At 73.8% G+C, this 111853-nt stretch carries 111 protein-coding genes and 1 riboswitch (2 of these 112 cut by a window edge); of the genes, 63 read left to right on the top strand and 48 right to left on the bottom strand.

Going from position 1 to position 111853, the window contains the following annotated elements:
- A protein-coding gene (locus EKG83_RS11525) for a serine/threonine-protein kinase (RefSeq protein WP_033427114.1) crosses the window boundary here: on the top strand, positions 1-146 show its 3' portion. It extends 1390 nt beyond the left edge of the window; 146 of the gene's 1536 nt are visible here — the last part of the coding sequence; its start codon lies beyond the left edge, outside the window; it ends in the stop codon at positions 144-146.
- A gap of 17 nt (positions 147-163) precedes the next feature.
- Entirely contained in the window at positions 164-637 is a 474-nt protein-coding gene (locus tag EKG83_RS11530) for an SLATT domain-containing protein (RefSeq protein ID WP_033427315.1), read from the top strand.
- Here the strand turns inward: EKG83_RS11530 and EKG83_RS11535 are convergent.
- Positions 624-1409 (bottom strand): enoyl-CoA hydratase/isomerase family protein, encoded by a 786-nt coding sequence (locus EKG83_RS11535; RefSeq protein WP_033427115.1) that lies wholly within the window; start codon positions 1407-1409, stop codon positions 624-626. The two genes, EKG83_RS11530 and EKG83_RS11535, sit on opposite strands and share 14 nt — an antisense overlap.
- Positions 1410-2003: 594 nt before the next feature.
- On the opposite strand from EKG83_RS11535, the gene EKG83_RS11540 reads away from it, so the two are divergent.
- Entirely contained in the window at positions 2004-2552 is a 549-nt protein-coding gene (locus EKG83_RS11540; RefSeq protein WP_033427116.1) for a LuxR C-terminal-related transcriptional regulator, read from the top strand.
- 20 nt (positions 2553-2572) lie between these two features.
- Here the strand turns inward: EKG83_RS11540 and EKG83_RS11545 are convergent, their stop codons facing one another.
- A complete protein-coding gene (locus EKG83_RS11545; protein ID WP_228122577.1) occupies positions 2573-5536 on the bottom strand; it encodes a helix-turn-helix transcriptional regulator in 2964 nt (987 codons plus the stop codon).
- Between the two features lie 242 nt (positions 5537-5778).
- On the opposite strand from EKG83_RS11545, the gene EKG83_RS11550 reads away from it, so the two are divergent.
- Both EKG83_RS11550 and EKG83_RS11555 read left to right on the top strand, forming a co-directional pair.
- On the top strand, positions 5779-6990 hold the full coding sequence (locus EKG83_RS11550; RefSeq protein ID WP_051764181.1) for an ABC transporter substrate-binding protein: 1212 nt from the start codon (positions 5779-5781) through the stop codon (positions 6988-6990).
- Between the two features lie 315 nt (positions 6991-7305).
- Entirely contained in the window at positions 7306-7746 is a 441-nt protein-coding gene (locus tag EKG83_RS11555; RefSeq protein WP_033427317.1) for an SRPBCC family protein, read from the top strand.
- Between the two features lie 599 nt (positions 7747-8345).
- On the opposite strand, the gene EKG83_RS11560 is transcribed toward EKG83_RS11555, so the two are convergent.
- The 3 genes from EKG83_RS11560 to EKG83_RS11570 all read right to left on the bottom strand — a co-directional run bounded on the left by EKG83_RS11560 (position 8346) and on the right by EKG83_RS11570 (position 13818).
- Entirely contained in the window at positions 8346-9941 is a 1596-nt protein-coding gene (locus EKG83_RS11560; RefSeq protein ID WP_051764182.1) for a phytoene desaturase family protein, read from the bottom strand.
- The gene (locus tag EKG83_RS11565) at positions 9938-10975 is read right to left on the bottom strand and encodes an NAD-dependent epimerase/dehydratase family protein (RefSeq protein ID WP_033427118.1); all 1038 of its coding nucleotides are present in this window, start codon (positions 10973-10975) and stop codon (positions 9938-9940) included. The genes EKG83_RS11560 and EKG83_RS11565 overlap by 4 nt, the downstream gene beginning before the upstream one ends.
- 491 nt (positions 10976-11466) lie before the next feature.
- Entirely contained in the window at positions 11467-13818 is a 2352-nt protein-coding gene (locus EKG83_RS11570) for a Tex family protein (RefSeq protein ID WP_033427119.1), read from the bottom strand.
- A gap of 176 nt (positions 13819-13994) precedes the next feature.
- Between EKG83_RS11570 and EKG83_RS11575 the strand changes: the two genes are divergently transcribed.
- The 7 genes from EKG83_RS11575 (at position 13995) to EKG83_RS11610 (ending at position 21196) form a co-directional block, all read left to right on the top strand.
- Entirely contained in the window at positions 13995-16106 is a 2112-nt protein-coding gene (locus EKG83_RS11575; RefSeq protein ID WP_051764183.1) for an ATP-binding protein, read from the top strand.
- A gap of 150 nt (positions 16107-16256) precedes the next feature.
- Positions 16257-17147, top strand: coding sequence for an alpha/beta fold hydrolase (locus tag EKG83_RS11580; RefSeq protein WP_051764184.1), 891 nt, complete (start codon positions 16257-16259; stop codon positions 17145-17147).
- Positions 17148-17274: 127 nt separating this feature from the next.
- Entirely contained in the window at positions 17275-18231 is a 957-nt protein-coding gene (locus EKG83_RS11590) for an esterase/lipase family protein (protein ID WP_228122578.1), read from the top strand.
- Positions 18232-18630: 399 nt separating this feature from the next.
- A complete protein-coding gene (locus tag EKG83_RS11595; RefSeq protein ID WP_033427121.1) occupies positions 18631-19569 on the top strand; it encodes a hypothetical protein in 939 nt (312 codons plus the stop codon).
- Positions 19570-19579: 10 nt separating this feature from the next.
- Entirely contained in the window at positions 19580-20197 is a 618-nt protein-coding gene (locus EKG83_RS11600; protein WP_033427122.1) for a phosphatase PAP2 family protein, read from the top strand.
- A 46-nt stretch (positions 20198-20243) separates the two neighbouring features.
- Positions 20244-21005 carry an enoyl-CoA hydratase/isomerase family protein gene (locus EKG83_RS11605; protein ID WP_033427123.1) on the top strand — a complete coding sequence of 254 codons (762 nt, stop codon included), beginning with the start codon at positions 20244-20246 and terminating at the stop codon, positions 21003-21005.
- A 38-nt stretch (positions 21006-21043) separates the two neighbouring features.
- Positions 21044-21196: a hypothetical protein gene (locus EKG83_RS11610; RefSeq protein ID WP_153278024.1), complete on the top strand. Its 153-nt coding sequence runs from the start codon at positions 21044-21046 to the stop codon at positions 21194-21196.
- 26 nt (positions 21197-21222) lie between these two features.
- Here EKG83_RS11610 and EKG83_RS11615 read toward each other — a convergent pair whose 3' ends face one another.
- From EKG83_RS11615 to EKG83_RS11625, 3 genes are read right to left on the bottom strand one after another with little or no spacing between them, the layout of a single operon-like run.
- Positions 21223-21537, bottom strand: a complete 315-nt coding sequence (locus EKG83_RS11615; protein WP_228122579.1) for a DUF4235 domain-containing protein — start codon at positions 21535-21537, stop codon at positions 21223-21225.
- Positions 21510-22169, bottom strand: coding sequence for a DUF3618 domain-containing protein (locus EKG83_RS11620; RefSeq protein WP_051764185.1), 660 nt, complete (start codon positions 22167-22169; stop codon positions 21510-21512). The genes EKG83_RS11615 and EKG83_RS11620 overlap by 28 nt, the downstream gene beginning before the upstream one ends.
- Positions 22170-22177: 8 nt before the next feature.
- Complete coding sequence (locus tag EKG83_RS11625) at positions 22178-22582, bottom strand: phage holin family protein (RefSeq protein ID WP_033427124.1); 405 nt, start codon at positions 22580-22582, stop codon at positions 22178-22180.
- Positions 22583-22663: 81 nt separating this feature from the next.
- Between EKG83_RS11625 and EKG83_RS11630 the strand changes: the two genes are divergently transcribed.
- Complete coding sequence (locus EKG83_RS11630; RefSeq protein WP_033427125.1) at positions 22664-23596, top strand: YihY/virulence factor BrkB family protein; 933 nt, start codon at positions 22664-22666, stop codon at positions 23594-23596.
- Between the two features lie 73 nt (positions 23597-23669).
- Here the strand turns inward: EKG83_RS11630 and trxA are convergent, their stop codons facing one another.
- Positions 23670-24044, bottom strand: a complete 375-nt coding sequence (gene trxA / locus EKG83_RS11635; protein WP_033427126.1) for a thioredoxin — start codon at positions 24042-24044, stop codon at positions 23670-23672.
- 147 nt (positions 24045-24191) lie between these two features.
- On the opposite strand from trxA, the gene EKG83_RS11640 reads away from it, so the two are divergent.
- Genes EKG83_RS11640 through EKG83_RS11655 form a run of 4 tightly spaced genes read left to right on the top strand, consistent with a single transcriptional unit; the run spans position 24192 to position 28403 of the window.
- Entirely contained in the window at positions 24192-25094 is a 903-nt protein-coding gene (locus tag EKG83_RS11640) for an ABC transporter substrate-binding protein (RefSeq protein WP_051764186.1), read from the top strand.
- Positions 25084-25917 (top strand): amino acid ABC transporter permease, encoded by an 834-nt coding sequence (locus EKG83_RS11645; protein WP_033427127.1) that lies wholly within the window; start codon positions 25084-25086, stop codon positions 25915-25917. Before EKG83_RS11640 ends, EKG83_RS11645 begins: the two co-directional genes overlap by 11 nt.
- A complete protein-coding gene (locus EKG83_RS11650) occupies positions 25914-26690 on the top strand; it encodes an amino acid ABC transporter ATP-binding protein (protein ID WP_282916579.1) in 777 nt (258 codons plus the stop codon). Before EKG83_RS11645 ends, EKG83_RS11650 begins: the two co-directional genes overlap by 4 nt.
- Positions 26691-26696: 6 nt before the next feature.
- Positions 26697-28403 carry an aminotransferase class V-fold PLP-dependent enzyme gene (locus EKG83_RS11655; RefSeq protein ID WP_033427324.1) on the top strand — a complete coding sequence of 569 codons (1707 nt, stop codon included), beginning with the start codon at positions 26697-26699 and terminating at the stop codon, positions 28401-28403.
- Here EKG83_RS11655 and srmL read toward each other — a convergent pair.
- The gene (gene srmL / locus EKG83_RS11660) at positions 28379-29422 is read right to left on the bottom strand and encodes a PheS-related mystery ligase SrmL (RefSeq protein WP_033427129.1); all 1044 of its coding nucleotides are present in this window, start codon (positions 29420-29422) and stop codon (positions 28379-28381) included. The two genes, EKG83_RS11655 and srmL, sit on opposite strands and share 25 nt — an antisense overlap.
- Positions 29423-29602: 180 nt before the next feature.
- On the opposite strand from srmL, the gene EKG83_RS11665 reads away from it, so the two are divergent.
- From EKG83_RS11665 to cobM, 3 genes are read left to right on the top strand one after another with little or no spacing between them, the layout of a single operon-like run.
- Positions 29603-29992, top strand: coding sequence for a pyridoxamine 5'-phosphate oxidase family protein (locus tag EKG83_RS11665; protein WP_033427130.1), 390 nt, complete (start codon positions 29603-29605; stop codon positions 29990-29992).
- Positions 29989-31224, top strand: coding sequence for a precorrin-6y C5,15-methyltransferase (decarboxylating) subunit CbiE (cbiE, locus tag EKG83_RS11670; protein WP_084715815.1), 1236 nt, complete (start codon positions 29989-29991; stop codon positions 31222-31224). The genes EKG83_RS11665 and cbiE overlap by 4 nt, the downstream gene beginning before the upstream one ends.
- A complete protein-coding gene (gene cobM / locus EKG83_RS11675) occupies positions 31221-31964 on the top strand; it encodes a precorrin-4 C(11)-methyltransferase (protein ID WP_033427131.1) in 744 nt (247 codons plus the stop codon). The genes cbiE and cobM overlap by 4 nt, the downstream gene beginning before the upstream one ends.
- Here cobM and EKG83_RS11680 read toward each other — a convergent pair.
- Entirely contained in the window at positions 31937-33070 is a 1134-nt protein-coding gene (locus EKG83_RS11680; RefSeq protein WP_153278025.1) for a hypothetical protein, read from the bottom strand. The two genes, cobM and EKG83_RS11680, sit on opposite strands and share 28 nt — an antisense overlap.
- Before the next feature lie 81 nt (positions 33071-33151).
- Positions 33152-34210: a cobalt-precorrin-5B (C(1))-methyltransferase gene (locus EKG83_RS11685; RefSeq protein ID WP_051764187.1), complete on the bottom strand. Its 1059-nt coding sequence runs from the start codon at positions 34208-34210 to the stop codon at positions 33152-33154.
- A 20-nt stretch (positions 34211-34230) separates the two neighbouring features.
- Between EKG83_RS11685 and EKG83_RS11690 the strand changes: the two genes are divergently transcribed.
- On the top strand, positions 34231-34932 hold the full coding sequence (locus EKG83_RS11690; protein ID WP_033427134.1) for a cobalt-precorrin-6A reductase: 702 nt from the start codon (positions 34231-34233) through the stop codon (positions 34930-34932).
- Here the strand turns inward: EKG83_RS11690 and EKG83_RS11695 are convergent.
- Genes EKG83_RS11695 through EKG83_RS11705 form a run of 3 tightly spaced genes read right to left on the bottom strand, consistent with a single transcriptional unit; the run spans position 34907 to position 37991 of the window.
- Positions 34907-36364: a precorrin-2 C(20)-methyltransferase gene (locus tag EKG83_RS11695; RefSeq protein ID WP_033427135.1), complete on the bottom strand. Its 1458-nt coding sequence runs from the start codon at positions 36362-36364 to the stop codon at positions 34907-34909. The genes EKG83_RS11690 and EKG83_RS11695 overlap by 26 nt on opposite strands.
- Complete coding sequence (locus EKG83_RS11700) at positions 36361-36987, bottom strand: precorrin-8X methylmutase (RefSeq protein ID WP_033427136.1); 627 nt, start codon at positions 36985-36987, stop codon at positions 36361-36363. Before EKG83_RS11700 ends, EKG83_RS11695 begins: the two co-directional genes overlap by 4 nt.
- Positions 36984-37991: a hypothetical protein gene (locus tag EKG83_RS11705; RefSeq protein WP_033427137.1), complete on the bottom strand. Its 1008-nt coding sequence runs from the start codon at positions 37989-37991 to the stop codon at positions 36984-36986. Before EKG83_RS11705 ends, EKG83_RS11700 begins: the two co-directional genes overlap by 4 nt.
- 7 nt (positions 37992-37998) lie before the next feature.
- Positions 37999-38134, top strand: a riboswitch (cobalamin riboswitch).
- Positions 38135-38169: 35 nt separating this feature from the next.
- On the opposite strand from EKG83_RS11705, the gene cobN reads away from it, so the two are divergent.
- The 7 genes from cobN (at position 38170) to EKG83_RS11740 (ending at position 51485) form a co-directional block, all read left to right on the top strand.
- Positions 38170-41718, top strand: coding sequence for a cobaltochelatase subunit CobN (gene cobN, locus EKG83_RS11710; RefSeq protein WP_033427138.1), 3549 nt, complete (start codon positions 38170-38172; stop codon positions 41716-41718).
- Positions 41719-42522: 804 nt separating this feature from the next.
- Positions 42523-43809, top strand: coding sequence for an ABC transporter substrate-binding protein (locus tag EKG83_RS11715; protein WP_033427139.1), 1287 nt, complete (start codon positions 42523-42525; stop codon positions 43807-43809).
- Positions 43809-44813, top strand: coding sequence for a carbohydrate ABC transporter permease (locus tag EKG83_RS11720; protein ID WP_084715817.1), 1005 nt, complete (start codon positions 43809-43811; stop codon positions 44811-44813). Before EKG83_RS11715 ends, EKG83_RS11720 begins: the two co-directional genes overlap by 1 nt.
- A 1-nt stretch (position 44814) precedes the next feature.
- Entirely contained in the window at positions 44815-45711 is an 897-nt protein-coding gene (locus EKG83_RS11725) for a carbohydrate ABC transporter permease (protein ID WP_084715818.1), read from the top strand.
- An 11-nt stretch (positions 45712-45722) separates the two neighbouring features.
- Positions 45723-47129, top strand: coding sequence for a GH1 family beta-glucosidase (locus EKG83_RS11730; protein WP_033427328.1), 1407 nt, complete (start codon positions 45723-45725; stop codon positions 47127-47129).
- A complete protein-coding gene (locus EKG83_RS11735) occupies positions 47126-48157 on the top strand; it encodes a LacI family DNA-binding transcriptional regulator (RefSeq protein WP_033427140.1) in 1032 nt (343 codons plus the stop codon). Before EKG83_RS11730 ends, EKG83_RS11735 begins: the two co-directional genes overlap by 4 nt.
- Before the next feature lie 619 nt (positions 48158-48776).
- Positions 48777-51485, top strand: coding sequence for a cellulose-binding domain-containing protein (locus EKG83_RS11740; RefSeq protein WP_033427141.1), 2709 nt, complete (start codon positions 48777-48779; stop codon positions 51483-51485).
- Between the two features lie 6 nt (positions 51486-51491).
- On the opposite strand, the gene EKG83_RS11745 is transcribed toward EKG83_RS11740, so the two are convergent.
- Positions 51492-51917, bottom strand: a complete 426-nt coding sequence (locus EKG83_RS11745; protein ID WP_063741220.1) for a lipopolysaccharide assembly protein LapA domain-containing protein — start codon at positions 51915-51917, stop codon at positions 51492-51494.
- A gap of 152 nt (positions 51918-52069) precedes the next feature.
- Positions 52070-54847: an nSTAND1 domain-containing NTPase gene (locus EKG83_RS11750; RefSeq protein WP_051764188.1), complete on the bottom strand. Its 2778-nt coding sequence runs from the start codon at positions 54845-54847 to the stop codon at positions 52070-52072.
- A gap of 198 nt (positions 54848-55045) precedes the next feature.
- On the opposite strand from EKG83_RS11750, the gene EKG83_RS11755 reads away from it, so the two are divergent.
- Positions 55046-55555: an AAA family ATPase gene (locus EKG83_RS11755; protein ID WP_033427142.1), complete on the top strand. Its 510-nt coding sequence runs from the start codon at positions 55046-55048 to the stop codon at positions 55553-55555.
- A 137-nt stretch (positions 55556-55692) separates the two neighbouring features.
- On the opposite strand, the gene EKG83_RS11760 is transcribed toward EKG83_RS11755, so the two are convergent.
- Positions 55693-56865 carry an ROK family transcriptional regulator gene (locus EKG83_RS11760; protein ID WP_033427331.1) on the bottom strand — a complete coding sequence of 391 codons (1173 nt, stop codon included), beginning with the start codon at positions 56863-56865 and terminating at the stop codon, positions 55693-55695.
- Between the two features lie 64 nt (positions 56866-56929).
- Between EKG83_RS11760 and xylA the strand changes: the two genes are divergently transcribed.
- Positions 56930-58066, top strand: a complete 1137-nt coding sequence (gene xylA / locus EKG83_RS11765; protein ID WP_194283063.1) for a xylose isomerase — start codon at positions 56930-56932, stop codon at positions 58064-58066.
- Positions 58066-59448, top strand: coding sequence for a xylulokinase (locus tag EKG83_RS11770; RefSeq protein ID WP_033427143.1), 1383 nt, complete (start codon positions 58066-58068; stop codon positions 59446-59448). The genes xylA and EKG83_RS11770 overlap by 1 nt, the downstream gene beginning before the upstream one ends.
- Positions 59449-59528: 80 nt before the next feature.
- Here EKG83_RS11770 and EKG83_RS11775 read toward each other — a convergent pair whose 3' ends face one another.
- Together EKG83_RS11775 and EKG83_RS11780 are read right to left on the bottom strand one after the other, a co-directional pair.
- Positions 59529-59717 (bottom strand): DUF397 domain-containing protein, encoded by a 189-nt coding sequence (locus tag EKG83_RS11775; protein WP_322746650.1) that lies wholly within the window; start codon positions 59715-59717, stop codon positions 59529-59531.
- Between the two features lie 17 nt (positions 59718-59734).
- Entirely contained in the window at positions 59735-60598 is an 864-nt protein-coding gene (locus EKG83_RS11780; protein WP_051764189.1) for a helix-turn-helix domain-containing protein, read from the bottom strand.
- Between the two features lie 160 nt (positions 60599-60758).
- Here EKG83_RS11780 and EKG83_RS11785 point away from each other — a divergent pair, with 160 nt between their 5' ends.
- Positions 60759-61307 carry a Scr1 family TA system antitoxin-like transcriptional regulator gene (locus tag EKG83_RS11785; protein WP_153278026.1) on the top strand — a complete coding sequence of 183 codons (549 nt, stop codon included), beginning with the start codon at positions 60759-60761 and terminating at the stop codon, positions 61305-61307.
- On the opposite strand, the gene EKG83_RS11790 is transcribed toward EKG83_RS11785, so the two are convergent.
- Positions 61288-62028 (bottom strand): ZIP family metal transporter, encoded by a 741-nt coding sequence (locus EKG83_RS11790; protein ID WP_033427145.1) that lies wholly within the window; start codon positions 62026-62028, stop codon positions 61288-61290. The genes EKG83_RS11785 and EKG83_RS11790 overlap by 20 nt on opposite strands.
- Positions 62029-62078: 50 nt before the next feature.
- Between EKG83_RS11790 and EKG83_RS11795 the strand changes: the two genes are divergently transcribed.
- Positions 62079-63086, top strand: a complete 1008-nt coding sequence (locus tag EKG83_RS11795; RefSeq protein ID WP_033427146.1) for an NAD-dependent epimerase/dehydratase family protein — start codon at positions 62079-62081, stop codon at positions 63084-63086.
- 80 nt (positions 63087-63166) lie between these two features.
- Here the strand turns inward: EKG83_RS11795 and EKG83_RS11800 are convergent, their stop codons facing one another.
- Complete coding sequence (locus EKG83_RS11800; RefSeq protein ID WP_033427147.1) at positions 63167-63445, bottom strand: DUF6480 family protein; 279 nt, start codon at positions 63443-63445, stop codon at positions 63167-63169.
- 70 nt (positions 63446-63515) lie between these two features.
- Here EKG83_RS11800 and EKG83_RS11805 point away from each other — a divergent pair, with 70 nt between their 5' ends.
- Genes EKG83_RS11805 through EKG83_RS11820 form a run of 4 tightly spaced genes read left to right on the top strand, consistent with a single transcriptional unit; the run spans position 63516 to position 65585 of the window.
- On the top strand, positions 63516-64088 hold the full coding sequence (locus EKG83_RS11805; protein ID WP_033427148.1) for a nucleotidyltransferase family protein: 573 nt from the start codon (positions 63516-63518) through the stop codon (positions 64086-64088).
- Positions 64088-64339, top strand: a complete 252-nt coding sequence (locus EKG83_RS11810) for a BON domain-containing protein (protein WP_033427149.1) — start codon at positions 64088-64090, stop codon at positions 64337-64339. The genes EKG83_RS11805 and EKG83_RS11810 overlap by 1 nt, the downstream gene beginning before the upstream one ends.
- Positions 64339-65067, top strand: a complete 729-nt coding sequence (locus EKG83_RS11815; protein WP_033427150.1) for a metallophosphoesterase family protein — start codon at positions 64339-64341, stop codon at positions 65065-65067. The genes EKG83_RS11810 and EKG83_RS11815 overlap by 1 nt, the downstream gene beginning before the upstream one ends.
- A gap of 2 nt (positions 65068-65069) precedes the next feature.
- Positions 65070-65585 carry a hypothetical protein gene (locus EKG83_RS11820; RefSeq protein WP_051764190.1) on the top strand — a complete coding sequence of 172 codons (516 nt, stop codon included), beginning with the start codon at positions 65070-65072 and terminating at the stop codon, positions 65583-65585.
- A gap of 362 nt (positions 65586-65947) precedes the next feature.
- On the opposite strand, the gene EKG83_RS11825 is transcribed toward EKG83_RS11820, so the two are convergent.
- Complete coding sequence (locus EKG83_RS11825; RefSeq protein ID WP_051764191.1) at positions 65948-66466, bottom strand: SRPBCC family protein; 519 nt, start codon at positions 66464-66466, stop codon at positions 65948-65950.
- Between the two features lie 144 nt (positions 66467-66610).
- Between EKG83_RS11825 and EKG83_RS11830 the strand changes: the two genes are divergently transcribed.
- From EKG83_RS11830 to EKG83_RS11880, 11 genes are read left to right on the top strand one after another with little or no spacing between them, the layout of a single operon-like run.
- Entirely contained in the window at positions 66611-67126 is a 516-nt protein-coding gene (locus EKG83_RS11830; protein WP_228122580.1) for a D-glycero-alpha-D-manno-heptose-1,7-bisphosphate 7-phosphatase, read from the top strand.
- Entirely contained in the window at positions 67123-68115 is a 993-nt protein-coding gene (locus EKG83_RS11835) for a glycosyltransferase family 9 protein (protein ID WP_033427152.1), read from the top strand. Before EKG83_RS11830 ends, EKG83_RS11835 begins: the two co-directional genes overlap by 4 nt.
- Positions 68112-68990 carry a glycosyltransferase gene (locus EKG83_RS11840; protein WP_033427153.1) on the top strand — a complete coding sequence of 293 codons (879 nt, stop codon included), beginning with the start codon at positions 68112-68114 and terminating at the stop codon, positions 68988-68990. The genes EKG83_RS11835 and EKG83_RS11840 overlap by 4 nt, the downstream gene beginning before the upstream one ends.
- A complete protein-coding gene (locus EKG83_RS11845) occupies positions 68987-70192 on the top strand; it encodes a glycosyltransferase (RefSeq protein WP_033427154.1) in 1206 nt (401 codons plus the stop codon). Before EKG83_RS11840 ends, EKG83_RS11845 begins: the two co-directional genes overlap by 4 nt.
- The gene (locus EKG83_RS11850) at positions 70189-70764 is read left to right on the top strand and encodes a D-sedoheptulose-7-phosphate isomerase (protein ID WP_033427155.1); all 576 of its coding nucleotides are present in this window, start codon (positions 70189-70191) and stop codon (positions 70762-70764) included. Before EKG83_RS11845 ends, EKG83_RS11850 begins: the two co-directional genes overlap by 4 nt.
- A 2-nt stretch (positions 70765-70766) precedes the next feature.
- Positions 70767-70922 carry a hypothetical protein gene (locus EKG83_RS11855; protein ID WP_153278027.1) on the top strand — a complete coding sequence of 52 codons (156 nt, stop codon included), beginning with the start codon at positions 70767-70769 and terminating at the stop codon, positions 70920-70922.
- On the top strand, positions 70919-72229 hold the full coding sequence (rfaE2, locus tag EKG83_RS11860) for a D-glycero-beta-D-manno-heptose 1-phosphate adenylyltransferase (RefSeq protein WP_033427156.1): 1311 nt from the start codon (positions 70919-70921) through the stop codon (positions 72227-72229). The genes EKG83_RS11855 and rfaE2 overlap by 4 nt, the downstream gene beginning before the upstream one ends.
- Entirely contained in the window at positions 72229-72912 is a 684-nt protein-coding gene (locus tag EKG83_RS11865) for an SDR family oxidoreductase (RefSeq protein ID WP_033427157.1), read from the top strand. Before rfaE2 ends, EKG83_RS11865 begins: the two co-directional genes overlap by 1 nt.
- Entirely contained in the window at positions 72903-74075 is a 1173-nt protein-coding gene (locus EKG83_RS11870) for a cytochrome P450 (protein WP_033427158.1), read from the top strand. Before EKG83_RS11865 ends, EKG83_RS11870 begins: the two co-directional genes overlap by 10 nt.
- Before the next feature lie 27 nt (positions 74076-74102).
- Positions 74103-75581, top strand: a complete 1479-nt coding sequence (locus tag EKG83_RS11875; RefSeq protein ID WP_033427159.1) for an Orn/Lys/Arg family decarboxylase — start codon at positions 74103-74105, stop codon at positions 75579-75581.
- Between the two features lie 17 nt (positions 75582-75598).
- The gene (locus EKG83_RS11880; RefSeq protein WP_063741221.1) at positions 75599-76102 is read left to right on the top strand and encodes a DUF6328 family protein; all 504 of its coding nucleotides are present in this window, start codon (positions 75599-75601) and stop codon (positions 76100-76102) included.
- A gap of 19 nt (positions 76103-76121) precedes the next feature.
- Here EKG83_RS11880 and EKG83_RS11885 read toward each other — a convergent pair whose 3' ends face one another.
- The 3 genes from EKG83_RS11885 to EKG83_RS11895 all read right to left on the bottom strand — a co-directional run bounded on the left by EKG83_RS11885 (position 76122) and on the right by EKG83_RS11895 (position 78419).
- The gene (locus EKG83_RS11885) at positions 76122-76796 is read right to left on the bottom strand and encodes a DUF6766 family protein (RefSeq protein ID WP_033427161.1); all 675 of its coding nucleotides are present in this window, start codon (positions 76794-76796) and stop codon (positions 76122-76124) included.
- An 82-nt stretch (positions 76797-76878) separates the two neighbouring features.
- Positions 76879-77250, bottom strand: coding sequence for a hypothetical protein (locus tag EKG83_RS11890; protein WP_063741222.1), 372 nt, complete (start codon positions 77248-77250; stop codon positions 76879-76881).
- Positions 77247-78419: a zinc-dependent alcohol dehydrogenase gene (locus tag EKG83_RS11895; RefSeq protein ID WP_033427163.1), complete on the bottom strand. Its 1173-nt coding sequence runs from the start codon at positions 78417-78419 to the stop codon at positions 77247-77249. Before EKG83_RS11895 ends, EKG83_RS11890 begins: the two co-directional genes overlap by 4 nt.
- 78 nt (positions 78420-78497) lie before the next feature.
- On the opposite strand from EKG83_RS11895, the gene EKG83_RS11900 reads away from it, so the two are divergent.
- Positions 78498-79316, top strand: a complete 819-nt coding sequence (locus EKG83_RS11900) for an SDR family oxidoreductase (protein ID WP_051764193.1) — start codon at positions 78498-78500, stop codon at positions 79314-79316.
- Between the two features lie 140 nt (positions 79317-79456).
- On the opposite strand, the gene EKG83_RS11905 is transcribed toward EKG83_RS11900, so the two are convergent.
- Positions 79457-79849: a ChaB family protein gene (locus EKG83_RS11905; RefSeq protein ID WP_033427165.1), complete on the bottom strand. Its 393-nt coding sequence runs from the start codon at positions 79847-79849 to the stop codon at positions 79457-79459.
- Positions 79850-79900: 51 nt separating this feature from the next.
- On the opposite strand from EKG83_RS11905, the gene EKG83_RS11910 reads away from it, so the two are divergent.
- Positions 79901-81295 (top strand): aldehyde dehydrogenase family protein, encoded by a 1395-nt coding sequence (locus EKG83_RS11910; protein ID WP_033427166.1) that lies wholly within the window; start codon positions 79901-79903, stop codon positions 81293-81295.
- Here EKG83_RS11910 and EKG83_RS11915 read toward each other — a convergent pair.
- Entirely contained in the window at positions 81253-81867 is a 615-nt protein-coding gene (locus EKG83_RS11915; RefSeq protein ID WP_228122581.1) for a response regulator transcription factor, read from the bottom strand. The genes EKG83_RS11910 and EKG83_RS11915 overlap by 43 nt on opposite strands.
- The gene (locus EKG83_RS11920) at positions 81864-83036 is read right to left on the bottom strand and encodes a sensor histidine kinase (protein ID WP_051764194.1); all 1173 of its coding nucleotides are present in this window, start codon (positions 83034-83036) and stop codon (positions 81864-81866) included. The genes EKG83_RS11915 and EKG83_RS11920 overlap by 4 nt, the downstream gene beginning before the upstream one ends.
- Positions 83037-83144: 108 nt before the next feature.
- Here EKG83_RS11920 and EKG83_RS11925 point away from each other — a divergent pair, with 108 nt between their 5' ends.
- The 3 genes from EKG83_RS11925 (at position 83145) to EKG83_RS11935 (ending at position 85180) form a co-directional block, all read left to right on the top strand.
- Positions 83145-84050, top strand: a complete 906-nt coding sequence (locus tag EKG83_RS11925) for an ABC transporter ATP-binding protein (RefSeq protein ID WP_033427338.1) — start codon at positions 83145-83147, stop codon at positions 84048-84050.
- Positions 84047-84751 (top strand): ABC transporter permease, encoded by a 705-nt coding sequence (locus EKG83_RS46810; RefSeq protein ID WP_051764195.1) that lies wholly within the window; start codon positions 84047-84049, stop codon positions 84749-84751. Before EKG83_RS11925 ends, EKG83_RS46810 begins: the two co-directional genes overlap by 4 nt.
- Before the next feature lie 63 nt (positions 84752-84814).
- Positions 84815-85180, top strand: coding sequence for a hypothetical protein (locus tag EKG83_RS11935; protein ID WP_153278029.1), 366 nt, complete (start codon positions 84815-84817; stop codon positions 85178-85180).
- Between the two features lie 47 nt (positions 85181-85227).
- On the opposite strand, the gene EKG83_RS11940 is transcribed toward EKG83_RS11935, so the two are convergent.
- The 6 genes from EKG83_RS11940 to EKG83_RS49385 all read right to left on the bottom strand — a co-directional run bounded on the left by EKG83_RS11940 (position 85228) and on the right by EKG83_RS49385 (position 91788).
- The gene (locus EKG83_RS11940) at positions 85228-86586 is read right to left on the bottom strand and encodes a UDP-glucose dehydrogenase family protein (protein WP_033427169.1); all 1359 of its coding nucleotides are present in this window, start codon (positions 86584-86586) and stop codon (positions 85228-85230) included.
- On the bottom strand, positions 86544-87437 hold the full coding sequence (locus EKG83_RS11945; protein ID WP_211268966.1) for a glycosyltransferase family 9 protein: 894 nt from the start codon (positions 87435-87437) through the stop codon (positions 86544-86546). Before EKG83_RS11945 ends, EKG83_RS11940 begins: the two co-directional genes overlap by 43 nt.
- The gene (locus EKG83_RS11950) at positions 87434-88447 is read right to left on the bottom strand and encodes a glycosyltransferase (protein WP_084715822.1); all 1014 of its coding nucleotides are present in this window, start codon (positions 88445-88447) and stop codon (positions 87434-87436) included. Before EKG83_RS11950 ends, EKG83_RS11945 begins: the two co-directional genes overlap by 4 nt.
- Positions 88444-90057: a carbamoyltransferase family protein gene (locus EKG83_RS11955; RefSeq protein WP_033427171.1), complete on the bottom strand. Its 1614-nt coding sequence runs from the start codon at positions 90055-90057 to the stop codon at positions 88444-88446. The genes EKG83_RS11950 and EKG83_RS11955 overlap by 4 nt, the downstream gene beginning before the upstream one ends.
- A gap of 41 nt (positions 90058-90098) precedes the next feature.
- The gene (locus EKG83_RS11960; protein WP_033427172.1) at positions 90099-91025 is read right to left on the bottom strand and encodes a UDP-glucuronic acid decarboxylase family protein; all 927 of its coding nucleotides are present in this window, start codon (positions 91023-91025) and stop codon (positions 90099-90101) included.
- A 298-nt stretch (positions 91026-91323) separates the two neighbouring features.
- Positions 91324-91788 carry a winged helix-turn-helix domain-containing protein gene (locus tag EKG83_RS49385; protein ID WP_282916580.1) on the bottom strand — a complete coding sequence of 155 codons (465 nt, stop codon included), beginning with the start codon at positions 91786-91788 and terminating at the stop codon, positions 91324-91326.
- A 109-nt stretch (positions 91789-91897) separates the two neighbouring features.
- On the opposite strand from EKG83_RS49385, the gene EKG83_RS11970 reads away from it, so the two are divergent.
- Complete coding sequence (locus tag EKG83_RS11970; protein ID WP_033427174.1) at positions 91898-92725, top strand: aldo/keto reductase; 828 nt, start codon at positions 91898-91900, stop codon at positions 92723-92725.
- Positions 92726-92728: 3 nt separating this feature from the next.
- Here EKG83_RS11970 and EKG83_RS11975 read toward each other — a convergent pair whose 3' ends face one another.
- Positions 92729-93247 carry a DUF2087 domain-containing protein gene (locus EKG83_RS11975; RefSeq protein WP_033427175.1) on the bottom strand — a complete coding sequence of 173 codons (519 nt, stop codon included), beginning with the start codon at positions 93245-93247 and terminating at the stop codon, positions 92729-92731.
- A 62-nt stretch (positions 93248-93309) separates the two neighbouring features.
- On the opposite strand from EKG83_RS11975, the gene EKG83_RS11980 reads away from it, so the two are divergent.
- Positions 93310-94107 carry a hypothetical protein gene (locus EKG83_RS11980; RefSeq protein ID WP_033427176.1) on the top strand — a complete coding sequence of 266 codons (798 nt, stop codon included), beginning with the start codon at positions 93310-93312 and terminating at the stop codon, positions 94105-94107.
- Between the two features lie 612 nt (positions 94108-94719).
- Here EKG83_RS11980 and EKG83_RS11985 read toward each other — a convergent pair.
- The 3 genes from EKG83_RS11985 to EKG83_RS11995 all read right to left on the bottom strand — a co-directional run bounded on the left by EKG83_RS11985 (position 94720) and on the right by EKG83_RS11995 (position 96707).
- Positions 94720-95940, bottom strand: coding sequence for an ABC transporter substrate-binding protein (locus EKG83_RS11985; protein ID WP_051764196.1), 1221 nt, complete (start codon positions 95938-95940; stop codon positions 94720-94722).
- 87 nt (positions 95941-96027) lie between these two features.
- Positions 96028-96195, bottom strand: coding sequence for a hypothetical protein (locus EKG83_RS11990; protein ID WP_153278030.1), 168 nt, complete (start codon positions 96193-96195; stop codon positions 96028-96030).
- 326 nt (positions 96196-96521) lie between these two features.
- On the bottom strand, positions 96522-96707 hold the full coding sequence (locus EKG83_RS11995) for a hypothetical protein (RefSeq protein WP_051764197.1): 186 nt from the start codon (positions 96705-96707) through the stop codon (positions 96522-96524).
- Positions 96708-96780: 73 nt separating this feature from the next.
- On the opposite strand from EKG83_RS11995, the gene EKG83_RS12000 reads away from it, so the two are divergent.
- Entirely contained in the window at positions 96781-96996 is a 216-nt protein-coding gene (locus EKG83_RS12000) for a hypervirulence associated TUDOR domain-containing protein (RefSeq protein WP_033427177.1), read from the top strand.
- A 189-nt stretch (positions 96997-97185) separates the two neighbouring features.
- Here EKG83_RS12000 and EKG83_RS12005 read toward each other — a convergent pair whose 3' ends face one another.
- Both EKG83_RS12005 and EKG83_RS12010 read right to left on the bottom strand, forming a co-directional pair.
- Positions 97186-99537, bottom strand: a complete 2352-nt coding sequence (locus tag EKG83_RS12005; RefSeq protein ID WP_033427178.1) for a glycoside hydrolase family 65 protein — start codon at positions 99535-99537, stop codon at positions 97186-97188.
- Positions 99534-100250 carry a beta-phosphoglucomutase family hydrolase gene (locus EKG83_RS12010; RefSeq protein ID WP_033427179.1) on the bottom strand — a complete coding sequence of 239 codons (717 nt, stop codon included), beginning with the start codon at positions 100248-100250 and terminating at the stop codon, positions 99534-99536. Before EKG83_RS12010 ends, EKG83_RS12005 begins: the two co-directional genes overlap by 4 nt.
- Positions 100251-100321: 71 nt before the next feature.
- On the opposite strand from EKG83_RS12010, the gene EKG83_RS12015 reads away from it, so the two are divergent.
- Positions 100322-101626 (top strand): NAD(P)/FAD-dependent oxidoreductase, encoded by a 1305-nt coding sequence (locus tag EKG83_RS12015; protein ID WP_033427180.1) that lies wholly within the window; start codon positions 100322-100324, stop codon positions 101624-101626.
- A 4-nt stretch (positions 101627-101630) separates the two neighbouring features.
- Here EKG83_RS12015 and EKG83_RS12020 read toward each other — a convergent pair whose 3' ends face one another.
- The gene (locus tag EKG83_RS12020; protein ID WP_033427181.1) at positions 101631-101951 is read right to left on the bottom strand and encodes a DUF3140 domain-containing protein; all 321 of its coding nucleotides are present in this window, start codon (positions 101949-101951) and stop codon (positions 101631-101633) included.
- Positions 101952-102159: 208 nt separating this feature from the next.
- Between EKG83_RS12020 and EKG83_RS12025 the strand changes: the two genes are divergently transcribed.
- Together EKG83_RS12025 and EKG83_RS12030 are read left to right on the top strand one after the other, a co-directional pair.
- Positions 102160-102534, top strand: a complete 375-nt coding sequence (locus EKG83_RS12025) for a hypothetical protein (protein WP_153278031.1) — start codon at positions 102160-102162, stop codon at positions 102532-102534.
- Positions 102531-102683 (top strand): hypothetical protein, encoded by a 153-nt coding sequence (locus tag EKG83_RS12030; RefSeq protein WP_153278032.1) that lies wholly within the window; start codon positions 102531-102533, stop codon positions 102681-102683. The genes EKG83_RS12025 and EKG83_RS12030 overlap by 4 nt, the downstream gene beginning before the upstream one ends.
- Before the next feature lie 122 nt (positions 102684-102805).
- Here the strand turns inward: EKG83_RS12030 and EKG83_RS12035 are convergent, their stop codons facing one another.
- Positions 102806-103423, bottom strand: coding sequence for an SRPBCC domain-containing protein (locus EKG83_RS12035; protein WP_033427182.1), 618 nt, complete (start codon positions 103421-103423; stop codon positions 102806-102808).
- Positions 103420-103764 carry an ArsR/SmtB family transcription factor gene (locus EKG83_RS12040; protein ID WP_033427183.1) on the bottom strand — a complete coding sequence of 115 codons (345 nt, stop codon included), beginning with the start codon at positions 103762-103764 and terminating at the stop codon, positions 103420-103422. Before EKG83_RS12040 ends, EKG83_RS12035 begins: the two co-directional genes overlap by 4 nt.
- A 118-nt stretch (positions 103765-103882) precedes the next feature.
- On the opposite strand from EKG83_RS12040, the gene EKG83_RS12045 reads away from it, so the two are divergent.
- From EKG83_RS12045 to EKG83_RS48985, 3 genes are all read left to right on the top strand, one after another.
- Positions 103883-104530 (top strand): hypothetical protein, encoded by a 648-nt coding sequence (locus EKG83_RS12045; RefSeq protein ID WP_033427184.1) that lies wholly within the window; start codon positions 103883-103885, stop codon positions 104528-104530.
- Positions 104531-105980: 1450 nt separating this feature from the next.
- Positions 105981-106676 (top strand): OmpA family protein, encoded by a 696-nt coding sequence (locus EKG83_RS12050; RefSeq protein WP_033427185.1) that lies wholly within the window; start codon positions 105981-105983, stop codon positions 106674-106676.
- A gap of 82 nt (positions 106677-106758) precedes the next feature.
- Positions 106759-107430: a sunset domain-containing protein gene (locus tag EKG83_RS48985; protein WP_033427186.1), complete on the top strand. Its 672-nt coding sequence runs from the start codon at positions 106759-106761 to the stop codon at positions 107428-107430.
- Here EKG83_RS48985 and EKG83_RS12060 read toward each other — a convergent pair whose 3' ends face one another.
- The 4 genes from EKG83_RS12060 to EKG83_RS12075 all read right to left on the bottom strand — a co-directional run bounded on the left by EKG83_RS12060 (position 107431) and on the right by EKG83_RS12075 (position 111089).
- Complete coding sequence (locus tag EKG83_RS12060; RefSeq protein ID WP_033427344.1) at positions 107431-107712, bottom strand: WhiB family transcriptional regulator; 282 nt, start codon at positions 107710-107712, stop codon at positions 107431-107433.
- A gap of 53 nt (positions 107713-107765) precedes the next feature.
- On the bottom strand, positions 107766-108638 hold the full coding sequence (locus EKG83_RS12065; protein ID WP_228122582.1) for a MerR family transcriptional regulator: 873 nt from the start codon (positions 108636-108638) through the stop codon (positions 107766-107768).
- Positions 108639-108904: 266 nt separating this feature from the next.
- Positions 108905-109897: a C40 family peptidase gene (locus tag EKG83_RS12070; protein WP_033427188.1), complete on the bottom strand. Its 993-nt coding sequence runs from the start codon at positions 109895-109897 to the stop codon at positions 108905-108907.
- Positions 109898-110219: 322 nt separating this feature from the next.
- Positions 110220-111089: a PfkB family carbohydrate kinase gene (locus EKG83_RS12075; RefSeq protein WP_033427189.1), complete on the bottom strand. Its 870-nt coding sequence runs from the start codon at positions 111087-111089 to the stop codon at positions 110220-110222.
- A gap of 121 nt (positions 111090-111210) precedes the next feature.
- Here EKG83_RS12075 and EKG83_RS12080 point away from each other — a divergent pair, with 121 nt between their 5' ends.
- Positions 111211-111853, top strand: partial view of a lytic polysaccharide monooxygenase gene (locus EKG83_RS12080; protein ID WP_033427190.1) — the start only. The gene runs 653 nt beyond the window's last position; only the first 643 of its 1296 coding nucleotides appear in the window; the start codon lies at positions 111211-111213; its stop codon lies off the right edge, out of view.

The following is a 111853-nucleotide window of genomic DNA, read 5'->3' on the forward strand; positions in this document are numbered from 1 at the left end:
GCCGCGGCACCTTCACCACCCACAAGGGCGGCCTGCGCGTCTACCCGGTCTCGCACGAGCGCTACCGCAAGCGCCGCGAGCGGGACATGGCCGAGCTGCGCTCCGCCCTGTCCTGGTACGGATCCGGCGCCTACGACCCGATGTAGCGCCTAGAGTGCCGGGCGTGGACGATCGAGCACCCGCGCCGAAGGCCGGCCTGACCCCGCACGAGCTGGCGCTGGACCTGCTGGCGCGCATCGACCGCGCCCGCGACTACGGCCGGTCCCGCAAGACCACCTTCCGGCGCCGCTCGACCGCGCTCAAGGTCGGCCTGCTGGCCCTGTCCGCGACCGCCACGATCATCCTGGGCTGGCAGGACCTGGACTTCTGGACCGGCCTGGCGTTCTCCCTGGTGGCCCTGACGACGGTGTTCGCCGCGCTGGAGCCGTTCTTCGCGTGGCGGTCGCTGTGGGTGCTCATGGAGGAGTCCCAGTACCGCTTCCACCGCCTCTACGACGAGCTGGCCCACTACCTGGCGGCCACGCCCACCGGCGAGGTGGACGCGGCGCGCGTGGAGGCGATGTTCCGCGAGTACCAGGAGACGTGGGCGGCGGTGAGCACCCGCTGGCTGGAGTTCCGCCGGATCAGCGACCGCTGAACGTTGCCTTCCCCGGCCCGTCGGCCAGGAACGACCGCACCGCGCCGCGCAGGTCCTCGCTGTCGAACAGCTCGGCGGCGATGGCCGTGACGTGCTCGTTGGCCTCGGCCACCCCGCCGCTCTCGAAGTGCGCCAGCACCCGCTTGGTGGCCGCGTGCGCCAGCGTCGGCCCCTTGGCCAGGGCGTGGGTGAACTCCAGCGCGGCGTCGTCGAAGCCGTCGTGCGGCAGCACGCGGTTGACCACGCCCCACCGCTCCAGCACCTCGGCGTCGTAGCGGTCGCCGGTCATCACGAACTCCTTGGCCCGGCCCACGCCCGCCCGCGCGGCCAGCCGCTGCGTGCCGCCCATGGTCGGGGTGAGCCCGACGACCTTCTCCACCAGCCCGAACTCCGCCCGGCTGGAGGCCAGCAGCACGTCGCACGCGACCGCGACCTCGAACGCCCAGGTCAGGCACAGCCCGTGGGCGGCGAACACGGTCGGGAACGGCAGCGCGGCCACCCGGTCGGGCAGCTCCAGCATCCGGTCGAACAGGGCCTTGGCCCGGGCCACGGTTTTCTGCGCGGCGAACAGCCGCACGTCGACGCCGCCGCTGACGACCTTGCCCTCCGCCCGGACGAGCAGCGCCCGGGCCGGTCGCTCCTCCAGGTCGTCCAGCGCGGCCTCCAGGAGGTCGTGCAGCTCGGCGGTGTAGAGGTTGAGCGGGGGAGCGTCGACGGTGAGCACGGCGAGGCCGACCGCGTCCCGCTCCAGGCGGACCTGTTGCGCTGCCACGGGCGAGGACTTTACACGCGTCCGGAATGCCGAAAACCACGTGTCCGAATGGCCCAGCCGGGATGAGAATCTGCCAATGGTTTCCTGGACCGTTCAGCCCGGCGCGGTTGACATCCCGCCCGCCGCGGTCCCGCTCGGCCAAGATCGCCGTTGCCGCGGTCACGTTCGGTGATGCGGACGTGTCGATCTCCGGTGATCCCACCGGTCGGGTTCTCCGCCGTTGTGCGGTGGGTACCCCGTTCCGCCGCGCGCACCCCGCCGCGGCCGGCCCGGGCGCCCGCGGGCTGGGGCCGCCGCGGGAGGTAGGGGTGGGGGAGGGGTGCGCCGCTCGCGGCGGAACGTGAGGCCGCGTCGCCCGCGCCCCGAAGCGTTCGCCTGGACACCGGGTCTGACCTGGTAGAAGCTCGTGTCCTGGACGCACGGCGCGGCCGCCGCGAGGCCGACCGGTTCAGTCGCGACCCCTATGCGGAGCATCGCCTCGAAAAGGTCCTATAGGGGTCATTGGGTCTGCATATCACCCATGTGACCTGTCTCACTTGACACTCAATAATCGTCACATGTTGAGTGTGTGGCGAAAGTCGGCCGCGGAATGAAATGGGGATCAGTCCAGTGGCTTTCGCCGTTGAGTTGACATTTCGTGATGCGCGCCAGGTGCGGAGATCCATTCATCTCGCACACCGGGAATACTGGCGTCCGCTCGCCGAGCAGGGCGTGCTCGTCGGGACCGGCCCGTGGGCCGATGGTTCCGGAGTGCTGCTGATCGTGCAGGTGCCCGACGACGCCGCCGCCCGGGACCTGGTGCGCGGCGATCCGTACGTGCGCTCGCAGTCGATCGCGGAGGTGCGCATCCGCCAGTGGCACGTGCTGCTGGGGCTGCCCGAGGGAGAGCGCGTGCCCAGCATGGTGCGGCCGCGCGACGGGCAGAGCGCCGACGCGCGCTCGCGCGAGCCGCTGACGCCGCACGAGCACCGCATCGCGCTGATGATGCTGGAGGGCATGACGAACCGGCAGATCGCCGAGCACTTCTCGGTGTCGACCCGGGCCGTCGAGCTCCACATCACCCGCATCTACCGCAAGCTCGACATCGGCAGGCGCGCCCAGTTGGCGGCCGCCATGCCGTGGGGGCAGCGGTCCTACCTGTAGCGCCGGGGGCGTCGCGGGCATCAGGCCAGCAGGTCCGCCCGCGACGCCACGCCCAGCTTGCGCAGCACCCGAGCCACGTGCTGCTCGACCGTGCGCGGTGACAGGAACAGCACGTCGGCGATCTCCCGGTTGGTGCGGCCCCGGGTCAGCAGGCGTGCCACGTCCTGCTCGCGCGGCGACAGGGCGTTGCCGTAGCCGCGCCTGCCGCGGCGCGACGGCGTGACCACGCCCTCCTCGCGCACCCGGTGCCGGCAGCGGGCGGCGTCGCGGCTCGCGCCCAGCGCGTCGAACCGGTCGGCCACCCGGCCCAGCTCGGCCACCGCCGAACCGCACCCGCGCGCCAGGTCGACCAGCGCGGCGCGCTCGGCCAACCCGGCGGACCAGTAGCGCAGCCCGAGGTCGTCGGCGGCCTGCCGCGCGTCGGCCAGCAGGGCTGCCGCGTGCTCGTGGTGCCGTGCCGCCGGCGGGGTTGTCGCGTGCTCGTGGTGCCGTGCGGTGGGTAGGGCTGCCGCGTGCTCGTGGTGCCGTGCCGCCGGCGGGGTTGTCGCGTGCTCGTGGTGCCGTGCGGTGGGTAGGGCTGCCGCGTGCTCGTGGTGCCGTGCGGGCGGTGGGACCGTCGCGTCCCCGGTGGGCGGCACGGCCAGCAGCGCCCGGCACACCTTGAGCGCCACGTGCGCCAGCGGCGCGTCCCGGTCGGCCAGGCCCGCGGCCAGCTCCCCGACCAACCGCTCGGCGTCCGCCACGCGCCCGGCCGCGCGGAACGCGTCCACCGCCGCGGGCGCCAGCTCGCCCAGCCACGCCCACACGCCCTTGCGGCGCGCCAGCGCCAGCCCCCGGTCGGCCTCGGCGCACGCCCGCTCCACCGCGCCGCGCTCCAGCGCCAACCGGGTCAGCGCGGCGAACCCGCCCAGCGCCACCGGCGTGATCGAGTTGTCCACCGACCGCACCCCGGTCTCGGCCAGGTGCCGCTCGGCCGCGTCCCAGTCGCCGCGCGCCACCGCCAGGCACCCCAGCACCAGGTGCACCTCGCTCGCGACCGGCAGCAGCTCCCGGTACTCCGCCAGCAGCCCCGCGCACCGCTCCGCCAGCGAACCCCAGTTCCCGGCGTACCAGTCCAGGTGCACCCGGGTGGACTGCCCGGTGCCCGCGGTGAACGGCACGCCCGCGCCGACGGTCAGCCGCAGGCCGCGGTCCAGCGAGTCGCGCGCCAGGTCGAAGTGCCCGACCAGCGCGCACGCGTCGGCCAGGTTGCAGTGCAGGCGGGCCAGGTGCCTGCGGGTCGCCACGTCGGTCGAGGTGTCCGGCAGCCGGTCCAGCTCGGCCGCCGCGGCGCGGTCGCCGACGCACACCCACGAGCCGAGCTGGTTGGCGAGCAGGGCGTACCGCACCGCGTCGTCGGCGCACCCGGCGACGAACCGGTCCACCTCGCGCAGCCACCGCTCGTGCTCGGCCAGCGGCACCGCGCCGACGAACGGCTGCCCCAGCACCGCCCGCGCCCGCATCGCCAGGTCGGGGCGCTCGCCCAGCTCCGCGATGGCCAGCTCGATCACCTCGCGGCCGTGCCGCACGCCCCCGAACTGGCGGATCAGCAGGAAACCGAGGTTCAGCCGCACCTCGCCGCGCGCGGCGGTGGACAGCCGGTGGTCGTCGAGCAGCCGCTCCAGCGTGGCGCGCGGGTCGTGCTGGTCGATCCCGCCGCGCGCCACCTGGCCCAGCTTCACCGCCAGCCGGTCCACGTCGGCCGGGGTGAGCGGCGCCTCGGCGAGCAGGTCCCGGTAGAGGGTGGTGGCGGTGGACGGGTCGCCGACCTCCAGCGCCCGGTCGGCCGCGGCCTCGCCGTGCCGCAGCCAGTCGTGGCGCAGGCCGGCGCGGCGGCTGTGCTCGGCCAGCTGCATGAACGGCCGGGGCGTGCCGGCGTCCAGGGCCCGCAGGGCGCGCAGGTGCAGGCGCCGGCGCTCCGGCCCGGTGAGCGTGTCGTAGACCGCCTGCTGGGCCAGGGCGTGGCGGAAGCCGTAACGCGCCTCGCCCGCCTCGCGCAGCACGCCGCCGCGCAGCGCGTGGGTGAGGGCGGCCCGGACCCGCTCCGGCGCGACCGCACCGACCCCGGCCAGCAGGGCCTCGTCGGCGGGCACCCCCAGCACCGCGGCGGCCTGCGCGACGCGGCGCGCGACCACGGGCAGCCGGTCCAGGCGCTCGGCCATCGCGTCGCGCAGCAGCGCCGGCACCGCCACGGCGTCCCGCAGGTGCCGGTCGGGGTCGCGCAGCACCTCCTCGATGACGAACGGCAGGCCGGCGGTGCGCTCGTGCAGGCGCTCGGCGGGCACGGCGTCCGCGCCGAGGATGGCGGTGGCCAGGGCGCGGGTCCCGGCGACGTCGAGGGGGCCCAGCTCGACCACGACCGAGGCCACACCCGGCGGCGGGCGGTAGGCGGCGCCCAGCGGCATGCCGCCCGGGGCGTCCTCGCGGCGGTAGGTGACCAGGGTGGTCAGGTTGGGCGGCGGGTCGGACATCAGGAACCGCAGCAGGTGGCGGCAGCCGTCGTCGGCCCAGTGCAGGTCCTCCACCACGAGCAGGGCGGGGCCGAGCGCGGAGAGCACCTCGCGCACCGCCCGGAAGAGGTGGTGGCGCTCGTGGCGGGGGTCGTCCGGGCGGGCCGGCGGTTCGGGCAGGTGGTCGGCCAGCTCCGGCACCAGCGGGCGCAGCACGCCGGTCACCGGGCTCAGCCGCGCGTGCCCGAGGCAGGGGCCGGCGGTGCGCAGGGCGTCGAGCACGGCGCCGTAGGGGAAGGGTTCGCGCAGGGGTTGGCAGAACCCGCCGAGGGTGCGCAGCGGGGCCACCTCGGGGCGGTGCAGCAGCTCCCGGACCAGGCGGCTCTTGCCGACGCCCGCCTCGCCGGCGACCAGCACCACGGACGGCTGGGTGGCCACCGCGCCGAGCAGTGCGGCCAGCTCGGCGTCGCGGCCGACCAGCGCGGTGGGTGTCATGCGGGCTCCTGGGGAAGGGGCTGCCCTGTATTAGAACGCGGATCGTTCACGGACAGCACCCCTCGCGTTCATGTCCGAACGCGCGTCTGTTCGGTGTAACGGTTCAGTCCGACGACTCCGCTCTGTGTTGGTATTGCACCTTTGAACATACCGACCGTGCGGTATGTCACACGAACGGTCGGTATTGCCAACACGTGTCGATACTCCTACCAACAGGTAACGTCCGATGTCGGGGAGTCGCGGTGCGCAAGCTGGTGGTCGGATCAACCGTCCTGGTCGTGCTGGCCGCGGGCTGCGCCGAAGGGGAACAACCGGTCAAGACCGGCCCCGGCGTCACCGACAGCACCATCTCCCTCGGCGTGCTCACCGACCTGACCGGCCCGTTCTCGGCCACCTCGCAGTCGCGCATCAAGGGCTACGAGCTGTTCTTCGGCGACCTCAACGACCGCGGCGGCGTGTGCGGGCGCAAGGTCGAGCTAGAACAGAGAGACCACGGCTACGACGTCGACCGCGCCCTGGACGGCTACTTCGAGCTCGAACCCCGGGTGCTGGGCTTCCTCGACATCACCGGCGCCCCCATGACCGAGGCCATCGAACCCGACCTCGTGCAGACCAGGGCCCTGGCCGCCCCCGCGTCCTGGTCGGCCACCCTGCTCGGCAACCCGCACATGGTCGTCGTCGGCACCACCTACGACCTCGACGTGATCAACGGCCTCGACCACCTCCGGCGCACCGGCGCGATCCACGACGGCGACACGATCGGGCACATCCACCTGGACAGCGACTTCGGCCGCAACGCGCTGGAGGGCAGCGTGTTCGCCGCGCAGCAGTGGGGCATGACCCTCGTGCCGAAGGCGGTCCAGGCGGGCGCGGACGTGTCGGCGCAGGTGGCCGAGCTGCGCACGGCCGGCGCCAAGGCGGTGGTGCTCAGCACCTCGCCGCAGCAGACCGCGACGGCGGTCGTGGCGGCTGCGGGGTGGGACGCGCCGTTCCTGGTCAACGCGGCTTCGTACGACCCGCTGGTCCTCCGGTCCGAGGTGGCGCAGGCCGTGGTCGACCGGGTGCTGGTGGTGTCGCCGATCGCGCCGTTCGCCACCGACGCGGAGGGGCCGCGCGAGGTGGCCGAGGCGTTCCGGCGCAAGTTCCCCGACGTGGAGCCGACCGGGTCCGTCGACCACGGGTACGCGGTGGGGATCGCGTTCGCGGCGATCATGGAGAAGGCTTGCGCGGAGCGGGACCTGACCCGCGACGGGATGCTCCGGGCGTTCCAGGACACGAGCGACGTCGACACCGGCGGGTTGACGGGGCACCTGCGGTTCTCGCTGGTCGGGCGGCCGTCGAGCACCCGGTCGTACGTGTCCCGGCCCGACCCGGGGACGGCGGGTGGGTTGGCCGTGGTGGAGGGGCTGTTCGAGTCCGAGCTGGTCAAGTTGAAGGGGACGCGCGCGAGGTAGGCGCTTGTGGGGGGCGCGGGTTCGGTGGTTCGGCTCGGTGGCGGGCGGGCAGGTTGGGCGGTTCGGCTCCGGTGGCGGGCGGGTTCGGTGTTTCGCGCTGGTAGCGCGCGGACCTGGCGATGTGCCCCGGTAGTGGGCGGGTTCGGCGATTCGCGCTGGTAGCGCGGGGTTCGGCGGTTTTCCGACAGCACGACCAACCGGGCCCCGCCGGTAACCCTGCGTGATCACCCCGGGCAGCGCAGACCCCAACAGCCCACCACCACCGCATACGAGCAGGTGAGTTTTCCCCTCGACCACACCGGGAAACCGGTGCGCATGATCGAGGTGCGCACGACGGTACCCACGTCCGTGGACCGCGTCTTCGCCGTCCTGGCCGACGGCTGGTCCTACGCGGGCTGGGTGGTGGGTGCGGCCCACATCCGCGAGGTCGACCCCGGCTGGCCCGCGGCCGGCACGCGCATCCACCACAGCGTGGGCGCCTGGCCGGTCGCGGTGAAGGACGTGACGACGGTCCGGGTCGCCGAGCCGCCCAAGGTGCTGGAGCTGGAGGCCCGCCTGTGGCCGATCGGCGCGGCCCGCATCCGGTTCGAGCTGGCCGAGGTGTCCGGCGGCACCGAGGTGGCCATGTTCGAGGAGGCGGTGAAGGGGCCGCCGGCGCTGCTGCCCGAGGGCTTGCAGGCGCTGTTCCTCACGCCGCGCAACCGCGAGTCGCTGCGACGGCTCGCCGACCTCGCGGTGCGCAAGGAGAGCCAGTAGGGCGGCTGGCAGCGGCGGGCGAAGGTGTGCCGGCGAACGGGCCTGCTGGCGAACGGGCGTTGGCAGCGCGAGAGCCGGTGTCCCCGGCTGCCAACTCCCGGGCCCGGCGAGTGGCAACTCCACGCCCGGTCATCAGGGCTTGGCGACTCCCAAGCCCGGCCACACCCGATGCCCTGGGCTCGGCCACACCCGAGCCTGCCGACACCCGGTGCCCGACACCCTGAGGTCACCGACCCCCAGGCCCGGCCGCACCCATGCCCAACACCCTGGGCTCGGCAACCTTAAGCCCGGCGACACCCCCGGGGCCAACACCTCGGGTCCGGGCAGCCTTCCGGTATCTCGGCCCGAGCATCCCCGGCCCGAGCGATCCCGAGCCGGTCCGAGGGCCGCAAGCCCGGGTGCCGTCCTCTCAGGACCGTCTACTCGGGATCTCTCCGTTCAACAGCCGTTCGCCTGGAGGTCGGTGGCCGCAGGGCCGTGGTCTGGTGTGGTGGTGGCGGGTTTCCATACTCAACCGATGATCGGGACCCCGGGTTACGTACATCTTCCGCCGATGATCACCCAATCGTGTGAGACACCCGCCCACCGGACCGAGCCGATCACCAACCTCCCTCCCCACGGTACACCGCCTGGTGCAACCCGCGGATCAACAACCGGTACGCGTCGCCCGCCAAACCGTTGCGCGCCATCGCCGCCCGCGCCGCGTTGGCGCCGGCCGCCCCGTGCACCCCACCGCCGGGGTGCGCGGACGCCCCCGCCAGGTACAGCCGGTCCACCGGCGTGTCCGCCCGCCCCAACCCCGGCACCGGGCGGAACACCAGTTGCTGGTGGATCGCGGCCGTCCCGGAGTTGATCGAACCGCCGACCAGGCTGGGGTTGCGGGCCTCCAGGTCACCCGGCCCCTGCACGAACCGCCCCCGCACCAGCTCCCGGAACCCGGGCGCGTGCTGCTCGATCAACTGCTCCAACCGGTCGGCCCGCCGCCGCACGCGGTCGGGTGACCACTGCTCGCCCCGCGGCACGTGCGTGTACGCCCACGCCGTCTCCGTGCCCGCCGGCGACCGCGTCGGGTCGGACGTCGTCATCTGCCCCATGATCACGAACGGCACCCGCGGCAGCCTGCCGCACGCGATCTCCGCGCTGGTCATCGCCAGCCCGTTGAAGTCGCCTCCCAAGTGGACGGTCCCGGCCCCGCGCGCGTCCGGGTTGGTCCACGGGATCGGCCCGGACAGCGCCCAGTCCACCTTGACCGTCGCGTCGTCCCACTCGAACCGCGCGAGGTCGGCCACCAGCCGCGCGGGCAGGTGGTCCTCGCCGACCAACCCCAGGTACAGCCGGGGCGCCGGCACGTCCGCCAGCACCGCCCTGCGCGCCCGCACGAACCCGCCGGACGCGTCGCGCACCCCCAGCGCCCGCCCGCCGGCCACGACCACCCGGTCCACCGGCCGCGAGCACTGCACCCGACCGCCCAGCCTCCGCACCAGCGCCCGCGTCAACGCGCCCGCGCCGCCCTCGGGCACCGGGTAGCCGAAGTCCTGCCCCAGCATCGACAGCAGCCACCCGAACGCCGCACCGCCCGCCTGGTCCGGTCCCAGGTCGGTGTGCATCGCGTTGCCCGCCAGCAGCAGCGGCGCGCCCTCGCCGGTGAACCGGTCGTCCCCGAACGCGCGCACCGACTGCACGAACGACCGCGCGAACCGCAGCGCCTCGCCCGGTCCGAGCGCGCCCAGCAGCCCCGTGCCCGCGCGCACCGGCGGGAACGGCCGCATCAGCGCGTCGACCAGCTCACCGCGGATCCGCTGCCAGCGCTCGAACTCGCCCCGCCACGCGTCACCGTCGCCGGCGCCGAACGACTCCACCGACTCGGCCGTCCGGTCCACGTCCCGCGACAGCAGCGCGACCCGGTCGTCCGGCAGCACGTAGGCCAGCACCTCGGGGGCCCGCCGCCACTTCAGCCCGTGCCGGTCCAGCCCCAGCCCCGCCATCACCGGCGACGCCGCGCCCAGCGGGTAGAACGCGCTGAACAGGTCGTGGTGGAACCCCGGCGCGGTCAGCTCGGCCGTGCGCACCGCGCCACCCGGCTCGTCGGCGGCCTCCAGCACCAGCACGTCCCACCCGGCGTCGGCCAGCACGTTCGCCGCCACCAGCCCGTTCGGACCCGACCCGACGACCACCGCGTCCACGACGTCGCTCAACGCGAACCTCCCTCTTGGCTCTGGTGCACGGGCCGTCCCCACCCCAGCCCGCGCCACGCCGGTCCCCGGCGCGGGGCGAGCGGCCCCCACGTCCCGCGTCCCTCGGCGATCGCCGCGACCACCGCACCCAGAGCCTGCCGGGGATCGTGCCGCGGCGTCCACCCCAGGGCGCGCAACCGGGTGGTGTCCACAAGGGACGCCCGGGCGGCCAGCCGCAGCCAGCCGGGGTGGAGCGGCTGCAGCCCGGCGCGCCAGGCGAGCCACGCGGGCCCCGGCAGCGCGCGGAACGGCACCGGCACGAGGAAACCGCCGACCGCCGCCGCGAGGTCCGACGCGCGCAGCACCGGGTCCGCGGCCACGTTGAACGCCCCGGTGGCGCGCCGCCGCAGGATCAGCCGGACGGCCTCGGCGACGTCGTCGGCGTGCACGAGTTGGAACCGGAGGTCGGGCCACAACGGCACCGGCAGCCAGCGGCGGCCCAGCAGCGCGGGCGGCAGCAGCGGGCTGAGCAGCCACCGGCCCAGCTCGCCGCCGGCGTCGGGCTGCACCACCGCGCACGGCCGGATGCGTGCCACGTTCGGGTGATCGTCGAGCATCCGCTCCAGCTCCACCTTCTGGGCGCTGTACGCGCTGCCGGGCACCCCGTTGCACGGCCAGCCCTCGTCGACAGGCGCGGAGGTGGAGGTCGGCGTGTAGGCGGCGACCGACGAGGCCACGACGACGTGCGGCACGCCGGCCCGCGCGGCGGCGCGGAGCACGTGGGCGCTGCCGGTGACGTTGGTGCGGCGCATGTCCGGTTCGCCGGTGGTGGGCTGGATCGCCCAGGCGAGGTGCACCACGGCGTCGGCGCCGGTGAACTCCCTGGTCAGAACCGCTTCGGCGGCGGGGGCGCCGAGGTCGCAGCTCACCCAGCGGGTGTCGGCGCGCGGCGGTACGCGGCGGGCTATGCCGGTCACCTCGACGCCGGTCGGCGCGAGTGCGCGGCGCAGGGCCGTCCCCACGTTGCCGCTGGCACCCGTGACGACGACCCTCATGCCACGCGGAGTACCCCGATCGGCTGTCGCCAAGCCCGGGGGAATGCGGTGGGGGCGAGACCGTGGTCACCTGGTCGGGCGTCTGGTTGGCGGCATTCGGGTGAACTGGTTGATGCCGACTCGGACCGAAGCGATTATCCATCGCCCTGAGAGCGGGCAGCCCGGCGGACTGATTATCCATCGCCGATGGTCATGGGGCGCCCGGTGAACGGAGCGGTTGTCCTTCGCGGAGGTGATGGACGCGAGCGGTTATCCATCGCGGAGGCGGTGGGGGCACCCAGCGGGTGGTTATCCATCACTCCAGCGGTACTGCCACTCCAGCGGTACTGCGGCAGGCAGGTTGCGTGCTGCGGCGGAACTCCGGGGAGTCAGCTCGTCCATCACGCCGGAGCACCCCGGCGACACCCCGGGCGACCCGCTCGGCCGCCCGACAACCCCGAGCGCCCGGTCGGCCGCCCGAAGAACCCCCGGGCGGCCGACCAACCGCTCAACTACCCCCCGAGCCCGGCCCGCCGCAGAGCCTCGGCCATCGCGCCGTTGGCCGGGGGTCGCTCCTGCTGCCGCGGCCGACCGCCCCGGCCCTGCCCGTCGCGACCCTGCCCACGTCCCTGCCCACGAGCCTGCCCGCCGCGCTGGTCACCACGCTGCCCGTCGCGCTGCCCGTCGCGCTGCTGCCCGCCCTTGCGCCCGGGCTCGTCGTCCAGCCGCAGCGACAACCCGATCCGCTTCCGGGCGATGTCGACCTCCAACACCTTCACCCGCACCACGTCACCGGACTTCACCACGTCCCGCGGGTCCTTCACGTACGTGGTGGACAGCGCCGAGATGTGCACCAACCCGTCCTGGTGCACCCCGACGTCCACGAACGCGCCGAACGCCGCCACGTTCGTCACCACCCCCTCCAGCACCATCCCGGGCTTGAGGTCGGCGATCTTCTCCACCCCGTCGGCGAACGTGGCGGTCTTGAACGCGGGCCGCGGGTCGCGGCCCGGCTTCTCCAGCTCCTTCAAGATGTCCGTGACCGTCGGCAGGCCGAACTGCTCGTCCACGAAGTCCTGCGGCCTCAGGACCTTGAGCACCGCGGTGTTCCCGATCAGCTCCGGCGTGCCCGCCCGCTCCTGGATGCGCCGCACCACCGGGTACGCCTCGGGGTGCACCGCGGAGGCGTCGAGCGGGTCGTCGCCGTTGGGGATGCGGAGGAAGCCCGCGCACTGCTCGAACGCCTTCGGGCCCAGCCGGGGGACGTCCTTGAGCGACTTGCGGGTGCGGAACGGGCCGTTGGAGTCGCGGTGCAGCACGATGTTCTCGGCCAGGCCCGCGGTGATGCCGGAGACCCTGGTCAGCAGCGGCACGGACGCGGTGTTCAGGTCGACGCCGACGGCGTTCACGCAGTCCTCGACGACCGCGTCCAGCGACCGCGACAGCTTCGACTCGGACACGTCGTGCTGGTACTGGCCGACGCCGATGGACTTGGGGTCAATCTTGACCAGCTCGGCCAGCGGGTCCTGCAGCCGCCGGGCGATGGACACCGCGCCGCGCAGCGACACGTCCAGCCCCGGCAGCTCGGCGGACGCGAACGCCGACGCCGAGTACACCGACGCGCCCGCCTCGGACACCACGGCCTTGGTCAGCTTGAGCTCGGGGTGGCGCTTGAGCAGGTCGGCGGCCAGCTTGTCGGTCTCCCGCGAGGCGGTGCCGTTGCCGATGGCCACCAGCTCCACCGAGTGCTTCCGCGCGAGCGCGGCGAGCCTGGCGATCGACTCGTCCCACCGGTTGGCGGGCACGTGCGGGTAGATCGTGTCGGTGGCCACGACCTTGCCGGTGGCGTCCACCACGGCCACCTTCACGCCGGTGCGGAAGCCGGGGTCCAGGCCCATGGTCGCGCGGGTGCCCGCGGGCGCGGCCAGCAGCAGGTCGCGCAGGTTGGACGCGAACACGCGCACGGCCTCGTCCTCGGCGAACGCCCGCAGCCGGGACCGCAGGTCGATGCCCAGGTGCACCAGGATGCGGGTGCGCCACGCCCAGCGGACGGTGTCGCCCAGCCACTTGTCGGCGGGGCGGCCCCGGTCGTCGATGCCGAACCGGGCCGCGATGCGGGCCTCGTAACCGGTGGGCTCGTCCTCGTCGGCCGGGTCGAAGACCAGGTCCAGGACCTCTTCCTTCTCACCGCGCAGCAGCGCCAGGATGCGGTGCGACGGCAGCTTGGTGAACGGCTCGGAGAAGTCGAAGTAGTCGGCGAACTTCGCGCCTTCCTCCTCCTTGCCCTCCCGGACCTTGGCGGCGACGCGGCCCTGGCCCCACATGCGCTCGCGCAGCTCGCCGATCAGGTCGCCGTCCTCGCCGAACCGCTCGACCAGGATGGCGCGGGCGCCCTGGAGGGCCGCGGCGACGTCGGCGACCTCCCCGGTCACGTACTCGGCGGCCACGGCCTGCGGGTCCAGGGTCGGGTCGGCCAGCAGCCCGTCGGCCAGCGGCTCCAGGCCCTGCTCGCGCGCGATCTGGGCCTTGGTCCGCCGCTTCGGCTTGTAGGGGAGGTAGAGGTCCTCCAGGCGGGCCTTGGAGTCGGCGGCCAGGATCTGCGCCTGGAGCGCGTCGTCGAGCTTGCCCTGCGACCGGATCGACTCCAGCACGGCGGCGCGGCGCTCCTCCAGCTCGCGCAGGTAGCCCAGCCGTTCCTCCAGGGTGCGCAGCTGGGCGTCGTCCAGCGCGCCGGTCGCCTCCTTCCGGTAGCGGGCGATGAAGGGCACGGTGGAACCACCGTCGAGCAGTTCGACGGCCGCGCTGACCTGCCCCGGCCGCACCCCGAGCTCGTCGGCGATCCTCTGGTGAATGGCTGTGGTCACAGCCGGTCATTGTGCCGTGCGGGCGCCGCGATCGGTCGCGGGGGCACGCCGGTGCCCGCGGTGGACCGGTTCCGCGCGTTGCGGCGAACGGGCGCGAGCCGATCGGAGCACGGAACTGACCGGGTGCCGGGGACGTCATTCCAACGGACACCGCAAAACTGCACAGAGGGTGGGTCGTGTCAGACGACGGTTCTTCGCGCAACGAGTTCTCCGGCACGGCCGCCAACGTCGTGCAGGCCCACAGCATCGAGGGCGGGGTGCACTTCCACGCCGCCGTGGCGGCCCTGCCGGTGCCCCGGCAGCTGCCCGCCGACGTGCCCGGCTTCACCGACCGCGTCACCCACCTCAGGCGCCTGCACGACTGGCTGGACACCCCGGACGAGCAGGCGCCGCCCGCCGAGGTGGTCGCGGGCCCGCCGGGCATCGGCAAGACGTCCCTGGTCACGCACTGGGCGCACCAGGTGCGCGACCGCTTCCCCGACGGCGACCTGTTCGTGGACCTGCGCGGCTACCACGTGGAGCGCACCGTCAGCGCGGACGAGGCGCTGTCCGACGTGCTGCGCGCCCTCGACGTCCCCGACGAGCGCATCCCGGCCCGGCTGGAGGCGCGTGCCGCGCTCTACCGCTCCCTGCTGCACCGCCGGAAGATGCTGGTGCTGCTGGACAACGCGTCGTCCGCGGACCAGGTCAGACCCCTCTTACCGGGCACCTCCACCTGTAGGGTCCTGGTCACGAGCCGGAGCCACCTGGGCGGGCTGATCGCGAGGAACGGAGCGCACCGGATGTCGCTGGACGTGCTGCCGACGGAGCACGCGGTGGAACTGCTGGCGGGGATCGTGGGCGACGGGCGCGTGGCGGCCGAACCGGGGGCCGTCGCCCGGCTCGTCGAGTACTGCGGCCGGCTGCCGCTGGCACTGCGCATCGCCGGCGAGCGGCTGGCGGAGGACCCGCGGGCCCGGATCGGGGAGCTGGTCGAGGAGCTGGCCGAGGTGCGCGAACGCCTCGACGTGCTCGCCACCCCCGGCGACGAGTCCACCGCCGTGCGCGCCGTGTTCTCCTGGTCCTACCAGGCGCTCTCGCCCGACGCGGCCCGCGCCTACCGGCTGCTCGGCCTGCTCACCGGTCCCGACGTCGGCCTGCCCGCCGCCGCGGCGCTGCTCGGGACGGGGCAGGGCCGGGCGCGCCGGGTGCTCGCCGAGCTGACCGGCGTGCACCTGCTCGCCGAGCAGGAGCGGCGCTACCGGTTCCACGACCTGCTGCGCCTGCACGCGGCCGAGTGCGCGGAGGCCGACGAGCCGCCTGCCGAGCGGCACGCCGCCGTGCGCCGCGCGCTGCTCTGGTACGCCCACGCCGTCCAGGCCGCCGTCGATGCGGTCATCCCGTTCTTCTCGCGCATCCCGGTCGAGTTGGCGGCCGCCGAGGCGCCCGTCCCGGCGTTCGAGGACCGGGCGGCGGCGCTGGCCTGGTGCGACGCGGAGCGGGCGAACCTGGTGGCCGCCGTCGACCGGGCCGCCGAGCTGGGCGAGCACGAACTGGCCTGGCAGCTGCCCGTGCTGATGTTCGGGCTGCTGCTGGTCCGCCGGCCGCACGCGGACTGGGTGGACACGCACCAGGTCGGCGTGGCGTCGGCGCGGGTGCGCGGCGAGGTGGCCGCGGAGGCGTGGCTGCTGACCAGCGCCGCCATCGCCGAGCGGGAGCTGCGGCACCCGGAGCGCGCGCTGGAGCACCTGGAGCGCGCCCTGGCCTGCTGGCAGGAGGACGGCACCCGGTGGGGCATCGCCTGGGCGCTGCGCGACACCGGCGCGATCTACGAGCAGATGGGGCGCTACGACGAGGCGGTCGCCGCGTTCGAGCGGGCGCTGGCCATGCACCTGGAGGACGGCGACACGTGGGGCGAGGCCACGGCGCTGGCCGGCCTGGCCAGGTGCCACCTGGGCGCCGGCGAGCCGGAGCGGGCGCTGGCCGAGGCGAACCGGGCGCTGGAGATCCGGCGCGAGCACCGCGACCAGCGCAACGTCGGCAACGCCCTGAACGACGTCAGCCGCGTCTACCTCGGCATGGGGGAGTACGAGCCGGCCGCCGAGCACGCCGAGCAGGCCGGGGTGGTGCTGGCCGAGGTCGACTACTGGAACGGCCGGGCGCTGTCGCACGAGCTGCTGGGCGACGCCCTGGCCGGTCTCGGGCGGGCCGAGGACGCCGCGGCGCAGTGGCGGGTGGCGCTGGAGCTGTACGGGTCGCTGGGCGACCCGCGGGCGGACGAGGTGCGGGCGCGGCTGGCGGACGGCTGAGCGGGTCGGCTGAGCGAGGCGGGACCGGCCGGTGCACCGCGCCGGGGTTCGGCGTCCGCGGTGCCCGGGATGGGGCACGTCGGACGTGATCGCGATCGAGCCCGGTGGGGTGCTGGTCGCTGACCAGGGCCTTCGGACATACTGACCGGTATGACCACACTCGACCACTGGGGCGGGACCGGCCGGTACGTCGACCTCGACGGCCCGGTGCACTACGTCGACTTCGGCGGTGACGGCCCGCCGGTCGTCCTGGTGCACGGGCTGGGCGGTTCGCACCTGAACTGGTGCCTGCTCGCGCCGCACCTGGTCGGGCACCACCGCGTGCTGGCCGTCGACCTGGCCGGGTTCGGCCTGACCCACCCGGAGGGGCGCGGCACCACCGTGCCCGCCAACGCCCGGCTGCTCGACCGCTTCCTGGCCGAGGTGGTGGGCGAACCCGTGGCGCTGGTCGGCAACTCGATGGGCGGGATGATCTCCATCCTGCACGCGGCCCGCCGGCCCGACTCGGTCACCGCCCTGGCCCTGCTCGACCCGGCCGTGCCCATGCCGCTGGGCACCCGGCTCGACCCGCAGGTCGCCCTGGCGTTCGGCGCTTACGCGGTGCCGGGGCTGGGCCGGTGGGTGCTGGAGCGGGCGCGCCGGGGCGTGTCGCCGCGCCGCCAGGTCAAGCGCGTGCTCAACCTCGTGTGCGCCGATTCCCGGTCGGTGCCCGAGGAGATCATCCTGGCGTCGATGTCGCTGCTGGAGCAGCGCGCCGAGGTGCCCGGCCTGGACGAGGCGTTCCTGGCGGCGGCCCGCTCCGTGGTGTGGACCGGGGCGACCAGCCGCCGGTACTACACGGCGATGAGCCGCGTCCGGGTGCCGGTCTACCTGGTGCACGGCGACCGGGACCGGCTGGTGCCGGTGACGTCGGCGCGCGCGGCGGCGAAGCGGAACCCGTCGTGGCGGTACGAGGAGTTCGAGGGGATCGGGCACGTGCCGCAGTTGGAGATCCCCGACGTGATCGGGGAGAGGCTGGTCGCCTGGTTGGCCGGGCGGTGAGGTGATCGGGGGCTGAGCCGAGCCGCTGAGCCGGTCGGGGCGGAAACTGCGCGGGTGCTGGCGGTTTGGCGTTCGGCGAAACATCATGGTCGGAGGGGGACGCTCGACGAGGAGCGGGGGAGTGGCCATGTCAGTTCTGCCGGACAGCCCGCCGGGCCCGGAACCGGTGCGGGCCGTGGTGCCGGGGTCGGTGCCGGTGCCGGGGTCGGGGTCGGTGCCGGGGTCGGTGCCGGACGCCGTGGCGGTGCCCGAACCCCGGCCCGAGGTCTCGCCCACTCCGCCAGCGGCCCTGGTGGAGGCCCCCGAGCCGCCGCCGAACACCCCGCCGACCCCGCCCAACCTGCTCTGGTACCTCACCGAGCCGACCCGCGCCGTCGTCGACATCGGCCAGTTCGCCGCCACCCGGGCCCTGCTGCGCGCCGCACCCCGGGGCGACGGGCACACCGTCCTGGTGCTGCCCGGCCTGGGCGCGACGGACTGGGCGACCGGCCCGCTGCGCCGGTTCCTCGCGGGCCTGGGCTACGACGTGCACGGCTGGGGCCTGGGCCGCAACATCGGCCCGTCGGTCACCGCCGTGCGCGGGATGCGCGAACTGCTGCGCGAACTGGCCGCGCACGGCAAGGTCAGCCTCGTCGGCTGGTCGCTGGGCGGCATCTTCGCCCGGGAGCTGGCGCGCGAGCGACCGGGCTCGGTGCGGCAGGTGATCACCCTCGGCAGCCCGTACGCCCTGGCCGACCCGCGCCACACCAGGGTCGACCCGGTCTACCGGCTGCTGGCGCGGTTCTACGAACGCGGCGCCGACCTGCCGCCGCCCGAGCACGCCCGCCCGCCGTTCCCGGTGCCCGCCACCTCGGTGTACTCGCGGTCGGACGGGATCGTGCCGTGGCGGGCCTGCGTCTCGCCGCCGGGACCGCGCCACGAGAACGTGGCGGTCGCGTCGAGCCACCTCGGCTACGGCTACAACGCGACGGTGCTGTGGGTGGTCGCCGACCGGCTGGCCCAACGCCCGGGGCGCCGCCGCCCGTTCACGCCGCCGCCCGGCATGGTCCGGATGTTCCCCGCGCAGGGGGACGACAACACGTAGGGCGGCACCCGCGCCGCCCGCTCGCTCACCCGCGCCCACCCGCCCGACCGCGCCGCTCGCCCACTCGCGCCGCCCGCCCACTCGCGCCGCCCGCCCGACCGCGCCGCCCGCCGACCGCCGCCCGCCGCCCGCTCGACCGCCCGCCTGCGCGGCCCGCCACCCGCGCCGACCGCGCCGACCGCGCCGACCGCGCCACCGACACCCCGTCGAACCCCCGCACCCCCCGACCGCAACCGCCGATCCGGTGGTCCTCGCCCCACCCATCAGGATTCCCGAGCCCCAGCCCCAACCTCCCCGAAAATGATCACCTGATCCACCCCTTGTGTTGACCGCCCCGTCACCGGAGGGTTCCGCGCGAGCCGTTGGCTCGCCGACGGCAACCCCCGACGGAGGTGGAGCATGACCCCTGCACGCAAGCTCGCCGCGGCCCTGGTCGCGGCACTCGCGCTCCCGACCCTCACGACCCCCGCCGCGCACGCGGTGAGCGACGCCGACCTCGCCCACTACTGGGCCCCGGTCCACTACCAGGACACCGACTCGTCCGACTACGACGCCGACTACCTGTCCTCTGTGGACTTCGACGGCGACTGGAACGCCCAGAACAACTGGGAGGCCCAGGACGACTCGCTCGCCCGCCTCACCGGCGCGGCCTACTTCTCGGTGGTCGAGACCTCGACCCACTGGTTCATCGTCTACGCCTTCTACCACCCGCGCGACTGGGACGACGCCCCCGACCCGTTCGAGCTGACCACCCACGAGAACGACATGGAGGGCCTGCTGGCCACCGTCCGCAAGGACGGCTCGACCTACGGCAGGCTCGAAGCGGTCGTCACCGTGGCGCACAGCGACTTCTACTCCTACGTCGCCCCGGGCAGCACCTACACCTCGGGCCGCGAGAGCGTCGACGGCACCCTGCGCCTCCAGGGCACCCGGCCCACCACCCGCCAGGAGGCCAAGGGCCACGGCCTGTACGCGTGGAACGGCGCGGAGTTCCCCGGCGGCGACGGCGTGGTCTACGTGCCGAGCGCGACCGGCGAGGTCCCGTCGGGCGGCAACGACCGCTCGGTCGGCTACCGGCTGATCGACACCTTCGCCACCGGCGGCCTGTGGGCCCAGCGGAACAACACCGCCACGTTCGCGAGCTGGGGCACCTTCCGCGGTGACAACGGCAAGGACAACGCCGCCAACACCGCGTGGGGCTGGGACGACGGCAACGACGGCGGCGACCTCCAGCGCGGCCTGCTGGCGACCGACCCGGCGTACCTCGTTTCGGTGTACTTCGGGAATCGCGGCGCGTTCAGCCTCACCTACACCCGCAACGCGTACCGCGGTAACTAAGCTGCGCGGCATGAGCACACGCGCGTCCGCACCGCCCCTGGCCCGACTGGTCACGGAGGTGTTGGCGCCGTGGGTGCTGGTGCTCAGCCTGCCGCTCGTGGTGGCGTGGCACGCCACCGGGAACGTGCCGGACGCCCTGCTGTGGGGCGCCGTGGTCGGCCTGACCGGGTCGGTGATCCCGATGGTGGTGATCGTCCACGGCGCCCGCCGCGGCCGCTGGAACGGCCACCACGTGACCAACCGCGAGGGCAGGCTGGTGCCGCTGCTGGCCTGCCTGGCCTCGCTGGGGCTCGGCATCGCGGCGCTCACCCTGGGCGGCGCGCCGCGGGCGATGGTCGCGCTGGCCCTGGCGATGTTCCTGAGCCTGGTGGTGTGCCTGGCGGTGACCTTCGGGGTCCCGGTCAACGGCGAGCGCGGCTGGAAGGTGTCCTTCCACGCCGCGGTGGCGGCCGGCGCGGTGACCGTGCTGTTCATCTCGTTCGGGCCGTGGGCCCTGCTCGGCGTGCCGCTGGTCGCGCTGGTGGCCTGGTCCCGGGTGGCGCTGGGCGACCACACGACACCGCAGGTCGTGGTGGGCGCGCTGCTCGGCGCGGTGCTGGCCGGCAGCTCGTTCTGGCTGCTGGCGTGAGCGCCCTCACCCCCGGTGGCCGCCGCCCGCGTTCTACCCTCCGGGGATGACGCTCAGGCTCGACACCGCCGGCCCGGTCGCCACCCTGACCATCGACCGCCCGGCCAAGCGCAACGCGATGAGCTACGAGATGTGGTCCGCGCTGCCCGGCCTGCTGGCCCGGGTGGAGCGGGACGACGCGGTGCGCGTGCTGGTCGTCCGCGGCGGCGAGCACTTCTCGGCGGGCGCCGACATCAGCGAGTTCTCCACCCTGCGCAGCGGCGCGGAGGGCGCCGCCCGCTACAGCGAGGCCGTGCACGCCGGGGAACGCGCCATCGCCACGCTCGACAAGCCCACCATCGCCGCGATCACCGGGTTCTGCATCGGCGGCGGCTGCGAGATCGCGCTGGCCTGCGACCTGCGGGTGGCCGCGGCGGACGCCCGGTTCGGCATCACGCCCGCCAAGCTCGGCATCGTCTACCACCTGACGTCGACCAAGCAGCTGGTGGACGTCGTCGGCCCGGCGTGGGCCAAGCAGATCCTGTTCTCCGGGGAGATCCTGGACGCGGCCACCGCGCTGCGCATCGGCCTGGTCAACGAGGTGCACCCGGCGGAGGAGCTGGAGGCGCGGGTCAAGGGCCTGGCCGAGACCATCGCCTCGCGGGCGCGGGTCAGCGTGCGCGGGGCCAAGCGGATCGTCAACCGGATCACCGACGGCCGCCACGACGAGGACGAGGCCGTGCGGGCGCTCTACGACGAGGCGGTGCGCAGCCCCGAGTACGCGGAGGGCGTGGCGGCGTTCCTGGAGAAGCGGCCGCCGCGGTTCTGACCCCGGTTCAACCGCGCGGCGGTGGGTACCTCGTCGGCATGAGCGAACCCGACGACAAGCCCGTCAACCCGGACCCGCCGCACTCCCCGGGCACGCCGGAGCCGCCCGACCTCGACGTGGACCCCACGCAGTTCCTCGACGAGGACGAGCGGCGCGACCGACCCGGGAACGAGGACGAGCCGCCCTCCTAGGGCGGCTCGTCCGGGAGCACCCGGCCTCAGCGGCCGTCGTGCTTGTCGGTGTCCCCGGGCCACTCGCCGGCGATCTTCTCGTACCCGGTCGCGCCGCCCCGGTCGATCGCGGCCTTCACCAGGCCGAAGATCGCGCCCTGGACGGTCGCGGCCAGCAGCACCTCGCCCCAGCCGCGGTCCTTCTGGGTCGCGGTGGGGGCCTCCTTCGTGCCGGTGATGAGCTTCCACACCTGGCCGAACACCGCGCTGGCGGCCAACCCGCCCAGCACGCCGAACAGCAGGCCCAGTGGTCGGTAGAGCAGCTTGCCCACGGTCACCGCCCCCGCCGCGCGAGCTTCCACAGCACCACCAGGAGCGCCACCGCGCCCGCGGCCACCGCCGCCGGGTGCCTGCGGGCCCGCTCCACGCGCTGCTGCACGGTCGGCGGCAGCTGCTCGACCGCCCGGGTGGCCCGCTCGCCCACCTGCCCGGCGACCGCGGTGGCCCTCTCACCCACCCGGGTGGCGACCACCCCGGCCTTCTCGCCCACCTGGGTGGCCACCGCGCCGGCCTTCTCACCGACCGCGCCCGCCTTCTCGCCGACCTGCCCGGCGACGGCCGTGGCCCTCTCGCCGACCTGCGCCGCGACCGCGCCCGCCTTCTCGCCCAGCCGGCCGGCCTTCTCACCGGTGGCGACCCCGGCGCTCCCGGCCGCCGCACCCGCGGCGGCACCGGCCTTCGACGCCTGCTCGCCCGCCTTGTCCGCGGCCTGGCCGACCGCGGCGGCCGCCTTGCCCGCCGCCGCGGAGACGGCCGCGTTCGCCCGCGTCGCGGTCTCCTTCACCTTCTCCACCCCTTCGTGCGCCTTCTCCTTGACCCGGCCCGGCACGTCCGCCTTGTGCGCCAGCGCCTCGACGGTGTCGCCCAGCTCGCGCCGCGTCCGCTCCACCTCGGCGCGCAGCTCGTCCGGGTCGCTCGGACCGTTGTCCCTCATCGGGCCGCTCATCGGTGTGCCCTCTCGCTCACGGTGGCGATGTCCTGCTTCACGCCCGCGATGGCCTCTTCCGGCACGGGCGGGGTACCGCGGTCGATCTGCTTGCGGCCGGCCAGTGCGAGCACGCCCGCGACGGCGAGCACGGCCAGGGCGACGACGAACGCCGAGACCCACGCGGGCCACACCGTGGCCAGCAGCAGCACCAGGCCGGCGATCACGGCGCCCAGGCCGAACCAGGCCAGCACGCCGGCGCCGCCGAGGAGCCCGGCGCCGGTGCCGACGCGCCTGCCCTTCGTGCGCATCTCCGCCACGGCCAGCCGGATCTCGTCCCGCGCGAGCCTGCTCACCTGCTCCGAGAGCCGGTTGACCAGTTCGGCGGTGGACGGTTCGCGGTCGGTGGCGACGTGGTTCATGGCCGACTCCTCTCACTTGCCCACCCGACTACCCAGAACGCCCCTGGTGTACGCCACGTTTTCGGGGGAACCCCGACGGCCATGGCGACGCGAGCACCCGACGCACCCACCAAGTTGCCCAAGCGCTCCTGGTGGGGCGTGCTGAAGCGCACGGTGAAGGAGTTCAACGACGACAACCTCACCGACTGGGCCGCCGCCCTGACCTACTACGCCGTGCTGTCGCTGTTCCCCGGGATCCTGCTGCTCACGTCGCTGCTCGGCCTGCTCGGGCCGAACTCCACCCAGACCATTGTGGACAGCCTGGACGTGCTCGGTCCGGGCGAGGCCAAGGACTTCATCGCCCAGGGCATCCAGAACCTCCAGCAGTCGAGGGCCAGCGGGCCGCTCGCGATCGTCGGCCTGGTCACCGCGCTGTGGTCCGCCTCCGGGTACGTGGGCGCGTTCATGCGCGCGTCGAACTCGATCTACGACGTGGAGGAGGGGCGCCCGTTCTGGAAGGTCATCCCGCTGCGGCTGGGGCTGACCGTGGGCGTGGTGGTGCTGCTGGCGCTGACCGCGCTCGGCGTCACGCTCACCGGCGGCGTCTCGCGGTGGCTGGGCGACCTGATCGGGCTGGGGCCCACGTTCGTCACGGTGTGGGACATCGCCAAGTGGCCCGTGCTGTTCCTGCTGGCCAGCGCCGCGATCGGGCTGCTGTACTGGGCGTCGCCGAACGTGCGGCAGCCGAGCTTCCTGTGGATCACGCCGGGCGGCCTGCTGGCCGTGCTGGTGTGGGTGGCCGCGTCGACCGGCTTCGCGCTGTACGTGGCGAACTTCTCCTCGTACAACAAGACCTACGGCTCGCTGGCCGGTGTGATCGTCTTCCTGGTCTGGCTGTGGATCTCGAACCTCGCGCTGCTGCTGGGCGCGGAGCTGGACGCCGAGCTGGAGCGGGGCCGGCGGATGGAGACCGGCGAGTCCAGCGGGCAGGACCCGGTGGCACCGCCGCGCGACACGCGGGCGATGGACGGCTGACGCGCCGCGGCGGCGGTCCCGTCGTGGGACCGCCGCCGCGGGAAGACCTTCACGTCACCTTCACGTCACAGCGTCAGGACTGCTGCTCCGCCTTCTGCTCGGCGACCTGCTTGTGCACCTCGTCCATGTCGACCTTCCGGGCCTGGTCGATCAGGTCCTCCAGGGCCGCCTCCGGCAGGGCGCCGGGCTGGGCGTAGAGCACGACGCCGTCGCGCACGATCATCAGGGTCGGGATCGACCGGATCTGGAACGCCGCGGCGAGCTGCTGCTGCGCCTCGGTGTCGACCTTGCCGAACACGATGTCCGAGTGCTTCTCGGCGGACTTCTCGTAGACCGGGGCGAACTGGCGGCACGGGCCGCACCAGCTCGCCCAGAAGTCGACCAGGACCATCTCGGAGCCGCCGACTACGTCGTCGAAGTTCTCCGCGGTCAGCTCCACGGTGGCCATAGGTCCTCCTCGGTGTGGACGTGGGGCGTTCCACCCCTTGTACCCGCTCCAACGACCGGGACACGCGCCGAATTCCTTTCAACAACTTGTGGACGTCTTCAACAGAACGTTGTAGTTTTCGGGCCACCCCATCGCAGGAGGTGTCCCGTGCGCCGGACCGCAGCGGTTGCCCTGTCCCTGTTCACGCTGGTCGCGTGCGGTTCGCCCGCCGAGGAGCAACCGTCGGCCGGCGGCGGCGACCAGCCCGACACCGCGGCGATCGTGGGGGCGGTGACCAAGGACGACGCCCTGGCCGCGAGCCTGCCCGAGGGCATCCGGCAGGCCGGGAAGCTGCGGGTCGGCTCCAACGTCCAGAACCCGCCCAACAACTTCTACGCCGCCGACGGCAAGACCCCCGTCGGCTCCGAGGTCGACCTGGTCAAGGCCGTCGGCGCCAAGCTCGGCCTGACCGTCGAGCACCAGGACATGGCGTTCAGCTCGCTGATCACCAGCCTCCAGGCGGGCCGGATCGACGTGACCATGGCCGCGATGAACGACACCCCCGAGCGGCAGCAGGCCATCGACTTCGTCGACTACTTCACCTCCGGCATCACGATCATGGTGCAGAAGGGCAACCCGGCGGGCATCAAGGGCCCGGACGACCTGTGCGGCAAGGCCGTCGCGGTCAACCTCGGCTCCAGCCAGGAGACCTTCGCCAAGCAGCACCGGTGCCTGTCCGGCGACCCCATCCAGGTGACCGCCACCGACAGCGACACGCAGAACCAGAACCAGCTGCGCACCGGCCGCGTCGCCGCCATCCTCAACGACCTGCCCACCGCCGTCTACGTGGCCAGGACCGCGGGCGACGGCGAGTTCTTCGAGGTCGTGGACCTGGCCCCGATCAACGGCGGCCCGTACGGCATCGGCGTCAACAAGAACACCCCCGAGCTGACCGCGGCCGTGCGGAAGGCGCTCCAGGCGCTGGTCGACGACGGCACCTACGGCAAGATCCTCGACGCCTGGGACGTCGAGCAGGGCGCGGTCGGGAAGGTGACCGTCAATGGCAGGTGACGAACCGGCCCCCGATGAACTGGTGGTCGTCCCGCTGCGCCACCGGGGCCGCTGGGTCGGCGGCGCGGTCCTGCTGGCCGCGCTCGGCGCGCTGGTCTGGGCGCTGGCCGGCGCGAAGATCGACTACGCCGCCGTGCCGGGCTTCTTCACCCACGAGATCATGCTGCGCGGCCTGGTCAACACCGTCGTGCTGGCGGTGGTCGCGCAGGCCGGCGCGATCGTGCTCGGCGTGGGCGTCGCGCTGCTGCGGCGCTCGCCCAACCCGGTCGCCCGCTGGTTCGCCGCCGGGTACGTGTGGCTGTTCCGGGGCCTGCCCGTGCTGCTGCAGATCCTGCTGTGGTTCAACCTGGCCCTGGTGTTCGAGGAGATCTCGCTCTTCGGCCTGTACGAGGAGAAGACCAACGTCCTGGTGACCGCGTTCGTGGCCGCCCTGCTCGGCCTGGGCCTCAACGAGAGCGCCTACATGGCCGAGATCGTGCGGGCCGGCCTGAACAGCGTGGACCACGGCCAGGTCGAGGCGGCCAAGGCCATCGGCATGACCCCGGCCACCGCGCTGCGCCGCGTGGTGCTGCCGCAGGCCATGCGGGTGATCATCCCGCCGACCGGCAACAACTTCATCAACATGCTCAAGGGCACCTCCATGGCGTCGGTCATCGGCTTCCTGGAGCTGGTCCACGCGGCCAACAACATCGCCTCGCGCAACCTCCAGATCATGGAGACGCTGCTGGCCGCGGCCGCCTGGTACATGGTCGTGGTCAGCGTGGCGAGCGTCGGCCAGCACTTCCTGGAACGCGCCTACGGCAAGGGGGTCGCCGGAAGATGACGGCACAGCGCGCGATGAGCCTGGTGAGCGCGGTCGGCGTGCGCAAGTCCTTCGGCGGCGTCGAGGTGCTGCGCGGCGTCGACCTGGAGGTCGCGGCGGGCGAGGTGGTGTGCCTGCTCGGCCCGTCGGGCGCGGGCAAGTCGACGTTCCTGCGGTGCGTCAACCACCTGGAGACCATCGACGCGGGCCGCATCCGGGTCGACGGCACCCCGGTGGGCTTCGCCGAGCGCGGCGGCAGGCTGCACGAGCTGCGCGAGCGCGAGGTGGCGCGGCAGCGGCGGGACATCGGCATGGTGTTCCAGCGGTTCAACCTGTTCCCGCACCGCACCGCGCTGGAGAACGTGGCCGAGGGCCCCGCCCGGGTGCTCAGGGTCCCCAGGGGCACCGCGTTCGACGAGGCGCGGGCGCTGCTGGCGCGGGTCGGCCTGGCCGACAAGGTCGACGCCTACCCGCACCAGCTCTCCGGCGGCCAGCAGCAGCGGGTCGCGATCGCCCGCGCGCTGGCGATGAAGCCGAAGCTGATGCTGTTCGACGAGCCCACCTCGGCGCTGGACCCCGAGCTGGTGGGCGAGGTGCTGGACGTGATGGTCGACCTGGCCCGCGCCGGCATGACCATGGTCGTGGTGACGCACGAGATCGGCTTCGCCCGGCAGGTGGCCGACTCGGTGGTGTTCATGGTGGACGGCGCGGTGGTCGAGGCGGGCCCGCCCGCGCAGGTGCTGGACAATCCGCGGCGGCAACGCACGAAGCAGTTCCTCGCGAAGGTGCTCTAGGTGGTCATGCGCATCCCGTCCTCGTACCTCGTCCAGTTCCACGAGCCGGAGGGGTACCTGGACTTCGCCCGGTTCGGCCCGCCGGCGCACGCCGTGGTGGACGCGTCCACCCGCCTGCTGGAGACCTCGGCGGCGGCCGGGCCGTCCACCGTGGACGACCTGATGCGGCAGGACCTGCGCGCCAGGGCCGCCGCCGCCCGGCTGTGCCGGGGCGACACCGACCACGTGGCGCTGCTGCCCAACACCAGCACCGGCCTGTTCCAGGTCGCGCTCGCCGTGCGCGGCGGGGTGCTGGTGTCGGCCGGCGAGTTCCCGGCCAACACCTACCCGTGGGTGCGCGCGCCCGGCGCGGAGGTGTCGTGGCTGCCGGCCGGCCCGGTCACGCCCGAGGCGGTGCGCGCCGCGCTGACCCCCGGGATCGACGCGGTGTCGGTCAGCGCGGTGGACTTCCGCACCGGCTACCGGGCCGACCTGGCCGCGCTGCGCGAGGCGGTGGGCGACCGGCTGCTGGTGGTGGACGGCATCCAGGGCTTCGGCGTGGTCGACGAACCGTGGGAGGCGGCCGACGTGCTGGTGGTCGGCGGCCAGAAGTGGCTGCGCGCCGGCTGGTCCACCGGGTTCCTGCTGCTGTCCGACCGGGCGCTGGAGCGCCTGGACCCGGTGCTGTCGGGCTGGACGGGCGCCGAGGACGCCGGGCTGTTCGACGACGCCGTGCACCCGGTGGGCGAGGGCGCCGCGGGCTGGTCGATCACCAACCTCAGCCCGATCGCCGCGGGCGCCCTGGCCACGGCCCTGGAGCTGGTCGAGCTGGCCGGCGTGCCCGCGCTGGAGCGGCGGGTCGCCGAGCGCGTCGACGAGCTGGCCGAGGCGGTCCGGGCCGCGGGCGGCGAGGTGGTGTCCGCGACCGACCGGCGCGCGGGCATCCTGGCGTTCACCCTGCCCGACCGGCCGGCACCGGTGGTCGGCGCGGCGCTGGCGGCCGCGGGCGTGACCGCGACCGTGCGCCCGGAGCACGTCCGCCTGTCGCCGCACGCCTCCACCACCCCCGGCACGGTCGACCGGTTCGCCGCCGCCCTGCGGGAGCTGGTCGCGCCGGCACCCCGGCGCACCGGCGCGGCGCCCGTCACCCACGACGTGCTCGCCGCCCTGGTGCCGACGGTCAACGGCCTGGCCGAGGCGCTGGGCCCGGGCACCGAGGTCGTGCTGCACGACCTCGGCGCCCTGCCGAACTCGATCGTCGCCATCGCGGGCGACCTGACCGGCCGCCAGGTCGGCGGCCCGATGACCGACCTGCTGCTCGGCCTGGTCCGCCGCGGCACCACCCAGGACCTCGCGGGCTACGAGACCTACGCCCCCGACGGCCGGGCGATCCGCTCCTCCACGGTGTTCCTGCGCGACGCCGACGGGGTCGCGGTCGGCTGCCTGTGCGTCAACAGCGACCCCGGCGCGGGCGTGCCGCCGGACCGCGCGGTCAACGCGGTGGAGGCGTTCCCGGGCGACGTCGACACCCTCCAGCGCCTGCTGGTCGAACGCGCGGTCGACGCGGTCGGCGTGCCGGTGGAGCTGATGAAGAAGTCCCACAAGTCGCAGGTGGTGCGCGTGCTGGACGAAGCGGGGCTGTTCCTCATCCGGGACTCCGTCGACTACCTGGCGGGCGTGCTCGGCGTCACCCGGTACACCATCTACAACTACCTCAACGAGATCAGGGGCTGATCCCCCTCGTGCACCGCGGCGTGCACGGCGTCGCGCGCCGCGTTGGCCTCCTCGTCGGTCAGGGTGCGGGTCGGGTGGCGCAGGACCAGGCGCAGCAGCGCGTTCTTCTGGTCCGGGCGCGCCCCGAGCCGGGCCACCGCGGCGGGCGGCAGCTCCGCCACCGGGGTCTCGTCGAGCACCAGCACCTCCTCGGCCAGGTCGCCGACCGCGCCCCGTGCCGCGTCGCCCAGGGTCTCGGCGTCGGCGTCCGCGGCGACCGCCACCGACACGTCCCGGGTGATCGCCGGGTGCCGCGACACCGGCCGGTACGGCGACAGGTCCAGCATCTGCGCGGCCACCCGCGGGTCGTCGGAGGACAGCAGGCGGATGTCCGGCACGCCCTTGCGGATCATCAGCAGCCGGTCCAGGCCCAGGCCCAGCGCCAGGCCGCGCACGTCGTCGGGCAGCCACGCCCGCCGCAGCACGCGGCGGGCCGCCAGGCCGCACTCGGCGACCTCCAGCCACCGGCCGCCCACCAGCACGTCCACCTGCCGCCCGCCGGTGGTGTAGGGGTGGGTGGCGGGCGTGGTCCGGTACGGCAGGCCGGGCACGGCGGCGGTCACCACCGCCTCCACCAGCTCGTCCAGCGACGCCTCGTGGCGCGAGATGCGCCACAGGTCGAGCTGGTGCGGCGTGCCCGAGTGCACCCGGTCCACCGCGTCGCGCCGGTACACCTGGCCGACGCAGGCCAGCACCACGTCGTCCCAGTCGTCGGTGGTGCCCAGCAGCCGCAGCGCGGGCGGCACCATGGCGGTGGTGTGGCTGCGCAGCATCCGGCCCGGCGCGGTGTACCGGGTGTAGCGGGCGTCGCGGGTGACGGCGTCGGGCGGGTAGCCGAGCGCGGTGTAGTTGTCGTCGACCGACACGTCCGGGGGATCGCGGCGCACGCGCACGTCACCGGGGAGCACGGCCAGGATCTCGTCGAGCAGCAACTGCACGGCGTGCGGCCCGTAGGCGGGGTCGCTGAGGTCACGGGGCATCGCGGGAGTCCCTTCGCGGTGGCTGGGATTTCGGAGGAAGACCCCCAGCCGGCCCGTCGACGGGACCGCGGGATTTCAGCGCGCGCGGCAGGCCCCGGCGACCGGGTCTCCCGGCCGGGGGCGGCTAAATCGGCGCGTCACGTTTTCCACCATAGCCCGGCCGTGCCGCATGATGCACCCATGTTGTCGACCAAGGGCGAGGACTTCCGCGCGTTCTGGACCGAGCGCCACCTGTGCACGCTGACCACGATCCGGCGGGACGGCACGCCGCACGTCGTGCCGGTCGGCGTCACGCTGGACCTGGAGACGGGCATCGCGCGCGTGATCACCTCGGGCGGTTCCAGCAAGGTCCGCCACGTCGCGGGCGCGGAGGGCGCGCGCGTCGCGGTGTGCCAAGTGGACGGAGCCCGCTGGTCGACCCTGGAGGGCCGCGCCGTCGTCCGCCGCGAGCCCGAGGCCGTGGCGGACGCCGTGGAGCGCTACGCGCGGCGCTACCGCACGCCCCGGCCCAACCCCGAACGGGTGGTCATCGAGATCACCGTGACCCGCGTGCTGGGCACCGTCCGATGATCACCGTCGTCGGCATCGGTGCCGACGGCTGGGACGGCCTCCCGCCCGCCGCGCGCCGGGAGCTGGCCTCCTGCCAGGTGCTCATGGGCAGCTCCCGCCAGCTCGACCTGGTGCCGGGTGAGTTCGAGCGGGTCGCCTGGCCCTCGCCGCTGCTGCCGAACCTGCCCGACCTGCTGGCCCGCCACGCCGACCGCCGGATCGGCGTGCTGGCCAGCGGCGACCCCGGGTTCCACGGCATCGGCACCACCCTGGTGCGGCTGCTGGGCGCCGACCGGGTCCGGGTCCTGCCGCACCCGTCGTCGGCGTCGCTGGCGTGCGCCCGGCTCGGCTGGGCGCTCGACGAGGTGACCGTGGTCAGCCTGGTGGGCAAGCCGGCCGCGCTGCTCGTGCCGCACCTGCACCCCGGCCGGCGCGTCCTGGTGCTCGGCGGCTCGCCCGCGGAGGTCGCCGCCCTGGCCCCGGACGCCCGGATCACCGTCCTGGAGCAGCTGGGCGGTCCGCGCGAGCGCGTGCACGCCGACCTGGCCGCCGCCGACCCGCTGCACGTGCTGGCCCTGGAGTGCGGCCGCGACGGCGCCTCGACCACCCCCGGCCGCCCCGACGACGCCTACGAGCACGACGGCCAGCTGACCAAGCGCGAGGTGCGCGCGGTGACGCTGGCGCTGCTCGCACCGCGCCCCGGCGAGCTGCTGTGGGACGTCGGCGCGGGCGCGGGCAGCGTCGCCGTCGAGTGGTGCCGCACCCACCCGGCGTGCCGGGCGGTCGCGGTGGAGAAGTCCCCGGAGCGGGCCGCCCGCGTCGGCCGCAACGCCACCGCGCTGGGCGTGCCCGGCATCCGGGTGGTGGTGGGGGAGTCGCCCGCCGCGCTGGACCTGGAGCCGCCGGACGCGGTGTTCATCGGCGGCGGCCTGACCGCGCCCGGCGTGGTCGAGCGCTGCTGGGCGGCGCTCCGGCCGGGTGGCCGCCTGGTAGCCAACGCCGTCACCCTGGAGTCCGAGGCCGTGCTGACGGGCTGGCACGCGCGCCTGGGCGGCGAGCTGACCCGCGTCGAGGTCAGCCGGGCCGCGCCGATCGGCGGCTTCACCGGCTGGCGACCCCAGAAGCCCGTGACCCTGTGGGCCGTGACCAGGCCCTGGACCGGGCCCGAGTCCGGCACCCGCCCCGGCGCCGAGTCCGGAACCCAACCCGGCACCGGGCCCGGCACCCGGTCCGTCACCGAGGAGGAGCAGTGACCGTCCACTTCATCGGCGCGGGCCCCGGCGCGGCCGACCTGCTGACCCTGCGCGCCGCGCGCCTGCTCGCCGCCGCACCGGTGTGCCTGTACGCGGGCGCGCTGGTGCCCACCGAGGTCCTGGGGCACTGCCCGCCCGGCGCGCGCCTGGTCGACACCGCGTCGCTCACCCTCGACGAGATCGTCGCCGAGCTGGCCGACGCCCACGCCGCCGGCCACGACGTGGCCCGCCTGCACTCCGGCGACCCGTCGGTGTTCAGCGCGGTGGCCGAGCAGATGCGCCGGCTGGACGCCCTGGGCATCCCCTACGACGTGACCCCGGGCGTGCCCGCCTTCGCCGCGGCGGCGGCGGCGCTGGGCCGCGAGCTGACCGTGCCGGGCGTGGGGCAGACCGTGGTGCTCACCCGCACCGCCGCGCGCGCCACCCCCATGCCGCCGGGCGAGGACCTGGCCACCCTGGGCCGCAGTGGCGCCACGCTCGTGCTGCACCTGGCCGTGCAGCGGATCACCGAGGTGGTGGCCGAGCTGCTGCCGAACTACGGCCCGGACTGCCCGGTGGCCGTGGTCGCGCGCGCCAGCCGGGAGGACGAGGAGGTCATCCGCGGCACCCTGGCCACCATCGCCGACCGGGTGCTGGCCGCCGGCGTCAAGCGCACCGCGGTGATCGTCGTGGGCCGGGTGCTGACCGCCGAGGGCTTCCCCGACAGCCACCTCTACTCGGCCGACCGCTGCCGCTCGTGACCCGCTACCGCCTCGAACTGCGAGACCAGCGCGTGCAGGTTCACCACAGGGCCCGAATCGCTCCAGAGTTCCGTCCAACCACCCCGGGGGAACTCACGCGCGCCCAGGGTGCGGTCAGCCCATTCGCGTACCGAGGAGAGCCCGAGCTTCTCGATCCGGAACGCCGTCGTCCGGTCGCGCACGAGCACCCTGCCGACCAACTTCCCCCCGGCCCGCTGGTGGTCGGCGAATCGCTGTTCATCGCGGGCGTGGGTGATGCCGAGCTTGTACACGCCGAAGTGCGGGAAGTGGAACTGGTAGACCCAGTGCTCACCATTCGGGTCGAACCCGCCGTCGCACCGCAGGCAGGGAGGTGCTCCGTCGAGGAGGCGCCCCAACGAAACGCGCCGATGCGCGCCGCAGACCGTGCACTCGGCATCGACCGGCTCGGACACCCGGGCAGCGCCTCCGCGACGACGGAGCAGGTGGGCTTCGAACGCGGCCTTCGACCGCTCGATGGCCGACGCCGTGATGGGAGCGGCGGTGCACGAGCGACAGGGGAGACCTCCTCGGCGCATGCGATCGTTGATCAGATGCAAGCTGGTGAACTCCGACCCACCACACAGCTCGCACCGCACGAACAGCGCCGATGCTCCGTGCACCTTACCGAGAGCGACGGGCCGCACGCCCTCATGTCCGCCGAGGTCCTCGGCGACGGGAACGAGACCGTGATCCGCGAGCTCCCGCAGAACCCGCCCCGCGGACATCGTTTCGGCCTCCAGGCGTTCCCGGGTGGCGTTCGCCGGTGTCGGGTTCCCGTGCACGGGATGACCGAGGCCACTGATGGTGCAGAACTCGCAGGCGGCCAGGGAGGAGTCGGCCGCCACCTCCGCACCCCTGATCTCCCGGTAGGTGATCGGGACGGGGCGTCCGCAGGTGCGGCAGTCGCATTTTCTGACCGTGTCGGCATCGACGTACGGCTCGCGGGGAACGAGGTCACGTCGGTGGAAGACATCGTTGATGCAGCCGACGCACGGACCCGGCTTGCCCTTTCGGTTGGCGCTGGGGCGAGGGCAGTCGGGAGAGCGGCGGCGGTTGACACCGCGGGACAGGCGGCGGCTCGTCACAGCACGACCGTACCGAGGACCACCGACAACTCCGGCGGTGCGACCACGCGCCGCACGACCGGCGGTCGTCACGCCGTCGGCTCACGCCCGCCCGACCACGACCCCGGCCCGGTCGACCACCACCACGTCCACCTCGACCGGGGCGCCGCGCAGCACGCCGTCCGCCACGGCCTTGGCCCGCGCCGCGACCAGGTCGCCCAGCGGCACCCCGGCCGCCTGGCACACCCGCAGCGCGCCCAGCGCCGTGTTCGCCCCGCGCACCGCCTCGGCCAGCGCGGGGTCGCCCACCAGCGACGCCAGGAAGCCCAGGTCCACCTGCGAGCGGCCCGAGTGCAGGTCCAGGTGGCCGTCGGCGAGCTTGGACAGCTTGCCGATGCCGCCCGCCACGGTCAGCCGGGGCACGGGGTGGCGCCGCAGGTACTTCAGCACCGCGCCGGCGAAGTCGCCCATGTCCAGCAGCGCGTCCTCGGGCAGGCCGTGCAGCTCGGCGGCGACCCGCTCCGAGGTGCTGCCGGTGCAGCCGGCGACGTGCGTGCGGCCTGCGGCGCGCGCCACGTCGACGCCGCGCCGGATGCTGTCGATCCACGCGGAGCACGAGTACGGCACCACGATCCCGGTGGTGCCCAGGATCGACAGCCCGCCCAGGATGCCCAGCCGGGGGTTCCAGGTGCGGCGGGCCAGCTCCTCGCCGCCCGCCACGGAGATCTCCACCACCACGTCGCCGGTGCCGCCGTGCTCGCGCGCCACCCGCTCGACGTGCTCGCGCATCATCCGCCGCGGCACCGGGTTGATCGCGGGCTCGCCGACCTCCAGCGGCAGGCCGGGCTTGGTCACCGTGCCCACGCCGGGACCGGCGCGGAAGACCACCCCGCTGCCGGGCGGGCCGGGCCGCACCGTCGCGCCGACCAGCGCGCCGTGCGTGACGTCCGGGTCGTCGCCCGCGTCCTTGACCACGTGGGCGGCGGCGAAGCCGGTGCCCAGCTCCTCCCGGGCCAGCGCGAAGGTCGGCTCCTGCCCCTTGGGCAGCACGATCCCCACCGGGTCGGGGAACTCGCCGGTGAGCAGCGCGGTGTAGGCCGCGGTCGTCGCGGCGGTGGCGCAGGCCCCGGTGGTCCAGCCGAAGCGCAGGTTCGTGCTCACGACGTCAGGATGCAACAGCCGTGAAGACCGTGCTGGTACTGGGTGGCACCGGGGAGGCGCGCGAGCTGGCCGGCGCCCTCGCGGGCACCAGGGTGATCTCGTCGCTGGCCGGCCGGGTGAGCCGGCCCAGGCTGCCGCCGGGGGAGGTCCGCGTCGGCGGCTTCGGCGGCGTCCAGGGCCTGGTGGACTACCTGCGGGCCGAGCGGGTCGACGCCGTCGTCGACGCCACCCACCCGTTCGCCGCCCGGATCACCGCCAACGCCGCGGCCGCCACGGCCGCGACCGGCACCCCGTTCCTGGTGCTGCGCCGCCCGCCGTGGCCGCCGCAGCCCGGCTGGACCTACGTCGACGGCGTCGCCGAGGCCGCCGAGCTGGTGCGCGGCCGGCGCGCGTTCGTCACCACCGGCCGCCAGGAGCTGCACCACTTCACCAGCGGTGTGGCGCGCACCGTCGACCCGCCCGGGGCCACCGACCTGACCGTGGTGCTCGACCGCGGCCCCTACACCCTCGACGGCGAGCTGGCGCTCATGCGGGAGCACCGGGTCGAGGTGCTGGTCACCAAGGACAGCGGCGGCCCGATGACGGCGGCCAAGCTCGACGCCGCCCGTCACCTCGGCCTGCCGGTGGTCGTGGTGCGCCGCCCGCCGGTGCCCGACGCGCCGCTGGTGGAGACGGTCGCCGAGGCCGTGGCCTGGCTCACCCGGGGTAGCGGCGCGGGGTGAACACCGCGCCGCGGTCGGTCCACCTGGTCTGCGAGGACCCGACCAGCAGCAGGCAGCGCATGTCCACCGCGGCCGGGTCGAGGTCGGCCAGGCGCACCACCCGCACGTGCTCCTCCGGCCCGCCCACGTCACGCCCGATCACCACGGGCGTGCCGGGGGAGCGGTGCCGCAGCAGCACGTCCCGCGCCGACTCCACCTGCCACCGCCGGCTCTTCGAGGCGGGGTTGTAGATCGCCAGCACCAGGTCGGCCTTGGCCGCCGCCTCCAGCCGCTCCTCGATCACGCCCCACGGCTTGAGCCGGTCCGACAGCGACACCACGCAGTAGTCGTGCCCGAGCGGCGCGCCCACCCGGCTGGCCACCGCGTGCGCGGCGGTCAGGCCCGGCAGCACGCGCACCGGCACGTCGGCGAACTGCTCCTCGGCCGCGACCTCCAGGACCGCGCTGGCCATGGCGAACACGCCGGGGTCACCGGAGGACACCACCGCGACCCGCCGCCCCCTCCTGGCCAGGTCCAGGGCGAACGCGGCGCGCTCGGACTCGACCTTGTTGTCCGAGGCGTGCACCCGCTGCCGCGGGCCGGCGTTCACCCGGTCCAGGTACGTCACGTACCCGACCAGGTCGTCGGCCTCGGTCAGCGCCCGCCGCGCCTCCGGCGTCAGCCACTGCGGCCCGGCCGGCCCGAGCCCGACCACGACCACCTCGCCGACGGACTCGCGCCGCCGCCGCGCCTTGCTCGGCAGCAGCGCCAACGAGAAGTACGGCACGTCCCCGGCGTCCACTTCGGACAGCGGCGCGGTTCGCTGCCTGCCGGTCGTGGCCCGCTCCACGTACCACGCCTCGTCGAGCCGCCCGGCGTCCTCCAGCGCCCGCCGCACCTGCGGGAAGGTCCGCCCCAGCTTCATGACGGCGACCGGGTCGCCACCCGCCAGGTGCTCGGCCAGCACGTCCGGGGGCAGCGTGCCCGGCAGCACGGTCAGCACCTCGTCCCGCTCCACCAGGGGCCGCCCGACCACGGCCGCGCCGGCGCTGACCGACGTCACGCCGGGCACCACCTCGGCCTCGTACCGGTGCGCCAGCCGCTTGTGCAGGTGCATGTAGGAGCCGTAGAAGAACGGGTCGCCGGCCGCCAGCACGACCACCACGCGCCCCGCGTCGAGGTGGACCGCCAGCCGTCGCGCGCACTCCTCGTAGAAGGCGTCGATCTCGCCCTGGTAGTCGTCGGAGTCCTCGGTGGTCACCGGGTAGACGAGCTGCTCCTCGACCTGGCCGGGCCGCAGGTAGGGCTCGGCGATGCGCCGCGCCACGCTGCGGCCGTGCCGCGCGCTGTGGAACACCACCACGTCGGCCTCGGAGATCAGCCGCGCCGCCTTGACGGTCACCAGCTCCGGGTCGCCCGGACCCACCCCGACCCCGTACAGCTTCCCGGTCATTCGTCCTCGCTCGCGATCGCGTTGACGGCCGCGGCGGTCATGGCGCTGCCGCCCCGGCGACCGCGCACGACCAGGTACTCCAACCCGAGCGCGTTGGCCGCCAGCGCGTCCTTCGACTCGGCCGCCCCGATGAACCCGACCGGCACGCCCAGCACCGCGGCGGGCCTCGGCGCGCCCGCCGCCACCATGTCCAGCAGGTGGAACAGGGCCGTGGGGGCGTTCCCGATGGCCACCACCGCGCCGTCCAGCCGCTCGCCCCACAGCTCCAGGGCGGCGGCGCTGCGCGTGTTGCCGATCTCCTCGGCCAGCGCGGGCACCCGCGGGTCGCCGAGCAGGCACAGCACCTCGTTGTCCGCCGGCAGCCGCCGCCGCGTCACGCCCGAGGCGACCATCTGCGCGTCGCACAGCACCGGGGCGCCGCCCAGCAGCGCCTCCCGCGCCCCGCGCACCACGCCCGGCGAGAAGGCCACGTCGTCGACCAGGTCGACCATGCCGCACGCGTGGATCATCCGCACCACCACCCGCGCCACGTCCGCGGGGAACCGGTCGAGGTCGGCCTCGGCCCGGATGGTGGCGAACGACCGGCGGTAGATCTCCGCGCCGTCCCTGACGTAGCTGGTCACCTGATCTCCTCGTACCCGTCGTCGGTGGCGACGAACTCCACCACGTCCCCGGCGGGCCGCCCGCACCGGCGCGCGCAGCCCGACCAGTGCACGCGCCCCGCGTGCGGCGTGCCGACCCACCGGGCCACGTCGGCCCGCACGTCGCTCAACGACTTCGCGCACCCCGGCCGCCCGGTGCACGCGCTCACCCCGTGCCAGGGGGAGTCCGGCGAGGTGAACAACCCGTTCGTGTCGGTCCCGGCGGGCACCACCACGCTGCGCCACGGCGTCACCCGCACCGGCACCCCGGCGAGCAGCCGCGCGTCCAACCGCCCCAGCGGCACCCCGGCCACGACGACCGCCCCGACCGGTCCGGGCATGACCGGCGTCACAACGGCGGGCAGGCGCTCGTCGACGACGGTCCCGAAAGCCGAGGTGATCCTCCCCACACCGCCGTCCACTTCGGACAGCCGCCAGGCGTCGCCGCGCACCTGCTGGAACAACCGCGCCGCGGTCACCACCGCCGCCACCGGGTCGTCCACCCGGACCCCTGAATCGTGGCCTGCCAGGAACAACGCGTCCCCGACCAGCCCGATGTCGCCACCCAGCCCGCTGACCGGGCCACCGACCGTGACCAGGAACCGCCCGGACAGCCCGGCCAGCTCCGGCACCGCGCACAGCGCCGCGTCGATCCCGTCGACCAGGGCCTGGTTGTCCTCCAGCGGCGCGGCCACGACGTTCCGGATCCGCTCGTGCGTCACCGAGGGCAGCAACCCCGCCTCGCGCAACCGGGCGCCCAGCTCGACCTCTGCCCCCGGTGCCAAGCCCCTGACCTGCACGTTGGCCCGCGAGGTCAACTCCAGGAACCCGTCCCCGAGCTCCAGCGCCGCCTCCCGGAGCACGTCGAGCTGACGGGCGCTCAGCGTGCCGCCGGGCACCCGCACCCGCGCCAGCCCGCCGTCGGCCGCGCGGTGCACGTCGACGGCGCCGGGGCAGGCGTCCGGGCGAACTCGGTCGGTGGACATGGGCTGGATGCTAACCGCCCGTTAGGGTGGCCTCCGAACGGCGAAGCAACAGGAGGAAGCCGGTGCGAGTCCGGCGCGGTCCCGCCACTGTGACCGGGGGAAGCCCCGGGAGTCAGGAACTCCGCCCAGCCGTCCCCTACGACCTGGGGCGAGGACCCCCGAGGGATGGAGCCCGCACGTGATCCTGCTGCTGTCGACCTCCGACACGGACCTGCTGTCCGCCCGCGCGAGCGGCGCCGACTACCGCCTGGCCAACCCGGCCCGCACCACCGTCGACGACCTCCCGGCCCTGCTGGAGGGCACCGACCTGGTGGTGGTCCGCATCCTCGGCGGCCGCCGCACGTGGGAGGAGGGCCTGGACCACCTCCTGGCCGGCCCTCGCCCGGTCGTCGTCCTGGGTGGCGAGCAGAACCCGGACGCCGAGCTGATGGAGCTGTCCACCGCGCCCGCCGGCGTCTGCGCCGAGGCGCACGCCTACCTGGCCCACGGCGGCGCGGCCAACCTGGCCCAGCTGCACGACTTCCTGTCCGACACGGTCCTGCTCACCGGCCACGGCTTCAGCGCCCCCGAACCGGCCCCCACCTGGGGGATCCTCGACCGCGAGACCGGCACCACCCCCACCGGCCCCACCATCGCGGTGCTCTACTACCGCGCCCACCACGTGGCCGGGAACACCGCGTTCGTCCACGCCCTGTGCGACGCCATCGAGGCCAAGGGCGGCACCCCGCTCCCGATCTTCTGCGCGTCCCTGCGCTCCGCCGACGAGTCCCTGCTCGCCGAGCTGCGCAAGGCCGACACCCTGGTGGTGACCGTCCTGGCGGCGGGCGGCACCACCCCCGCCACCGCCTCCGCCGGCGGTGACGACGAGGCGTGGGACGTGGGCGCCCTCGCGGCCCTCGACGTCCCCATCCTCCAGGGCCTGTGCCTGACCACCAGCCGCACCGCGTGGGATGAGAACGACGACGGCCTGTCCCCGCTCGACACGGCCACCCAGGTGGCCATCCCCGAGTTCGACGGCCGGATCATCACCGTCCCGTTCTCCTTCAAGGAGGTCGACGAGGACGGCCTGACCGTCTACGTGGCCGACCCGGAGCGGGCCGCCCGCGTCGCGGGCCTCGCCGTCCGCCACGGCAGGCTCCGCCACGTCCCCCCGGCCGACCGCCGGATCGCGATCATGCTCTCGGCCTACCCGACCAAGCACTCCCGCATCGGCAACGCCGTCGGCCTGGACACCCCCGCCAGCGTCGTCCGCCTGCTCGAAGCGCTCCGGGAACGCGGCTACGACATCGGCACCGACCTCCCCGGCGTCGACAACCAGGACGGCGACGCCCTGATCCACGCCCTCATCGCCGCCGGCGGCCAGGACCCCGACTGGCTCACCGAGGAACAGCTCAAGGGCAACCCGGTGCGGCTACCCGCCACCCGCTACCGGACCTGGTACCAGACCCTCCCCGCCGACCTCCGCGAAGCCATGGAGGAGCACTGGGGCGAAGCGCCGGGCACCCTCTTCGTGGACGGCGACGACATCGTCCTGGCCGCCCTGCGCTCCGGCAACGTGGTCGTGATGGTCCAACCCCCGCGCGGCTTCGGCGAGAACCCCATCGCCATCTACCACGACCCGGACCTCCCCCCGAGCCACCACTACCTGGCCGCCTACCGCTGGCTGGAACAGGAGTTCCAGGCCGACGCGGTGGTCCACGTGGGCAAGCACGGCAACCTCGAATGGCTCCCCGGCAAGACCGCGGGCATGAGCGCGTCCTGCGGACCGGACGCGGCCCTGGGCGACCTGCCCCTGATCTACCCGTTCCTGGTCAACGACCCGGGCGAGGGCACGCAGGCGAAGCGCCGGGCCCACGCCACCCTCGTGGACCACCTGGTACCACCCATGACCCGCGCCGACAGCTACGGCGACATCGCCCGCCTGGAACAACTCCTGGACGAGCACGGCACCATCGCCGCCATGGACCCGGCCAAGCTCCCGGCCATCCGAGCCCAGATCTGGACCCTCATCCAGGCCGCCAAGCTCGACCACGACCTGGGCCTGGAGGACCGCCCCCACGACGCCGAGTTCGACGACCTCCTCCTCCACGTGGACGGCTGGCTCTGCGAGATCAAGGACGTCCAGATCCGCGACGGCCTGCACGTCCTGGGCGAGGCCCCCACCGGCGAAACCCGGGTGAACCTGGTCCTGGCCATCCTCCAGGCGAAGCAGATGTGGGCGGGCAGGACGACCCTCCCCGGCCTGCGGGAAGCCCTGGGCCTGGAGGACACCACCCGCACCTCGACGGACGAGGTCGAGGCCGAGGCCCGAGCCCTGGTCCAGGCCATGGAAGACGCCAACTGGACCAAGGCCACCGCCCGCACCCTCACCACCGACGACGACGTGGCCGCCATCCTCGAATTCGCCGCCGAGGAAGTGGTCCCCCGCCTCTCCCGCACCACCGACGAACTGACCAACGTCCTCCACGCCCTCGACGGCGGCTACGTCCCGGCGGGCCCCTCGGGCTCCCCCCTGCGAGGTCTGGTCAACGTCCTCCCCACCGGCCGCAACTTCTACTCGGTGGACCCCAAGGCGGTCCCGTCCCGCCTGGCCTGGGAAACCGGCCAGGCCATGGCCGACTCACTGCTGGAGCGCTACCGCGCCGACACGGGGGAGTGGCCCCCCTCGGTGGGCCTCTCGGTCTGGGGCACCAGCGCCATGCGCACGGCAGGCGACGACATCGCGGAAGTACTGGCCCTCATGGGCGTCCGCCCCACCTGGGACGACCAGTCCCGCCGGGTAACGGGCCTGGAACCCATCCCCCTGGACGAGCTGAACCGCCCCAGGATCGACGTGACCATCCGCATCAGCGGCTTCTTCAGGGACGCCTTCCCCCACGTGGTGGCACTGCTGGACGACGCGGTCCAGCTGGTCGCCAACCTGGACGAACCCCCCACGGCCAACTACATCCGCGCCCACGCCCAGGCGGACCTCGCCACCCACCACGACCAACGCCGCGCCACCCTGCGCATCTTCGGCAGCAAACCAGGCGCCTACGGCGCGGGGCTGCTCCCCCTGATCGACAGCCGCAACTGGCGGGACGACACCGACCTGGCCGAGGTCTACGCGGTCTGGGGCGGCTACGCCTACGGCAGGGACCTGGACGGCAGGGAAGCCCGCGCGGACATGGAAAGCGCCTACAAGCGCATCGCCGTGGCCGCCAAGAACATCGACACCCGGGAACACGACATCGCGGACTCGGACGACTACTTCCAATACCACGGCGGCATGATCGCCACCGTGAGGGCCCTGACGGGCAAGGCCCCGGCCGCCTACGTGGGCGACAGCACCCGCCCCGACGCGGTCCGCACCAGAACCCTCCACGAAGAAACGAACAGGATCTTCCGAGCCCGCGTAGTAAACCCCCGCTGGCTCAACGCAATGCGCAAACACGGCTACAAGGGCGCATTCGAACTGGCCGCCACAGTCGACTACCTCTTCGGCTACGACGCCACCACCGGCGTAGTAGCCGACTGGATGTACGAACAACTGGCCGCCACCTACGTCATGGACCCGGAAAACCAGAAGTTCATGACCGAATCCAACCCCTGGGCCCTCCACGGCATCGCCGAACGCCTGCTAGAGGCAGCCAACCGAGGCATGTGGCAACACCCGGACCCCAACACCCTGAACGCCCTGCAAACGATCTACCTGCAAACAGAAGGCGACCTGGAGGGCGACAGCTAAAAACAACAGCAAACCCCGCTCTCGTCCTCTCCCGTATGGCCTGGGCGCAGCCCTACCGCGCTTGTCAAGAGGGGGCCATGCCCTTCGGCCCCCTCTTGACAAGTGTGGTTGCCTCTGGCAGGCCATGCGGGAGAGGACGAGCCGCTTTTCCCCTCTCTTGGCGGCCTGCCCAGCGGCGAGCGTCGCCCGTGAACCAACAGCTCCCGGCTCGGCCAACACGCGGTGCCCGACCGGAGGACTCGCAGTGCTTGACCGGAGGACACGCGGTGCCCCACCGGAGGACACGCCGGTCTTGAACGTAGAACTCGGGGGTCCTGAACGTTCGACTCGCGCGCTCCGAACGTTCGACTCGCGCGGCTTGAACGCATGACTCACGCGCTCCGAACGCATGACACGCCGGTCTCGAACGCATGACACGCGAGTCTCGAACGCATGACTCGCGGGGTGATCTCTTCGATCTCCGATTGATCAGATGAGACGCCACCCGCGTCCCAACTCAAGCGGCAACACCCGACCACCCGGGCAGAACGCAAAGATCCGCAGGTCCGGGCCCGGGAAGACGGGCGGATCGCACCCCGCGCCCCGTCGATAGCAGCAACCCAGGGTGTCCGAGCGGTCTACGGAAGGTGCCTGAACGGCCCACCCCGCACCCCGCTACCAGAATCGTTCCAGCGAAGCAAATGTCGCAACGTCGGTAACAGCGCGGACACGGGCGCTTGACACAACTCCGTGGCGCGAACCACACTCCCCCAAAACCTGGGAGCGCTCCCAGAACGTTCACCGCCGATCAACTGAGGAGTTCTCGTGCGCTACCGTCGAGCAGGCTTGGCCAAGGTGCTGGCCTGCACCGCAGTGCTCGCCCTGGCCGCCTCGGCCTGTGGCTCGGGCGGGTCCGGCACCTCTGCCGATGGCAAGGTTGAGCTGACCATCGCCACGTTCAACGAGTTCGGCTACGAGGACCTCCTCAAGGAGTACGAGGCCGCCAACCCGAACGTCAAGATCACCCAGCGCAAGACCGGCCAGGCCCAGCCGCACCACCAGAACCTGTTCACCAAGCTGGCCGCCGGCTCCGGCCTCGCTGACATCGAGGCCGTCGAAGAGGGCTACCTCAGCCAGGTCATGTCGAAGTCCGGCCAGTTCGAGGACCTGAAGGAACTCGGCCCGAAGGACGTCAAGGAAGACCGCTGGCTCCAGTGGAAGGTCGACGCCGTCACCACCAAGGACGGCAAGATGATCGGCTACGGCACCGACATCGGCCCGCTGGCCATGTGCTACCGCAAGGACCTGTTCGAGGCCGCGAAGCTCCCCTCGGACCCGGAGAGCGTCAAGGCGCTGTTCGAGACCTGGGACTCGTACTTCCAGGCGGGTGACCAGTACGTCCAGGCCACCGGCAAGGCGTGGTTCGACTCCGCCTCGCAGGTCTTCAACCCGATGCACAACCAGGCCAAGGTCGGCTACTTCGACCGCGACGACAAGCTCGTGATCGAGACCAACGACGACAAGAAGTACTTCGACCAGGTCAGCGGCGCCGTGCAGCGCGGCCAGTCGGCCAAGCTCGTCGCGTGGAGCGACGAGTGGAAGCGCGGCTTCAAGGAGTCGGCGTTCGCGACCAAGGTCTGCCCGTCGTGGATGCTGGGCCCGATCGAGGAGAACTCCGGCCCCGAGCTCAAGGGCAAGTGGGCCGTCACCGCGGCCTTCCCCGGCGGCGGCGGCAACTGGGGCGGCTCGTACCTGACCGTCCCGAAGCAGGGCAAGAACAAGGCCGAGGCCGCCAAGCTGGCCGCGTGGCTGACCGCCCCCGAGCAGCAGACCAAGGCGTTCGTCGCCAAGGGCACCTTCCCCAGCCAGACCCAGGCCCTGATCTCGCCCGAGCTGCTGAACAAGACCAGCGAGTACTTCGGCGGCGAGAAGGTCGGCCTGCTCTTCTCCGAGCAGGCGAACAAGGTCCCCGGCGCCCAGTACAAGGGCCCGCAGGACGGCACCATCCAGGAGACCGTGATCTCCCCGGCCCTGCAGGCCGTCGAGCAGGGCACCTCGCCCGGCGACGCCTGGAACCAGGTCGTCGAGGGAGCCAAGAAGGCCGCCAGGTAATGACGACCGAATTGACGGTCGCGAGCGGGCGGGGCGCCGAGCCCCGCCCGCCGCGGCGCGCGGACAACGATGACATCCCGCCGGCCAGGCTGAGCTGGCGCCACCGGCTGACCAACTTCGACGTCAAGGTCTCGCCGTACCTCTACATCGCGCCGTTCTTCATCGTGTTCGGCGTCGTGGGCCTGTTCCCGCTGCTCTACACGGCCTACATCTCCCTGTTCGACTGGGAGCTCGGCGCCGACGAGCAGCCCTTCGTCGGCCTGGAGAACTACACCTACCTGCTGGGTGACTCGCAGTTCTGGAACGCGATGGTCAACACGATCAGCATCTTCGTGCTGTCCAGCGTTCCCCAGGTGATCGTCGCGGTGCTGCTCGCGGCGCTGCTGAACACCGCGCTGCGCGGCCGGACCGCGTGGCGCATGGGCGTGCTGCTGCCCTACGTGGCCAGCCTCGTCGCCCTCACGATCATCTTCGCCAACCTGTTCGGCCCCCAGTACGGCATGATCAACTCGATCCTGGAGGCCGTCGGCATCGACCGGATCGACTGGCAGGCCGAGCGCTGGTGGAGCCACATCGCCATCGCCACGATGGTGAACTGGCGCTGGACCGGCTACAACGCGCTGATCGTGCTGGCGGCCATGCAGGCCATCCCGCGCGACATCTACGAGGCGGCCTGGGTGGACGGCGCGAGCAAGGCGCGCCAGTTCTTCAGCATCACGCTGCCCCTGCTGCGCCCGACGATGATCTTCGTCGTGGTCACCTCGACCATCGGCGGCCTGCAGATCTTCACCGAGCCGAAGCTGTTCGCGCCCGCGGGCAGCAACACCGGCGGCGCGCAGAACCAGTACCAGACGGTCGTGCTCTACATGTACCAGTCCGGTTTCCAGGACCAGGACCTCGGCTACGCCTCCGCGATCGCCTGGGTGCTGTTCATCGTCATCATCGCGATCGCCGGCATCAACTTCCTGATCACCAGGCGACTCGCGTCCACCGGGGAGGGCTGAGATGGCCGTCGTCCAGGGGCGACCGACCTTCGTCGAGCCGCCGTCAGGCAAGCGCTCCAGGCGCGCTTCCAAGGGAACGCTGTCGGAGCGCCGCCCGGGCTTCACCGTCTACGGCATCCTGATCGCGTTCATCCTCGGTTCGGCCTTCCCGTTCTACTGGTCCTTCGTGGTGGCCAGCCACGACGACTCGGAGATCACCGGCGACCCGCCGCTGATCCCCGGCGGGAACTTCTTCGTCAACGCCGGCCGCGTGCTCGACACCATCCCGTTCTGGAAGGCGCTGGGCAACAGCATCATCGTGTCCGGCACGGTCACCCTGTCCGTGGTGATCCTGTCCACCCTGGCCGGTTTCGCGTTCGCGAAGCTGAGGTTCAAGGGCCGCAACACGCTGATGGTCTTCGTCGTCGCCACGCTCGCCGTGCCGACCCAGCTGGGCATCATCCCGCTGTACATGACCATGGCGGAGCTCGGCTGGGCGGGCAACCTGGGCGCGGTCATCGTCCCCAACCTGGTGACCGCGTTCGGCGTGTTCTGGATGCGCCAGTACATCGCCGACGCCGTGCCCGACGAGCTGATCGAGGCGGCCCGCATGGACGGGTGCAGCATGATCCGCACGTTCTGGCACGTGTGCCTGCCCGCGGTGCGGCCGGCGGCGGCCATGCTCGGCATCTTCACCTTCATGATGTCGTGGAACGACTTCCTCTGGCCGCTGATCGCTCTCGACGCCGAGAACCCGACGATGCAGGTCGCGCTGGAGAAGCTCCAGAGCGGCTACTACGTCGACAACTCGCTGGTGCTCGCCGGGACCACCATGGCCACGGTCCCGATCTTGATCGTCTTCCTCGTACTCGGTCGGCAGATCGTCGCCGGGATCATGCAGGGTGCTGTGAAGGGGTAGCTGTGGAGTCGATTTCCTTTCCAGAGGGATTCGTGTGGGGCGCCGCGACCGCGGCGTTCCAGATCGAGGGCGCGACCACCGCGGACGGTCGCACCGCGTCCATCTGGGACACGTTCTGCCAGGTCCCGGGCGCGGTGGTCGGCGGTGACACCGGTGATCCCGCCGCCGACCACTACTACCGCGTCGACGAGGACGTCCAGCTCATGGTCGACCTCGGCCTGCACGCCTACCGGTTCTCCACGGCGTGGCCGCGCATCCGCCCGGACGCCGGTCCGGTCAACCAGGCGGGCCTGGACTTCTACTCCCGGCTGGTCGACAAGCTGCTGGAGAACAACATCACCCCGTGGCTGACCCTCTACCACTGGGACCTCCCGCAGACGCTGGAGGACGCGGGCGGCTGGGCCAACCGCGACACCGCGTACCGCTTCGCGGAGTACGCCGAGTCGGTGGTCGGCGCGCTCGGCGACCGGGTGGTCAACTGGACCACGCTCAACGAGCCGTGGTGCTCCTCGCTGCTCAGCTACGCCGCGGGCATCCACGCCCCCGGCCGGCAGGAGCCGGAGGCCGCCGTGGCCGCCGTGCACCACCTGCTGCTGGCCCACGGCCTGGCCACCGCGGCGATCCGGGAGCAGGCGCCCGACGCCAAGGTCGGGATCACGCTGAACATGTACCCGATCATCCCGGCGAACCCGGACGACCCGGCCGACACCGACGCCGCCCGCCGGCTCGACGGCCTCCAGAACCGGATCTTCCTCGACCCGGTCTTCAAGGGCGAGTACCCGGCCGACATCGTCGAGGACCTGGAGCCCTACGGGTTCTCCAAGCACATCCGCGAGAACGACCTGGAGATCATCTCCGCGCCGTTGGACCAGCTGGGCGTGAACTACTACGCAGAGCACTTCGTCAGCGGTCACCCCGCGCCGGAGGCGGAAGCACCGGTTCAGACCAACGGGCGTCGCCCGACCGGGTCACCGTGGGTGGGCGCCGAGCACGTGACGTTCCCCAGCCGCGGCCTGCCCCGCACCGACATGGACTGGGAGGTCGAGCCCGACGGCCTGTACAAGGTGCTCAAGCGGGTGCACGACGACTACCCGAGCATCCCGCTATACGTGACCGAGAACGGCGCGGCCTACGTCGACGCGTTCGAGGACGACGGCAGCATCAACGACGTCGAGCGCCGCGACTACATCGCCTCCCACCTCAGGGCCGCCCACAAGGCCATTCGGGAAGGCGTCGACCTGCGCGGCTACTTCGCGTGGTCGCTGATGGACAACTTCGAGTGGGCGGAGGGTTACGCCAAGCGGTTCGGGATCGTGCATGTCGACTACGACACGCAGGTCCGCACCCCTAAGATGAGCGCCATGTGGTACTCGCAGGTTGCCCGTGGCAACGCTCTCGCGGCGACGGTCGCTCCGTGACCGATGCCGTTGAACCACCCAAGGCACGACGACCGAACACCCGGCTGGAGGAGGTCGCTCGTGCCGCCGGGGTGTCCAAGTCGACCGTGTCCAGGGTGATCAACGGCGAGCCGTACGTGAGCTCGAAAGCCCGCGAGGCCGTCCACCAGGCCATCACGCGGCTCGGCTACAGCCCCAACCAGGCCGCCCGCACGCTCGCGGGCAGCCGGGCGAACTGCATCGCCCTGGTCGTCTCGGAGCAGGGCAGCCGGGTGCTCGCCGACCCGTTCTTCGCCGGCGTGCTGCGCGGCGTGAACGCGGAGCTGGCGGGCAAGCGGGTCCAGCTCGTCCTCATGATGAGCAAGGAGGGCGACGAGCAGGACCTGGTGAACTACCTCTGCGGAGGGCACGTGGACGGCGTGCTGGTGATCAGCCTGCACGGCCAGGACCCGCTGCCCCGCACGCTCGCCGACGCGGGCCTGCCGACCGTCGTCGGCGGCAGGCCCCTCGGGGCGGGTGGAGTGCCCTATGTGGACGCCGACAACTTCAACGGCGCCATGGAGGCGGCTCGCTACCTGGTCTCGCTCGGCCGCAAGCGCATCGGCACCATCGCGGGTCCCCGGGACATGGCGGTGGGCATGGACCGGCTCTCGGGCTGGAAGCGCGGGCTGAGCCAGGCCCGGATGGAGACCGACCTGGTCGCCTACGGCGACTTCACCCCGGAGAGCGGTGCGGCGGCCATGGCCGACCTGCTCGGCCGGGCCCCGGACCTGGACGCGGTGTTCGTGGCCGCCGACATCATGGCCCTGGGCGCCCTGCAGACCCTGCACGCGCACGGCAAGCGGGTGCCCCACGACGTGGCCGTGGTCGGCTTCGACGACCTGATGATCGCCTCCACCGCGGTGCCGCCGCTGACCACCGTCCGGCAGGACGTGGAGCAGCTGGGGCGCACCATGACGTGGCGGTTGATGGCGGAGCTGGCGGGGGAGGAGAACCTGCCGCCGTTCCTGCTCCTGCCGACCGCGATGGTCACCCGCGCGAGCGCTTGAGCACGACCTCGGGGAACCGGTCGGCGGCACGTGCCGCCGACCGGTTCCCTGCTTTTCGCCCGTTTCCGGTGGGGCTCGTGGTCGCTTCGGGGGATTCGCCGGTGGGACCGCCGACAGTGGTCCGCCTTCCGCGCCGCATTCGACAACTCATTCGATCGGGTGAACGCGGCTCGCTGGTCAACATCACTCGGATGGCCTAGCCCAGGCCCTTGCCGTTTACCAATCAGCCTGGCTAACGTCCATTCCACCGGTCTGGGAGCGCTCCCAGAACCCGCGGCGCCGCGGTTCCGGCCGAGCGGCGACGTCGCGGAGCCGGTCCCCGAAGGCCCGGGGGGAGGCGGTTCCTCTCGCCCCCGCCTCCTCCCACCCGCGCGAAGGAGCGCACGATGGCAGCCCGAAGCGCCCCGCCCCCGGCGGCGGCAGAGCCGGCCCCGGCCCGGCGCTTCCCGGCGCAGACCTGTGACGCCCTTCCCGCCTCCCGCACTTCTCCCGCCTCCCGCACTTCTCCCGCCTCCCGCACTTCCCCCTCCGGTCGCACTTCCCCCTCCGCCTGCGCCTCTCCCGCCGCCCGCACCTCCTTCGCCACCCGCGACCTCCCCACCACCCCGGGAGCGCGGCCGTGAAGAAGCTCCTGGCCCTGACCGCCGCCGCCCTGGCCGCGGTGGGCGTGATCGCCGTCTCCTCCGCCTCCGCCCCCGCCGTCGAGCGCCTGCCCAGGGCGACCGTCGCCACCCAGCCGCACGACTGGCGCAACGTCGAGATCGCGGGCGGCGGCTTCGTCCCCGGCATCGTGTTCAGCCGGGCCGAGGAGGGCCTGGTCTACGCCCGCACCGACATCGGCGGCGCCTACCGCCTGGACGGGACCACCGACCGCTGGGTCCCCCTCCTGGACTGGGTCGGCTGGGACAGGTGGGGCTACAACGGCGTCGCGAGCATCGCGCCCGACCCCACCGACGCCGACCGCGTCTACGCCGCCGTCGGCATGTACACCAACAGCTGGGACCCGAACAACGGCGCGATCCTGCGCTCGTCGGACCGGGGCGACACCTGGCAGGTCACCGAGCTGCCCTTCAAGGTCGGCGGCAACATGCCCGGCCGGGGCATGGGCGAGCGGCTGGCCGTCGACCCCAACCAGGGCGACGTGCTGTACTTCGGCGCGCCCAGCGGCAAGGGCCTGTGGCGCAGCACCGACGGCGCGCGCACCTGGGCGCGGGTCGCGAGCTTCCCCAACCCGGGCAACCACGTCGCCGACCCGACCGACCCCAGCGGCTACAACAGCGACATCCAGGGTGTGGTGTGGGTCACCTTCGACCCGCGATCCTCCACCCCCGGCACCCCCTCCAGGACCATCTACGCCGGCGTCGCCGACAAGGACAACACCGTCTACCGCAGCGCGGACGCGGGCGCGACGTGGACCAGGCTGGCCGGCCAGCCCACCGGGTACATCGCCCACAAGGGCGTGCTCGACGAGGTCGGCGGCTTCCTCTACCTGGCCACCAGCGACACCGGCGGCCCGTACGACGGCGGCCGGGGCGACGTCTGGAAGCACGACACGGCCACCGGCGCGTGGACGCTGATCAGCCCGGTCGCCTCCACCAGCCCCGACGCCTACTTCGGCTACAGCGGGCTCACCGTCGACCGGCGGAACCCGAACACCCTGATGGTGGCCTCGCAGGTCTCCTGGTGGCCGGACGTCGTCCTGTTCCGCAGCACCGACGGCGGCGCCTCGTGGACGCGGGCCTGGGACTGGACGTCCTATCCGAACCGCGGCTTCCGCTACGAGATGGACGTCAGCGCCGCGCCGTGGCTGAGCTGGGGCGCGAACTCGCAGCCGCCGGAGGTCACCCCGAAGCTGGGGTGGATGGTCGAGTCCCTGGAGATCGACCCCTTCGACCCCGACCGGATGCTCTACGGCACCGGCGCGACCATCTACGGCACCACCGACCTGCGCGCGTGGGACGCGGGCGGCCGGATCACGATCAAGCCGGCCGCCGCGGGCCTGGAGGAGACCGCGGTGCTCGACCTGGTCAGCCCGCCCACCGGCGCCGCGCCGCTGATCAGCGCCCTGGGCGACGTCGGCGGGTTCCGGCACACCGACCTGACCGCGGTGCCGCCGATGATGTTCACCCAGCCGAACTTCACCTCCACCACCAGCCTGGACTTCGCCGAGGGGAACCCCTCGGTCCTGGTGCGGTCCGGCAACGTCGACGGCCAACCGCACGTGGCGTTCTCCACCGACGGCGGCGCCAACTGGTTCGCGGGCACCGACCCGGGCGGCGTCACCGGCGGCGGCACGGTCGCCGCCGCGGCCGACGGCGGCCGGTTCGTCTGGTCGCCCGCCGGCGCGGCCGTGCACCACTCGGTGGGCTTCGGCAACTCGTGGGCGCCGTCCACCGGGGTGCCCGCCGGCGCGGTGGTCGAGTCCGACCGGGTGAACCCGGCCAAGTTCTACGCCCTGGCCGGCGGTCGGCTGCACACCAGCACCGACGGCGGCGCGACCTTCACCGCCGGGCCCGAGGTGGCGGCCGCCAGGCTGAAGGCCGTGCCCGGGCACGAGGGCGACCTGTGGCTGGCCGGCGAGGGCGGGCTGTTCCGCTCGACCGACTCCGGCGCCACCGTCGCGCAGGTCGCGGGCGTCACCGACGCGGTCAACGTCGGGTTCGGCAAGGCCGCGCCGGACCGCGCCTACCCGGCGGTGTTCACCGTGATGACCACCGCGGGCAAGACCGGCGTGTACCGCTCGGACGACGCCGGCGCGAACTGGGTGCGCATCAACGACGACGCGCACCAGTACGGCAACGCGGGTGAGGCGATCACCGGCGACCCGAGGGTCTACGGGCGCGTCTACCTGGGCACGAACGGTCGCGGCATCCTCGTCGCCGACCCGAGCGGCCCACCGCCGTCGACGACCGCCACGTCGACGACGAGCACCACCACGTCGACCGGCACCACGACGTCGACGACCACGACCACCACTGCGACGACCACCACGACCACGCCGTCCCAGGAGACGTGCGCGGTCCGCTACCAGGTCGTCAGCCAGTGGTCGGGTGGCTTCACCGGTTCGGTGCGGATCACCAACCGGGGGACCGGCGCCCTCACGGGCTGGACCCTCGGCTGGTCGTTCCCCACCGGCCAGCGAGTCACGAACAGCTGGAACGGCAGGGCGTCCCAGTCGGGCGCCGCCGTCTCGGTGAGCAACGAGGGCTGGAACGGGACCGTCGCCGCGGGTGGCACGGTGGAATTCGGTTTCCAGGCGAGCTGGCAGGGCAGCAACGTCGCACCCACCGGCTTCACCCTGAACGGCAGGTCCTGTTCGGCCGGCTAGCGCCGGTCAGCGGAGCCCTCGTTTGGCCTGGCGGCGCAGCTGCATGATCCTGGCTGCGCCGACCAGGGCCACCACCAGCGCCCCGGCGATCGCCGCGAGCAGCAGCGCCACGCCCAGCGGGAGCGTGCCCGACGCGCCCAGGAAGTAGATCGTCGCGCCCTCCAGGTTCTGCAGGATGAAGATCAGCAGGACCAGCAGCACCACGATCGAGGCCAGCACCGCGACCCACGTGCCGCTGGTGCGGGTGTGCCCCAGCGAGGGCTGCGTGCGGTCCACCTTGTCCGGCGCGCGGTGCGGCGGGACCTCGTCCGGCAGGCCGGGCAGCGGGTCGAGGTCGTCCGGCCCGGCCCCGGTCGGCCGGACGGTGGGCGTGCCCGGGATCGGGTTGACGGGCAGCGCCTCGGTGCGGTCGTCGTCACGCGGCGTGGTCATCCGCCGATTATCGAACCGCCCACCCGGGCCCGCATCCCCAGTCGCACGAACGGCCCGCCCCCGCCCGCCCTGGTCGCGAACGGCCCGCTCGCGAACGGCCCGACCCCGCCCGTCCCGGTCGCGCGAACGGCCCGCCGCCCGGTCCCCGCCGTTCACCGGCAGGGTGGCCGGTACTCCAGCGCGCCGACGCCGACCGAGGCCACGTACTGCTGCCACTCCTCGCGGGAGATGTCCACCTCCACCTTCTTGCACATCTCGTCCACCGCGATCCGGAAGTCGAACTGCCAGTCGCGGAACGTGCCGTTGGAGTTGGTCGTCCGCACCACCGTCGGCTCCTCCTCGAACGACACCCCGTTGATCCCGGCGGTCGTCCCGGTGATCCGGCCCTGCTCCACCGGCCGCGTCCGGTCCGCGAGGCTCCACAGCGCCACCTTGTCGTCCTCGCCGACGGTGGCCAGCGTCAGGCCGTTCCGGTGGAAGCCCAGCGCCCGGATGCCGTCCGGGTGCGCCTTGGCCGACCACAGCTCGCGCGGCGCGAGCTGCCTGCGCCGATCCCAGATCCGCACCTTGCCGCTCGGGAAGCCGACCGCGAGGGTGGAGGCGTCCGGGGTGAGGGCGACCGCGGAGACCGCCTCGCCCGTGGGCTGCGTGCCGATCAGCCGCAGCCGCGGCTCGTCCGGGTTCCGCGGCCGCACCGGCTCCTTCAGGTCCCACAACCGGACGATGCCCGCCTGGTCGTAGGTCGCCAGCACGTCGCCGGGTGCGCTGAACGCCATGCCGTCCAGCGGGTCCGGCTGGTCGAGGGGGTCCAGGGACGCCCGCTGCACCAGGCCGGTCCCGGGGGTGGGGTAGGACCAGTCCCACACCGCCACCTCGCCGGTCCGGGACGGGTCGCCCTTGGCGGCGGTGACCACCCACCGCCCCCGCGGGTCCACCGCGATCCGCGTCACCGGGAAGCCGAAGGTGTAGACGGGCTTCGGGGCGATCGCGTCGGTGACGTCCCAGACCTGGGCCACCCCGTTGCGCAGGGTGGTGGCGAACGCCTGCAACGCGCTGTTCTGCGCGGTCGAGGTGACCTGGAGGTTGGGGTAGTCCCGCGCGGTCACGCTCCGGTACTCGCCCGTCGCCGGGGTCGGCACGCGGTTGTCGGGCAGTGCCGCGCCGTCCGGGCGCCTGCCGTCGGGGAACGACGACCGGCTGACCATGTCCTGCTGGCCGGCCGCGTAGGCGGTGAGCACGCCGTCGCGCATGGCGGCGGTGCCGTTGATGTTGTAGGCGGCGATGGCCAGCTGGTCGGCCAGCCGGGGGTTGCTGCCGCGCAGCGCCTGCGCCTGGTTGGCCACGTACAGGGAGGACGACGAGGTCCACCCCTCCTCGATCTCGCTCTGCGCCCGGATGGCGTAGACCCCGGCGCCGGTCGCGCACAGCAGCAGCACGGCCATCAGCGCGACGAGCTGCCGCAGCCGGCGGGTGCGCCGGTGGGCGAGCAGCCGCTCCTGGTCGCGGGCCCGCGCGCTCTCGTCCAGGAACTCCCGCTCCAGGGCGCTGGCGCGCACGTCCTCGCGCCGGGTCCAGTCCAGGGCGTTGTCCAGCCGCGAGCCCCGGTAGAGCGCGTCCGGGTCGCGGCCCAGCGACTCCCAGGTGGCGGCGGCCTCGGTGAGCCGGCGCATGGTGCGCAGGCCGTCGCGGTCCTCGGCGAGCCAGCCGCGCAGCCGGGGCCAGGAGCGGATCAGCGCCTCGTGCGCGATCTCCACGCAGTCCCGGTCCAGGGTGAGCAGCCGGGCGTGGGCCAGCCGGTCGAGCACGACGTCGAGGTCCACGTCGGCGTCCAGCTCGGCGCGCGGCAGCCGCCGCTTGGTGTCCTCGGTGCCGTCGCCCAGCGCGGTGAGCCGCAGGAACACCTGCCGGGCCAGCTCGCGCTGCTGCTTCTCCAGCGAGGTGAAGGTGCGCTCGGCGGTCTGCGCGATGGCGTGCTGGATGCCGCCGGCCGCCTCGTAGCCGGCCAGCGTCAGCGTGGTGCCGCGCCTGCGGCGCCAGGTCTCCAGCAGGGCGTGCGACACCAGCGGCAGCACGCCCGCCTGCCCGGTCGCGTCCGCGACCAGCCGCGAGACCAGGGCCGTCTCGACCGTGCAGGACGCCTTCACGGCGGGCTGCATGATCACCTGGCGCAGCTCCTCCGGGCCCATCGGGCCGAGCAGGAGCTGGCCGTCGCTGATCGCCTCGACCAGGTCCGGGTGCTGGGCGCAGTGGCCGTAGAAGTCGGCCCGCACGCCCACCACGACCCTGCCCGGCGCGGTCAGCAGCGCGTCGATGAACGCGGCCCGCTGGTCCGGGTCGGGGCAGAGGGTGAAGACCTCCTCGAACTGGTCCACGATCAGCAGCTCGGCGTCGAGGTCGAGGCGGTCGGCGCGGACGTCCAGCTCGCTGGGCGTGGTCACCGCGGCGCGGCCGCGCACCCGCGGCACCAGGCCCGCGCGCAGCAGCGACGACTTGCCCGCGCCGGAGGCGCCGAACACCGCGACGAACCGGCGTTGCGCGATCCGCCGCTCCAGGTCGTCGAGCAGGTCGTCGCGGCCGAAGAACCACTCGGCGTCGGCGGTGTCGTAGGCGGCCAGCCCCGCGTACGGCGGGTGGCCGCCGTCCGGGCCGGGCTCGTGGCCGGGCAGCACCTCGGCGGCGACCTGCCGCCAGCGGTCCTCCCACTCGGCGACGTCGCCCTCGCAGGCGCGCACGTACGCCAGCGTGACCGCGAGCGTGGGCAGCTTCCGCCCGCCCGCCGCGTCCGACAGGGTCGTGGCCGAGTAGTGGGCGCGGGCGCCCATCTGGCGGTAGCTCTGGCGGCCGGCGCGGTCGCGCAGCGACCTCAGGTCCGCGGCGAACTTGAGCAGCGGGCCGTCGCCGACGTCCAACGGGCGCTCTCCACGCGGCATGGGATCACCCCCTGGTCTGTCGTGCCCGGACGTGGCGGTGCCCGGGCGCCGTCCAGGCTGTCAGAACCCACCCCCGGGCACCTCCGTCTCGGAGGTGCGCATCCGGGTGATGACTTCTGGTGCGTAACAGGTCACGCACCGCACGCGGGACACCGGCAGCCACGCGGACCAGCGTAATCAGCGCGGTAGGGTGGGGGCGTGCCGCGCCTGGTCGTGCTGAACGGTCCGCCGGGGTGCGGCAAGTCGACCCTGGCGCGCCGCTACGCCGCCGACCACCCGCCGGCGCTGGCCCTGGACGTCGACCTGGTCGTGGACATGATCGGCGGCGCCGACCTGGGCGTCACCGGCCCGGCGGCCCGCGACATCGCCGTCGCCGCCGCCCGCACCCACCTGACCTCGGGCCACGACGTGGTCGTGCCCCAGTTCCTGGGCCGGGTGGAGTTCCTGGAGCGGCTGGAGGCCCTGGCCGCCGAGGTGGGCGCCGCGTTCCACGAGGTCGTCCTGTTCGACACCAAGCCGAACGCCCTCCGCCGCTTCACCGCCCGCGGCGCCCTCCGCCCGGTGTTCGCCGCCACCGAGCACGACCTGGCCACCATGCACGACCGCCTGACGGCCGTCATCGCCCAACGCCACCCCACCGTCATCACCTCGATCGAGGGCGACGAGGACCGGACCTACACCTCCCTCCTGACCGCCCTGAACGCATAACTCGGGGGTCGCGAACGCAGGACACGCGGTGCCGGAGTGGAGGACACGCCGGGTGAAAGCGTTCTCACTGCGCGTGTCCTCCGGTCGGACACCGCGTGTCCTCCGTTCTGGCACCGCGTGTCGTCCGTTCGGGGAGGTCAGGCCAGGACCGAGGTGATGTAGGGGTCGGGGTCGGCGAGGATGGCGCGGACGGCGCTGCCGGCGGCGCCGCGGACGGCCGCCTCGGCGCCCAGGGACGAGGCGACCACGCGGACGGGGGACCAGGCGGCGCTGACGACGCGGCGGTCCAGCTCGGCGTGCAGGGGTTCGCTCAGCCAGGGCTCCAGGCGGGCGTAGGTGCCGCCCAGCACGACGGTGGGCAGGTCCAGCAGGTTGACGGCGCCGGCCAGGGCCACGCCCAGCCAGCGGGCCGCCGAGCGGACCGCGGTGGTGGCGGTGCGGTCCGCCGAGGCCAGCTTCGCCAGCAGCTCGTCGACGCCGGTGACGCCCGCGGCGCGCACGATCTCGTCCTGGCCGGCCAGCCGCTCCAGGCAGCCGCGCGAGCCGCACCCGCAGCGGGGGCCGCGGGGGTCGACCGACAGGTGCCCGATCTCGCCGCCGAACCCGGAGACGCCCTCGAACAGCCCGCCGCCGACCACGATGCCCGCGCCGATGCCGATCTCGCCGGAGATGTGCACGAAGTCGGTCGACACGTCGCCGTGCCACAGCTCGGCCAGCGCGGCCAGGTTTGCCTCGTTGGCCACCAGCACCGGCACGTCCAGCGGCATCCGCCGGGTCAGCTCGCCGCGGACGTCGACCTCCCGCCACCCCAGGTTGGGCGCCACCCGCAGCGTGCCGCCCGCCACCTCCACCAGGCCCGGCACGGCCACCCCGACCCCGCCGATCGGCACGTCCTCGGCCGCCGCCGTGCGCACCGCGGTCGCGACCTTGGCCAGCACGCGGGCGGGGGAGGAGGCGCGGTTGTCGCTGGGCCGCACCCACCGCGCCCGCACCCGCCCGGTCAGGTCGACCAGGCACGTGGCCAGGTAGTCGACCCCGACCTCCACGCCCAGGCCGTGCGGCCCGGTGGGCGACAGGTGCAGCGCGGTGCCGCGCCGCCCGGGCCCGGACCGCGCCTGCGCCTCGCCCTCGGCCACGAGCCCGGCGCCGATCATCCGGTCGACCAGGCTGGACACGGTGGCCTTGGTCAGGCCGGTCCGGGCGGCCACGGCGGCGCGGGACGAGCCGGGCGCGGCCGCGATCGCGTCGAGCACGAGGGCCGAGTTGTGCCGGCGCACGGTGTGCTGGCTCGCTGGCTGCGGTCGGGACACCACTGGATCCTATCCGTCGGGTGCGATAAGTTTAGGCATCAAACTTATTGGAGGTGCCCTCGTGGTGGACAAGTTCAGCTTCGGCCTGTGGACGGTGGGCTGGCAGGGTCGCGACCCCTTCGGCCACGCCACCCGCCCCGCCCTGGACGCGCCGACGGCGGTGCGCAAGCTCGCCGAGCTCGGTGCGTGGGGCATCACGTTCCACGACAACGACCTGATCCCCTTCGACGCCGACGCGGCCGAGCGGGACAAGCGGGTCTCCGCCTTCCGCGCCGCCCTGGACGAGACCGGCCTGGTGGTGCCCATGGTCACCACCGACCTGTTCCAGCACCCGGTGTTCAAGGACGGCGGCTTCACCAGCAACGACCGCAACGTGCGCCGGTTCGCGCTGCGCAAGGTGCTGCGCAACCTGGAGCTGGCCGCGGAGCTCGGCGCGGAGACCATCGTGCTGTGGGGTGGCCGCGAGGGCTCGGAGGTCGACGCGGGCAAGGACGTCCGCGCCGCCCTCGACCGCTACCGCGAAGCGCTCGACACCATCGCCCAGTACTCCGAGGACCAGGGCTACGGCCTGAAGTTCGCGCTGGAGCCCAAGCCGAACGAGCCGCGCGGCGACATCCTGCTGCCGACCATCGGCCACGCCCTGGCGTTCATCAACGAGCTGGAGCACCACGCCCTGTTCGGCGTGAACCCCGAGGTCGGCCACGAGCAGATGGCCGGGCTCAACTTCGTGCACGGCATCGCCCAGGCCCTGTGGCAGGGCAAGCTGTTCCACATCGACCTCAACGGCCAGAAGGGCCCGCGCTACGACCAGGACTTCGTGTTCGGCCACGGCGACCTGCTGTCCGCGTTCTTCCTGGTCGACCTGCTGGAGCACGGCGGCTACGAGGGTCCGCGCCACTTCGACTACAAGCCCCTGCGCACCGAGGACCTGGACGGCGTCTGGGCCAGCGCGGCGGCCAACATGCGGACCTACAAGCTGCTGGCCGAGCGGGCCGAGGCGTTCCGCGCCGACCAGGAGGTCCAGGAGGCGCTGAAGACCAGCGGCGTGTACGAGCTGGCCGAGCCCACGCTCAGCCCGGGTGAGTCGATCCAGGACTTCATCAAGGCCGACGACGTGGACGTGACCGCCGCCGCCGAGCGCGGGTACGGGTTCGTGCGCCTGTCCCAGCTGGCGCTGGAGCACGTGCTGGGCGCGCGCTGATGGCGCTCGTCGCGGGCGTCGACTCGTCCACCCAGTCGTGCAAGGTGGTGGTGCGCGACGCGGACTCCGGCGCCTTGGTGCGGGAGGGGCGCGCGGCGCACCCGGCGGGCACCGAGGTGCACCCGGACGCCTGGTGGGACGCCCTCCAGGCGGCCATCGCCCAGGCAGGCGGCCTGGACGACGTGGCGGCCGTGTCGGTGGCCGCCCAGCAGCACGGCATGGTCACGCTGGACTCGTCCGGCGAGGTCGTGCGGCCCGCGCTGCTGTGGAACGACACCCGCTCCGCGGGCGCGGCGGCCGAGCTGACCGCCGAGCTGGGCGGGCCGGGCGCGTGGGCCGAGGCGATCGGCAGCGTGCCGGTGGCGTCGCTGACCGTCACCAAGCTGCGGTGGCTGGCGCGGAACGAGCCGGAGTCGGTGGCTCGCACCGCGGCGGTCTGCCTGCCGCACGACTGGCTGACGTGGAAGCTGTCCGGTTCGACCTCGCTGGACGAGCTGACCACCGACCGCAGCGACGCCAGCGGCACGGGCTACTGGTCACCGTCCACCGAGGACTACCGGCCGGACCTGCTGGAGCTGGCGCTGGGCCGCGCGGTGCACGTGCCGCGCGTGCTCGGCCCGGCCGAGCTGACCGGCGGCCGGTTCGGCGCGGGCGCGGGCGACAACGCGGGCGCCGGGCTCGGCGTGCAGATGCGGCCCGGTGACGTGGTGGTGTCCATCGGCACGTCCGGCACGGCGTTCGCCCGCTCGCCGCACCCGGTGGCGGACGGCACCGGCATCGTCAACGGGTTCGCCGACGCGGAGGGCGCGCACCTGCCGCTGGTGTGCACGCTCAACGCGTCGCGGGTCCTCGACGCCACGGCGGCCGTGCTCGGCGTGGACCTGGACACGCTGTCCGAGCTGGCCCTCGGCGCCCCCGCAGGCGCCGACGGCCTGGCCTTCGTCCCCTACCTGGAGGGCGAGCGGACGCCGAACAAGCCGGACTCGACCGGCGCCCTGCACGGCCTGCGGCTGGACACCATGACCCCGGCGCACCTGGCGCGCGCCGCGGTCGAGGGCCTGCTGTGCAGCCTGGCGGACGCCATCGACGCCCTGGTGGCGCTGGGCCTGCCGGTGTCGCGGGTGCTGCTCATCGGCGGCGGGGCCCGCTCCGCCGCGGTGCAGCGGATCGCGCCCGCCGTGTTCGGCTGCCCGGTGGTCGTGCCGGCACCCAGCGAGTACGTGGCCGACGGCGCCGCCAGGCAGGCGGCGTGGGCGGTCGGCGGCGCGGCCGAGCCGCCGCACTGGGCCTCGCTGGAGTCGGCGCTCGTCGAGGCGGACCCGACCCCGCACGTGCGGGAGCGCTACGCCGCGGCGCGCGAGCTGACCGTGAACCGCGGATAAAAAGCCGGCGAACAAAGGGGTGCTTCCACACCGCGTGGAAGCACCCCTTCGGCTTTGACATTTGCCTGGCCGCGCCAGTCTCACCTTTGTCCGGCGAGGAAGGCGAGCCAGGCCCCAGGGGAGAATTCCAGCTCACCCGCCCCCGCGTTCTTGCTGTCGCGGACCGCCGCCTGGACCGCGGAGAAGCACACCTCCACGCAGGAACTCTCCGGCTCGGCCTGGCTGTGACTCGCCTTTCGCCACGTCGTCGGTTCGGTCAACGCGTTCACGTCCTTCCGCTGGTCGGTCAGGACCGGGAGGCGCCGGACAGGAACCTGAGGAACGGTGTGGCTTCGTGGGCCTTCAGTCCGGCGGCGCGCTGCTCTTCCCACAGGTCCAGGACGCCGGCCACGTGCTTCGGGTCGCTCACGACCTCCCGACCGTCGTAACGTTCAACGTAGACGAAATGGATGGTCGGGTCAGCGTCGTATTGGAAGATCGAATACTGCGCCTCTTGGCCCCGGTAATAACCGTGTGCGAAGGGGACGAACAGCAGACTGACGTTCGGGCGTTCGTCGGCTTGGAGCAGGTGCAGCAGTTGTTCGTTGGCGCCGGGCATGTTGCCCATCCGGGCCAATGCGGCCTGGTCGATGCTGAAAACGAACTCCTGGTCGGTGTTGTCGAGCACCCGTTGGCGCTGGAGCCGCAACGAGGTCAGCCGCTCGATCTCCGCCTCCTCCAGGGCGGGCCGGAACGCCAGGAAGTGGTGGCGCATGTACGCCTCGGTCTGGAGCAGGCCCGGCACGAACATGCTGGAGTGCGAGGACATCACCGCCGCCGAGCGCTCCATCTCGACCACCTTGCGCAGCGCGTCGCCCTTGAAGCGCCAGCGCAGGTCGGACTTGGGTATCGGCGCGCGGCCCGCCTCGACGTGCTCGTGGATGCGGCGGCGCTGCTCGTCGTCGGGGCGCAGCACCCCGAGCAGCCGCTCCAGGTCGTCGGGGCGGACGCGGATGGCGCCCTGCTCCACGTTGACCACCTTGGTCTGGGACCAACCGCACGCGTCGGCCACCTGCTCCTGGGTGAGTCCCGCGGCGGTGCGGAGCATCTCCAGCTGCCGCCCGGCGACGATCTTGTGGACGAAGGGTGGCATCGGTTCGCGGGCGGTCACCTGCGGAAAACCTCCGAAACGCGTCAGCTGTGCGACGTCGCGGACAGTAGCAGGGATCTGTTCGCCTCATCGGGCGCATTTCACAGATAAATATTCAGCTTCAAGGTCATGTTGTGTCAGAGTTATCGCACGTCCACCTAGTGGCGAGGAGTGGTGCGGGATGGATATGCGCCCCAGCCTTCGGGGTCGTCTGCTGGGGGGCAGGCTGCGCGGCCTCCGTGAGCAGCGCGGGCTGACCGTTGACGAGCTCGCCCGGCGGGTCGGACTGCCGCCCGACCGCATCCGGAACCTGGAGGAGGGCGGCTCGCCGCGGGGTGCCAAGAAGGACCTGTGGTGCTCGTGGGGCGCCCCGGCGACCACCGTGCTGGACGAGCTGTGCCGCAGCGCCGAGCGGATCGACCTGCACGCGCCGCTGGGCGTCGCACCCGTCTACCGGGACCTGGACGCCGACCGGTGCACGGCCTACGTGCTGGCCGACGCGCTCACCGACCGCACCGACGTCACCTTCCGGGTCATCCCGCGCGACGCGGGCGCCTACCCGGGCATCGAGCAGCCGATGACGCTGTTCCGGATGGCCGGCGGCCCGCCGGTGGTCTGCTACCCCTACGCGCACGCCGTGATGTTCACCGAGGACCCGGAGCACGCCACCGCCGCGCACCGGGTCTTCGACCACCTGCGCGAGCTGACCGTCACGCCCGGGACAGGGTGAACGCGACCAGGAACCCGGCCACCGTGACCAGCCCCACCAGCAGGTGGGCGTCCTCGAACGCCTCCGGGATCATGGTGTCGGCCACCATCGCCAGGATCGCGCCGCCCGCGAACGCCGTGATGCCGGCCAGCCACACCGGGTCGGCCCCGGCCAGCACGGCGTAGCCCAGCATCGCGGCCAGGCCGCTGACCACGGCGATGCCGCACCACAGGCCGAACACGTACCGCGGCGACCGCCCGGCCCGGCGCATGCCCGCCGCCGAGGACAGGCCCTCCGGCACGTTGCTGATGAACACCGCGGCCACCGTCACCGCGCTGACCCCGCCGCCGCCGAGCAGGCTCGCGCCGATCACCACGGACTCGGGCACGCCGTCCAGCAGCGCGCCGATCGCGATGGCCGTGCCCGACCCGCCCTGCTCCTGCTCCGAGGGCTGCTGGCCGCCCGAGCGCTTGCGGTGCCGGGCGCCGCGGCGGGCCAGCACGACGTTCGCCCCGGTGTAGACCACCGCGCCCGCCGCGGCGCCCACCGCGGTCGGCCCGATGCCCCCGAGCGAGTGGGCCTCGTCGATCAGGTCGAACGCGACCGCCGACATCAGCACGCCGCTGCCGAAGCCCATCACCGCCGCCACCACGTCGCGCGGCACCTTCACCAGGTACCCCACCAGGGCGCCGAGGACCAGCGCCGAACCGGCCAACAGGCCCCAACCGGCCGCCTCCAGCAACGCCGCACCTCCGCCGTGTCGCGCCGGACCCGCGCGGGTACCCGGCCGTCATGAGGATCGTGGTCACCGGCGCGACCGGCAACCTGGGGACGGCCCTGCTGCGCAGGCTGGCCGACGAGCCGGGCGTCGAGGTCCGCGGCGTCACCCGGCGCACGCCGGAACCCCGGGACGCCTACCGCGGCGTCGAGTGGAGGACGGTCGACCTGGGCCGCGACGGCGCCGAGGAACCCCTGACCGAGGTCTTCCGCGACGCCGACGCCGTGGTGCACCTGGCGTGGCTGATCCAGCCCAGCCACGACGAGCGGGCGCTCTACAAGACCAACGTGGCGGGCAGCGACCGGGTCTTCACCGCCGCGGCCGCCGCCGGCGTGCCGCACCTGGTGCACATGTCCTCCGTCGGCGCCTACTCGCCGGCCGCCAAGGACCACACCGTCGACGAGAGCTGGCCCACCGACGGCGTCTCCACGTCCTACTACAGCAGGCACAAGGCCGCCGTGGAGCACCTGCTCGACCAGGTGCGGCGCGAGCACCCGCAGCTCAAGGTCACCCGGGTCAGACCCGGCCTGGTCCTGCAGGCCGAGGCCGCCGCCGAGATCAAGCGCTACTTCCTGGGCCGGCTGGTCCCGCACGGGCTGTTCAAGCTCAGGATCCCCGTGCTGCCGCTGCCGGACTCGCTGGTCCTCCAGTTCGTCCACGCCGACGACGTGGCCGACGCGGTCGCCAGGATCGCGCTCGGCGGCCACGAGGGCGCGTTCAACCTCGTCGCCGACCCGGTGGTGACGCCGGAGGTGCTGGCCGAGGTGATGGGCGCCCGGCGCGTGCCGCTCCCGCCGACCGCCCTGCGCGCCGCCGCCCGGATCAGCTGGCACCTGCGCCTCCAGCCCACCTCCCACGGCTGGGTCGACCTCGCCCTCACCGCGCCGCTGCTGGACGCCGGGCGGGCCAGGGCCGAGCTGGGGTGGGAGCCCCGCCACGACGCCCGCGAGGCGCTGCGGGAGCTGCTGGGCGGGCTCGGCCGCAAGGAGGGGCTGCGCCCCAGCCCGCCGCTGAAGCCCTAGGGGCGCCAAGCGGGCGGTGCGCCGGCCGGCCGCCGACCCCACCCCGGCCGACCGGGGAACCGCTGTCCGGAAGACCGCGCCTAGAACACCTTCGACCAGCCCATCACCTCGGCCACGATGAACGCCAGCACCAGGGCGGTCAGCAGCACGACGAGCACCAGCGTGACCACCGGGCCCCGGCGCGACGGCATGGGCTGCGGGTGGGACAGGCCCGAGGTCTGACCCGCGTCGGGCGGGGTGTCGCCGGGCGCGACCCCGCCGCCGGGCTCCAGGCCGGGCGTGCGGGCGGGGTCGGGGTCCGGCGGCGCGGCACCACCGGGCGTGCGGGACGTGTCCGGGTCGGGGGGTTGGGCAGTCATGCCCGGTGATTACCCGGCACGGCCCCGGCTACCCGTGTGAACGCCGACTCGTACGGGTAGTCACCAGGGCATGAGCGGTGTCCAGAACGAGTTGCTGCGCACTTTGACCAAGGTGGCCAAGGCCCTGCGCACCGAGGGCATCCCGTTCGCACTGGCGGGCGGGTGCGCGGTGTACGCCAGGGGCGGGCCCGCGACCGAGCACGACGTGGACATCCTGGTGCGCGAGGAGGACGCCAAGCCGGCGGTGAAGGCACTGGTGGCCGCGGGCATGCGCGCCGCCACCCCACCCGAGGACTGGCTGCTCAAGGTCTACGACGGCGAGTCCCTGGTGGACCTGCTGTTCCGCCCGAACGAAATCCCGGTGACCGAGGAGACCCTGGCCAAGGCCGAGGAGCTGGCCGTCGGGTCGGTGACGCTGCCGGTGATGCCCGCGACCGACGTGATGATCAGCAAGCTGCTGGTCCTGGACGGGCACCGCTGCGACTTCAGCGAGCTCCTGCCGTTCGCCCGCGCGCTGCGCGAGCAGATCGACTGGCCGAGGGTCCGCGAGGCCACCGCGCACTCGCCGTACGCGGAGGCGTTCCTGGTGCTGGTGGAACGCCTCGACCTGCTGCACCCGACGACGCTGACCAGGAGCGCGTGATGACCGCCGAGCCCGAGCAGTACCTGTCGGCCCGACTGCGCCGGGCGCTGGCCGAGGACCCGCGCACGACCGAGCAGGGGGTGCGCGTCACCGTGCGCGGCGACCACGTGCTGCTGTCGGGCAGCGTGGCCACCGCCGAGCGCCGGTCCGCCCTGGAGGCGGTGATCCACGACGTCGCACCCGGGCTGACCGTGCTGGACGACGTGAAGGTGGTGTCGGTCGACGCGCCGGCCGGCCGGGAGGAGCTGTGATGATCAGGATCGCCGCGGTGGGCGACGTGCACCTGGGCGAGGACGCCAGCGGGCGGATGAGGCCCGCGCTGGAGCAGCTCGGCGAGTGCGCCGACGTGCTGCTGCTGGCCGGCGACCTGACCAGGCACGGCACGCTGTCCGAGGCGCGCGTGGTGGCCGAGGAGTTCAAGGACCTGCCGGTGCCCGTGGTCGCGGTGCTGGGCAACCACGACTACCACAGCGACCGGCCCGAGGAGATCACCCGGCTGCTGGGCGACGCCGGCCTGCACGTGCTGGAGGGCGGCACGGCCACGTTCGAGTTCGGCGGGCGGTCGCTGGGCGTCGCCGGGGTCAAGGGCTTCGGCGGCGGGTTCGCCGGCAAGTGCGGCAGCGCGTTCGGCGAACCGGAGATGAAGGCGTTCATCGGGCACACCACCGGCATCGCCGACTCGCTGCGCGCCGCGCTGGACAGCCTGGACACGGACGTGAAGGTGGCGCTGACGCACTACGCGCCGGTGCCCGACACGCTGCGCGGCGAGCCGCCGGAGATCTACCCGTTCCTGGGCTCCTACCTGCTGGGGGAGGCCATCGACGCGACCGGCACGACCCTCGCGGTGCACGGGCACGCGCACTTCGGCACCGAGCACGGGCTGACGCCCGGCGGCGTGCGGGTGCGCAACGTGGCGCAGCCGATCCTCCGGCAGGCATACACCGTGTACTGCGTGGAACCCGCGATGGTGGAGGTGTAGCCATGGAGGAGACCAGGACGCACGGACCGTCGGTGGTGTGGGCGGGCCCGACCGACGCACCGGCCGTGGTGGTGCTCGACCCGGCGGGCGTGGGGGTGCACGGCGACCTACCCGCGTCGTGGCGCCCGTTGACCGAGCACCTGCAGGTCATGTGGTGCCGCCTGCCCGCGTCGGACGACCCGTGGCGCGAGGTGGACGAGGTGCTGGCCGAGTTCGTCGACCGCGGGGTGCCGGTGCACCTCGTCGCGGGCGCCGCGGCCGGGTCGGAGGTGGGTGAGCTGGTCAAGCGCCACGAGGGGCTGATCAGCTCGGCGCAGACGTTCGCGGCGCCGGTGCCGCTGGGGCACCCGGAGGTGGTGCTGGAGGTCGTGCGGGAGCTGCTGGACCACGACGTGACGACCGGCGAGGGCGCGGCGGGCGCCGAGGGCGAGCCCGGGACCCGGTCGCTGCTCGGTGACGCGGCGTCCGCGCTGCGGCGGTCGGTGGCGGAGCTGTTCGACCGGTTGAAGCGGGACTGAGGCAGGACTGGAGCGGTCGACCTCAAGGGGCCCGCGGACCACCTCGGTCCGCGGGCCCTTCCTCGTGCTCGACCGATCCCCCGCGCTCCCGGGCGAGGACCGGGGCACGATCCTCGTGCTCGACTGATCCCCGGCACTCCCGGGCGAGGACCGGGGCACGATCCTCGTGCTCGACCGATCCCCGGCACTCCCGGGCGAGGACCGAGGCACGACGAAGGGCCCGCGGACCGTGGTCCGCGGGCCCTTCGTCGTCTTGCGCGTCTGCGCTGCCTGCGCTCAACTGCCTTCGACCGGCGGGCGGGGATGCGGGACGAACGGGCCGACCCGATCACCTCGCCGCGGTCCCGGCACCGCCGCCGCGCTCATCGCAGCGGGTCGCCCGGCCGACCGCCGTCGGGCAGGTCGTGGCGGGTCTCGCCCGCCTGCGGAGGCCGCTGCACGTCACCGCGCCAGCCGCCCTCCTCGATGCCGCGCCCCTCGATGAACTCCTTGAAGCGCTCCAGGTCGCCCTTGACGCGGTGGTCGACCACGCCGAGGGCCGCACCGGCCTTCTCGGTCAGCGTCTGGGGGTCGTACTGCATCTGCACGTGCACCCGCGTGGTGCGGTCGTCGATGCGGTGGAAGGTCACCACGCCGCCCTGCGGCGTGCCGTCCACGGTGTGCCAGGCGACGCGCTCGTCGGGGTGCTGCTCGGTGATCTCGGCGTCGAACTCCCTGGTCACGCCGCCGATCTTGGTGACCCAGTGGGTCTTGGTGGGCGTGACCTGCGTGATGCGCTCGACACCCTCCATGAACCGCGGGAACGACTCGAACTGCGTCCACTGGTTGTACGCGGTCGTGACCGGGACCGCGACGTCAACCGACTTCTCGATCGTCGTCACTGCTTGCAACCTCTCCTCGGGGATCGAGTTCACACTTGGGCTACCCATCCGCCCGGTTCCCACACCTCCCCGTGCGGGGGGTGACTGTGAGTAGCGTTTCTCCCGAACGCGTTTGCTTCGGGATTTGCGGGCTAAATCTCCAATGTGGACCAGTACCCCGACGCGGTCCTGTTCGACCGCGACGGCACGCTCATCAGGGACGTGCCCTACAACGGCGACCCCACCAGGGTCGAGCCGATGCCCGGTGCGCGGGAATTCGTGCACGCGCTGCGGGCCCGGGGTGTGCGCACGGGCGTGGTGACCAACCAGTCCGGCATCGGTCGCGGCCTGCTCACGCGGGAGCAGGTGGACGCGGTCAACGCCCGGGTGGAGGAGCTGCTCGGCCGGTTCGACACCTGGCGGATCTGCCCGCACCACCCCGATGACGGCTGCGCGTGCCGCAAGCCCGCGCCCGGCATGGTCCTCGAAGCGTGCGCGCGGCTCGGGGCGCGCCCCGAGCGCACCTACTTCATCGGTGACATCGAGGCCGACGTCGAGGCCGGTCTCGCCGCGGGCGTCACGCCGATCCTCGTGCCCACGCCGGTGACCTTGCAGGACGAGGTCGAGCGCGCCCCGCTGACGGCCCCCGACCTCGAAGCGGTGCGGGCGATGGTCCTATGAGGACGATCGTGGCCCGGCTGGACAGCGACGGCGACGTGCTGCTCGCCGGCCCGGCGGTCCGCGCGGCCGCGCACGCGGGGGAGGTCGTGCTGCTGTGCGGGCACGGCGGCGCGCAGGCCGCCGAGCTGCTGCCCGGCGTGACCAGGGTGGTGCGCTGGGACTGCCCGTGGATCGCCAACCCGGCCCCCGAGGTGCGCACCCCCGACATCGAGGGCGTGGTCGCGCTGCTCAAGGGGATTCGCGCCGACGTGGCACTCGTCCTGACCTCGTTCCACCAGAGCGCGCTGCCGCTGGCCCTGATGCTCCGGCTCGCCGGCGTGCCGAAGATCGTCGCGCGCTCCACCGACTACCCGGGTTCGCTGCTGGACGTCCGGCTGCGCGACGACCCGGACGTCCCGGAGGCCGAACGCGCGCTGGAGGTCGCCCGCGCCGCCGGTTTCGAGCTGCCGCCGGGCGACGACGGCCGACTGCTGGTCAGGCCGCTGCCCGAGCCGGCCGAGGTCGGGCCGTACGTGGTGGTGCACCCCGGTGCCTCCGTGCCCGCCCGCGCCTGGTCGCCGGACCGGTGCGCGCGGGCCGTGGTCGCGCTCGCCGAGGCGGGGCACCGGGTGCTGGTCACCGGCGGTCCGAACGAGGTGGAGCTGACCGGGTACGTGGCCGGCGCCCACGGCGTGGACCTGGGCGGGCGCACCACCTTCGCCGAGCTGGCCGGGGTGCTGGCCCGCGCGGACGCCGTGGTGGTCGGCAACACCGGCCCGGCGCACCTGGCCGCGGCCGTGGGCACGCCCGTGGTGTCGCTGTTCGCGCCGGTCGTGCCGGCCGTCCGCTGGGCCCCGTACGGCCGCCACGTGCTGCTGGGCGACCAGGAGGCCCCGTGCAAGGACTCCCGGGCGCGCGAGTGCCCGATCCCCGGGCACCCGTGCCTGGACCAGGTGACGCCCGACCGGGTCGTCGCCGCCGTCGCCGAACTAGTGGGGGTGCGGACGTGAAGATCCTCCTGTGGCACGTGCACGGCTCGTGGACGAACGCCTTCGTCCGCGGCGGGCACGAGTACCTGCTGCCCGGACCGCCCGAGGGCATCGGGCTCTCCGGCCGGGACTGGCCGAACGCCCGCGAGGTCGACCTGTCCGAAGTGGACGCCGATGTCGCGGTCATCCAGCGGCCCGAGGAGATCGGCCACGTGCCGGGTGGAATACCGGTCGTCTACCTGGAGCACAACACGCCCAGGCACCCCAACCAGCCGCACCCGTTGAAGGACTGGGACGGCACCATCGTCCACGTCACCCACTTCAACGACCTGATGTGGGACTGCGGCAGCGCGCGCACCACCGTCATCGAGCACGGCGTGGTGGACCCGGGCCACCTCTACAGCGGCGACCTGGCCCGGGCGGCCGTCGTGGTCAACGAGCCGGTGCGCCGCGGCCGGGTGGTCGGCACGGACCTGCTGCCGCGGTTCGCCGAGGTCGCGCCGCTGGACGTCTACGGCATGAAGACCGAGGAGCTGGGTGAGGTGGGCCGCGGCGACCACGACCTGGACTCCCTGCACCGCGAGCTGGCGCGGCGGCGCGTGTACCTCCACCCGGTGAGGTGGACGTCACTGGGGCTTTCGCTCATCGAGTCGATGCACCTGGGTATGCCGGTGGTCGCGCTCGCGTGCACCGAGGTGGTGCGCGCCGTGCCGCCCGAGGCGGGTGTGGTGTCCACCGACGTGGACGACCTCGTGCGCGGTCTGGCCGGGCTGGTGGCCGACCCCGCGCTGGCCCGGGAGAAGGGCAAGCAGGCCAGGGAGTTCGCCCTGGCGAATTACGGGCTCGATGCCTTCCTGCGGGCGTGGGACCGGTTGCTGACAGGAGTGTGCGGATGAGGATCGCGATGGTGTCCGAGCACGCGAGCCCGCTGGCGGCGCTGGGGGGTGTCGACGCGGGTGGTCAGAACGTGCACGTGGCCGCGCTCTCGGCGGCCCTGGCCGCGCTCGGCCACGACGTGGAGGTCTGCACCCGCCGCGACGACCCGGACCTGCCCGAGCGGGTGCGCACCGACCAGGGCTACGACGTGGTGCACGTGCCCGCCGGGCCGGAGGCGCCGCTGCCCAAGGACGAGCTGCTGCCGCACATGGGCGACTTCGCCCGGTTCCTGGAGCAGCGGTGGATCGCGCAGCGGCCCGACGTGGCGCACGGCCACTTCTGGATGTCCGGCCTGGCCTCGGTGCTCGCCGGCCGCAACGCCGGCGTCCCGGTGGTGCAGACCTACCACGCCCTGGGCACGGTCAAGCGCCGCCACCAGGGCGCCGGCGACACCAGCCCGCCGCAGCGCATCGGCATCGAGCGGATGATCGGCCGCGAGGCCGCGGCCGTCGCCGCCACCTGCGACGACGAGGTGGCCGAGCTGGTGCGCATGGGCGTGCCGCGGGCGAAGATCTCGGTCGTGCCGTGCGGCGTGGACCTCAAGCGGTTCCAGCCCGAGGGCCCGGTGGAGCGGCGCGACCACCCGCACCGGATCGTCTCGGTCGGCAGGCTGGTGCCGCGCAAGGGCTTCGAGGACCTGATCAGCGCGCTGCGGTCGCTGCCCTCGGCGGAGCTGGTCATCGCGGGCGGCCCGGTGGACGTGGCGTCGGACCCGGAGGCGAGGCGCCTGCTGGCCCACGCCGAGCGGGCCGGCGTGCGCGATCGGGTGCGGCTGGTCGGGCAGGTGTCGCGGGCCTCGATGCCCGCCCTGCTGCGCTCCGCGGACGTGGTGGCGTGCGTGCCGTGGTACGAGCCGTTCGGCATCGTGCCGCTGGAGGCCATGGCCTGCGGCAAGCCGGTGGTGGCCAGCGCGGTGGGCGGCCTGAGGGACACGGTCGTGCACAACGTCACCGGGGTGCTGGTGCCGCCGCGCGACCCGCTGGCGCTGGCGCGGGCGCTCGGCTCGCTGCTGGTCGACCGGGCGCGGCGGGAGGCGTGCGGCCTGGCGGGCCTGGACCGGGTCGCCGTCCGCTACGCCTGGGAGCGGGTCGCCGAGGACACCGAACGCGTCTACGAGCGGGCGACGGCGGGACGCGCCGTGGCCGTGGGAGGCACCCGATGAGCGTCGACACCCACCTCAACGGCCTGAACCAGACGCTGGTCGGGCTGCGCGCCCAGGCGCCGCGCCTGACCCGGTGGGGCGCGCTGCTGGCCCGCAGGCTCGGCGACGGCGGCCGGCTGCTCGCGGCGGGCAACGGCGGTTCGGCCGCCGAGGCGCAGCACCTGACCGCCGAGCTGGTGGGCCGCTTCCGCGACGACCGGCGGCCGTTCTCGGCGATCGCGCTGTGCGCCGAGTCCTCCAGCGTGACCGCGATCGGCAACGACTACGGCTACGAGCAGGTCTTCGCCCGGCAGGTCACCGCGCACGCCCGGCCCAACGACGTGGTGGTGCTGCTGTCCACCAGCGGGGCCAGCCCGAACCTGCTGGAGGCGGTGAAGGCGGGCAAGCAGGCCGGCGCGCACGTGTGGGCGATGACCGGGCCCGCGCCGAACCCGCTGGCCGAGGCCGCGGACGACGCGCTGTGCCTGACCGGCACCCCGGCCAACGTCCAGGAGGGGCAGCTGGTGGCCGTGCACGCGCTGTGCGCGGCGTTCGAGGCGGCGCTGCCCGTCGAGGAGCGGAGGGTGTCGTGAAGGTGACCGGGGAGGAGGGTGTCGTGGAGCGCGAGGAGCAGGAGCCCCGGGTGACGGCGTTCGCCACGCCGTGGAGGAGCCCGGCCGGCCGTCGGGTGCGAGCGGGCGAGCGGCCCGTGCGCCCGGTGGCGGGCGGGCGGGTCCGGGGGACGTCGTGAAGCTGGCCGTCGTGGGCGACTGCCTGCTCGACGTGGACGTGGTCGGCACCGTCGAGCGGGTCTGCCCCGACGCCCCCGCGCCCGTGCTGGACGTGGCCGAGGAGCGCGCCCGCCCCGGTGGCGCGGGCCTGGCCGCCTCGCTGGCCGCGGCCGACGGCGTGGACGTGACGCTGGTCAGCGCGATCGCCGACGACGCCGACGGGCACCGGCTGCGCGACGAGTTGGCGGGCCTGCCCGCGGTGCTCGGCCGCTCGCCCGCGCCCACCCCGGTCAAGACGCGGCTGCGCTGCGGCGCGCACTCGCTGGCCCGGGTCGACCGGGGCGGCGGCCCCGGCACGCCGGAGGTCACCGACGAGATGCTCGACGCCGTGCTGGACGCCGACTTCGTGCTGGTCTCCGACTACGGCCGCGGCCTGGTGCGCGACGAGCGGCTGCGCGCGGTGCTGGAGCGGGTGCCCGTGGTCTGGGACCCGCACCCGCGCGGCCCGGCGCCGGTGCCGGGTGCCCGCCTGGTCACCCCCAACGCGGCCGAGGCCAGGACCTTCAGCGGCCGGCCCGACCCGGCGGACGCGGGTTCCGCGCTGCGCGACCGGTGGCGGGCCCGCGCCGTGGTGGTGACCCTGGGGGCCAGGGGCGCGCTGCTCCACGCGGGCGGCACCCCGGTGGCCGTGCCCGCGCCGAACGTGCCGGTGCCGGACCCGTGCGGCGCGGGCGACCGGTTCGCCGCCACCGCCGCCGCCCGCCTGATGGCCGGCGCCGCGACCGACGACGCGGTGGCCGCCGCGGTCACCTCGGCCGCGGACTTCCTGCTGGCCGGCGGCGCGTCCGGGTTCCGGCCACCGCCGCGGGTGCCCGGCCCGAGGGCCGAACAGATGTCCACTGTGGACAAGGTGCGGGCGCGCGGCGGCGTGGTCGTCGCCACCGGCGGCTGCTTCGACCTGCTGCACGCGGGTCACGTCCGCACGCTGCGCGCCGCCCGGTCGCTGGGCGACTGCCTGGTGGTCTGCCTGAACTCCGACGCCTCGGTGCGCCGGCTCAAGGGACCGCGGCGCCCGGTCAACGGCGGGCAGGACCGGATCGAGGTGCTGCGCGCGCTGGGCTGCGTGGACGAGGTGGTCGTGTTCGACGAGGACACCCCGGAGCGGGTGCTCGCCACGCTGCGGCCGGACATCTGGGTCAAGGGCGGTGACTACTCCGCGGACTCGCTGCCGGAGGCCGACCTGGTGCGCGGGTGGGGCGGGCGCACCGTCGTCGTGCCCTACCACAGCGGCCGTTCCACCACAGACATGCTCACCAGGAGGGGTTGATGTTGGACCAGGTGCTCATCACGGGAGGCGCGTCCGGACTGGGCGCGGCGGTCGTGCACGCGGTGCACGAGCTGGGCGGCAGGCCGCTGGTGCTGGACAAGGCCGCGCCGTCGTCGCCGGAGGTCGCCGACTTCGAGTCGGTGGACCTGTCCGACACCAGGGCGGCCGAGCGCGCCGTCAAGGCCATCGCGGAGCGCAACGGCGGCCTGCGGGCCGTGGTGACCGCGGCCGGCATCGACGCGTGCGGCCGGCTCGACCAGGTGCCCGCCGGCGACTGGGAGCGGGTGGTGATGGTCAACCTGATGGGCACGGCGGCCGTGGTGCGCGCGGCGCTGCCGATGCTGGAGGGCGGCGGCCGGGTGGTCACCATCGCGTCCACGCTGGGCATCAAGGCGGTCGGCGACGCCACCGCGTACTGCGCCTCGAAGTTCGGCGTGGTCGGGTTCACCCGGGCGCTGGCGGCGGAGACCGCCGGGCGCGTCGGCGTGACCCTGGTGATCCCCGGCGGCATGCGGACCCACTTCTTCGACGACCGCGAGGAGCAGTACCGGCCGCCGGACGACAGCAGGCTCAACCCGCCGGAGCGGGTGGCCGACGCGATCGTGTTCGCGCTGCGCCAGCCCGAGGGCTGCGAGGTCCGCGAGCTGGTGATCGCGCACTGCGAGGAGGGGTCGTGGCCGTAGCCTCCCGGCTGGACACCGGCCTGGCGTTCACCAACGTGCTGCTGCCGACGCTGGCCAAGGGCGTGATCGTGCGCCGGTCCGGCGTCACCGCCCTGGCGGAGAAGGTGCAGGCCGACGCCCTGGCCGTGGCCACCGTGAAGCGGTTCCGCGCCCGCTACGGGCCGGAACCGCTCCGGCTGCGCGTCACCGGCCGCAGCATCGCGCTGGTGCTCGACGCGAGCGACGCGGCGCGCCTGCTCGCGGACTCGCCGGAGCCGTTCCGGCTCGACACCGTCGAGAAGCGGGCGGCGCTGGACCACTTCCAGCCGCACGGCGTGCTCATCTCCAGCGGGGAGGAGCGCGCCGCGCGGCGGCGGTTCAACGAGCGGGTGCTGCACCCCGACAAGATCGACGCCGAGGGCATCGTCCGCGACGAGGTCGACCTGCTGCTGCGGCACGCCCGCAGCACCGGCGCGTTGACCTGGGACGCGTTCGCGCGGGCGTGGTGGCGCGCGGCGCGGCGCATCGTGCTCGGCTCCGGCGCCCGCGACGACCACGAGGTCACCGACCTGCTGCGGCAGCTGCGCGGCAACGCCAACTGGGCCTACCTGCACCCGAAGCGGAAGCGTTTGCGCGAGCGGTTCGAGGCGCGGCTGCGCGAGCACGTGGAGCGCGGCGAGGCGGGCAGCATCGCCGGCCTCGGCGACCCGGACGAGGTCGTGGGGCAGGCGCCGCACTGGCTGTTCGCCTTCGACGCGGCCGGGATCGTCACCATGCGGGCGCTGGCCATCGGCGGCGAGGGCCACGCGGGGATCTGGGAGTCCGCGCGGCTGTGGCCCACCACGCCGGTGATCCTGCGCGAGTCCACCGAACCGACCGACTGGCACGGGACCTGGCTGCCCGCGGGCACCACGTTCATCGTGTTCGCGCCCTACTTCCACCGCGACCGCGACCGGCTGCCCTACGCCGACGAGTACGCGCCGCGGATCTGGCCGCTGCCCGCCGAACCCGGCATCGTGCCGTTCAGCGGCGGGCCGGGCGCGTGCCCGGGGCGCGACCTCGTGCTGGTCGCGGGCGGCACGGCGCTGGAGGTGCTGCGGCCGCACCTGGAGGTCCCGGTGCTGCGGGCACCCCTGCCCGCGACGCTGAACCACTTCGGACTGTCCTTCGTCACCCGGAAGTGACCGGCGGGGTTTGGCGGGGGTCCGGACGTGGCACACGGGCGCATGGACCACTCGCAGGCACCGGTGTTGCAGGCCATCGCCGACTACCACGCGCGCGGCGACTTGTCGTTCACCCCGCCCGGCCACAAGCAGGGGCGGGGTGTCGACCGGCGGGTGCTCGACGTGCTCGGCGCGGACGTGTTCAAGTCCGACGTCCTGGTGATGAACGGCCTCGACGACCGCCTGATGACCAACGGCGTGCTGTCCAAGGCGATGGACCTGATGGCCGACGCCGTGGACGCCGACCACGCGTTCTTCTCCACCTGCGGCAGCTCGCTGTCGGTCAAGACCTGCATCATCACCGTGGCCAGGCCGGGGGAGAAGCTGCTGGTCTCGCGCAACGCGCACAAGTCGGTGATCGCGGGCGTGATCATCAGCGGCATCGAGCCGGTGTGGGTGCACCCCCGCTGGGACGCGCACTGGCAGTGGGCCTACCCGCCCGGCGTGGACGAGGTGCGCGAGGCGTTCGGGCGGGCACCCGAGGCCAAGGGCATGCTGCTGATCACGCCGACCGACTACGGCACGTGCGCGGCGATCAAGGGCGTGGCGGAGGTCTGCCACTCGTTCGACCGGCCGCTGATCGTGGACGAGGCGTGGGGCGCGCACCTGCCGTTCCACCCCGACCTGCCGGCGTGGGCGATGGACGCCGGTGCCGACCTGTGCGTGACCAGCGTGCACAAGATGGGCGCGGGCCTGGAGCAGAGCTCGGTCTACCACCTGAAGGGCGACCGGATCGACCCGGCGATCCTGAGCATGCGCGCCGACCTGCTCGACACCACCAGCCCGTCCGCCCTGGTCTACGCGGCGCTGGACGGCTGGCGGCGGCAGATGGCCGAGCACGGCCACGAGCTGCTGGACCGGGCGGTGGGGCTGGCCGGCGAGGTGCGGTCGCGGCTGCGCGACCTGGTCACGGTGATCGACCGGGAGCACGTGGTGCACCCCGACCGGGCCGACGACCACGACCCGCTCAAGGTCGTGCTGGACCTCGCCGAGCTGGGCATCTCCGGCTACACGGCCAGTGACTGGCTGCGCGAGCACCACCGGGTCGACGTCGGCCTGGCCGACCACCGCCGGATCGCCGCCCAGGTCACCGTGGCCGACGACGCGTCGACCGTGGACCGGCTCTGCGACGCGGTGGCCGACCTGGTCGAGCACGCCGACGGGCTGCCCCGCGCCCGGCGCGTGGACGTGCCCGCGCCCGGCGAGCTGGAGCTGGAGCAGGCGATGCGGCCGCGCGACGCGTTCTACGCCGACGCCGACCACGTGCCGGTGCGCGAGGCCGTCGGCCGGATCTGCGCCGAGACGATCAGCCCGTACCCGCCGGGCGTGCCCGCCGCGCTGCCGGGCGAGGTCATCACCCAGCCGGTGGTGGACTACCTGCTCTCCGGCCACGAGGCCGGCATGTACCTGCCCGACCCGACCGACTCGGAATTTCGCACGATTCGCGTGGTTAGCCGGAATGGGTGATGGGTACTGTCGTCCCCGTGAGCCAGGGTGAGGAGTCCCAACAGCGGAGGTTGGCGCGCAACCTCAACGAGCTGCTGCAGGAGCTGCGCGTCGCGCAGGCCGGGGTGCAGATCCTGTTCGGCTTCCTGCTCTCGATCACGTTCACCGACCGCTACGCGGACGCGGACCGCTTCGTGCGCGGCACGCACCTGGTCACGATCCTCTTCGCCGCCGCCTCGGTCGCGCTGCTCACCGCGCCCGCGCCGTGGCACCGCATCCTGTTCCGCCGCGGCCGGCGCGAGGACGTGATCGAGGTGGCGAACCGCTTCGCCATCGCGGGCCTGGTCTTCCTGGCCCTGGCCATGGTCGGCACCGTGCTGCTGCTCGGCGAGGTCATCGTCGGCGGCTGGATCGGCATCGGGCTGGGCGTGTTCGCCGCCCTGCTGTTCGGGCTGCTGTGGTTCGTCTTCCCGCTGCGCGAGCGCGGCCGCGACACCATCGACGAGGGCGGGCCGGACGACGGGGGCGACCGGCAGGAGTGACGCCGGTCGCCCCCTCGCCTCAGCCGTTCTCGTCGGTCGCCGTGTGCGGGGCGCCCACCGGCTTGGACTGCGACGAACCCCGCTGGCGCAGGTAGACGCTGAACACCGCCATCGAGCCGATGGCCAGGAACTCCGACTGCCAGTTCTGCAGCGACCGGTTCCAGAAATCCGCCGACAGCACGTACCGGCCCCACGACACGGGGTCCTGGAAGTCGACCAGCTGCTCGTTGTTGTAGGCGCTGTGGCCGGCGATGGACTGCGCGCCCCACGAACCCAGGAACAGCGCCAGCATCACCAGGCCCAGCGAGTTGGAGTACAGGCGGGTGCGCCAACCACCCGCCCTGGCCCACGGCGGCGACTCCGGTTTCCCGTGCGCGCCGAGCGACTGCTCCTCGTCGGACTCCCGGCCCAGCCGCTTGGCGGGCTTGGACTCGGTGGAACCGCGCTGCACGAGCCACACCGTGGCGAAGATGAACACGAAGAACTGGAGGTACTCGGACTGCCAGTTCTCGGCCACGTCGACCGCGAAGTCCGACGACACCACGTACTGCCACAGGCCGACCGGGTCGCCGCCGTCGGTCAGCCTGTGCTCGTTGAGGGCCGCGTTGCCGGCGAACGCCTGGCCCACCAGGGAGGCCAGGAACAGCAACGCGAACGCCAGGCCCAGGCCGTTGTCGCGCAGGAACCTCTTCACGAGCCCACCAACCCGACGACCGCGAAGAACACCAACAACACCACCACCCCCAGCAGATAGGCGTAGAACATCCCGCGTTGCGTCACGGCCCACCCACCCCGCACGCGTACGGCCGGTCCGGCCGCGCGACGCACCCCGCGCCCGAGACGTGCCAGCCCGAGGACAGCTCCCGCAGGAACAGCACGTCGGTGTCGGTGCGCACGCGCGCCGCGTCACCCCAGACCTCGACCTCCTCGACCGGTGCGCCACCGGGGAGGTCCAACGACGAGCACTCGACGCCCTCGCGGGCCCGGTCGGTCAGCAGCGCGCAGGCGCGCTGCGAGTCGCCCGCGGCCACGGCGGAGGTGAAGTCCTCCGCCGTGCGCCGGACCAGGTCGTCGGTGCCCGAACCGCACCCGCCCGCCGCCAGCAGGGCGACGAGCACCAGGCTCGTGGCCGGACGACGGTGCCTCATGGTTGCAGCAGCACCTTGACGGCACCGTCCTGCTTGCGCTGGAAGATCTCGTAGGCGTGGGGCGCCTCGTCGAGCGGCAGGTGGTGCGTGGCGAACGAGTCGACGCCCAGCGGGTCGTCGTCGGTCAGCAGCGGCAGGATCTCCGGCACCCACCGCCACACGTTGGCCTGGCCCATGCGCAGCTGCACCTGCTTGTCGAACAGGGTCAGCATCGGCAGCGGGTCGGCCATGCCGCCGTACACGCCGGACAGCGAGATGGTGCCGCCGCGCCGCACGATGTCGATCGCCAGGCGCAGCGCGTGCAGCCGGTCCACGCCCGCCGTCTTCATGAACGGCGCCGCGATGGCGTCCGGCAGCATCCCCACGGCCTGGTGCGCCAGCTTGGCCACGGGCGCGCCGTGCGCCTCCATGCCGACCGCGTCGATCACGGCCTCCGGGCCGCGGCCGCCGGTCAGCTCGCGGATGTGCTCCACCAGGTGCTTGTCCCGCACGTTGAGCACGGTCACGCCGTTGGCCTCGGCGCGCGCCATGCGCTCGGGCACCAGGTCCACGCCGATCACCGTGCCGACGCCGCGGTGCCTGGCGATGCGGGTGGCCATGTCGCCGATCGGGCCGAGGCCGAGCACCACGAGGCTGTCGCCCGGGTCGGCGTACTCGACCGCCTGCCACGCCGTGGGCAGCACGTCGGACAGGAAGACGAACCGGTCGTCCGGCGGGCCGTCCGGCACCTTGATCGGCAGCGTGTTGCCGAACGGCACCCGCAGGTACTCGGCCTGGCCGCCGGGCACCTGGCCGTAGAGCTTGGTGTAGCCGAACAGGGCCGCGCCGGTGCCCTGCTCGCGCACCTGGGTGGTCTCGCACTGCGACTGAAGCCCCTGGCCGCACATGAAGCACGTGCCGCAGGAGACGTTGAAGGGGATCACCACCCGGTCGCCGGGCCTGACCTCGGTGACGTCGGGCCCGACCTCCTCGACCACGCCCATGGGCTCGTGGCCCAGGACGTCGCCCTCGTCGATGAACGGTCCCAGCACCTCGTACAGGTGCAGGTCCGACCCGCACAGGCCGGAGGACGTGATGCGGACGACCACGTCCGTGGACTCCTTGATGACGGGATCGGGCACGCTGTCCACGCGCACGTCCCTCTTGCCGTGCCAGGTGACGGCCTTCATCGTGACTGTCTCCTTTCGCCCGTCCGTGGCGTTCCCGTGGCGGGGTGTGGCAAACACCGGCCCGGGTACCCGCAGGTCATGAGTGCTCCAGTACCCGAATGGCCCAGGGGCGCGCCGGTGCGCGCGGTGGTGACGGGGTCCGACTCCGGGATCGGCCGGGCCGTCGCGGCGGCCCTGGCGGGCGGCGGCGTCGACGTCGGGATCACCTACCACTCCGACGCGGACGGCGCCGAGGCGACCGCGGCGGAGGTCCGCTCCTACGGGGTCCGGGCGGTCGTGCGCCGGCTGGACCTGACCGACCTGCCCGCCGCGGCGGACGTGGTCGACGAGCTGGCCGAGGAGCTGGGCGGCCTGGACATCCTGGTCAACTGCGCCGGCACCGGTTCCGCGCAGAAGGCCGTGGACATGGACTTCGAGACGTGGCGCTCGGTGCTCTCGGTGGACCTGGACGGCGCGTTCCTGTGCTCGCAGCGGGCCGTCAAGCACATGGTCGAAGCCGGCGGCGGCCGGATCGTCAACATCACCTCGGTCCACGAGCACCAGCCGCGCGTGGGCGCCGCCCCCTACTGCGCCGCCAAGGCCGGCCTGGGCGCCCTGACCAAGGTCCTGGCCCTGGAACTGGCCGAACACGGCATCACGGTCAACTCCGTGGCCCCCGGCGAGATCTCCACCCCCATGACCGGCCAGACCGACACCGACCCGAGGTCCGAACCCCGCCCCGGCATCCCCCTCGGCCGCCCCGGCCACGCCAGGGAAGTAGCCGCCGTGGTGGCCTTCCTGGCCACCCCCGCCGCTTCCTACGTAACCGGCGCCTCCTTCGTGGTGGACGGCGGCATGACCCTGATGGGCCCCCAAGCCAGCCAACTACTCCCCGACCGCTCCTGGCTAACCCCCTAGATCCCGCGCGAGTCGAACCTCCAGACCCGTCGTGTCGAACCCCCAGGACCCCCGAGTTCTACGTTCAAGCCGACCCGAACGTAGAACTCGGGGGTCCTGGACGTGGGACACGAGGGTCCTGGAGGTTCGACTCGCGCGGGTTAGCGGGACTTGGCGGTTTTGCGGTTGTTGGCCTTCTGGATGGCCTTGACCAGTTCGGGCTTGGTCATGGTGGAGCGGCCGGCGATGTCGAGCCGCTTGGCCAGGTCGTAGAGGTGCTGCTTGCTGGCGTTGGCGTCCACGCCGCCGGCGGTCTTGCCGGGCTTGGGGGTGCTGCGGGCGGCCTGCGCGTCCGAGGGCCCCTTGTGGTCCTTGGGCTCCCAGTGGTCGCCGACCTTCTCGAAGGAGTGCTTCAGCGCGGCGAACGCGGTCCGGTGCGCGCGCTGGCCCTCGCCGTAGGTCTGCACCGCCGAGTCGTGCGCCTTGATCCAGGTGCGCTGCGCCTTCTTGGGCGAGCGGGCAACGGTGCTGGGCAGCTCCTGGCTTCCGGGCATGGCTCCTCCTCAGGAGTGGTTTCACCTGCACCGCCCGGGTACCCGCAGCCCATGACGGACATGCGCGACGCCACCCTCGACGTGCCCAGCCCGCTGGACGGCCACCGGGTCGACCGCCTCACCACCCGCGAGGACGTGACCACCACCGTGCTCGCCGCCCGCGAGGCGCTGCCCGCCTGGGCCGGCACCCCCGCCGCCGGTCGGGGTGCCGCGCTGCGGGCCGCGGCCGACGCGGTCCGCGCCCGCGCCGACGAGCTGGCCACCGCGGTGGCCGAGGAGACCGGGCGCCCGTTCGACTCGGCCCGCGAGGGCGTGCTGGCCGGGGTGTCGACGCTGGAGCAGTACGCCGAGCTGGGCCCGGTGCACCGCGGCCGGTCGCTGCTCGGCTCGCCCGACGCGGCGGACTTCATGGTGCCCGAGCCGCGCGGCGTGGTCGTGGCGCTCACCCCGTGGAACGACCCGGTCGCGGTGGCGTGCGGCCTGCTCGGCGCGGCCCTGGTCACCGGCAACACCGCGGTGCACAAGCCCAGCGAGCGCTGCCCGCGCACGGGCGCGCTGCTCGGCGAGGTCATGGCGGGGCACTTCCCGCGCGGCGTGCTCCAGACCCTCGACGGCGACGGCGAGGTCGGCGCCGCGCTGGCCGCCTCACCGCACGTGGACGTCGTCGCCCACGTCGGCGGCACGGCCACCGGCCGCTCCATCGCCCAGGCGTGCGCGCGGACCGGCGCCAAGGCCCTGCTGGAGAACGGCGGCAACGACCCGCTGGTCGTCGACGGCGACGTGGACCCGGTGTGGGCGGCCGGCCAGGCGGCGCTCGGCGCGTTCACCAACGCCGGCCAGCTGTGCACCTCGGTCGAGCGGATCTACGTGCACGAGGCCGTCGCCGAGGAGTTCGTGCGAGCCCTGTGCGAGGAGGCGCGCCGCTGGACCGCGGCCGCGCAGCCCCTGGTCGACCGGCGGATGCGCGACCACGTGCACGCGCACGTCACCGAGGCGGTGGCCGAGGGCGCGGAGCTGCTGGTCGGCGGCGAGGTCCCGGACGGCGACGGCTCCTACTACCCGGCGACCGTGCTGATGGGCTGCACGGCCACCATGCGCGTGATGCGCGAGGAGACCTTCGGCCCGGTGGCCCCGGTGCGGATCGTGGCCTCCTTCGAGGAGGGCCTGGCCGAGGCGTGCGTGGACGAGCACGGCCTGGCCGCGACCGTGCTGACCGGGTCGATGGCCAACGCCCAGCGGGCGTGGCGGGCGCTGCCCGTGGGCACGGTGAAGGTCAACGCGGTGTTCGGCGGCGCGCCGGGCGGTGCCGCGCAGCCGCGCCGGTCCTCCGGCACCGGGTTCGGCTACGGCCCCGAGCTCCTCGACGAGATGACGACGGTGAAGGTCGTGCACCTCGGGCAGGCTCAGATCCAGCCCTCCTCCCAGGCCAGGCGGGCGGCCTCGTAGCGGGTGCTCACCCCGAGCTTCGTCATCGCCGACGACAGGTAGTTGCGCACGGTGCCCGCGGCCAGGTGGGCGTCGCGGGCGATGGCGGCCACCGTGCCGCCGCCCAGGGCGTACCGCAGCACGTCCAGCTCGCGCGTCGTCAGCGGGCACGCGCCCTCGGTCAGCGCGGCGGCGGCGATCTCGGAGTCCACGTAGCGGCGACCGGCGTGCACGTCGCGCAGGATCGACGCGAGCCGGGCGGCGGGCGTGGTCTTGGGCACGAACCCGAGCACGCCCGCGCTCAGCGCCCGCCGCAGCACGCCGGGCCGGGCGTGCCGGGTCACGATCACCACCGCCACCCCGGCCAGGTCGCGCACCGCCTCGGCGGCCCGCACCCCGTCCCGGCGGGGCATCTCCAGGTCGAACACGGCGATGTCGGGCCGGTGCTCGCGCACCGCCGCCACCGCGGCATCGCCGTCGCTGACCTGGGCGACCACCGCGATGTCGTCCTCCAGCTCCAGCAGCGCGGCCAGCGCGCCCCGGATCAGGTCCTCGTCGTCGGCGAGCACGACGCGGATCGGCGCCCCCGTCACCGGCCCGCACCCACCAGCGGCACCGCGGCCCGGCCGACCAGCTCGAAGGAGCCCGCCGCGGCCCGGCCCGCGTCCACCCGCCCGCCGACCGCGGCGAACCGCTCGCGCAGGCCGGCGAGCCCGGAACCCCCGAAGCCGTCGGAGCCCCCGGAACCGGCCTCCGCCGCGTCGTCCGACCGCACGCCGTCGTTGCGCAGCCGCACGCTGACCTGGCCACCGACCACGTCGATCGCCACGTCGCACCGCCGTGCCCGGCTGTGCCGCAGCACGTTCGTGGTGCCCTCCCGGACCAGCGCGCCGAACAGCGGCTGCAGCGGCGGCGGCACGTCGGCCGCGTCGCCCGCGACCACCGCCTCGATGCCCGCCGCGCGCAGCACGCCCACCGCGTTGGTGATCTCGGTGCCCAGGCTCGCCCGCCGGTAGCCCTGGACCACGTCGCGGGTCTCCCGCAGCGCCGTGCGGGCCAGCTCGGCGGCCTCGGCCGCGTGCCGCCGCGCCCGCTCGTCGTCGCGGCCGACCAGCCGCTCCGCCAGCTCCGCCTTCAACGCGATGGCCTGGAGGTGGTGACCCTGGATGTCGTGCAGGTCGGCGGCGAACCGCAGCCGCTCCTCGGCCACGGCCAGCGCCTCGGCGGTCTGCCGCGCGCGGTCCTGCTTGACGACCATGTCCCAGAACCACAGCTGCGCCAGGTCGGCCAGCACCAGCACCGCCACCACGGTGACCGCGATGATCACCGCGCCGCCCACGTCCCGGTCGGCGAACGCGGCGCCGGTCGCCACGGTGAGCCCGCCGCCCAGCAGCACCACCGCCCACCGGGCCCGCGCCGGCACGGTCGCCGCCACGTGGGCCACCACCAGCCCGGGCAGCGAGGCCCACGCGGGCAGGAACCCCCCGCCGTCGATCATCACCGCCCACGCCGCGAGCGCCACCGCGAACGTCGCCGCGTGCTCCACCAGCCGCTGCTCGCCCCGGCCGAACCCGGACATGGCCTGGCTCATGTACCGGACGTGCTGCCCGACCACCACGACCACGGCCACCGCCACCAGCACCGACCTGACCAGCCCGTACCGGTTCGCGACGAGGTCGCCCACGGCGCCGAGCGCGAGGACGGTGCCGCCGGCGATCACCGTCCACCAGGTGTAGCGCCGCAGCCAGGCCAGACCAGTCACGGGAGGAATCTACGAGGACAGGTCGCACGGTGTCTGCTGACATCTGTCACAACAGCTCGTGCGCCGCGGCACTACAGCGCGCGCCCGCCCGTGAGCAGCATGGTCGGCATGATGAACCCGGTGATCGACGTGGCGGGCCTGAGGTGCCGCTACGGGGACTTCGAAGCCGTGCGAGGGGTGGACTTCGAGGTGGCCGAGGGCGAGCTGTTCGCCCTGCTGGGCACCAACGGCGCGGGCAAGACCACGACCATGGAGACGCTGGAGGGGCTGCGCAGGCCGACCTCGGGCACCGTGCGGGTGCTGGGCGCGGACCCGTGGCGCCGGCGGGCGGAGCTGCGCGCGCGGACCGGGGTCATGCTCCAGGACAGCGGCTTCCCCGCAGACCTGACCGCGGGGGAGATGGTGGCGCTGTGGAGCGCGACCAGCGGCAGGCGCGCGACCGAGGACGTGCTGGAGCGCCTGGACCTGGCGCACCGCCGCGACGTGCGGGTCAAGCAGCTCTCCGGTGGCGAGCGCCGCCGGCTCGACCTGGCCCTGGCCGTGCTGGGCCGGCCCGAGCTGCTGTTCCTGGACGAGCCGACCACCGGCCTGGACCCGGAGTCGCGGCAGCGCACGTGGGAGGTGGTGCGCGGGCTGCTCGCCGAGGGCACGACCGTCGTGCTGACCACGCACTACCTGGAGGAGGCCGAGTCGCTGGCCCACCGGCTGGCGATCCTGCACGAGGGGGTGGTGGCGGTGTCCGGGACCGTGGAGGAGGTGCTGGCCGCGCAGCCGGCGCGGATCTCGTTCGACCTGCCCGCGTCGCTCGACGTGGACGCGCTGCCCCTGCTGGCGGGCGACGTCGTGCACCGGCCGCCGGGGCGGGTGGAGGTGCGCACGGCGGAGCTGCAGGACGACCTGGCGCTGCTGCTGGCCTGGGCGGGTCGGGCCGGGTTGAGGTTGGGGCGCATCCGCGCGCACCACGCGTCCCTGGAGGACGTCTTCCGCGCCGCGCGGACGGGGGTGGCCGCGTGATCACCGCCCTGGGCGTGGCCGAGCTGAAGCTGTTGCTGCGCAACCGCACCGCCGCCTCACTGGCCGTGCTGATGCCGCTGCTGATGGGCGTGTACGTCGCGGTGGTGCAGGGACCGCCGGACGACGGCTGGTCCGTGGTGATCGCCCTCCAGGTGGTGTTCACCCTGGGCTTCGGCGTCTACGTGACCTCCACGACGGCCCTGACCGCCCGCCGCCAGGACCTGTACCTGAAGCGGCTGCGCACGGGTGCCGCGTCGGACGCGGTGGTGCTGACCGGCATTCTGCTGCCGGTCGTGCTGCTGGCGGTGGTGCAGACGGTGCTGCTGGTCGGTGTCAGCCTCGTGGCCGGCGCCCCGCTGCCCGCCCGACCCGAGCTGCTGGTGCTGGCCGTCGTCGGCGGTGCGGCCGTGACCTGCGCCGCGGGGGTGTGCACCAGCGGTCTCACGGGTACCGCGGAACTGGCCCAGATCACCACGGCGCCGTTCTTCCTGGCGTTGCTGGTGGGCGTGCTGCCGGCGCTGGGGGAGGACGCGGATTCCCGGTTCATGCTGCTGCCGGGTGGTGGGCTGGGGGTGCTGGTGCGCTCGGCCTGGGACGGGGCGACCGGGCAGGTGGGGTTGGCGGTGCTGTCGGTGGCGGCCTGGACCGTGGCCGGTGTGGTGCTGGCGACGCGGGTGTTCCGGTGGGATCCGCGCGGTTAGTCCGCGGCCGGTCCGCCGGCCGGTACCTTCGGCGGGGGAGTGCTTGCCGACCGGGGGGTGGCGATGAACGCACCGACGGGCCTGCCGCTGTGGTTCCGGGCGTTGTTCGCGGTCGCGTGGGGCGGTCTGCTCGCCGGCCCGGTGCTCGCGCGGGAGCACGAGCGGCTCGGGGTGCCGGAGTTCCCTTACGCGCTGGTCGCGGTGCCGCTGCTGATGGCGGTGGTGCTGGTCTTCCGCCGGTTGAGCGCGGTGCCTGCCCGGCCCGAACCGGCCACCGCGGCGGTGCTCGGGGGCGGTGTGGTGCTGGTCTGGGGGTTGGGCGCGCTCGGGTTGCCGTACCTGGCGCTGTCCGTCGTGCCGGTGGCCGCCGGGGTGGCGACGAGGCGGGTGTGGCTGGTCGCGCGGCGGGGCGGGGCCGCCCCGGGGTGAGGCGGCCCCGCCGGGACCAGGGCGGGGCCGGGGCCGCCGGGGCCGGGTCAGGCCGCGGTGGCGCCTCGGCCGATGCCGACCAGGCGGAAGCCCGCCTCCACCACCTTGTCGACGGGCAGCAGGTTGCGCGTGTCGACGATGACCGGCCGGTTCATCGCGCCCGCCAGGGCCGGCCAGTCCAGCTCGGCGAACTCCGGCCACTCGGTCAGCACCACCAGCCCGTCCGCACCCGCGGCCGCGGCCTCCGCCGAGCCGAGCACCCGCACCGGTCCGCAGTCCCGGTGCACGCACGGGTCGTAGCCGACCAGGTGGGCGCCCTCCTCCGCCAGCAGCTCGGCCACCGCCAGCGCGGGGGAGTCGCGCAGGTCGTCGGTACCTGCCTTGAACGTCAGCCCCAGCAGGCCCAGGCGGGCGCCGCGCAGCGGGCCCACCGCGTCGCGCACCATGTCCACCACGCGCCGCGCCTGGTGGCCGTTCGTGCCGATCGTCGCGCGCAGCAGCGGGAAGTCGACCCGCGCCTCCTCCGCGGCCGACAGCAGCGCCCTGGTGTCCTTGGGGAAGCACGAACCGCCCCAGCCGGGGCCCGGTTCCAGGAACGCCGCGCCGATCCGGTCGTCCAGGGACATGCCCTCGGTGACGTCCGCGATGTCCGCGCCCACCCGCTCGCACAGCTCCGCCAGGCTGTTGACGTAGGACAGCTTCATGGCCAGGAAGCAGTTGCTGGCGTACTTCACCAGTTCCGCGCTCGCGCTGTCGGTGATCAGCGTCGGGGCGCCCGTGCCCTCGTACAGGGCGACCACGCGCCGGGCGGCGTCCTCGCCGGAGCCGGACCGCGAGGCCGAGCCCGACCGCGAGCCCGACCCGGACCGCGAGCCCGACCGCGAGCCCGAACCCGAGCCGGGGGCGCCGACCACGACGCGCTGCGGCCGCAGGAAGTCGTCGACCGCGTGCCCCTCGCGCAGGAACTCCGGGTTCGACACCACCTCCACGTCGTCGCGGCCGACCAGCTCGGCCACCCGCTCGGTGGTCCCCGGCGGCACGGTCGACTTGAGCACCAGCACGCACCCCGGCCGGACCGCGTCACGCGCCTGCGCCAGCACCGCGTGCACCGCCGCGAGGTCGGCCGCGCCGTCCGCGCCGGTCGGCGTGGGCACGCACAGGAACACGAAGTCCGCGTCGCCCAGCGCCTCCGGGTTGCCCAGCACGAACCGCAGGCGCCCGGCCCGCACGCCCTCCGCGACCAGCTCGGGCAGCCCCGGCTCGTGCGCGACCACCTCGGCCCGCGACAGCGCCTCCACCCTGGCGGCGTCCACGTCCGCGCACACCACCTCGTGCCCGAGGCGCGCGAAGCACGCCGCCGTGGTCAACCCGACATAGCCCGCGCCGATGACGCCGATCCTGGCCACGGTCCACCTCCCGTCAGCGATCGTGCGGCTGCCAACACCTCGTCCACGTCGATCTCCAGCAGGCCCGGGTCCGGTTCGTCGGCGAACGTGTCGCCGACCCGGCCGCGCCACAGCGCCAGGTGCGGTCCCGACCGCGGCCCCCACTGCGCCGGGGACACCGGCCCGAACAGCACCACCGACGGCGTGCCGTAAGCGGTGGCCACGTGCGCCACGCCCGTGTCGCCGCACACCACCAGGCGCGCTCCCGCCACCAGGTCCAGCAGGCCGCCCAGGTCGCCCGTGCGGTACCGCCCGCCCCGCGCCACCTCCCGCACCAGCGGCTCCTCGGCGGGGCTGCCGGTCACCACGACGTCCGGGCCCAGCGCCCGCGCGACCTGCGCGAACCGCTCCGCGGGCCAGCGGCGGGCGCCGTGGCTGGCGCCGGGGTGCACGACGACCGCGCCGTTGGCCGGTCGCGGCGGCAGGCGCAGGTCGGCGGGGTCGCACGCGATGCCGAACTGCGCCAGCAGCCGGCACCACCGCACCACCTCGTGCTGCCCCTCCACCCACGGCACGTGCGCGCCGTGCGTGATCAGCCGCGCCGGGCGGGTGGCGCGCAGCAGTTCGGTGCTCCGCGGGCCGCGGCCGTGCAGGTTCACCGCCAGGTCGGGCGCCTCGCAGTCGATCGGCACCAGCCCCTCGGTGGGCAGCAGCCGGTCGACGGCGTCGATGCGCGCCACCACGTCGGCCAGCCAGGCGGGCGCGGCCAGGACGACCTCCGCGCCGGGGTGGGCGCGGCGCAGGCCGCGCAGCGCGGGCACGGCGGTGAGCAGGTCGCCGAGGCCGAGGGCCCGGAGCACCAGCACCCTCACCGCCGCACCACCGGCGGCTGCTCGCTGGGCGCGTGGAACGTCCTGGTGGTGCCCGCCGGCCGCACGCCGCGGTGCCGGACCTCGCCGACCAGCCGGTGCAGGCACGCGGCGGGCGGGATGGCGATGCTCGTGACCACCATCTTGACCACCTCCTCGCGCGTGCGCGGGCCGGGCGCGATGCGGTCGACGGCGAACTCCGCGCTCATGGCCGCCCACACCGAGCCGAACAGCAGCGCGGCCCGCCGCTGCCCGAGAAGTCCGCAGAGGACGGTCAACGCGGCGGCCGCCGTGGTCACCACGTGCCGGGGCAGCCGGCCGGGCGCGCCGCCGATCTTCCCGCGCCAGCCCGGGCCCAGCAGGCGCCGCATCAGCGCGTCGTCGGCGTTGCCGCGCTGCTGCCGCACGCTGACCAGGAAGTCGGCCTCCCGCACCGGGTGCGTGGTCACGCGGTCGCCGGTGACCACCCGGTACCCGTGCTCCTGGACGCGCAGCGCCAGCTCGGCGTCCTCCCGGTAGGCGCGCGGGAAGCGCTCGTCGAACCCGCCGCTGTGCACCAGCGCCGCGCGCCGGTAGGCCATGTCCGCGGTGATCCACCGGGCGTCCGCGAGCCCGGCGGTGTTGCGCTCCCAGTCGGTCGGCCTGCGGTCGGCGGGCAGCGGCACGGTGATGCGCGCCTGCGACGCGCCGACCTCCAGGCCCAGCCACTCCAGGTCGGCGACCAGCCGGGCCTTCCAGTCCTCCGGCGGCACCACGTCGTCGTCCAGGAACACGACCCACTCGCAGCACGCGGCGCGCCACCCGGCGTTGCGCGCGGCGGCCGGGCCGCGACCGCCCGAGCGCAGCACGCGCGCGGAGTGCGTGGGCGGCAGCGGCCCGGGGTCGGGCCGGTCGTCGACCACGATCACCTCGCGCGGCGGCGGGCCCGAGCCGTGCTCCAGCGCGTCCAGCACCACGCCCAGGCTGGCCCGGCCGACGGTCGGGATGACCACCGCGTAGTCGACGCCGCTCATCGCCGCACCACGAACCGGCCGATGGCCAGCAGGTCGACCGGCGCCGAGCCGAAGCACTCCAGCGCGTCGCGCGGGTCGTCGACCATGGGCCGCCCGGCGGTGTTCAGGCTCGTGTTCACGACCACCGGCAGGCCGGTGCGCTCCTCGAACCCGCTGATCACCCGGGCCATCAGCGGTTCGGTCGCCGGGTCGACGGTCTGCACGCGCGCGGTGTCGTCCACGTGCACCACGGCCGGGATGCGGTCGCGCCACTCCGGCTTCACGTCGTGCACGAACAGCATGTAGGGGCTGGGGAACGGCCCGCGCCCGAACAGCTCGGGCGCCCGGTCGGCCAGCACCATCGGCGCGATCGGCCGGAACTGCTCGCGGCCCTTGACCTCGTTGAGCCGGGCCAGGTTCTCCTGGCGGCCGGGGTGGGCGAGCAGGGAGCGGCGGCCCAGCGCGCGCGGCCCGTACTCGCTGCGGCCCTGGAACCACGCCACGACCTGGTCGGCGGCCAGCGCCTCGGCCACCGCGACCGCGACGTCCTCCGGCTCCTCGTAGGCGACCTTGGCGTTGTCCAGGTACTCGCGGATCTCGTCGTCGGTCCACGAGCGGCCCAGGTCGGCGCCCGGCATCGCGGCGGCGGGCTCGCCCGCGTCGGCGACCACGGTCAGCGCGGCGCCCAGCGCGGTGCCCGCGTCACCGGCGGCCGGCTGCACCCAGACCTCCTCGAACGGCCCCTCGGCGAAGATCCGCGTGTTGGCCACGCAGTTCAGCGCCACGCCGCCGGCCATGGTCAGCCGCTTGTGCCCGGTGCGCTCGTGCAGCCACCGGGCCAGGTCGAGCAGGACCTCCTCCAGCCGCACCTGCACGCTCGCGGCCAGCTCGGCGTGCTCCTGGGTCATGTCCTCGTGCGGTTCGCGCCGCTTGGCCAGGGTGCCCCAGTCCAGCGGCATCACGGCGAACCCGCCGTCCTCGGTGGCGTAGATGTGCTCGCGCATGAGGTCCAGGTGCCTGGGCTCGGCGTAGGAGGCGAGCGCCATCACCTTGTACTCGTCGCTGGAGCGCAGGAAGCCCAGGTGCTCGGTCAGGTCCTCGTAGAGCAGGCCCAGCGAGTGGGGCAGGTGCTGGGCGGCCAGCGTCTCCAGCCGGTGGTCGCGGTAGCTGCCCGCCAGGTGCGAGCGGCACTCGCCGCGGCCGTCGTTGACCAGCACGGCGCAGTCGCCCCCGTACGGCGCGGCCAGGCCCGCCGACGCGGCGTGCGCCACGTGGTGCGGCACGAACCGCACGATGTCGGGGTCCAGGCCGGGCAGCGCGGTCGCCAGGAAGTACGGCGCGCGGCGCGCGTACTCGGTGCGCAGGTCCTCCCACGGCACGTCGCTCGGTTCGACCAGGTCCGGGTCGTAGGAGTAGGCCACCGCGTCCAGGTCGGCCGGGGTCAGCCCGGCCCGCTCCAGGCACCAGCGGGCGGCCATCTCCGGCTGCTCCCAGGCCGAGAACGGCACCGGGCGCTTGCCGTGCTTGCGCCGGGAGAAGCGCTCCTCCTCCGCGGCCGCCACCACCTCGCCGTCGACCACGAGGGCCGCGGCGGGGTCGTGGAAGATCGCGTTGATGCCGAGCACGCGCACGGCGTTCCCCTTTCGCTCCGGTGTGGACCGACGTGGTCCGCTTACCCGACCGGGTGTCGGTCGAACGATCGCCGCAGGCCCTCGTCCAGGCCGATCTCCGGCTGCCAGCCCAGCAGCCCGCGGGCCAGCGAGATGTCCGGCCGGCGCCGCCGCGGGTCGTCGGTCATGGCGTCGACGTGCTCGATCCCGGACGTGCTGCCCAGCAGCCCGACGACCTTGCGCGCGACCTCCAGCACGGTGACCTCCTCGGGGTTGCCGAGGTTCACCGGGCCCAGCTCGTCGCTCTCGGCCATCGCCAGCAGGCCGCGCACGAGGTCGTCCACGTGGCACAGCGAGCGGGTCTGCCGCCCGTCGCCGTGCACGGTCAGCGGCTCGCCCGCCAGGGCCTGGCGGACGAAGGTCGGCACCATCCGGCCGTCGTCGGGCCGCATCCGCGACCCGTAGGTGTTGAAGATGCGCACGATGCCCGCGTTCACCCCGTGCTCACGGCTGAACGCGCACGTCAGCGCCTCGCCGTAGCGCTTGGCCTCGTCATAGACGCTGCGCGGGCCGACGGGGTTGACGTTGCCCCAGTACGTCTCGCGCTGCGGGTGCTCCAGCGGGTCGCCGTAGACCTCGCTGGTGGAGGCCACCACGACGCGGGCGCCCTTGCGCTGGGCGAGCTCCAGCGCGTGCAGGGTGCCGAGGGCTCCGGTCTTGAGCGTTTCGACGGGCATCCGCAGGTAGTCCACCGGGGACGCCGGGCACGCCAGGTGCATGACCAGGTCGACCGGGCCGAGCAGGTCCAGGGGCTTGCCCACGTCCGCGACGACCACGCCCAGCCGGGGGTCGTCGGGCAGGTTGGCGGGCGAGCCGGTGCGGAAGTCGTCCACGCACACGACCCGCGCGCCGCGTGCCAGCAGCGCCTCGCACACGTGCGACCCGAGGAAACCCGCCCCGCCGGTCACCACCGCTCTTTCGAAGCCCATGAAAGTGAGCTACCCGTGGAACGCGGGTGTAACCACCGCTTCTCCGGGTAGTACCCGTCGGTGTCCGGGACGGCGGTGGTGACCGCGACGCGTGACCGCGCCGCCGGTGCCGGGCGCCCGGTGGCACCGGTCGGATGATCCGGGGATCGGGCTGTTCGGGTGGCGGGCGGGGTGCAGGCAGGCGGGGTGCAGGCAGGCGGGGTGCGGCAAGTGCCGACCGGCTGACGTGCGGCCGCGTGACCCGGCGACCCCACCGGCCAACCGGGGGCGAAGCCGTCGGCGTTCGGCGGCGGTCCCGCTAGCCGGCCAGCGCGTCGCGCTCCACCACCACGTCCGCCGTGCTGTCCGCCCGGTACCCCACCCCGCGCACGGTGGTGATGAACCCCGCGGCCTCGCCGAGCTTGTGGCGCAGGCGGCGCACGTGCACGTCCACCGTCCGGGTGTCCACGGTGCTCGCCCCGCCCCACACGCTGCTCATCAGCGCCGAGCGCCGGTGCACCTGCCGCGGGTGCGTGACCAGGTGGTGCAGCAGGTCGAACTCCAGCCTGGTCAGCTCGATCGGCCGCCCCCGCAGCAGCACCCGCCGCGAGTCGACCAGGACGCGCAGCACGGGTTCGGCCCGGCGGGCGGGCAGGTCGATCACGACGTCCGCCCCGGGCAGGTCCAGCGCGGACCGCAGCGCCTCGGCGAACCGCTCCGCACCGGCCACCGCGCCGTCCACCGCGCGGGAGGCCGGCCCGGTCAGCCGGATGGCGATCGTCACCTCGATGCTCGCCACATCAGGGAATGCCCTCACGACGGGTGATCCGACCAGGGGTGGGTGACGCGGGTCAACGGCTCCCGATGCGTGGGAAGCGTTGACAAGGGGCATCATGTCCTCCATGAGGACCATCACCCTGAACAACGGCGTGACGATGCCGCAGCTCGGCTTCGGTGTCTTCCAGGTGTCCACTGAGGACACCTACGCCGCCGTCGCCGAGGCCCTGCGGGTCGGGTACCGGAGCGTCGACACCGCCGCGGCCTACGGCAACGAGGAGCCGGTGGGCCGGGCCGTCGCCGACTCGGGCGTGCCGCGCGACGAGGTGTTCGTCACCACCAAGCTGTGGAACTCCGACCAGGGCTACGACGAGGCGCTGCGCGCGTTCGACGCCAGCACGGCCAAGCTGGGGCTGGACCGTTTGGACCTGTACCTCATCCACTGGCCGGCGCCCGGGCAGGACCGCTACGTCGACAGCTGGCGCGCGCTGGGCAAGCTCTACGCCGACGGCCGGGTGCGCGCCATCGGCGTGTCCAACTTCCACCCGGAGCACCTGGAGCGCGTGGTCGAGGCGACCGGCGAGGTGCCGGCGTTGAACCAGGTGGAGCTGCACCCGTGGCTCCAGCAGGAGGAGCTGCGCGAGTACAACCGGAAGCACGGCATCGCCACCGAGGCGTGGAGCCCGCTGGCCCGGGGCGGCGAGCTGCTGGCCGACCCCGTGGTCACGTCCATCGCGGACAAGCACGGCCGCACGCCCGCGCAGGTCGTGCTGCGCTGGCACGTGCAGCTGGGCAACGTGGTCATCCCCAAGTCGGTGACGCCCGCCCGCATCGCGGAGAACCTGGACGTGTTCGGCTTCGAGCTCGACGACGAGGACATGGGCCGCATCGCGGGCCTGGACCGCGGCGTGCGCACCGGCCCGGACCCCGACCGGTTCGGCTGATCCTCAGCCCCGTCCCACGTCGACCGGGCCGCCCGAGCGCCAGTACTCGCCGCCGGCCCGGTCGAGCAGCCCCTCGTCGACCAGGTACCGGCGCACGGTCACGTGGTCGACCTCGCCGCCGTCGCACCACTTCCCGAGCACGGCCACCACCTCGCGCTCCGGGTAGCGCCTGCCGGGTTCGAACGAGGCGCACACCCGCTCCAGCACGGCCCGCCTGCGCCCGCGCTGCGCGGGCAACCGGACGAGCCGTCCGTCCCGCACGAACGGGTCCTCGCGCACCCGGTCCGCCGCGCCGAGCCGGGCGGCCTGCCCGAACAGCTCCTCGCGCACGCGCCACCCCGGCCCGTCGGCGTCCACCAGACCGGCCGCACGCAGCCTGCGCAGCGCGTTTTCCACACGCCGGGTGTCCAACCGGGTCGTGTCAACGACGTCCGCGGCGGTGCGGGCACCCAGCACGAGGGCCGCCACCACGCGCAACCGCTCCGGTTCCGCCAGCAGCCCGACGAGAGATTCAGGGGTCACGTCGTGAGCTAACCGGAACCAGGCTGCTCGTGCACCCGTATTGAGGGCGGACCTTAATACGCGTGCGCACTGATCACCTCTTCCCCCTGGCCTCGGTGGAGCCCGTCTTCGGCATGCCCACCGAGCACGCCCGCAAGTTCCAGCAGGTGGCCGCCGAGCAGGACCTGGTCATCGACGTGCGGGCCACCAACCCGCACGCGGTGGCCTGGCTGCGCGCGGGCGCCCTGCCCAAACCGGAGGCCGTCAAGGCCAAGACCATCAACGACCTCGACGTCCGGCTCGGCGCGCCGGCCGGGCAGCGCGGCCTGGTCGGCTACTTCCCGCCGGCCTTACCGCGGTACGACCTCAGCGACCGCCTGCTGCGGCGCTACGACCAGCGGCGGATCGAGTTCGACGCGCTGCGCGAGAAGATGGCCGCGTTCGAGCGGCGCGACGAGTACGTGGTCCGGGAAGGGGTCGTGCACGGCTACGACCACCGGGGCGCGCTGCGCCCGCTGACCGGCGACCACGACGTGTTCGACATCCACGCCTCCGGCGGGCGGCCGCTGAGCGAGCGCCGCTACGACCACGCGGTGGCGACCATGATGTCGATGCGGATGGGCGTCACGCACGGGGCCCACATGTACTGGCGGCCGACCACCAAGTCCGACCTGGCGATGTTCGAGTCGATCGCCCGCAGCCCCGACCCCAAGCTGCGCTTCCACCCCGACGGCACGCTGACCGCGGGCGACTACCGCCGCTTGAACGCCGGGATGAGGACGATCACCAGGCCCGCCACGGCCGCCCGGCCGTACGCCAGGGTCTCCAGGGTCGGCAGGCCGAGGGGACCGGTGTCCTCCGCGTCGGTGATGAACAGCTGACCGTAGAGCAGGAGGAGGGCGACGCCGTAGCAGCGGGCGTGGTGGTGTCGCCAGGCGAGCACGAGGCCGGCCGCGCCGGTCGCCAGGTAGAGGGTGTGGTTCGTGCCCTCGCCCGTGGGCAGGAAGGGGATGCACGACGCGACGATCTGGAGCACGCCGACCACGAGCGCGAGCAGCTGTGCCCGGCTGAACCGCCGGGTGTCGGCCGCGTCCCTGTCGCGCACGAGAGCTGTGTTCCGCATGGCCGGGGGATTACCCGGCGCCACCGAGGTCATCCGTGGTCCGGACGCCGTCACGCCATGGTGGCGTTCGGCGCAACACGATGGGGTGAGAGGAGGTGGGGGTTGAGTGACCGGGGCCTGGCGGGTCGGGGCCGGGAGCCGGTGGGGTGACGACGCGTGAGTGCCGAGGTGGACGGCCGACGCCCGCGGCGCCGGCCGGCGAGGGGTGCCGTGCCGCCGGCACCTGCCCACCGCCGCCGCAGCCCGCCGCTACAGGACCGCCGCCGTCGCGCCGCCATCGCGCCGCCGCCGACCGCCGCCACCATCCGCCGCCGTGCGGCTTGACCGCCGCTGCCGCCGCCCAGCCTGCCGCCGCCCGGCCCGCGAACCCCTACCCCAGCAACCGCCCGACCTCGTCCCCGGCGCTCCCGGCCGCCTCGCCAGGTTCCCGCCTCCCGCCCAGCACGTCGGCCACCGCCCCGCCGATCACCGCCGAGATCTCCGCGTACTTCGCCCCGTAGGCCGTGCGGCTGCGGGCGGTGCCCAGCTGACCGGTGAACCCGCCCAGGTTCGGGTCCCACTGCCAGGCCAGGTCGTCGACCGTGTCGGAGCGGTTGGGCAGCGCGCCCAGCCCACCGCCGAACTCGGTGGCGTTGTCCCGCGTCTCGGCCAGCCACGTCAGCAACGCCCACGCCTGGTCCACGTGCCTGCTGCTCCCGCCGACCACCCAGGTCTCCCCGCCCAGCACCGTCGCCGCACCGGCCTCGCCACCGGGCAGCGGCGCGGCCGACCAGTCCAGCCCGGCCTGGTTGAGGGTCGGGATCGCGCCGGTGTCCGCGAGCGCCATGGCGCACCGCCCCTCGGCGAACCGCGCCGCCACGTCCGCCCCGGTCCACCCCAGGACGTCGGCGGGCGCGCTGCGGTCGGTGTTGACCAGGTCGTCGAGGTAGGCGAGGGCGTCGGCCCCGCCGGTGGCGAGGTCCGCGAGGTCACCGCCCGCCTGCCACAACAACGGGAGGAACGTCGCGGTCGCCTCCTCGCCCGAGGCGGGGAAGCACAGCCCCGCCCGCTCGCCGGTGGTCAGCGCCCGCGCCGTGGCGCGCAACCCCTCCCACGTGGTCGGCGGCCCGGCCTGCCCGGCCCGCTCGAACACCTCCCGGTCGTAGACCAGCGCGGTCGTGGTGCTGCGCAGCGGCACGCCGCGGAACCGGCCGTCGTGGGTGGCGCTCTCGCGCACCGGGCCCAGGAACCGGTCGGTCAGCGGCCACCCGGCGAACCGGTCGGTCAGGTCGGCCAGCACGCCCCGGTCGGCGAGCCGGGGCAGGTCCGCCGCGTCGACCGCGGCGATGTCGGGGAACGCGCCGGAGGCGGTCGCCTCGGCGAGGGAGGTCCGGAAATCGTCGCGGGACAGGGCCCGGCGCTCGACGCGCACCTCCGGGTGCTCCTGCTGGTAGCGCGCCAGCAGGCCGGTCACGGCCTGGTCGGCCATGGGGGAGTGGTCGAAGTGGTCCCACCAGGTGAGGGTCACCTGTTCGGGCGCGTCGGGTTGCTCCTGGGTGCAGGCCGTCGTGGCCAGCAGGACCGCCGCCGCGAGCAGTGCTCGTACACGCATTCCGCTCCACCCTTCGGGGTAGGCGCCCTGGTCTACGGACTGCAGTCGTCCTACTCCGCTGCGTGAGGCGGTGTCAAGATCGGTGGTTCAGACCTTTGTTCGCTTGCGGCCGCGGCCGGCGCGCTCGGCCCGGCCCGGCGGCGAGGCACCGGGCTCCGCCTCCGCCGCGGGCGGGGCGGGCGCGCCGGTCTCGCCGGGCTCGGCGTCGGCGAGGTAGGTGGCGGCCAACTCGTCGTAGATCGGTGTTGAGCTCATCCTCGGGATACTGTCCGGCCACCGGTCCCGGCGCTGCCCCTCTCACTCCTGTGAGTGACATTTTTGGCCGCAATCGACCGCACATCTGCGGAGAACGCTCTCCCGACCTGTGTGGACGGTCGGAACGCCCCGATCCGCGGGGCGGAACGGTGACCCCTTCGGTGGACCGCCGGCCCGGGTGCCGAAAAATTTTTCGGGTGCTCGGTTTGGCCGGCCGTAACGGGGGTACCTTCGTCCACGATGAGGGCGTAGGCGGCCACCGCCCCCCAAGGCCGCCTGGCAGTCCCGGCCGGACCCACCTCCCCCCAAGGGTCCGGCCGGGCGCCTCATCCCCTCGTCGGGTCGTGGCCCCGGTTCACCAGCGAGCGCCACGCGGTGTGCCCGACGTCCCCGAGGTCGTCCTGCCCGGTGCGCGGCAGGGGCACGATGCGGTGTCCCGAAGCGTGCCCGGTCGACTCGCCGCCACCGCCGGGGTCGCCCACCTCGCGGATGCCGCGCCTCTCGTCGTCCACATCGGCCTCCGTGTCCGGCTCCCGTTCCGGGGTACCCCCCGGAACGGGCGGAAGACTCGACGGGAGAGAAGTCATGGCCGAACAGTTCCGCAAGGGGCAGGAGGTCGAGTGGTCCAGCCACGGCTCGACCACCCGCGGCGAGGTGCAGGAGAAGATCACCTCCGACACGGAGGCGGCGGGCCGGAAGGTGAGGGCGTCCGAGGACGACCCGCAGTACCGGGTGCGCAGCGACAAGAGCGGCCGGGATGCCGTGCACAAGCCCTCCGCGCTGCGCCCGCACGACGACTGAGCGCGCCGGCACGGGGCGCGACCGCGCCCGGTCCGCGCCAGGCGCGACGACCGGGCCCGGCTCGCACGACGAGGGCCCGCGACCGAGCGGTCGCGGGCCCTCGTCACGTCGGCGCCAGGCCGGTCGGCGCGGGCCCCTAGCGGTACCCAGGCCGAGCGGCCGCGGGCCCGGGACCCGCGACCCCCGACCTCACCCCTGGTTCCCGGGCGGCGTCCGGCGCACCGGCGCGCGGTTGTGGGGCTGCCGCACCTCGGGCGGCTGCGGCGGGTCCGGGATGGACAGCGCCACCGGCTCGCCCGGCTTCACGGTGAACCGCTCGCCGTGGTGGGAGGCGTCCAGCCCGTCCCCGGAGAGCACCCGGTAGGTCGCCTGGTCCGGGGCGACCTCCACGGCGAGCCGGGTGCCGCGGTAGGTCAGCCGGAACGAGAAGCCCTGCAGCCCCGGTGGCAGCCGGGGCGCGAAGGCCAGCTCGCCGCTGTGGTCGCGCATCCCGCCGAACCCGGCCACCAGCCCCGTCCACGCGCCCGCCAGCGACGCCATGTGCAGTCCGTTGTGGACGTTGCGGTGCAGGTCGTGCAGGTCGGTGAACGCCGCCTCGGACAGGTAGTCGTAGGCCAGCTGCAACGCGCCCACCTCGGCCGCCAGCACCGCCTGCGTGCCCGCCGACAGCGACGAGTCGCGGACCGTGCGGGCCTCGTAGTAGGCGAAGTTGCGGGCCTTCTGCTCCGGCGTGAACGCGTCGCCCCGCACGTGCATCGCCAGCACCAGGTCGGCCTGCTTGACCACCTGCTTGCGGTACAGGTCGAAGTACGGGTAGTTCAGCATCAGCGGGTACTCGTCGGGGTCGACGCGCTCGAAGTCCCACGCCGCGTGCGAGGTGAACCCCTCGGCCTGCTCGTGCACGCCCAGCAGGTCGTCGAACGGCACCAGCATCCCGTCCGCGGCCCTGCGCCAGCCCTCCACCTCCGCCGGCGTCACCTCCAGCCGCTCGGCCACCGCCGGGTGGCGCTCGACCGCCTCGGCCGCGTTGCGCAGGTTCTCCTGCGCGAGCAGGTTGGTGTAGACGTTGTTGTCCATCACCGCCGAGTACTCGTCGGGCCCGGTGACGCCGTCGATGCGGAACCCGCCGTGCTGGTCGTGGTGCCCCAGCGACGCCCACAGCCGCGCGGTCTCGACCAGGATCTCCGCGCCGTGCTCCCGCTCGAACGCCAGGTCCCCGGTGACGCTGACGTACCGCGCCACCGCGTGCGCCACGTCGCCGGAGACGTGGAACGCCGCCGTGCCCGCGGGCCAGTAGGCCGAGCACTCGGCGCCGTTGATCGACCGCCACGGGAACGCCGCACCGGCCTGCCCGAGCACCGCCGCCCGCTCCCGCGCCTTGTCCAGCGTCGAGTGCCGCCACCGCAGCGCGTCCCGCGCCGCCTCCGGCACGGTGCAGGCCAGCACGGGCAGCACGAACATCTCGGTGTCCCAGAACGCGTGCCCGTCGTAGCCGGGCCCGGTCAGGCCCTTGCCCGGGATGGCCCGCGTCTCGCCGCGCACCGCCGCCTGCATGATGTGGAACAGCGCGAACCGCACCGCCTGCTGCAGCTCGTCGTCGCCGCGCACCTCGACGTCGGCGGCCTCCCAGAACTCGTCCAGGAACCGCCGCTGCTCGGCCAGCAGCCCGTCCCAGCCGGTCTGCCTGGCACCCGCCAGCGCCGCCTCCACCTGGGCGCGCAGCGCGGGCACCGACCGCTGCGCCGACCAGCCGTACCCCAGGTACTTCACCAGGCGCAGCCGCCCGCCCGCGGGCACGTCCACGGCCGCGGTGAACCGCGCCAGGTCGCCCTCGGCGCGGATCTCGGTGCGCACGCCGTCGTCGGTCTCCAGCTCGTGGTCCATCGCGGCGGCCATCCGCAGCTCCGAGTTGCGCGCGTGGTGCGCCAGGATCGCCCGGTAGCCGGTGGCGTGCGCGAAGTCCGCCACCAGCGGGTCCTCCAGCGCGGCGGCCACGCGCGGGTCGTCGCTGTCGTTCTCCACCGGCTCGTTGGCCAGCAGGTCCGACTGCACGACCAGCTGCACGTCCTCCTCGGGCTCCACCTCGTACAGGATCGCGGCGACCGCGCGCTGCGTCAGCGACACCAGCCGCTCGGTGCGCACGGTGACCCGGCGGCCCGTCGGCGACTCCCACACCGTGCGGCGGCGCAGCGTGCCGGTGCGGAAGTCCAGCTCGCGGGCGTGCTCGTGGGCCTTGCCGTAGCGCATGTCCAGCGGCTCGTCCTCCACCAGCAGCCGGATGACCTTGCCGTCGGTGACGTTGACGACCGTCTGCCCGTCCTCGGGGTAGCCGTAGCCGGACTCGCCGTACGGCAGCGCGTGCGCCTCGTAGAAGCCGTTGAGGTAGGTGCCGGGCAGCCCGCGCGGCTCGCCCTCGTCCAGGGTGCCGCGCAGGCCGATGTGCCCGTTGGACAGCGCGAACACCGACTCGGTCCGGCGCAGCTGCTCGACGTCCAACCCGTTCCAGCGCAGCAGCCAGGGGTTGACCTCCCACCCGCTCACAGCAGCTCCGCCAGGTCCTCGACGACCACGTCCGCCCCGTGCGCGCGCAGCGCCTCGCGCTGGTTCGCCCGGTCCACGCCCACCACGTACCCGAAGTCGCCCGCCCGGCCGGCCTGCACGCCCGCCAGCGCGTCCTCGAACACCGCCGCGTGCGCCGGCGGCACGCCCAGCTCCCGCGCGCCCGCCAGGAAGGAGTCGGGCGCGGGCTTGCCCCTGAGCCCGTCGCGGATGATCACCACGCCGTCCACCAGGGCGGTGGCGAACCGGCTCAGGCCGGCCGCGTCCAGCACCTTCCGGGCGTTGGCGGAGGAGGTCACCACGCCGATGGCCAGCCCGCGCCCCCGGACCGCCTCCAGGTAGCGCACCGTGCCCGGGTACGGGGTCACGCCCTCGTCCCGGATGATCGCCTCGATCAGCTCGTTCTTGCGGTTGCCCACGCCGTGCACGGTATCCGCGTCCGGCGGGTCGGCGGGCGTGCCCTCGGGCAGGGTGATGCGGCGCGAGGCCAGGAACGCGCGCACCCCGTCGTAGCGCGGGCGGCCGTCGACGTACTGGACGTAGTCCGATTCGGTGAACGGCGGCTCGCCGCGCGGGGTGAGGAAGGCGTCGAAGGTGCGCTTCCACGCGCGGCGGTGCAGCACGGCGGTGCTCGTGAGCACCCCGTCGAGGTCGAACAGGCAGGCGGTGATCGCGTCGGGGAGTCCAAGGGGCATGTCCCGTGTCTACCCGGTTCCGGTCGGGGGTACCCGTCGTCGATACCGCCGTCGTCGGAGGGACCGAGACCATGGGCAAGCCGCGGGTGCTGGTCGTCGGCACGGGCTTCGCGGGCTACCACTGCCTGCGCACCCTGGAACGCGCGCTGCCGCCGGACGCCGCCGAGCTGGTGGCCGTCAACCCGACCGACTACATGCTGTACGTGCCGCTGCTGCCCGAGGTCGCCGGCGGGTCGCTGGACCCGCGCCGGGTCGCCGTGCCGCTGCGGCCCAAGCTGCCGCGCACCCGGCTCGTGCAGGCCCACGCCACCGGCGTCGACCTGGCCGCGCGCACCTGCTCGGTGGTCGACGTGGAGGGCCGCGAGCAGGTGCTGGAGTGGGACCGCCTGGTGCTGACCGCCGGGTCGGTCACCCGGCTGCTGTCCATCCCCGGCGTCGCCGAGCACGCCTTCGGGTTCAAGTCCGTCGCCGAGGCGGTGTTCCTGCGCGACCACGTGCTGCGGCAGGTCGAGCTGGCCGAGCAGTCCGACGACCCCGCCGAGCGCGCCGCGCGGGCCACGTTCGTCGTGGTCGGCGCCGGCTACACCGGCACCGAGCTGGTGGCGCAGGGGCAGCAGCTGACCAGGTCGGCGCTGCGCGGGCGCACCGGCCTGTCGGAGAGCGACATCAGGTGGGTCCTGGTCGACATGGCGCCCCGCGTGCTGCCGGGCCTGGACGAGCGGCTGAGCGCGCCCGCCGCGCGGGTGCTGCGGTCGCGCGGGGTGGACGTGCGGCTGGAGACCAGCGTCGAGGCGGTCACCCCCACCTGTGCCCGCCTCACCGACGGCTCGGAGATCGGCACCCGGACCGTGGTGTGGTGCGTGGGCGTGCGGCCCGACCCGCTGGTGGAGTCGGTGGCGGTGAAGACCGACAAGGGCCGGATCGTGGTCGACCCCGCGCTGGCCGTGCCGACGCACCCGCACGTGTTCGCCGCCGGCGACGTGGCCGCCGTGCCGGACGTGTTCAACGGCGGCAAGCCGACGCCGATGACCGCGCAGCACGCGCAGCGGCAGGGCAAGCTGGCCGGGCGGAACGTCGCGGCATCCCTCGGCCACGGCACCGCGGGCAACTACCGGCACCGCGACCTGGGGTTCGTGGTGGACCTGGCCGGGGTGCAGGCCGTGGCCGACCCGCTGCACGTGCCGCTCACCGGGCTGCCGGCGAAGGTCGTGGCGCGCGGGTACCACCTGCTGGCCATGCCGGGCAACCGGCTCCGGGTGGCCGCCGACTGGCTGACCGACCTGCTCGCCCGCCGCCAGGTCGTGCAGTTCGGGCTGGTGCCGGAGGCGGGCGTGCGGCTGTCGGACGCGGACAAGCTGCCGGTCAAGCGGTCCTAGGGGCTCAAGCGGGCTTGAGCGGGTCGTGCCCGATCGACATCAGCCGGTGCCGCCAGTGCGCCTCGCCGGCCGTCGGCTCCAGGTCGGCGCGGCGCTGCTCGTTGACCCGTTCCACCACCTTCCGCATGACCCTGACGTCCTCGGTGGTCAGGTCGGTGCGCCGCTTGCGCAGGACCCGCAGCACCTCCTGACCGGTCGGCGTGCCGGCCTGGTCGGGCAGGGCCTCGCTGTCCTCGTCCGCCGAGCGGGTGCGCAGCCAGTCCTCCAGCTCGTTCGAGGTCATGTTCACCACGCGGTGGAACTCTTCCCACAGGGTGTCGGTCATGGCGGGAGGGGTTGCCCGTCCGGACGAGCGCGAAACGGGGCGTTCGGTGAACTTCGCCGCAACCCGGCTGAAGTTCGCCGCCCGGGGTGAACCCCGGGCGGCGAGGTCTTCACCGGAAGTCTTCGTCGAGAGTCTTCACCGAGAGTCTTCACCGAACCCGAACACCGACCGGACGCGGTGCTCATCCGGGGGCGCGACCGTGGACGGCGTGAAGACGTGGATCGCCGCGCTGGCGGCAATGGGATCAGTCCTGGTCACCACGGGTGTCGCTGCTGCCCAGAGCGGTTACGCCCCCATCACGGTCGGGCCGGAGCGGGTGCGGGAGCTGTGCGAGGAGCGGGTGCCGCGGATCGAGGAGCGGATCGGGCGGCTGACCACGCGCGTCAACGGCGGACCGGAGGTGGAGGGGTCGGCGGCCTGGCTGCGGCAGCGGGCGGCGGAGGCCCGGGAGCAGGGGGACGCGGTGCGGGCGGACCGGCTGGAGCGCCGTGCCGGGCGGCTGGGTGAGCGGTCGGCCCGGCTGGCCGACGCCCAGCGCCGGGTGGACGACTTCCAGGCCCGGCACTGCGGTGGCGGGAGGTGAGGGTGCTGGTGGCGGCGGTGCTGCTGGTCTCGCTGGTCGGGTGCCGGTCGGAGGGGGTGCCGGACCCCGGGTTCGACGAGGTCGAGTCGACGTTGAACAGCGTCGAGTCGACGTTGAACGACATCGAGGCCGAACTCGACGAGCCCTGATGCCGACCGGCCCCGTCCCGCCCGGCTCCGGCCGGTCCGCGGGGCTGGGGTCGGCACGCGTGGCTTCGCCCGGCTCGCGGGGGCCCACCGGACCCCCGCGAGCCGGCCGCCGTTCCCCCTGCTCAGCCGCTCACCTCAGGCGCGAACTGGGCCTTGGACACCCCGACCGCCTCCGCCAGCGCCTCGGCCGTCGAACCGCCCTGCTCCTCCACCACACCCGCCCACAGGTCGATCGACCCGAGGTTGAACCGCTGCACCTCGGGCGAGTTGGCCATGGCCACCGGGTCGGCGTCCGCGGGCAGGTCGCCGCCGAGGAAGAGGGCCAGGCCCAGCAGCCCGCCGTCCCAGCCGGGGCCGACGTAGAGGGCGCCCACGCCGCCCGCCGCCATCTCCGGCGGGACGGTGTGCTCCAGCTCGACGGTCGTCCGCTCGCCCCGCGGCAGCAGCCGCACCTCGACGACGGAGAACTCGCCGCCGAAGGTGACCCGGAGCAGCTTCGGCGGCGCGCAGGTCAGGATGTCGCCGCCCGCGTTGCCCTCCAGCTGGAAGTCGCCGCCCTCCCGCAGGTCGCCGCTGACCGGCAGGAACCAGCGCCGCAGGCGGTCCGGGTCGGTCAGCGCGTCCCACACGTCCTCGGCCGCCGCGTCGTAGGTGCGGCGCAGCAGCACCCCCACGACCTCCCCGTTGTCCCTGCTCAGCTCGCGGCCGATGGACTTGAGGTGGTCGGCGAAGTCGATCACTGTTGGTCTCCCTTGAGTCGCCGCTCGCGCTTGCCGCGCGCGAGCTCGGTCGCCAGCGCGTCGAGGTGCCCGCTCCAGAACCGGCGGAACCGGTCGAGCCACTCGTCCACCTCGCGCAGCCCCCGGGCGTCCACCGCGTAGAGGCGGCGGTTGCCCTCCGCCCGGACCCGGGCGAAGCCGTGCTCGCGCAGCACGCGCAGGTGCTGGGAGACGGCGGGCTGCGAGATGCCGAACTCCTGCCGGACCACCTCCGTGACCGCGCCGGAGGACAGCTCGCCGTCGGCGAGCAGCTCCAAGATGCGGCGGCGGACGGGATCGCCGAGGACGTCGAACGCGTGCACGACCAGTATGTTTCAGCCTCAGCTTATATAAGTCAACACTTGGGACTCCAAAATTGTCGGTGGTAGGTGGCACCATCTTCGAACGGATGTTCGGTACGCGTTCGAAGGGAGCTGTGCGATGCGTGTTCGACTCGATCCCCGTCAGTGGCCCGGCCGTGTCATCCCAGAGACCGACGCCGAGATCGACACGGCGGTCGAGGCGCTCTGCCTCCGCGCGAACTGGCCCGACGGCAACAGGGCGGCCCTGCGCCGCGTCGTCGGGCCCTGGTTCGCCGAGGGGTGGTGCGTCGATGCCCTGCTGGCGGCGGTCGACCGCAGGCCGGACGGCAACAGCCAGGGCAGCCCGAGGAACCGCGACCAGGTAGCGCACGACTTCCTCCGTGCGCGGCTGAGGTCGTGGTGGCAGGGGGGCGCGCGCCGAGCGCGCCCCCCGGTGCCGGGCATGACGCTGGGGGCGTGGTGGCGCATCAACCGCCGCAACGCGCGCCTCACCCAGCCCCGGCCGGCGCGCCCCCTCAGCGCGGCGGGCACGCTGGCGCGGGAGCAGTCGCGCGAGCGCGTGCGGGCGAGGCTGAAGGACCCGGTCGAGCGGTCGAGGGAGCTGGCGAGGCGCAGGCAGGAGGTCCTGGACAGCCTGCTGGTGCCGGGGCAGAAGCCCCCGACCTTCGAGGACTCCCGCCGGTTGCTGGCGGACATCCAGGTCCCGACCCACCCGGTCTGCAGCAAGTGCGGCTGTCGGCAGGGAGTACTACCATCGGCGGCTTGAACAGCGGAAACGTCGGCGGCACCGCCGGGGTCGGCACCCGAGCCGCCTTCGTGGGCAGACACGATCGGGTGATCATCGGCGAGATGTGTACGTAAACGGGGGTCTGGATCATCGGTTAAGAGAATTCGGAGCCCCGAACCACCACCCCCGTCCGACGACCCCCGAGTCGCCCCTGACCCCGACCTGACCCCGGCCCCTCCAAGCCGCCACCCTCCGACCCCCACCTCTCCGACCCCTCGCCCCTCCTTCCCAGCCGCCCCTCCGACTCCCCGCCCCTTTGACTCCCCTCCGCCCACCGCCGCCCGCCTCGGCTCCCGGACCAAGCCACCCCGGGACCACACACCCGCGGCCCCTACACCCCAAGCCCGCACGAGCACCGGCCACAGGAGCACTGGCCAAGAAACCCCGCCGTCGACCCCCGGCCACGGCACCTCCGGCCGCCCGTCGACCCAGCCCTTCAGCCCTGCCCTTTGACCCCGCCGAGCAACCAGGCCAGCCGACCGCAGTGCCTGCCCACAGCGGCCCTCACCCGCGACAGGCACCCACCGGCAGCGGCGCACCCACCTGCGACGGTCCTAGCCCGCAGCGAACAGCCGCCCGCGGTGAAACCCACCCCTGCAGCGGCAGCCCCGGCATCGGCGAGGTAGTTGCAGCCGCCGACGCCCAAAGCCCGGATCGCAGTCGCCACGCCCGCAGCCGCCAGTCGTCGCAGCCCGCCGTAGTGCGCACCTCATCGCAGCCCGCCGGCCCGCTGCCGCCCACCGCTGCCCGCTGTCGCCCACTGCCCGCTGTCGCCCGCTTGCCGCCCATCCGCTGCCGCCCGCTTGCCGGTCACCTGCCGCGATCGCCGCCGGCTGCCCACCGCCCGTTGCTGGCCGCCATCCGCCCGTTGCCGGCCGCCATCCGCCATCCGCCATCCGCCATCCGCCATCCGCCTGCTGCCAGCCGCCGGCCGTCAACCGGTCGCGACTGTTGCGGCTGTTGCGACCGCGGCGTCCCCGGTTGCGTTGGCTCGATCGCGTTTCGCCTGCTGGGGCGATGTTCGGCCGTCACGTTGGGGTCGCCGGAAAATGCTTGGCTGGGGCCGTTTTTGGCTGGGTGGCCAGCCGAGTGTCGTGGCGGTGTGGGGCGTGTTGGTGGTGTGGAGGGCCGCTGGGGCGGCTGGGGTGGTTGGGTGGGAGAAGTCGCTCGTAGGTGGAATTGTTGCGAGGTCAGGTCACCTGGACAGGTGAAATACTTCGTTGCATCGTGGGCATACGGGGGCGGCTGGTGGCACGCGGGGCTCGCCTTCCGGTAGTAACGCCCGGTGCTGAAATCCCGGCCCTGGCGAGTTTGGCTCGCTGGAGCACTGCTCGTCCCCGGTCTCCTTGCGGCATCAGGGGTTTACGCTCGCGCGCGGCAGGCGGGGTGGGACGGGGGTGTCGGCCGCGGGGGTGGGCGGCTGACCTTGGTGATCCGCGCCGACGAGGTCGTGCTGGTGGGGGAGGCTGGGGACGACGCCGAGCGGGAGGCGTTGGTCGAGGCGGTTCGGGGGCGGGTCGACTTCTACCGTGTGACGGATTTGATCACTCTTACCGGTGAACGGTTGCCGGCTTCGCCGGGCAACGTGGTCGACCTGCTGCTGGCTGCCGCGCGCAGTGGGGTCACCGGGTTCGCCGCCGGGTTCTCCGGGCAGCGGGTGGACGTCTCGGCCGTCGTGGCGGGGGAGGGGGCCGCCGAGGACTTGCGGCGGGCGGTTCGGCGGGTCTTCGCGGACGGCGCGCTGGACGTCGAGGTCCGGACGCCGGAGGTCGGGCCGCTGGACGTGGCCGCGCTCCAGCGTTCCGTCACCAACATGGTGCAGGGCGGTGGTGGGTTCCGCTTCGAACCCGGCACCACCGGCTGGGAGGGGTACGGGCCCGTGCTCGTCGGCCGCGTCGGTCGGCTGCTGCTGGTGGCGCCCCGGTCGACCATCACCCTGGTCGGGCACGCCTCCACCGAGCGGCCCGACGCCCGCGACCTCGCCCTCGCCCGGGTCGGGGTGGTGCGCGACCTCTTCGTCGCGCAGGGCGTGCGCCCGGACCAGGTCGAGACGTCCGTCAGCATCGACGCCGCACCGGAGGGGGCGGACCCGGTCGCCCGCCAGGTCGACGTCCTGATCCGCTAGCCACCCAGCCGCGCTCGGGAGCGGTCACCGGAAGTTCGCCGGTCTGCCAGGAGGTTCGCCGGTCGTGCCAGGAGGAGTGCCAGTGTTCTGGTTGTTCACGCAGATTTTCGTCCTGTGCGCGTTGGCGTTCGCCGCGGGCGCGATGCTCACCTGGCTGCCGTTGCGCGCCGCCATCCGCGACCTCCGCGTCCGGGCCGACCTGGCCCGCGCGGTCACCTGGCCCGCCCTGCCCCCGGCGGTGCCCACGGCCCTGGTCGTCACCGATGGCGAGGTGGTCGAGCCCCACGCCGAGGTGGTGGACGCCGCCGTGCTGCCGGTGCGGGTCGAAGAACCGGTGGACGGGGAAGGCGAGGACGCCGAGGAGGCGAGTGAGCGGAGGGTGGCGGAGGGAGGGGCGGAAGGTGTTGCGGGTGTCGAGGCGGAAACCGCCGTGGGTGTTGGGGCGGAAGGTGCTGCGGGGCGAGAGGCGGAAAGCGCTGCGGGCACCGGCGTCGAGGGGCGTGCGGTCACCAGGACGAAGGCGCGTACCACCTCCCGCACCCGCACCGGCGCGGTCAACGGCGAGCGGCGCGAAGCGGCGGGGGACCAGCCCGTCGAGGTGAAGTGCAACTCGCGGTCCATGGTCTTCCACACCCCGGCCTCGCCCTACTTCAAGCGCATGAAGGGCGACGTCACCTTCAACTCCGCCGAGGAGGCCGAACGCGCCGGCTACACCCGCTGGACCCCGAAGGCCAGGGCCGGCACCCGGAGGTGATCACCTGCGCCGGCGCGAGATGAGCGCCCGCAGCTCGCTCTCCCCGAGCCCGCCCCAGATCCCGTACGTCTCCTCGACCTCCAACGCGTGCTCCCGGCACCGCCGCACCACCGGGCACCGCGCGCAGACCTCCTTCGCCCGCGCCTCGCGGTACCGCCGCGCGGAACCGCGCTCGTTGGGGGTGTGGAAGAACAACCCGCTGTCCATGCCGCGGCACAGACCTCTCAGCTGCCAGTCCCACGACTCGGCGACCGGCTGGGGCAGGCGGGACAACTCAGTCACGGGGCTCACGTCCTCGATGTCAGGTCGGGCTCCCTGCACACCCTAAATTCGATTCAAAATCGGTTCAACTCAAGAACCGTGCCCACCGCCTCCGCCAACGACCACATCCGCCGCGCGCCGGGTGGCACCTCGACCCACCCCGCCCCGCCGACCAGCACCGCGTGCCCCCGCGACAGCAGTTCGGCCACCGGCGCCGCGTCGGCGAACGGCCGGGCGTGCGCCCACAAAATCACCGAACCGGGTGACAGCAACGTCGCCGCGTCCAGCAGCGCGTCGGCCGGCACCCGCGCCCCGAGGTTGCGCGACGCGCACTCCCGCTCGGCCAACGCCGCCGCCAGCACGTCCAGCGGCAGGCTGTGCTGCTCCTCCGGCGCGCACGCCAGCAGCGCCGGCAGCCGCCCGGTCGCCACCACCGGCGGCTTCCCGGCCCGGCGCAGCGCGCCGAGGATGCTCGCCGTCGCCAGGTGCTCCACCTCGACGCCCCTGCCCTGCGCCGACACCCGCTCGCCCAGCGCGACCAGGAACGGCACCAGCACCGACTCCCACGTGTCGACCACCCCGCGCCGCTCGAACAGCTCCGCGGCCAGCGAGCTCATCAGCGGCGCGTCCAACCGCGCCGCCGCCCGCGAGAACCCGCGCCCCTCCAGCGACCCGTCCACCGCGATCGCCCTCGGCCCGCCACCCGCCCGGGGCGCGGGCGGCGGCGGCGAACCCAGCGCCACGGCGGCGGCCGCCGAGGGTGCCATGCCCTGGGCGGTCAGCTCCAGCATCCGGCGCAGCCGGGACACGTCGGCCGCGGAGTAGCGGCGGTGCCTGCCCTCCTCGCGGGTGTCCGGGCCGAGCCCGTAGCGCCGGTCCCAGGTGCGCAGCGTGGTCGGCGAGATGCCGAGCATCCGCGCCACCGCGCCGGCACTCCACTGCTCCACGCGTTCACCGCCTGTGTGGATCGTTTCTGAACCGAATCATGGTAACGAGCACGCCGGCGAACCGCTGGTGATCACCCGTCGGGGCGGCGCGGGGAGCCGCGAGCCGGAGGGCCGGGGGAGCCGCGAACCCGGGCGGGGGCCGCGAGTCGGGAAGCCGCGAGCCGAGGGGGCGGGGAGCCGCGAACCTGGTGACGGGGGAGTCCGCGGTGGAGGGCGACCGCCGTCGCGGTGCGGGGCCTACCGGGGCGCGAACGCCCGCCGGCGGGTCAGCCGACCACCCGGCGGATCACGCTGATCGGTCCGATCGACTCGATGTCCTGCACCTTGACCGGCACGCCCTCCGTGGACGCGTGCACGGCCCGCAGCCCGTCGATCGCCATGGCCACGTGCGTCTGGCCCGAGTAGTAGATGACCAGGTCGCCGGCCTTGACCTCGTTGCGCGTCACCGAGCGCCCGATCTTCGCCTGCCCGTACGTGGTGCGCGGGATGGCGATGCCCGCCGACCGGTAGGCCGCCTGCATCAGGCTGGAGCAGTCCCACGTGTCGGGGCCGTTGGAGCCGTAGACGTAGTCCTTGCCCCGCTGCGACAGCGCGAACGCCAGCGCCTCGCCGGCCTTGCCCGCCGGCACCGGGATCGGGCCCATGTCGCCCGCGTCGTTCAACGCCCGCCGGTCGGCCGGGCTGAGCGAGCGGTACGCGTCGCGGGCCTCGTCGATCTGCTGGTTCAGCGCGGCCTTGCGCTGGTCGATCTCGCCGATCGCCCGGTTGGCGCTGTCGGTGGCCTCGGTGGCGCGCCGCGCGGCGTCCTCGGCCTTGACGACGGCTTCCTCCAGGCCGCGCAGCGACTCGGCGTTGTCGTACGCCAGCACGCCCAGCGCCGACATGCGGTTGAGGAAGTCCTGCTGGGAGTCCGACACCAGCAGCGCGGACAGCTGGCTGAACCGGGCGCCCTGGAACGACGCCTCGGTGAGCAGGTCGACCTGCCCGCGCAACGCCTCCTGCGCCTGCTGGGCACCGGCGATGTCGCGGTTGGCCTGGTCCAGCGCGCCCTGGGCGTTGGCCAGCTCCTCCTGCGCCCGCAGGTGCTCCTCGTTCAGCGTCTCGGCCTGCGTGGACAGCTCGTTGTAGCGCTTGAGCGCGTCCGAGGCGTTGGGCGGCACGGGGTCGGCGGCGGCGAGCGGCTGGGTGCCGACGAACAGGGCGACCGCGGTGGCCGCCACGGCGGCGCGGGTGGTGCGCTGGGCGGGGTTCGACGCCACGGTCGCCCGAGCCTCCTCGTAGCCGGTCCTAATCCGAACGGGTGACACCCGATCAGGTCTCGGACAGGTTACGGAACCGGGCTCGCGGCGTCCATCAGGGGGGCGGAATCCAAGCCGATCCGTCACATTCGCCCTGGCAGGGCAAAGAGAGAGGCGGGACAGGGGGAGCGGTGCGGCGTGGGCAAGACGGGACAGGGTGAGCGGTGCGGCGCGGGCAAGACGGGACAGGGTGAGCGGTGCGGCGCGGGCAAGGCGGGGGTCTGGGCGGAGCAAGGCGGAGAAAGGCGGGGCCGGCAGCCCTGAGCTGCTCAGGCCGGCCCGGTCAGGCCAGCCCCGTCAAGTCGGTCCTCCCGCCGGGGTGGTCGACCGCCCGCCCCGACGCGGCCGTGGCGAACTCGCCCGCCTGCTCGACCCCGTCCCCCCGCACGAGCGCCACCGTCAACGCCGCCACGAACGCGTCCCCACCCCCCGTCGTGTCCACGACCTCCTCCTCGGTCAACGGCACCACCGCCGACCCGTCCCCCCACGCCAGCACGTTCGCCCCGGGCACCTCCAGCGCCACCACCGACGGCCCGCGCCCCAGCAGCTCCCGCCCCGCGGCCACGGCCTCGTCCGCCCCCTCCACCGCCCGCCCGAGGAGCTGCTCCGCCTCCGAGTGGTCCGCGCGCAGCACGTCCGCCCGCCGCAGCAGGGCGTCGACCTCCCCACCGGGCACGCCGTCGAGCACCACGAGCCCGGACGCCGCGACGGCGGCCGCCAGCAGGGCCTCCGCCGGCTGCTGCAACTGCAGCACCACCGCGTCCGCCCCCGCGAACACCGCCCGCGCCGCCTCCACGTCCCCGGTGGTCACGAGCGTGCCCGGCGGCATGTCCTCCAGGTAGCGGTACTCCCCGTCGCAGACGACGTCCACGACCAGGGCCGTTCGGGTGCCCGGTCGTCGCACCAGGCCCGAGGTCCCTACGCCGTCCGCCACGAGCCGGTCCACCAGGAGGCGGCCGGGCAGGTCGTCCCCGACGACCCCGACCAGTTCGGCCGTCGCGCCGAGTTGGACCAGGTCGCGGGCGATGTTGGCGCCCTTCCCGCCCAGCATCTCGCGCCGTTCGGACACCGTGGTGCTGGAACCGCTCCCGGGAACCTCGGGCACGACCAGTGCCAGGTCGCGCGCCACCTGGCCGACCACCGCGATCCGCATGCCTGATCGGTACCCGGCGACCACCAGTTGAAACGAAGCGTTGACGTGCGGTCACCGGCGATGCGATGGTAATTCTGGGAGCGCTCCCAGCTTCACAGATCACCGTCGATCTGAAGGAGACATGTCCGTGCGACTCAAGCGCCTAGGGGCGTTGGCCGCTGCCGCGCTCGGCCTCGTCGGGATCACCACCGTGCTCAACCCGGGCGGCGTCGCGCTCGCACACGGGTCCATGACCTACCCGCCCAGCCGCACCTACGCCTGCTACGAGGACGGCAGGCTGAACGGCAACGGCGACCTGAACCCGACCAACCCGGCGTGCGCCGCCGCGGTGCAGCTCGGCGGCAAGCAGCCGCTGTGGGACTGGTACGGCAACCTGATCAGCCAGGCGGGCGGCCGGCACCGGGAGATCATCGCCGACGGCGACCTGTGCGGCCCGACCACCAAGTACGACGCCTACAACCTGGCCCGCGAGGACTGGCCCACGACCACCCTGCGGGCGGGCGCGCCGATCACCTTCAAGTACAACGCGTGGGCGCCGCACCCCGGTCGCTGGGACCAGTACGTCACCCGCGACGGTTTCGACGTCACCCAGCCGCTGAAGTGGTCGGACCTGGAGCCGGCGCCGTTCGACAGCGTCGTCAACCCGTCGCTGGGCAGCGGCGAGTACACCTGGAGCGGCACGCTGCCGAACAAGTCCGGCCGCCACGTCATCTACTCGATCTGGCAGCGCAGCGACAGCCCCGAAGCCTTCTACAGCTGCTCGG

The organism is Saccharothrix syringae, from assembly GCF_009498035.1.
Taxonomy (GTDB): domain Bacteria; phylum Actinomycetota; class Actinomycetes; order Mycobacteriales; family Pseudonocardiaceae; genus Actinosynnema; species Actinosynnema syringae.

What these genes read in the sequence shown, in the direction of transcription:
- EKG83_RS11540 (WP_033427116.1), top strand. Translation starts at nt 2,004, where the DNA reads ATGGGGATCAGTCCAGTGGCTTTCGCCGTTGAGTTGACATTTCGTGAT.
- EKG83_RS11545 (WP_228122577.1), bottom strand. Translation starts at nt 5,536, where the DNA reads ATGACACCCACCGCGCTGGTCGGCCGCGACGCCGAGCTGGCCGCACTG.
- EKG83_RS11555 (WP_033427317.1), top strand. Translation starts at nt 7,306, where the DNA reads ATGATCGAGGTGCGCACGACGGTACCCACGTCCGTGGACCGCGTCTTC.
- EKG83_RS11565 (WP_033427118.1), bottom strand. Translation starts at nt 10,975, where the DNA reads ATGAGGGTCGTCGTCACGGGTGCCAGCGGCAACGTGGGGACGGCCCTG.
- EKG83_RS11580 (WP_051764184.1), top strand. Translation starts at nt 16,257, where the DNA reads ATGACCACACTCGACCACTGGGGCGGGACCGGCCGGTACGTCGACCTC.
- EKG83_RS11590 (WP_228122578.1), top strand. Translation starts at nt 17,275, where the DNA reads ATGTCAGTTCTGCCGGACAGCCCGCCGGGCCCGGAACCGGTGCGGGCC.
- EKG83_RS11595 (WP_033427121.1), top strand. Translation starts at nt 18,631, where the DNA reads ATGACCCCTGCACGCAAGCTCGCCGCGGCCCTGGTCGCGGCACTCGCG.
- EKG83_RS11600 (WP_033427122.1), top strand. Translation starts at nt 19,580, where the DNA reads ATGAGCACACGCGCGTCCGCACCGCCCCTGGCCCGACTGGTCACGGAG.
- EKG83_RS11605 (WP_033427123.1), top strand. Translation starts at nt 20,244, where the DNA reads ATGACGCTCAGGCTCGACACCGCCGGCCCGGTCGCCACCCTGACCATC.
- EKG83_RS11610 (WP_153278024.1), top strand. Translation starts at nt 21,044, where the DNA reads ATGAGCGAACCCGACGACAAGCCCGTCAACCCGGACCCGCCGCACTCC.
- EKG83_RS11620 (WP_051764185.1), bottom strand. Translation starts at nt 22,169, where the DNA reads ATGAGGGACAACGGTCCGAGCGACCCGGACGAGCTGCGCGCCGAGGTG.
- EKG83_RS11625 (WP_033427124.1), bottom strand. Translation starts at nt 22,582, where the DNA reads ATGAACCACGTCGCCACCGACCGCGAACCGTCCACCGCCGAACTGGTC.
- EKG83_RS11630 (WP_033427125.1), top strand. Translation starts at nt 22,664, where the DNA reads ATGGCGACGCGAGCACCCGACGCACCCACCAAGTTGCCCAAGCGCTCC.
- trxA (WP_033427126.1), bottom strand. Translation starts at nt 24,044, where the DNA reads ATGGCCACCGTGGAGCTGACCGCGGAGAACTTCGACGACGTAGTCGGC.
- EKG83_RS11645 (WP_033427127.1), top strand. Translation starts at nt 25,084, where the DNA reads ATGGCAGGTGACGAACCGGCCCCCGATGAACTGGTGGTCGTCCCGCTG.
- EKG83_RS11650 (WP_282916579.1), top strand. Translation starts at nt 25,914, where the DNA reads ATGACGGCACAGCGCGCGATGAGCCTGGTGAGCGCGGTCGGCGTGCGC.
- EKG83_RS11655 (WP_033427324.1), top strand. Translation starts at nt 26,697, where the DNA reads ATGCGCATCCCGTCCTCGTACCTCGTCCAGTTCCACGAGCCGGAGGGG.
- srmL (WP_033427129.1), bottom strand. Translation starts at nt 29,422, where the DNA reads ATGCCCCGTGACCTCAGCGACCCCGCCTACGGGCCGCACGCCGTGCAG.
- EKG83_RS11665 (WP_033427130.1), top strand. Translation starts at nt 29,603, where the DNA reads ATGTTGTCGACCAAGGGCGAGGACTTCCGCGCGTTCTGGACCGAGCGC.
- cbiE (WP_084715815.1), top strand. Translation starts at nt 29,989, where the DNA reads ATGATCACCGTCGTCGGCATCGGTGCCGACGGCTGGGACGGCCTCCCG.
- EKG83_RS11695 (WP_033427135.1), bottom strand. Translation starts at nt 36,364, where the DNA reads ATGACCGGGAAGCTGTACGGGGTCGGGGTGGGTCCGGGCGACCCGGAG.
- EKG83_RS11705 (WP_033427137.1), bottom strand. Translation starts at nt 37,991, where the DNA reads ATGTCCACCGACCGAGTTCGCCCGGACGCCTGCCCCGGCGCCGTCGAC.
- EKG83_RS11720 (WP_084715817.1), top strand. Translation starts at nt 43,809, where the DNA reads ATGACGACCGAATTGACGGTCGCGAGCGGGCGGGGCGCCGAGCCCCGC.
- EKG83_RS11725 (WP_084715818.1), top strand. Translation starts at nt 44,815, where the DNA reads ATGGCCGTCGTCCAGGGGCGACCGACCTTCGTCGAGCCGCCGTCAGGC.
- EKG83_RS11745 (WP_063741220.1), bottom strand. Translation starts at nt 51,917, where the DNA reads ATGACCACGCCGCGTGACGACGACCGCACCGAGGCGCTGCCCGTCAAC.
- EKG83_RS11750 (WP_051764188.1), bottom strand. Translation starts at nt 54,847, where the DNA reads ATGCCGCGTGGAGAGCGCCCGTTGGACGTCGGCGACGGCCCGCTGCTC.
- EKG83_RS11770 (WP_033427143.1), top strand. Translation starts at nt 58,066, where the DNA reads ATGGCGCTCGTCGCGGGCGTCGACTCGTCCACCCAGTCGTGCAAGGTG.
- EKG83_RS11785 (WP_153278026.1), top strand. Translation starts at nt 60,759, where the DNA reads ATGGATATGCGCCCCAGCCTTCGGGGTCGTCTGCTGGGGGGCAGGCTG.
- EKG83_RS11795 (WP_033427146.1), top strand. Translation starts at nt 62,079, where the DNA reads ATGAGGATCGTGGTCACCGGCGCGACCGGCAACCTGGGGACGGCCCTG.
- EKG83_RS11800 (WP_033427147.1), bottom strand. Translation starts at nt 63,445, where the DNA reads ATGACTGCCCAACCCCCCGACCCGGACACGTCCCGCACGCCCGGTGGT.
- EKG83_RS11805 (WP_033427148.1), top strand. Translation starts at nt 63,516, where the DNA reads ATGAGCGGTGTCCAGAACGAGTTGCTGCGCACTTTGACCAAGGTGGCC.
- EKG83_RS11810 (WP_033427149.1), top strand. Translation starts at nt 64,088, where the DNA reads ATGACCGCCGAGCCCGAGCAGTACCTGTCGGCCCGACTGCGCCGGGCG.
- EKG83_RS11815 (WP_033427150.1), top strand. Translation starts at nt 64,339, where the DNA reads ATGATCAGGATCGCCGCGGTGGGCGACGTGCACCTGGGCGAGGACGCC.
- EKG83_RS11820 (WP_051764190.1), top strand. Translation starts at nt 65,070, where the DNA reads ATGGAGGAGACCAGGACGCACGGACCGTCGGTGGTGTGGGCGGGCCCG.
- EKG83_RS11835 (WP_033427152.1), top strand. Translation starts at nt 67,123, where the DNA reads ATGAGGACGATCGTGGCCCGGCTGGACAGCGACGGCGACGTGCTGCTC.
- EKG83_RS11845 (WP_033427154.1), top strand. Translation starts at nt 68,987, where the DNA reads ATGAGGATCGCGATGGTGTCCGAGCACGCGAGCCCGCTGGCGGCGCTG.
- EKG83_RS11850 (WP_033427155.1), top strand. Translation starts at nt 70,189, where the DNA reads ATGAGCGTCGACACCCACCTCAACGGCCTGAACCAGACGCTGGTCGGG.
- EKG83_RS11865 (WP_033427157.1), top strand. Translation starts at nt 72,229, where the DNA reads ATGTTGGACCAGGTGCTCATCACGGGAGGCGCGTCCGGACTGGGCGCG.
- EKG83_RS11890 (WP_063741222.1), bottom strand. Translation starts at nt 77,250, where the DNA reads ATGAGGCACCGTCGTCCGGCCACGAGCCTGGTGCTCGTCGCCCTGCTG.
- EKG83_RS11895 (WP_033427163.1), bottom strand. Translation starts at nt 78,419, where the DNA reads ATGAAGGCCGTCACCTGGCACGGCAAGAGGGACGTGCGCGTGGACAGC.
- EKG83_RS11900 (WP_051764193.1), top strand. Translation starts at nt 78,498, where the DNA reads ATGAGTGCTCCAGTACCCGAATGGCCCAGGGGCGCGCCGGTGCGCGCG.
- EKG83_RS11905 (WP_033427165.1), bottom strand. Translation starts at nt 79,849, where the DNA reads ATGCCCGGAAGCCAGGAGCTGCCCAGCACCGTTGCCCGCTCGCCCAAG.
- EKG83_RS11910 (WP_033427166.1), top strand. Translation starts at nt 79,901, where the DNA reads ATGACGGACATGCGCGACGCCACCCTCGACGTGCCCAGCCCGCTGGAC.
- EKG83_RS11925 (WP_033427338.1), top strand. Translation starts at nt 83,145, where the DNA reads ATGATGAACCCGGTGATCGACGTGGCGGGCCTGAGGTGCCGCTACGGG.
- EKG83_RS11935 (WP_153278029.1), top strand. Translation starts at nt 84,815, where the DNA reads ATGAACGCACCGACGGGCCTGCCGCTGTGGTTCCGGGCGTTGTTCGCG.
- EKG83_RS11950 (WP_084715822.1), bottom strand. Translation starts at nt 88,447, where the DNA reads ATGAGCGGCGTCGACTACGCGGTGGTCATCCCGACCGTCGGCCGGGCC.
- EKG83_RS11960 (WP_033427172.1), bottom strand. Translation starts at nt 91,025, where the DNA reads ATGGGCTTCGAAAGAGCGGTGGTGACCGGCGGGGCGGGTTTCCTCGGG.
- EKG83_RS11970 (WP_033427174.1), top strand. Translation starts at nt 91,898, where the DNA reads ATGTCCTCCATGAGGACCATCACCCTGAACAACGGCGTGACGATGCCG.
- EKG83_RS11985 (WP_051764196.1), bottom strand. Translation starts at nt 95,940, where the DNA reads ATGCGTGTACGAGCACTGCTCGCGGCGGCGGTCCTGCTGGCCACGACG.
- EKG83_RS11990 (WP_153278030.1), bottom strand. Translation starts at nt 96,195, where the DNA reads ATGAGCTCAACACCGATCTACGACGAGTTGGCCGCCACCTACCTCGCC.
- EKG83_RS12000 (WP_033427177.1), top strand. Translation starts at nt 96,781, where the DNA reads ATGGCCGAACAGTTCCGCAAGGGGCAGGAGGTCGAGTGGTCCAGCCAC.
- EKG83_RS12010 (WP_033427179.1), bottom strand. Translation starts at nt 100,250, where the DNA reads ATGCCCCTTGGACTCCCCGACGCGATCACCGCCTGCCTGTTCGACCTC.
- EKG83_RS12015 (WP_033427180.1), top strand. Translation starts at nt 100,322, where the DNA reads ATGGGCAAGCCGCGGGTGCTGGTCGTCGGCACGGGCTTCGCGGGCTAC.
- EKG83_RS12020 (WP_033427181.1), bottom strand. Translation starts at nt 101,951, where the DNA reads ATGACCGACACCCTGTGGGAAGAGTTCCACCGCGTGGTGAACATGACC.
- EKG83_RS12045 (WP_033427184.1), top strand. Translation starts at nt 103,883, where the DNA reads ATGCGTGTTCGACTCGATCCCCGTCAGTGGCCCGGCCGTGTCATCCCA.
- EKG83_RS12075 (WP_033427189.1), bottom strand. Translation starts at nt 111,089, where the DNA reads ATGCGGATCGCGGTGGTCGGCCAGGTGGCGCGCGACCTGGCACTGGTC.